This window comes from Ectorhizobium quercum, from assembly GCF_026552795.1.
GTDB lineage: Bacteria > Pseudomonadota > Alphaproteobacteria > Rhizobiales > Rhizobiaceae > Ectorhizobium > Ectorhizobium quercum.
Genome location: NZ_JANFPI010000009.1, coordinates 56299 through 169291 on the forward strand (window position 1 = coordinate 56299; position 112993 = coordinate 169291).

Here is a 112993-nt window from a genome sequence, read left to right on the forward strand (position 1 = left end):
CTTCTGTCCCCAGATCATCCACAGTTTTGATTAAAATCCGTTTTCCGTTATCATCTTGAATTCAAATATGAAAATGCAATTATCCCTGTTATTGGGCAAGAGTCCGGGATTCACCATGCACCGGAATGGGAAATTTGCGAAATCGCGGCATTTTGTCGGGACTGATTTTAATCCTTGCTACTCACCGACTCTAAGAAATAGAAAACCTTTCAATTCCTATTTGTTTTATTGGAGAGCGACGTCTTGCAAGCCAGCGAACGGAAGATTATCAGGGTGCTATCCGGAGAAACGATTGCGCCTCCTCCGCTTTGGCTCATGAGACAGGCAGGTCGCTATCTGCCGGAATACAGGCAAACGCGGGCGAAGGCCGGAAGTTTCCTCAACCTCTGTTACAATCCAGAACTGGCAACGGAAGTAACGCTTCAGCCGATCCGCCGTTACGGTTTCGATGCGGCCATCCTGTTCTCGGATATCCTGGTCATTCCCGATGCCCTGAAACGCAATGTCCGGTTCAATGTCGGGCACGGCCCGGAAATGGATCCGATCGACGCCGACGGGATCGAAAAGCTGTCGGCCGAAGGCGTTCAGGATCACCTGAAACCGGTCTTCGAAACGGTAAACCGCATTCGCGCCGCCCTGTCGCAGGAAACCGCACTGCTCGGTTTCTGCGGTGCGCCGTGGACCGTCGCGACCTACATGATCGCCGGCCGGGGAACGCCGGATCAGGCCCCTGCCCGGCTGTTCGCCTATCGTCACCGCCAAGCTTTCGTCCGGCTTCTCGATCTTCTGGCCGACATTTCTGCCGATTATCTCGTCGCGCAGATCGATGCCGGCGCGGATGCCGTGCAGATTTTCGATTCGTGGGCCGGCGTTCTCGGCGAGAAGGAATTCGAGGCCTATGCGGTCCGGCCGGTGAAGCGCATGATCACTTCGGTCAGGGCGCGCCGCCCGCAGGCCAGGATCATCGCCTTTGCAAAGGGGGCGGGTCTTCTCCTCAAGGATTATCGCCAGGCGACGGATGCCGACGCGATCGGTCTCGACTGGTCCGTGCCGCTGACATTCGCCGCCGAATTGCAGAAGGACGGGCCGGTTCAGGGCAATCTCGATCCGATGTGCGTCGTTGCCGGCGGCAAGGCGCTGGAAGACGGGATCGACGATATCCTCCAGCATCTTGGCCAGGGACCGCTGATCTTCAATCTCGGTCACGGGATCACCCCGGAGGCCGATCCGGATCATGTGACGGCGCTGGTCGAACGCGTTCGAGGCGCGGCCGCATGACCGGGCCGGAAAGGCAGACGGACCGGGCGCCGGGCCGGCGCGCGTCGGTCAAGGCCTTTACGGCGATCGGCGTTTTTCTGGCGCTGATCGGTCTTCTGCGGTTTACGCAGCCGGATGATTTCTATCTCTGGATCAAGGCTTTCCATGTGATCGCGGTCATTGCCTGGATGGCGGGTCTGCTCTACATGCCGCGGCTTTTCATCTATCACACCGATGCCGAGCCGGGATCGGCCCAGTCGGAAACCTTCAAGGTGATGGAGCAGCGGCTTCTCAAGGTCATCATGAACCCGGCGATGATGATTTCATGGATGCTCGGCCTTTACATCGCCTGGGACATTTACGGTTTTCGCGGCGGATGGCTGCATGCGAAGATCGCGCTCGTCGTTCTTCTGATGCTCGTCCATGTGCATTTTTCCCGCGCCGTGCGGCTTTTCGCCAAGGACGGTCCGCGCAGGACGCCGCGTTACTGGCGGGTCATGAACGAGCTGCCGACGGTTCTGATGATGGCCATCGTCATTCTGGCAATCGTCAAGCCGTTTTCCGGCTGAGAGCGAACGTGCTGAGAATTATTCGCCGCGTTTACGGTTTCCGCTTGCGGCGATTTGCGTGAATCGCTATTTTCCGCGCAACTCATCTCCATTGGCTTGTGTGACCTGTTCTGATCCCTGCGGTGAGCCGCAGGTGCGAATTCTGCCAACACGCCTTCCCCTCTCTTCTACTTTCATAAAAATGGTGCCCCTTCATGGCTGAAATGAAGCTTCAGGAACTCAAGAACAAATCTCCGACCGAACTCCTCACCTTTGCCGAATCTCTGGAAGTCGAGAACGCCAGCACCATGCGCAAGCAGGAGCTGATGTTCGCGATCCTCAAGGTTCTGGCCAGCCAGGATGTGGAGATCATCGGTGCGGGCGTCGTCGAAGTGTTGCAGGACGGTTTCGGCTTCCTGCGTTCCGCCGATGCGAACTACCTTCCTGGGCCCGACGATATCTACATTTCCCCTTCGCAGATTCGCCGCTTTTCCCTCAAGACGGGGGATACGGTCGAGGGGCCGATTCGCGGTCCGAAGGAAGGCGAGCGCTATTTTGCCCTTCTCAAGGTCAACACGATCAATTTCGACGATCCCGAGAAGATCCGCCACAAGGTTCATTTCGACAATCTGACGCCGCTCTATCCGAACGAGCGCTTCAAGATGGAACTGGAAAATCCGACGTCGAGGGATCTGTCCGCCCGGGTCATCGATCTCGTCGCGCCGCTCGGCAAGGGTCAGCGTGGCCTTATCGTTGCGCCGCCGCGCACGGGCAAGACCGTTCTGTTGCAGAACATCGCCCATTCCATCACGGCGAATCATCCCGAGTGTTATCTGATCGTGCTTCTGATCGACGAGCGTCCGGAAGAAGTGACCGACATGCAGCGCTCGGTGCGGGGCGAAGTCGTTTCCTCCACCTTCGACGAGCCCGCGGTTCGTCACGTCCAGGTCGCCGAAATGGTGATCGAAAAGGCGAAGCGCCTTGTGGAACACGGCCGCGACGTGGTCATCCTGCTCGACTCGATCACGCGTCTCGGTCGCGCCTACAACACCGTCGTGCCCTCGTCTGGCAAGGTTCTGACCGGCGGTGTCGACGCTAACGCGCTTCAGCGTCCGAAGCGCTTCTTCGGCGCGGCCCGCAATATCGAGGAAGGCGGTTCGCTGACGATCATCGCAACGGCGCTGATCGATACCGGCAGCCGCATGGACGAGGTGATCTTCGAAGAATTCAAGGGCACCGGCAACTCGGAAATCGTGCTCGACCGCAAGGTGGCCGACAAGCGTATTTTCCCGGCTATGGATATTCTCAAGTCCGGCACCCGCAAGGAAGACCTGCTGGTGCCGCGTCAGGATCTCCAGAAGATCTTTGTCCTTCGCCGGATTCTCGCGCCGATGGGTACGACCGATGCAATCGAGTTCCTCATCGACAAACTGAAGCAGACGAAAACCAACGGCGATTTCTTCGATTCAATGAACACCTGATTCGTTCCTGCACTATGATTTCGGACGCGGCCCGTCGGCAAAAGCTGCGGGCCGTTTCCATAGGTGAGATCAGGAGATTTCCTTTTCTTCTTGTTGGGAATGGATTGATTCGAACACGAAACGAACAAAAGTCGATTCCGATCCGTAACGATATTCAATTCCGATATTCATAATAGAGGCGCGTTCACGCAGCATGATCGGGCGGTGGGACTTGATATTTTCCGGCATCTCCCTCATGAAGCGGCATTCGAGCGGCTTCCGATGTGTCCGAGGGTCGGGACGATAGGTTTGAGGCGTTCGAACCGTATTTCTGCGGGTCGCGAAGTGCAGGCTGTCGGCTCTCATGCATTTCCCTTTTCGTTATGGTGTCTGATGACCAAATCGGATGATACGATTTTTGCCCTTTCGTCCGGCGGACTTCCGAGCGGTGTTGCCGTGGTGCGGCTGAGCGGGCGGCAATCCCTTTCGGTCTCCGCGGTTCTCGCGGGTCCGTTGCCGGAACCGCGCAGGGCAACGCTCAGAACGATTCGGGCCCGTAACGAAGACCAGATCGATCGAGGGTTGGTGTTGATTTTCCCGGGGCCTTCGTCTTTCACCGGTGAAGATTGCGTTGAATTCCATCTTCATGGCGGCCGGGCGGTGGTTCAGCGATTGCTGGATGAACTGACCGCGATGCCGGGACTGAGACAGGCGGAAGCCGGGGAATTTTCGCGCCGGGCATTCGAGAACGGCAAGGCCGATCTCGTCGAAATGGAAGGGTTGGCCGATCTCATTTCCGCCGAAACGGAAATGCAGCGCCGTCTGGCGATGGAACAGAGTTTCGGTGGTCTGTCGGCCTTGTATGATGACTGGGCGGATCGTCTGACCCGCGCGCGGGCATTGATCGAGGCGGAACTGGATTTTGCCGATGAAGAGGATGTTCCCGGCTCGGTTTCCGATCAGGTCTGGAGCAGTCTGTCCGCTCTGGCTACATCCATGCGACGGCATTTGTTACAGGCCGAGCAAGGAGAAATCATTCGCAACGGCTTGAAAGTCGTAATCGCCGGACCGCCAAATGCCGGAAAATCGAGCCTGATGAACGCCCTGGCCGGTCGGGAGGTGGCCATCGTCACGGATCTGGCCGGGACGACACGGGATGTCTTGCATGCCGATCTCGATATTGGCGGATATCTGGTGCGTCTCTTCGATACAGCCGGTCTGCGCGAAACAAGCGAGACGATCGAGCAGGAAGGCATACGGCGTGCCCTTCATGCGGCGCAAACTGCGGATATCCTGCTGCATCTCGATGAGATCGGTCGTTTTTCCGAAATCGACGTGTCGTCCAAAAGCGTGCGACGTTTCCGTATCGGAACGAAGATGGACCAGCATCTCGATGACCCCTCTGTCGGTCGTTATGACCTGTGCATATCGACGGCGACAGGCGCGGGTCTGGACAGCTTGAGGAATCTATTGATTGCCGATCTCAGACAGCGGCAGGAGCAGACCGGCGGCTTCTCAGTCCCGGTTCGAGCGCGCCAGGTCGAGCATCTTCGTGCCTCGCTGGCCCATCTCGAAGAGGCGCTGGCGATTGAAGGGCATGAACTGGATGTGCGAAGCGAATTTCTGCGTCTGGCGGCGCACGAAATGGGAAAGGTGACAGGCCGGGTCGACGTCGAGCAATTGCTCGATGTGATTTTCTCGGAATTCTGTATCGGCAAATAGCGTGACTCACGTGAAACACTGGCATACAGCCTGAGCGAGTCCGGATGCCTGTTTCACGTGAAACTATTGACACAAGAACCGGCTTGGAGGCATTAGCCTTTCAGCAGGAGTGCGGCATATGCAGCAATATGATGTAATCATTATCGGTGGTGGGCATGCGGGCTGCGAAGCCGCAGCCGCAGCGGCACGCATGGGCGCAAAGACGGCGCTTTTGACCCACAAGCGTGACACCATCGGTGTCATGTCGTGCAATCCGGCCATCGGGGGGCTCGGCAAGGGCCACCTCGTGCGCGAAGTGGATGCGCTCGATGGATTGATGGGTCGTGTCGCGGATGCCGGTGGCATCCAGTTCCGCATGCTCAATCGCCGGAAAGGTCCCGCGGTTCGCGGTCCGAGGACACAGGCTGACCGCAAGCTCTATCGTCAGGCGATGCAAGATGCCATTGCCGAGATCGACAATCTCGATGTCATCGAGGGCGACGCCTTCGACCTCGCTGTCGACAAGGGTCGTATAACCGGCGTTGTCACCTGGGACGGCCGCACATATGGGTGTGGTGCTGTGGTGCTGACGACCGGTACCTTTTTGCGTGGCCTGATTCATATAGGCGACAAGAAGATACCCGCTGGCCGTATGGGCGAGGAACCCAGTCAGGGCCTGTCGGCAACACTTTCGCGGCTGGGCCTGTCGCTTGGTCGGCTGAAGACCGGCACGCCCGCTCGGCTCGATGGCCGCACCATCGACTGGCAGAGTGTTGGACGGCAATCGGCCGATGATGAACTTGTCCCCTTCTCTTTTCTGACGGAAAAGATCACGAATCCTCAGATCGATTGCGGCGTGACGCGAACGACCGAAGCCACGCACCGGATCATTGCCGACAATATCAAGCGCTCGGCCATGTATTCCGGCCAGATCGAAGGCATCGGCCCTCGTTACTGTCCGTCCATCGAAGACAAGATCGTCCGTTTCGGCGAGCGTGACGGGCACCAGATATTCCTGGAACCCGAAGGGCTGGATGACCATACCGTCTATCCGAATGGAATCTCGACGTCTCTGCCTGAAGATGTGCAGTCGGCCTTTCTTCAAACCATCCCCGGTTTGGAAAAAGCGACCGTTCTGCAATATGCCTATGCGATCGAGTATGATTTCGTTGATCCGCGGGAACTGACGCCGGCGCTGGCGCTCAAGCGTCTGCCCGGTCTCTATCTCGCCGGACAGATCAATGGAACGACCGGTTATGAGGAAGCCGCAGCCCAGGGGCTCGTGGCCGGGCTCAATGCCGCGCTGTTTTCAAGCGGCTCCGAGCCTTTCCATTTCAGCCGTACGGATTCCTATATCGGCGTGATGATTGACGATCTCACCTCCAAGGGCGTTGCCGAACCGTATCGCATGTTCACATCCCGGGCCGAATACCGGCTTTCGCTCCGGGCAGACAATGCCGATGTCCGGCTGACGCCTCTCGGCATGCGGCTGGGTCTCGTTGGCCGCCCACGCCGCGAACAGTTTGCACTTTATGAGCAAGAGCTGACGCACGGCCGGGACCTGCTTCAGTCGCTTGCCCTCACTCCATCCGAAGGGGCGCGGGCCGGTTTACGGCTCAATCAGGACGGCAAACGGCGAAGCGCCTATGAGCTTCTGGCTTATCCGGAGCAGACGATTTCGTCCCTGACTGCCGTTTGGCCCGAACTGGCGGAGATTCCAAAACGTGCAGCGGAAGCGCTGGAGATCGAGGCGGCCTATGCGGTTTATATGGATCGGCAGAAAGCTGACATCGTCGACGTGCGGCGCGAGGAAGGCAAGGTTATCCCAGCTGATTTCAATTTCATGAAACTGCCCGGCCTTTCCAATGAGTTGAAACAAAAGCTGCAACGATTCCAGCCAGTTAACATATCCCAGGCTGGCCGCATCGATGGTATGACGCCGGCAGCGATTTCGTTGATCCTGGCACATCTTCGAAAAGATTCTTCTCCGAAACGATCTGCCTCCTGATACACGTAAAGCGAGTCTGAACAATGGATTTGAACGGTCTTCGCGTTTCACGTGAAACACAGGAGAAACTGCGGCATTTTGCAGCCTTGTTCCAGAAATGGGCGAAATCCATCAATCTGGTGGCACCGTCGACACTTGATACGCTCTGGACACGCCATATTGCCGATAGCGCACGGGTCTTCCAGATATTGCCGGGAGCCAGAGAGTGGGTGGATCTCGGAAGTGGGGGCGGCTTTCCGGGTGTCATCACCGCCATTCTCTTGAGCGAGACCGATGGCGGATGGGTCCGGCTTGTGGAGAGTAATCACAAGAAGGCCGCCTTCCTGCGGGTTGCGCTCAGCGAAACCGGCGCACGTGGGTCGGTTCATGCAGTGCGAATCGAGGATGCACCGAAGCAGATTGCCGAATGCGACGCCGTTTCGGCGCGTGCGCTGGCCGAACTCGACAAGCTGTTCGATTATGCGGCGCCGTGGATGTGTCGCGGGCGCAAGGCAAAGGCCATTTTCCATAAAGGCCGGGATTACAGGGCGGAACTCGATAAAGCGCGTGGCCGTTGGGATTTCGATCTGGTAATACATGAAAGCAAGGTCGAGATGGATTCGGTTCTTCTGGAAATCTCCGGCCTGACGCTGAAGGCATAATCCAATTCGGATGGCGGGTATGGCGAACGAGCGAAACCGGATCATTACCATTGCAAACCAGAAGGGTGGCGTCGGCAAGACGACGACGGCCATCAATCTCGCCACCGCTTTGGCGGCGATCGGCGAGCGCGTGCTTATTATCGATCTCGATCCGCAGGGAAATGCCAGCACGGGTCTCGGAATCGGGCGTCGGGAGAGAACCCGCTCGTCCTATGATGTTCTCGTCGGTGCCTGCGGCATAGAAGAGGCGGCTTTCCAGACGGCGGTTCCCAATCTTTTCATCGTGCCCTCGACGATGGATCTGCTCGGGCTTGAGATGGAAATCGCCCAACGCGGCGACCGTGCTTTCCGTTTGAAACAGGCGCTTCAAACCCACGAAGCCTATGCCTACAGCTATATCCTGCTGGATTGCCCGCCGTCCTTCAATCTGCTGACCGTCAACGCGATGGCTGCGGCGCACTCGGTTCTGGTGCCGTTGCAATGCGAATTCTTCGCCCTGGAGGGTCTGAGCCAGCTTCTCGAAACGGTGGACGAGGTTCGGCGCACGGTGAATCCGGGCCTCGACATTCAGGGAATCGTCTTGACGATGTATGATTCCCGTAACAATCTGGCGCAGCAGGTCGTCAATGACGTGCGGGAACATCTGGGTGAAAAGGTCTATCACACTTTGATTCCGCGGAATGTTCGTGTGTCGGAAGCGCCGTCCTATGGAAAACCGGCCATCCTTTACGATCTCAAATGTGCCGGCAGCCAGGCTTATCTGCAACTGGCATCGGAAGTGATCCAGCGGGAACGCCGCCGGAAAGTTGCCGCATAAAGAATAACTTAGCCGACTTGGCTGATGATGTCGCAATCTTTGATTGCATCAATATCATACAGGAGCGAGTAATGAATGACGATGTTTCCAAGCGGCGTCTCGGACGCGGGCTTGCTGCGTTGATCGGTGAGATCGACCAGTCCGCTCCGCTGGCGGGCGCTCGTCCCGAACCGGTGAACGCCGACCGGGACATCCCCATCGAGTTCATTGCGCGCAATCCCAGAAACCCGCGTCGCCAGTTCAACGAAGCGGAACTTCAGGATCTTGCCAATTCCATTCGCCAGCACGGAATCGTGCAGCCGGTGGTGGTCCGCAAGCTCGGCAGCGACGCCTATGAACTGATCGCCGGCGAGCGTCGCTGGCGGGCGGCGCAGCTTGCCGGATTGACCGAAATTCCCGTCATCATCCGCGATGTGGACGACCGGACCGCGCTCGAGATCGCGATCGTCGAGAACGTCCAGCGTTCGGACCTCAATCCGCTCGAAGAGGCGCTGGGTTATGAGCAACTGATCGCTGATCATGGCTATACCCAGAACGACCTTGGCGAAATCATCGGCAAGAGCCGCAGCCATGTCGCCAATAGCCTGCGCCTGCTGAAGCTGCCCGATCCCGTCCGCAATATGCTGGCCGACGGGTCCCTCTCGGCAGGCCATGCGCGTGCCCTGGTGCTGACCTCCGACCCAGTGGCGCTGGCGCGCCGCATCGTTGAAAAAGGCATGTCGGTGCGCGATGCCGAACGTCTGGCCCAGAACGATATCAAGTCCCAGTCCGACCCGAAGCTGGGCGTGGCCGCTTCCACCGAAAAGGATTCGGATACGCTGGCATTGGAGCGCTCGCTGACCGATACGCTGGGGCTCGATGTGAAGATCAATCACCGGGGAACCGGCGGGCAGGTGCGCATTTCTTACAAGACGCTGGAACAGCTTGAGGAAATCTGCCGTCTTCTGGAACGGCGTGTTTAATTCTTAGCTGGATTCAACCGCTTTTGCGCTGTCTCTGCGAGGACTGCACGGTGATAGACAGAAGCGTGTGAAGCGCTATCGATTCCTCCAGTGCAGGTTTCTGCCGGCTGTGGAAGATGGCCATTTGCAGACGGTTCATTTCGCGTGCAATGGCCGTGCCGTTCCATGTGCGCAGGGCCTGCTCCACGGCGGGTTTGCGCTTGAAATGCAGGCCCCGCCCCATGCTGTGGAGAACCTGGGCCGCCGGTGTTTTTCTCTCATCCATTTCCGCGCGCATCTGGTCGAGCATCTGGAACTGGCGCAGGCACCCTTGCAGGACGAGAAATATCGGCGTCTTCGAGGTCGTGATCTTGCGCATGGCATGGAAGAATCCGTTGCGGTCGCCCGTCAGCACGGCGTCGATGGCCTCGTCGGTGGAGATGGAACTGGCATCGCCGATGATGGCCGCCACGTCGTCCTCGTCGACCGCCGGCTTGTCCTTGGCGTACAAGGCCAGCTTCTGAAGCTCGTTGCGCGAGGCGAGACGGTCGCCGCCGATCAGATCGAGCAGCATGTCGCGTGCGCCGGGCGTGATTCGCAGTCCGGCTGCGCCGAGCTCCCGGTCGATCAGCGCATTCAGGGCCCGCGCATCGTCGGCATAACAGGGAATGATAGCAACGGTCGAGGCGGGTTCGGCAATCTTGCGCAGCCCGGCACCCTTGCGGATATCGCCGGCCTCGACGATGACGGTGCTGTCCCCGGGCGGCGTGGCGGCAAGAAGCGCCAGCGCGTCCGCCAAGGCCTTTTCGGCGCCCGTGCTCTTGACCCAGATCAGCTTTCCGCCGCCGAACAGGCCGATCGTGTTGGCTTCATCCAGCAGACGGCCGGGGTCGGACTGAAGACTGCCCGCGTCGAGCTTGACGACCGCGAAGGGATCGTCGAGCGGCACGCCGCTTGCCTTTGCGATGGCCCCGGCGCGTTCGGATACAAGGCCCCTGTCCGGCCCGTAGATGACGAAGATCCTGTAGGACCGGGCCGATTTTTGCAGAAAACCGTCAAATTCGTGGGATTTGATTTCCGCCATCGCTTCCGGTTCCGAACTGGTGCCCTCCCCGCATTCGCGCGGAGGGTTTCGTTTCACGATTACTGGACAAGCGCGCCGGCGAGGTCCATGCGAACGAACTCCGCGGCTTCCCGGGCGGCGCGGTTTTCGGCGTCGCGGATCGCGCGGATCTTGGCGAATTCCTGTTCCGGGTAATCCACCAGGGCGATGGCCGAACGATTGCCGTTCTTGATGATCTCGCCGGTCCTGGCGCGCTTCAGCGCGTAGGTGACGTTGACGATGACGCGGCCGGCGCGGGCTTCGTCGGACGTCGCGTCCACCAGCACGCCGACGATGCGGGTTCTGACAGCGAGGTCCACCTGGTATTCCGGATTCACGGCCTCGCCCGCCCCTCCGGATGTCAGGAAGATGAGCCGGTTACGGACTTCCTGGGCGACGCGATCCTCGGCCTGCGAGAAGCCGATGGACTTCAGCGCCTGCGACGTCGCCGAATGTTCCGAATAAAGCGGGCGCACCTGGCAGGCCGAAAGCAGACCTGCCGAAATGGTGAGAACGAGCGCTGCGAAGAATGTTCCGGTCCGGGAACGACGATCAGACGACAATGTTCACAATCCTTTGCGGAACGACGATAATCTTCTTCGGAGCGCGACCGTCGAGCGTGGATTTCACCGCTTCCAGACCGAGCACGGCCCGGGTGACGGCATCTTGGGATGCGTCGCGGGCGATTGTCAATTCCGCCCGTTTCTTGCCGTTGATCTGCACGGGCAGGACCACTTCGTTGTCCGCCACCAGCGCTTCGTCGAAGAGCGGCCAGGGCTGGCGTGCGACGAGGCCTTCATTGCCGAGGGCGGACCAGCATTCCTCGGCGAGGTGCGGTGTCATCGGGGCGATGATCTGGATCAGGATCTCGACGGCGTTGCGCAGCGCGGCCGTCGTCGCGGCATCGGCCGTTCCGGCGGCAACCGATTGCAGCGGGCCGGCAAGCGTGTTGACCAGTTCGTAGATCCGGGCCACGGCCTTGTTGAAGGCAAGCTTGTCGTAATCGCCTTCCACCGCTTTCAGCGTCCGGTGTGCGGCCTGGGACACGGTCAGCACCGGACCTTCCTTAGCCGGAGTCGCATCGGCGTTGCGCAGCGTGTCGGCGGCTTCGGAAATCAGGCGCCAGACGCGCTGGACGAAGCGGTGCGCACCCTCTACGCCGGCCTCCGACCAGATGACGTCGCGGTCCGGCGGGGAATCCGACAGCACGAAGAAGCGGGCGGTATCGGCACCGTAGGAGGCGATGATATCGTCGGGATCGACTACGTTCTTCTTCGACTTCGACATCTTTTCGATGGAGCCGATCTTCACCTCCTCGCCGGAGGTCAGCAGGAAAGCGCGGCGCTGGCCGTCCGCTTCCTCGAAGCGCAGGTCGGCCGGCGCGATCCACTCGCGCGCCGTGCCCTCGCCGGCGCTGTAGGTCTCGTGAACCACCATGCCTTGCGTGAACAGGCCCCTGAAGGGTTCCTTCACGTCCAGATGGCCGGTTTCGCGCATGGCGCGGGTGAAGAAGCGCGAATAGAGCAGGTGCAGGATCGCGTGTTCGATACCGCCGATATACTGGTCGACCGGCAACCAATGGTTGGCGGCCTGCGGGTCGGTCGGCTCGTTCTCCCAAGGTGCGGTGAAGCGGGTGAAGTACCAGCTCGAATCCACGAAGGTGTCCATCGTGTCCGTCTCGCGGCGGGCATCCTTGCCGCAGCACGGGCAGGCCACATGGCGCCATGTGGGGTGGCGGTCGAGCGGGTTGCCGGGTACGTCGAAGGTCACGTCGTCCGGGAGCTTCACCGGCAGGTCCTTCTTGGGAACCGGCACGATGCCGCAGACTTCGCAGTGGATCACCGGGATCGGGCAACCCCAGTAGCGCTGGCGGGAAATGCCCCAGTCGCGCAGGCGGAAGTTCACCTTGCGCTCGCCCTGCGGTGCGTCACCCAGCGTCGCGGCGGTCAGGCGGCCGGCGACTTCCTCGAAGGCCCGTTCCGTCGTCAGGCCGTCGAGGAAACGCGAGTTGATCATCACGCCGTCGCCGTCATAGGCCTCGTCGCCGATCGCGAAGGTGGCGGCATCGCCATCGGCGGGCATCACTACGGGCGTAACGGGCAGGCCGTATTTGCGGGCGAAATCGAGGTCGCGCTGGTCGCCGGCGGGGCAGCCGAAGATCGCACCCGTGCCGTATTCCATCAGCACGAAGTTGGCGACATAGACCGGCAGTTCCCACGAGGGATCGAAGGGATGGCGCACGCGGATGCCGGTGTCGATCCCTTTCTTTTCGGCGGTTTCGAGGGCGGCAAGCGACGTGCCGGCGCGGCGCGCTTCCTCGCAGAAGGCGGCAATGTCGGCATTGCCGGCAGCGGCTTCCTTCGCCAGCGGATGGTCGGCGGCGATGGCCAGGAACGAGGCGCCGAACAGCGTGTCCGGGCGCGTCGTGTAAACCGTCACCTCGGACGCATCGGTCCGGCCCGGAACGATTTCCCAGCGCACCAGCATGCCCTCTGAGCGGCCGATCCAGTTCTTCTGCATCAGGCGGACCTTTTCGGGCCACTGATCCAGCATGTCGAGCGCCTCCAGCAGGTCCTCGGCAAAGTCGGTGATCTTGAAGAACCATTGGGTCAGTTCGCGCTGTTCCACCAGCGCGCCTGAGCGCCAGCCGCGGCCTTCGATCACCTGCTCGTTGGCCAGAACCGTCTGGTCGACCGGGTCCCAGTTGACCTTGGACTGCTTGCGGTAGACGAGGCCCTTTTCCAGCATGTCGATGAAGAGGTGCTGCTGGCGGTGATAGTAATCGACGTCGCAGGTGGCGAATTCGCGCGACCAGTCCAGCGACAGGCCCATCGACTTCAACTGGCCGCGCATGGTGGCGATGTTCTCGTAGGTCCAGGCCTTCGGATGCACCTTGTTCTGCATGGCGGCGTTCTCGGCGGGCATGCCGAACGCATCCCAGCCCATCGGATGCAGCACGTTATAGCCGCGGGCACGCTTGTAGCGGGCGACGACATCGCCGAGCGAATAGTTGCGCACATGGCCCATATGAATCCGGCCCGAGGGATAGGGGAACATCTCGAGGACGTAATATTTCTCGCGCGGATCGTCGTTTTTCGTCGTGAAAACCTGTTGCTCGTCCCAGGTTTTCTGCCAGCGGGGTTCGGCGTCGCGCGGATTGTATCGTTCGGTTGCCATGCTTTCATTCCGGGAAATGCGGGGGAAAATGAGTCGGGCTGACCTTCACCACGAAACCCGGGAAGCGTCAAGTAAAACGGCCCCCGCCTCCGGCCCGGGCGGCAAATTCGGCGGTGCAGTCTTGGCAAGCCAGCCATCGAGAGGCTAAAGCATGTCGCGCAAGGGCATGCGGCGGTTTTGTAGCAACGACATGGCTTCAAGATCCGCCCCGCCATTTCCCGAAGGGTGAGATCATGGACCTCAAGGCGCGACTGAACGATGTGCGCGAGACAATCCTCAAGGCCGAGAAGGACGCAGGCCGCCCGGCCGGTTCCGTGACGCTGGTGGCGGTGTCGAAGACCTTCGATGCCGATGCGATCCGCCCCGCGATCGAGGCGGGACAGCGGGTGTTCGGCGAGAACCGGGTTCAGGAAGCCTCCTCCAAATGGCCGGAACTGACGGCGGAAACCGACGGCATCGAGCTTCGCCTGATCGGGCCGCTGCAATCCAACAAGGCGGCGGAAGCCGTCGCCCTGTTCGATGTCATCGAAAGCGTCGACCGGGAAAAGATCGCCCGGGCGATCGCCACGGAAATGCAGAAGCAGGGCAAGCGGCTGCGGCTTTATGTGCAGGTCAATACGGGGCTCGAACCGCAGAAGGCCGGCATCGCGCCGGACGACACGCCGGCATTCCTGAAACTGTGCCGCGAGGAACTGGGGCTGACGATCGAGGGGCTGATGTGCATTCCGCCGGCGGCGGAAAATCCCGGCCCGCATTTCGCCCTGCTTTCCATGCTGGCGGCGGAAAACGGCGTCGAGAAGCTCTCGATGGGCATGTCGGGCGATTACGAGACCGCCGTCGCCTTCGGCGCCACCAGCGTGCGCGTGGGGTCAGCGATTTTTGGCAGCCGTTGACGAAAGGGCGCGTTGGCGGAAAGAAAACAAAAAACCCCGGAGCGGATTGCCACTCCGGGGTTTTTCACGTGAAACCTTTTCGGAATCAGTAGGAATCGCCCTCGTCTTCCTCGTCGTGGGTCGACTTGAGCGACTTGAGCTTGGCGAAAACGGCGTCGGCGTCGATTTCCTTTTCCTCGTCCTCGCGGTCGTAGGAGAAGCCGAGATTTTCCGTTTCGCGGGCCGGAACCAGCGTCACGTCGTCGGCCGAGGGCAGCGGGCGGCCGCGCGATGCCTTCTCGACCTCGAGGTCGAGGTCGATCTGGCTGCAAAGGCCGAGCGTCACCGGGTCCATCGGCGCCAGGTTGGCCGAGTTCCAGTGCGTGCGGTCGCGGATCTGCTCGATGGTCGACTTGGTGGTACCGACGAGGCGGGAAATCTGCGCGTCCTTCAGTTCCGGATGGTTGCGAACCAGCCAGAGAATGGCGTTCGGGCGGTCCTGTCGCTTGGAAACCGGGGTGTAGCGCGGGCCGCGGCGCTTGGATTCCGGCACACGGACCTTCGGATCTGCGACCTTCAGCTTGTGGTTCGGATCGGTTTCGCCCTTGGCGATTTCGGCGCGGGTGAGCTGGCCGGTGGAAATCGGATCGAGACCCTTGATGCCCTGCGCGGACTCGCCGTCCGCGATCGCCTTGACTTCCAGCGGGTGGAGTTTGCAAAGCTGGGCGATCTGGTCGAAGGAGAGCGCGGTGTTGTCGACCAGCCAGACGGCGGTCGCTTTCGGCATCAGCAGTTGTTGGGCCATGGGTAAAGTCCTTCTGTCGTCCGCGCCGGTGTCGCGGGCCGTGGGTAATCACCACAATTTCCGGGAAAGTGGCGCCCTTATAGACCGTTTCAGGCGGAAAAGCAATTATCCGATGGGCCGCGCCGTCCGAAAAGGCAACAGGCGGTCAGCAGCCGATCCTCCTGCGGATTTCCTCCACCTGCTCCAGGCTGCGGCAAACGTTTTCGCAGGGAATACCGTCCCCGTCGCCATCGGCGCGGCGGTAGCCGCCGCACCACAGTTCGACCGCCTCCTCGCAGCTTTCCACCTGCTTGCAGCTTCGAGCGGCAACGGGCATCCATCCGGCCGGCGGCTGCGGTTGCAGATCGGGAAAACCGGCGATCAGAAGGAGAATGGCGGCTGGTAACATGGATTGCGGCTCCGTTTCGGCGGAAATCCAACCATGAAAGGGCCAACCGGGCAATCAACCGGCGACAGCCGGCGATTGCCGTCAGAAACAGGCGGGCTTCTGCCGCCGTCCGGCCTGATACGGTTTGACGTGACCGTTCGAGAGGAGAGAGCCGGCGGGATCGGAACCGTCGGGCAGATGCACGTCGGCCAGCACCCTGCCGAAATACTTGTCGCCCGAAATGCGGGTCAGATAGATGGCGCTCGCCGCGGGAAGCATGTGTCCCAATGCGTCGCGGGCCTGCCGCGCGGCCAGTCTTTCCGTCTCGCAGCGCGAGCGCAGTTCCGGTGCGTCTATTCCCCGCATCCGGACATAGACGTCGATGGAATGCTGCGGCCAGGGCGTCGCCCGCACCAGCACCGTATCGCCGTCGATCACGCGCAGCACGGTCGCCGCCACCGGTCCTTCGATGGCCATGCGCCCGGAATGTGCCGCCGCGGGAGCGGCGGACAGAAGAGCGACGAGCGGCAGGCAGGCAAGGAACAAGCGCATGAAAGGAATTAATTCCGATCATGCCGCGCAGTCAATAGGAATTTTATCTTATAACGTTTCCGCTTTTCTCCGAAACGCGAAAACGCTCCAAGTGCTTGTTTTTACGCATTGCCGGACGCAAAACCGTTTCACATTTTTGCTGGAAATGCTTTAGAAATCGATGGCGCGGCCGTTGATTTCCCAGTCGCCGAAGCGTGCCGGTTCCGCGCCGCCGCGCCCGCCGATCTCGGTCGGAAGGTCGAGAGGCTTCTGCGCCCTGCGCCGTTCCTCGGCTTCGGCGAGAGCCCGCCTGGCGGCGGGAGAAAGCACCTTCTTCGGCGTTTCCCCGTCCGCGCTCGCGACATTGTCATTGCCGGCGATCAGATCGGACATGCTGGAACTCCGTGTAACTATTGTATTTTGCTGGCGAATACCCAAATCATAAACCGTTCGGCGCGGGATAGGAAGAGTTTCGGCGCCATCAGGATCAAGAAGGAGCGGAGCAAGACGATGAATCTGATGCGGACGGCCATGCTTCTGGCCTTCATGACGGCTCTTTTCATGGGTGTCGGCTATATGATCGGCGGTCAGGGCGGCATGATGATCGCGCTCGTCATCGCTGCCGGCATGAATTTCTTCTCCTACTGGAATTCCGACCGCATGGTGCTGTCCGCCTACCACGCCCGGGAGGTGGATGCGCGCAGCGCGCCGGAATTCTACGACATGATCCGGCAATTGTCGGGCAATGCCGGCCTGCCGATGCCGAAGGTCTATATCTACGACAATCCGCAGCCCAATGCGTTCGCCACCGGCCGCAATCCCGAAAATGCGGCGGTCGCTGCCTCTACCGGCCTGATCAACATGCTGACGCCGGAAGAAGTGGCGGGGGTGATGGCGCACGAGCTTGCCCATGTCCAGAACCGCGACACGCTGACGATGACGGTGACGGCGACTCTGGCCGGTGCGATTTCCATGCTCGGCAATTTCGCCTTCCTGCTCGGCGGCAACCGCGAGAACAACAATAATCCCTTCGGCTTCATCGGCATTCTCGTGGCGATGATCGTCGCGCCCTTTGCGGCCATGCTGGTGCAGATGGCGATCAGCCGCACACGCGAATATTCCGCCGACCGGCGCGGCGCGGAAATCTGCGGTAACCCGCTGTGGCTGGCTTCGGCGCTCGGCAAGATCGCGAATTATGCGCACCAGATCCCGAACGAGGATGCCGAGCGCAATCCGGCGACGGCGCACATGTTCATCATCAACCCGCTGTCGGGCGAGCGCATGGACAATCTGTTCTCGACCCATCCGAATACCGACAACCGCATCGCCGCGTTGCGCAAGATCGCGACGGAATTCGGCGGCGGCGGAAACGATCCGCGCTCGACGGCCTACGCTTCGGCTGATAGAGCGGTGCGCAGAGGGCGCTCCGTTCCGTCGGCGGGTTCGGGGCGCGGAACTTCCCGTCCGCCCAAAGGACCTTGGTCTTGAAGAATGGAAACCAGCGCCGGCCCTCAGGGTCGGCGTCTTCGCAAAAACCGAAGAACGATGCCGCTGTAGCGGCGGAGCCGCATAAACCCGGCCTCGAGGCGCGTCTTGCGGCGGCAAAGCTGATCGGCGCCGTGATCGACCGGAAGACGCCGCTCGACGGCATGCTGGATGCGACCGGCGGCAATCCGGCCTATCTTCATCTCGCCGATGCCGACCGCGGCCTGGTTCGCGCCATTCTCAACAGCGCGCTGCGTCATCTGCCGCGTATCGAGGCCATTCTCGCCTCGCTCGTGTCCAATCCCCTGCCCGAAGGCGCACGCGCGCTTCATCACGTTCTGGTCGTTGCCGCCGCGCAGGTTCTTTTCCTCGACATTCCCGATCATTCCGCCGTGGATCTCGCCGTCGAGCAGGCGAACCGCGATCCGCGCAACAGGCGGTTCGCCGGTCTGGTGAACGCGGTTCTTCGTCGCCTCGTGCGGGAGAAGGAAAGCCTTCTCGCCGGTGTGGAAGATGTGTCGCCCGTGCCGGAATGGTTCATGAGCCGTCTCGTTTCGGCCTATGGAGCCGACGAGGCACGGCGCATCGCCGCCGCCCAGCTCGTTCCGGCGGCCATCGACCTGACGGTGAAATCCGACCCGGAAGGCTGGGCCGAAAAGCTCGGCGGTCGCGTGCTGCCGACCGGCAGCGTCCGGCTGAACGCCTTTGCCGGCGCCATTCCCGATCTCGAAGGCTTCGAGGCGGGGGAATGGTGGGTGCAGGATGCGGCGGCGTCGATCCCGGCGAAGCTCTTCGGCGATATCAAGGGCCGGCGGATCGCCGATCTCTGCGCCGCTCCCGGCGGCAAGACCGCGCAGCTCGCCTTCGCCGGAGCCGAGGTGACGGCGGTCGAGCAATCGAAGAGCCGTCTCAGGCGGCTCGAGGGCAATCTGGCGCGGCTGAAGCTTTCGGCAATCACGGTCGAGGCCAATCTCCTCGATCATCGGCCGGACGAGCTTTATGACGGCGTTCTTCTCGATGCTCCCTGCTCGTCCACCGGCACGACGCGTCGCCACCCTGATGTTCTGTGGACCAAGGGACCCGGCGATATCGCCCGGCTGGCAGCGCTTCAGGAAAAGATGCTTCGCCATGCGCTGACGCTGGTGAAGCCGGGCGGGAAGGTCGTTTTCTGCAATTGTTCCCTCGATCCGTCCGAGGGCGAGGAACTGGTCGAGCGCGTTCTCGCCGATACACCCGGATTTTCGCGCGCTCCCGTCCGGGCCGCCGACTGGCCGGGTCTCGAGGCCGCAATCAATATGCGCGGGGAAGTGCGCACGACACCCGCCATGCTGGCGTCCGATGGAGAATATCCGGGAGGAATCGACGGATTCTTCGCGGCAGTCCTTCAAAAATCGTCGGAAACCAATCATTAATCAAAAAAGTGATTCCGATGTGATCGGCCAATCACCGGTAGCGGCGATCCTGCCGCGCGTAGTGTGCGTTTGTGTAGAGAGGTTTCTCGACGGGATATGGGATCGGATCGCCGCAGGCACGTCAATCTCTATCTGCGTCAGGCGTGGCGGAATGCCCGCATTCGCCTCGTGCGATGGCGCATGCGTTTGCTGCCTCCGGCAGGCGGCGTCCCCGACCGGCTTCTGGTGGCGCCGACCGACCTGCGTTCCGTCGATTCCTTCGTGTCCGAGGAAATCCAGGTCGGGCGGTTTCTGCTGGCCGGCCGTGCGCTTGTCACGGATGGCGCCTCTCCCTTCTCGCTTGAGCTGCCTTCGCGCAATTTTGCGATAAAGCTGCATTCCTTCGCCTGGCTGCGCCATTTCCGCGCCGAGCGCACGGATGCCGCCTGCGCGGCGGCCCGCAATGTTGTTCTGGAGTGGATGGCCGTTCACGGGCGGCGCATCGTCGGCATCGCCTGGGAACCGGATGTGATCGCCATGCGCATCATCGCCTGGCTTTCGCACTCGCCGGTGGTTCTCCAGGGCGCGGAGGCGGCCTTCTACCGCCGTTTCATGAAGAGCCTGACCTACCAGATCGCCTATCTGGAAAAGATCGGCCCGGCGCTGGAAGAAGGCGAGGTGCGCCTGCGGGTCCGCATCGCGCTGGCGATGGCCTCCATCGCGATGCCAGTGCGGCCTGCGGTCGTCAAGCGCGCCTCGCGCCGGCTCGACAGCGAGCTGGAAGCGCAGATCCTCCCCGATGGCGGGCATGTGTCGCGCAATCCGCGCGCCGGCCTCAACCTGCTGCTCGATCTCCTGCCGCTTCGCCAGACCTATATCAACCTCGGCCATGATGTGCCGCAGAAGCTGATCGCGGCTATCGACCGCATGTATCCGGCGCTGCGCTTCTTCCGGCATCAGGACGGCAACCTGGCCCTGTTCAACGGCGCGACCTCGACACTCGCCACCGAGCTGATGTCGGTGCTGCGTTACGACGAGACCGGCGGCCAGCCCTTCAAGGCCCTGCCCCATACCCATTACAGCCGGCTTTCGGCGCAGCAGACGACCATCATCATGGACACCGGCATGCCGTTGTCGGCGGAGCTTTCGCGCGCGGCCCATTCGGGCTGCCTCTCCTTCGAGATGTCGTCGGGCCGCAACCGCTTCATCGTCAATTCGGGCGCGCCGAGCTTTGCCGGCCGCAAGTATCAGCAACTGGCGCGGGCGACCGCCGCCCATTCCACGGTCACGCTGGCCGATACGTCGTCCTGCCGCCTTTCGCCGTCCGCCTTCATCGGCCCGGTCATGGTCAGCGGCATTTCGTCGGTCAAGGTCCGGCGGCACGAGGATGAGGACGGCAACGACCGCGTGACTGCCAGCCATGACGGCTATGCCGCGCGTTTCGGCTTCATCCACGAGCGCGAAATCGAGATGGACGCCGTCGGTATCCAGATCAAGGGCCGGGACCGCTTCACCTCGGCCAGGGGAAGTGCCGCGGGCGATCCGGGCCTCATGGCCACCGCCCGCTTTCACATCCATCCTTCCATCGATCTGGTGCAGGTGGACGACGAAGCCGTGCTGCTGACGGCGCCGGATGGCGAAAGCTGGTATCTGCATGTTCCGGGCCAGCGGCCCGTCATCGCGGAGGACATATTCTTCGCCGATTCCTCCGGCCTGTCGCCTTCCGAACAGGTGGAGGTGCAATTCCCGGTCGATGCGGCGCCCGAAATCCGGTGGATCCTGACCCGGCGGTCGTAAGGCCGAATCATTTGCGCGGGAAAGACCGGATTCTTGACGGCTGCGGTTTCTTCCTCGCGAAAGCTGTGATAGGGCGACGCCATCTTGAGGCGGCCGCCAGCCCGGCCGCCCCGCCCAAAGCAATTCCGGCAAACCTCTGTCGCGGTCTTGCCTCCGGAATTGCGCCAGCACCAGACCCGGAGCATGCCAATGGCCGTCGTTTCCAAGAAAATTCCCGCCCCCGACAAGGTCAGGATCAGAACCGCGCTTCTGTCCGTCTCGGACAAGAGCGGCATCGTCGAACTCGCCCGCGCGCTGGCCGATCTCGGCGTCAGGCTCCTGTCGACCGGCGGCACCCACAAGGCGATCGCCGCGGCGGGGATTACCGTCACCGACGTGTCCGAGGTCACGGGCTTTCCGGAAATCATGGATGGCCGCGTCAAGACGCTGCATCCGGCGGTTCACGGCGGTTTCCTCGCCATTCGCGACGATGAAACCCATGTCGCGGCCATGAAGGAGCACGGCATCGAGGGCATCGACCTTGCCGTCATCAACCTCTATCCGTTCGAGGAAGTGCGCGCCGCCGGCGGCGATTATCCGACCACCGTCGAGAACATCGATATCGGCGGTCCGGCGATGATCCGCGCCTCGGCGAAGAACCACGCCTATGTGGTGACGCTCACCGATCCGTCGGATTACCCGGAACTGCTCGAAAGCCTGCGGAACGATGCCGGCCAGACAGCCTATTCCTTCCGCCAGCGCATGGCGGCCAAGGCCTTCGCCCGCACCGCGGCCTACGATGCGATGATCTCCAACTGGTTCGCCGAGGCGCTTCACATCTACACGCCGCGCCACCGCGTCATCGGCGGTGTTCTCAGGGAAGAGATGCGCTACGGCGAGAACCCGCACCAGAAGGCGGCCTTCTACGTCACCGGCGAGAACCGCCCGGGCGTCGCCACGGCGACGCTGCTTCAGGGCAAGCAGCTTTCCTACAACAACATCAACGACACCGACGCCGCCTTCGAGCTGGTCGCCGAATTTCCGCCGGAAAAGGGTCCGGCCGTTGCGATCATCAAGCATGCCAATCCCTGTGGCGTCGCCGTCGCCCCGACGCTGGTCGAGGCCTATCGACGGGCGCTCGCCTGCGATTCGACCTCGGCCTTCGGCGGCATCATCGCGCTGAACTCGCTGCTCGACGCGGAAACGGCGGAGGAGATCGTCAAGCTCTTCACCGAAGTCATCATCGCGCCGGAAGTCTCCGACGAGGCGAAGGCGATCATCGCCGCGAAGAAGAACCTGCGCCTTCTGACCACCGGCGCGCTGCCGGATCCGCGCGTTCCGGGCATCACCGCCAAGACGGTGTCGGGCGGCCTGCTCGTCCAGACCCGCGACAACGGCATGGTCGAGGATCTGGACCTCAAGGTGGTGACGAAGCGCGCGCCGACCGAGCAGGAATGGCTCGACATGAAGTTCGCCTTCAAGGTGGCCAAGCATGTGAAGTCGAACGCCGTCATCTATGTCAAGGACGGCCAGACGGCGGGCATCGGCGCCGGCCAGATGAGCCGCGTCGATTCCGCTCGCATCGCGGCCCTCAAGGCTGAGGACGCGGCGAAGGCGCAGGGCTGGGCCGAGCCGCTGACGCGGGGCTCCGCCGTTGCCTCGGAAGCCTTCTATCCCTTTGCCGACGGTCTTCTGGCCGCCATCGCCGCCGGTGCCACCGCCGTCATCCAGCCGGGCGGCTCGATGCGCGACGCCGAAGTCATCGCCGCCGCCGACGAGCACGATGTCGCGATGGTCTTCACGGGCATGCGCCACTTCCGCCATTGAGGCGCGAAGGCTTCGTATCGCGTTCGCATGCCCGGCCATCCCGGGCATGCGGCGATCGTCAGGACAGGCGGTCCGCCATTGCCGACAGAATGGCCTCGACGCTTTGCGCCACCGGAAGGCGGGCCGTGTCGAGGTGAACCGCCGGATCGCTCCACGGCTCGACCTCACGGTCCATTATTTCCTTCCATGTGGGCGGAACGTGCCCTTCGATATCCGTGCCGCGGGTTTCGGCACGGTGCCGGTGGACGGCGGCGTCGGAACAGAAGACTTCGATTTCCATGAAGCGGGCGCCGGTCTCGGCCGCGACGTTGCGAAAAGCGGTGCGAGTGGCGTGGACGGGATTGACCGTGTCGGCGATCACTGATTGCCCGAGACGGAGATTGTCTGCCGCAAGACGGTAGACGGCGATATAGCCCGCCGGGCCGACACCGACCGTCGGCGGGAGTATCCCGGACGAACGGATAGCCTGTTCGACCGAATCCAGCCGCAGGTAGGTCGCGCCGGTTCGGCGGCCCAATTCCCGGGCAATGGTGCTCTTGCCGGTGCCCGGCAGTCCGCCGAAAATGAAAAGCACGGGTCCATCCGGTTTCATGCGGAGCCTTGCCCTCAAAGCGGGTTTCGTGTGCAAAACGGAAAGGCCGGGTCAACCCCCGCCCTTTCCGTTTCAGGGAGCATATCCCGCCACCAACCTCAGGCCGCGTGCTGGGCGGCGAGGTCGGTCAGCAGGCCGGCGGCGACGGCGATGCGGGCGAGGCTGATCTCGCCGCTGTCGCTCAGGTTGGCAAGCTCGGCGGCCACGCGGTTGATGCGCAGCCGGTCGCTGGCATGCCACACCTCCACCGGCTGGGGCTCGTTCGCATGGGAGGTCAGGACCGTGACGACCATGTGGCGGCGGGCGGCGGCGATCTGGTCGAGGCCGTGGGTCAGCGCCAGCGCCTCATAGTGGTCCGTCGCGGTGATGCGTGAGCCGTTGCGGATGAGCTGCGGGATGCGGAAGGTCTGCGAGATCGCGAAATAGGTCTCGACGGCGCGCAGCAGCGTTGCGCCGGTTCTCTCCGCGACCTGCATGATTTCCGGTGTCAGCGCCAGCATGAGCAGTCCGGCGATCTCGGCTGCCAGCGCCGGGGGAACGCCCGCCTCGACGAGGCCCGACCGCCGGGCGGCAATTTCCTCGGCAATGGCTGCCGGCGTCGCGCTTGCCAGTGCGGGCCGCAGGCTGTGCAGCGCCGCGTGGATCTTCCCGATCGCCGTGCCGATATCGCCCTTTTCCAGGCCTGTCTTCAGCAGAACGCGGGTGGCCTCGGTATAGAGGGTCTGGATCGTGGCGTAGAGTTCGAGTTGCAGCGCGCCCTCGATCCGGGCGTCGAGCGCATCGATGCCCGCCCAGAGCCTGTCCAGCTCGAAGCCTTCCCGCACCAGAACGGCAGCGTGCACCACGTCGGCGGCGGAAGCGCTGGTGGCGTCGCTCATCGTCTGGACGAAGGCCGCGCCGCCGCGGTTGATCACCTCGTTGGCGAGAACCGTGGCGATGATTTCCCGGCGCAGCGGATGGCTGGCGATGTCGTCGGCATGAACCTCCTGCATGCGTTCGGGGAAATAGCCGGCGAGCGTCCTTGCGAACCAGGGATCGTCGGGAAGATCGCTGGCGACGAGCGCGTCCGACAGGGTGATCTTCGCATAGGAGAGCAGGACGCCGATTTCCGGGCGCGTCAGCGGCTTGCCGGCAGCATAGCGTTCCGCAAACAGGGTTTCCGACGGCAGGTTCTCGACCTTTCGGTTCAGGTGCCCGCGCGATTCCAGCGCGTTCATGAGCCGGCTCAATGTTTCGCTGTTTGCGACCCCCTGCCGCTCGGTCAGCGATATGGCCAGGCCTTGCAGATAGTTGTTGCGCAGAACCAGTTGCGCCACCTCGTCGGTCATGGAGACGAGAAGGCGGTTTCGCGCATCGCGGGTCAGCCGGCCTTCGCGCATGGCGGTCGCAAGGGCGATCTTGATGTTGACCTCGACGTCGGAGGAATTGACGCCGGCCGAATTGTCGATGGCGTCGGAATTGACGCGACCGCCCTTGAGGGCGAAGGCGATGCGGCCCTTTTGCGTCACGCCCAGGTTCGCCCCCTCGCCGATGACCGCAGCCTGGACCTCGGTGGCGGAAACGCGGATCGCGTCGTTGGCGCGGTCGCCCACTTCGGCGCTGGTTTCCTCCGGCGCCTTCACATAGGTGCCGATGCCGCCGAACCAGAGAAGGTCGACCGGCGCCTTGAGGATGGCCGTCATCAGTTCGACCGGCGTGACGACGGCCTTGTCGAGACCGACCGCCGTCATCGCCTCCGGCGTCAGCGTCACGGATTTTTCCGCGCGGGAGATGATCATCGCGCCTTTCGACAATGTGCTGCGGTCGTAGTCCTGCCAGCTCGAGCGCGGCAGGTCGAACATGCGCCTGCGCTCCGCGAAGGAGCCGGCGACGTCCGGATCGGGATCGATGAAGATGTCGCGGTGGTCGAAGGCGGCGACGAGGCGGATCTTTTCCGACAGGAGCATGCCGTTGCCGAAGACGTCGCCGGACATGTCGCCGACACCGGCGACGGTGAACGGCGTCGTCTGGATGTCGATGTCCTTCTCGCGGAAGTGGCGCTTGACCGTTTCCCAGGCGCCGCGGGCGGTGATGCCCATCTTCTTGTGGTCGTAGCCGGCGGAGCCGCCGGAGGCGAAGGCGTCGTCCAGCCAGAAGCCGGCTGCCTGCGCCAGTTCGTTGGCGGTGTCGGAGAAGGTGGCGGTGCCCTTGTCGGCGGCCACGACGAAATAGGGGTCGTCGCCATCGAGGCGCACGGTGTCGTCCGGCGGAACGACCTTGCCGCCGTCGATATTGTCGGTGATCGACAGAAGCGTGCGGATATAGGTCTTGTAGGCTTCCTTGCCGGCGGCGAAGATCTCGTCGCGGCTGCCGTTTGCCGGCAGGTTCTTGGGATAGAAGCCGCCCTTGGCGCCGACCGGCACGATCACGGCGTTCTTCACCTGCTGCGCCTTCACCAGCCCCAGAACCTCGGTACGATAGTCCTGGGCGCGGTCCGACCAGCGCAGGCCGCCGCGGGCCACCTTGCCGAAGCGCAGATGCACGCCTTCCACTTCGGTGCCGTAGACGAAGATCTCGCGGAAGGGACGCGGCTCCGGCAATTCGGCCACCAGTGCCGGATCGAACTTGAAGGCGAGCATGGCGGATGGCTGGCCTTGCGCATCCCTCTGGAAATAGTTGGTCCTGAGCGTCGCGTCGATGGCGTTCACATAGCGGCGCAGGATGCGGTCCTCGTCGAGCGTCGGCACGGCCACCAGCCCCTCGGCGATGGCGTCGCGGTGGTCCGCCAGCCGTTGCGGGCGCTGCTGCTCGGAAACCGCGGGATCGAAACTGTCGTGGAAGAGCCGGAAGATCGCGGCGCTGATCGCCGGGTAGCGCACCAGCGTTTCGGCGATGTGGTTCGGCGAGTAGACGATGCCGGTCTGGCGCAGGTAGCGGGCATAGGCGCGCAGCACGGCGGTTTCGCGCGCCGTCAGGCCGGCGGTGATGATCAGGCGGTTGTAGGGATCGTTGTCGATCTGATCGGTATAGACGCCCTGGAAGGCGTCTTCGAGGACCGGGCCCAGCAGCTTCAGGTCGAAGTCGCGGTTCGCCTCGGGGGCAAGCTCCATGTCGTGGAGGATGACGACATCGCCGTCGTCGCCGCGCGCCACGTCCAGCTCGAAGGTCTGTTCGCTGATGACGCTGAAGCCGAGGTTTTCGAGAAGCGGCACGCGCCGCGACAGCGGGATCTGCCTGTGCGGATTGAAGATCTTGAGGCCGAGCACCCGCCCTTCCGGCTGGTAGTGATAGTGGAAGGCGATGTGCGGCATTCCGGTTTCGAGCGCGGCGGTGATCAGCGGCAGGTCGGCCACGGCGTCTTCCGGCGCGAAGGATTCCTGATAGGCCTGGCTCACTTCGAGGCGCGGTGCGTCCGGTCCCGCCAGTGCGGCGAGACGGACACTCCAGCGGGTGACGATGTGGCGGACCGCCTCCTCCAGCCGGGACTGGCCGATTTCCGGGGTCTTGCCGCCGCGCCGGCCGACGATGATGTGAACGCGGGCCACGCCGCCTTCGGGAAAGGCCGGATAATAGGCCGAGACATGGCCCTCGTAGGCCGCGGCCATGAACTGGCCGATCTTCTCACGCACGGCGGAATTGTAGTCCTCGCGCGGCACATAGACGATCAGCGAGACGAAGCGGTCGAACCGGTCGATGCGCGGCAGCACGCGCACGCGCGGCCGTTCCGCCAAGTCGTTGATCTGTTCGCAGAACGTCGTCAGCAGGCCGGTGTCGATCTGGAACAGGTCGTCGCGCGGATAGGCTTCCAGCGTGTTCTGGAGACGCCGGCCCGAATGGCTGCGGCCGTCGAAGCCGAAGTTCTCGGCCACGCCGGCGACCTTCCGGCGCAGAAGCGGGATCTGGCTGACGGAGCGGGTATAGGCCGTCGAGGTGAACAGGCCGGTGATCCGCAGCTCGCCGATCACGTTGCCTTGCGCGTCGAAACGCTTGACGCCGACATAATCCATGTAGCCCCGGCGATGGACGACCGACTTGGCGTTGGCCTTGGTGACGATCAGGAAATCCGGTCCTTCGAGGAAGGCGAGGATTTCCGGCGTCGTGGTGACGGCTTCCTTGCCGCGGCGCAGGACCAGGACGTCGGGATCGGAAAGAATGCCGAGGCCCGGTTTCGGGCCGCGTTCGAGCCGCCCCTTGCCTCCCTCGCGGCTATAGACGTATTCGCGCATGCCGAGGAAGGTGAAGTTGTCGTTGCGCAGCCAGTCGAGAAAGGCCACCGCCTCGTCGCGCTCGGCGGAAAGCGCGCCGGCATCCACCGCCTTCAGCCCGGTCATCGCCTCGTCGAGAAGGGCCAGCATCGGCTTCCATCCGGTGCAGGCGAGGTCGACCTGCGACAGGACATGGGCGAGGCGCTCGGCGAGGCCATCGGCGCGCGCGGCATCCAGACCGGTCAGATGGATCTGGATATGGCTGATCTGGGTTTCCGTCTCCCGGTCGGTCGCCCGGGTGAACAGGCGGTATTGCCCCTCTCCCGCCGCGACCAGGATCGGATGGACCGCCAGAGCAATGTCGCGGCTTTCGGCGGCGACCTCGGCCATGACGGAATCGTAGAGAAACGGCATGTTGCGCGCGACGATCGAAAGGACGCTCACCGGGGTCTTGCCGATGTCGAGACCCGGCACCGGACCGATGGTGATGCGCGGCTCGCCGCCGCGCCAGGCGGCCAGCTCCCGTGCGGCGTGGACGGCGCCGGCCGCCAGCATGCCGGCCGTATAACGGTCGAGGTCGTCGCTGCTGGCGCGGCCATAGAGCAAGGCGGGGTCCAGACAGGGCTCGCCGCTATCCTGCGCCAGCCGTCGCGCCGCGTCGATCTTGCCGTCATCCCGTATCGAGGTCGTGGCGGTGTCCATTTCTATCTCCCGGTGATGTCCGTCCCTGAACGGCAGGATTGAAGCTTAACCCTTGTCAAATCATGTAGGCTGCATCATTCAAATACAAAATGTGCGGAAAGAAATGGCCAAAACAAGCTTTTCCCGCGTACTTCCAGGAAAATCGCGTTCCGGATGCCAATTTGCACTCCGCGTCACACCCGTGTTGACAGAGACCCCCAAAAGGAACGATCAACAGCGCAGTTCTCATATCGGAATGTCTCGTCATGTCGGAAGAAGTCCCGGGCCCGGTCATCGCCATTTCAAGCCATGTGGTGCACGGCTCCGTCGGCAATCGCGCTGCCGTCTTCGCGCTCGAAACGCTCGGTCATCAGGTCTGGTCCCTGCCCACCGTGCTCATGCCGTGGCATCCGGGGCACGGCCCTTCGACGCGCATGGTCTTTCCCGACGATACCTTCTCCCGGGTGATCGACGACATGATCGCCTCGCCGAAGCTTGGCGAGGTGAAGGGTGTCCTCACCGGCTATTTCGGCTCTCCCGGCCAGCCGGCGGCGGTCGCCCGGCTGATCAGGGCGCTGAAGGAGAAGAACCCCGATCTGGTTTATGTCTGCGATCCGGTGATGGGCGACACGGGCGGCCTCTACGTGCCGGAAGCGACCGCCGGTGCCATCCGCGACCATCTCATTCCGCTGGCGACGCTGGCGACGCCCAACCGGTTCGAGCTTGCCTGGCTGTCGGGCGCGCCGCTTGAGGACAACAACCAGATCATCGATGCGGCGCTGGCGCTCGGGCCGTCCAGGATGCTCGTCACCTCGGCCTTCGCGATGATGGCGGGCGGCACCGGCAACCTGTTCTTGTCGGGCCGCAACGCCCTTCTGGCCGAGCACCGGGCGATCGGCAATCCGCCGAACGGTCTCGGCGACCTGCTCGCCTCCGTCTTCCTGTCGCGGCTCCTGTCCGGCATGGACGAGGAAAAGGCGCTTCAGCTTGCCACCGCCAGCGTTTTCGAGCTGATCGCCCGCACGGCCCGGCGCGGCGGCGACGAACTGACGCTGGCCAGCGATGCCGCAAGCCTGTCGCGGCCGATGGCGATGGTCCAGATGCGGCGCCTCCTGCATCCGTCCGCCCGCAGGCCGCGGTGATCGCCGCTTTTAGCCATGCTGCGTCGCGGCATATTCTCCGAAAGAACGGGTTGCCATCGGCGATGCGCGGATATACTTCCATTGCATGATGCAACGGTTTCCAGAGTATCTTCTAGCGGGCTACCGCAGTTTCATGGGCGGACGCTATACGGCCGAGCGCGACAGGTATCGGGAACTGGCCGCCAACGGCCAGCAGCCGCGTACCCTTCTCGTTGCCTGTTGCGATTCCCGTGCCGCACCCGAGATCATCTTCAACAGCTCTCCCGGCGAGCTTTTCGTCGTGAGAAACGTCGCCAACATGATCCCGCCCTACGAGCCGGACGGCCAGTACCACGCCACGTCGGCGGCGGTCGAGTACGCCATTCAGGTCCTGAAGGTGGAGAATGTCGTCATCATGGGCCACGGCCGGTGCGGCGGCATCCAGGCGGCGCTTTCGCCCAGTTCGACGCCGCTGTCGGACGGCGATTTCATCGGCAAATGGATGAAGCTGCTCAAGCCGGCGGCCGAGCAGATCCAGACCAGTTCGCTGCTGACGGCCGGCGAGCGGCAGACCGCCCTCGAACGGGTCTCGATCCGCAATTCCGTCAGCAACCTGCGCAGCTTTCCCTTCGTCAAGGCCCGCGAGGTGGAAGACGGCCTGCGTATTCACGGCGCCTGGTTCGATATCTCGACCGGCGAACTCTGGATCATGGACGACGAGACCGGCGATTTCGTGCGCCCGACACTCTGACGCTGCGGCTGAAACGCAAGAAGCCCCGGCAGGACCGGGGCTCAGACTGCTGACAAAAGGCGCCGAAGGCCTCTCCTTCGTCATGGTCGGGCTTGACCCGGCCATCCACCGCGGCGCTTGCGGCTTGGACCCTCGGGTCGAGCCCGAGGGCGAGGATGGAGACGTTCTGTCAATACACTGAGCCCCGGTCCCGCCGGGGCTTTCGCATTGCGGTTTGCGGTGCCCGTCAGCCGCCGTCGATGGCTGCGCCGATATGGGCGATGGCGCGCTGGTAGACGCTGGCTGCGTTCCAGCCCTGGATCGCGGCGTAGTTCGGCTGGCCGGGCTGGTAGCCGGCGCCGGCGCGCCAGCCGTGGCCCTTGAGGAAATTGGCGGTCGAGGCCAGCGCATCGGCCCGCGAGCCGACCAGATCGATCCGGCCGTCGCCGTCGCCGTCGACACCGAAGCGGACGACATTGCGCGGCAGGAACTGCGTCTGGCCGATCTCGCCATGCGCCGCGCCGCGCGAGGTGGTGGTCAGCGAGCCCTTGGCGAGCAGTTGCAGGGCGGCGTAAAGCTGGTCGGTGAAGAAGTCGGTGCGGCGGCAGTCATAGGCCAGCGTCGCGACGGCCGACATGGTGTGCTGGTTGCCGAGGAAGCCGCCGAAGCCCGTTTCCATGCCCCAGATGGCGATCAGCGGGCCGGCGGGCACGCCGTAGCGCTGTTCGATGCGGGCGAAAAGGGCTGAATTCGACTTCTTCATGGTCTTGCCGCGGGAGATGATCGTCTGGCCGCCGCGCTTCTGCATGAACTGTTCGAAGGACAGCCTGAACGAGTGCTGGCCGCGGTCGGCGCGGATCGTCGCCTGGTTGTAGCTCACGTTCGAGAAGGCCCTGTCGAGCACGGATGCCGGCACGCCATTGCCGGCCGCTTCCCGCTTGAACGCGCCGACCCATGCGTCGAAGCCTGCCGCGGTGTTGCCGCAGCTTGCGGCGGCAGCGGGCGCCGTCAAGGCGGCCAGCGCTGCAAATGTCAAAGCGAATTTCGCCATGCGCATGAAAGAAACCCTGTCTGTTGAGCCTGTCTGGAGGCGCTGCACAATCCCGTTCCGGTTTTCCATCCGACCGGCCGTGGCGAGCAGGTGCGGCTATATCGTGCCGCATCTCGCCCTGGACGTGTCTTAACGGAGAATCCGTAAAAATCGGACTAACGTGTCCGAAACCGTGACGGGAAGTCAAACCACGCCTGCGTTATCGGAGCGTGCGGAGCCGCCGGATCGCCGGTTTCCCGCTCTTTCCCGGTGCGTCTCAGGCGGCCTTCGGCTTGATGAGGCCACGGTTGATGAGAAGCTCGGCGATCTGCACGGCGTTCAGCGCGGCGCCCTTGCGCAGATTGTCCGAAACCACCCACAGGTTGAGGCCGTTCTCGACGGTCGCATCTTCGCGGATCCGCGAGATGTAGGTCGCATCCTCGCCGGCGCATTCGACCGGCGTGATGTAGCCGCCGTTCTCGTGCTTGTCGATGACGAGGCAGCCGGGCGCCTCGCGCAGGATGTCGCGGGCCTGGTCGGCGGTGATTTCCTTCTCGAACTCGATGTTCACCGATTCGGAATGGCCGATGAAGACCGGGACGCGCACGGCGGTGCATGTGACCTTGATCTTCGGGTCGAGCATCTTCTTGGTTTCGGCCAGAACCTTCCATTCTTCCTTGGTGTAGCCGTCTTCCATAAACACGTCGATGTGGGGGATGACGTTGAAGGCGATGCGCTTGGTGAACTTCTTCGATTCGATCGGATCGGCGACGAAGACGGCGCGGGTCTGGGTGAACAGCTCGTCCATGCCGTCCTTGCCGGCGCCCGAGACGGACTGGTAGGTCGAGACCACGATGCGCTTGATGGTGGCGGCGTCGTGCAGCGGCTTCAGGGCGACGACGAGCTGGGCGGTCGAGCAATTCGGGTTGGCGATGATGTTGCGCCGGGTGAAGCCCTCGATGGCGTCGGGGTTCACTTCCGGCACGATCAGCGGCACGTCGGCGTCGTAGCGCCAGGCGGAGGAGTTGTCGATCACGACGCATCCGGCGGCGCCAATCTTCGGAGACCACTTCTGCGAAACGCTGCCGCCCGCCGACATCAGGCAGATGTCGGTGTCGGAAAAGTCGTAGTTTTCAAGGTTCTGGACCTTCAGGACCCGGTCGCCGAAGGAGACTTCCGTTCCCTGCGAGCGTGCCGAGGCGAGCGCGACGACCTCACTGGCCGGAAATCCGCGTTCGGCGAGAATACCCAGCATTTCCCGGCCGACATTTCCGGTCGCGCCCGCTACAGCAACTTTGAAACCCATGATCAAGCTCTCTTTCTCTTCTCTCCTCGTGTCCGGTGAGGGGGGAAGCCGGGGCCTTTCGACGGCATCGGTCTTCCTGTCCCCGGCCGGGCCGGGGAGAGAGCGGCGGGCCAGAGACGTCAGACGGTTTTCGTCGTCGTTTTGGCCGTGATTTTGCAGATATCGGACATGCAGGAAGCCATCCCGCCGCAGGGCGCCGGGTCGAAACGGTCAGCAATGACGATCATGCCGTCGTAAAGCATCGTGGATTCCTCAGTCGCTGATGCTAATACGCCTTTTTATGCCGGAGTCAAGCAATCAGGCGGGGTCCGGCCTCATTTGCCGGCGCCGGCGCGCACGAAGTCGGCGAAACCGGCAAGGAAGGCCTGCACGTTCTCCTTCGTCTTTTCGTCGGTCAGCTTGCCGGCGGCGTCGAAAAGCGTGTCCGCGCGCGAGACGAGCAGCTTGGCGCCCGACCATTGCACGGCGCCGAGCGTCTTGAGGACCGGAAGCCAGGCGGTCTGCGACAGCACCGTGCCGAAGCCACCGGGCGAGGCGCCGGCGACGGCCACCGGCTTGCCGCCGAAAACGGCCTTCATATCGCCGCCCCGGCTCGCCCAGTCGATGGCGTTCTTCAGCACGCCGGGCATGGAATTGTTGTATTCGGGCGTGACGATCAGAAGGCCGTCGGTCTCCCTGATGAGGGTTTTCAGCGCCACCACGGCCGGCGGAAGACCCTCCGCCGTTTCGAGATCGCCGTCGTAAAGCGGAATGCCACGGAGCGAGCCCACCGATATTTCCGTTCCCTCAGGGGCGTTGGCGATGCACGCGCGCAGGAGCGAGGTGTTCAGCGAGGCCTTGCGCAGGCTTCCGGAAATGGCGGCGATCCTGATCATAAGGTGGTCCTTTCGAGGGCGGTTTCCATGCGGGCAATCAAGCATGGAACGTGCGGCCGGGAAAGCGGTTCCGGCGGCGGGACCTGCGACAATTCGCGCAGCAAACCTAGACTAAAGTCATAATCCGAAAGAACGGATGCGCGCCCTCTTCATTTTCTGTCAATGTTTCACCATGCGCATCCCTGTACCCAGGAGGAGGAAACCGGGGTCGTGATGCGTAACCGGGGTCTTTTGGAGGAAAAATCATGGCAAATGTCGCCGCAGCCGGGGCATCCACCCCGCGCATGACGCGCGAGGAGCGAAAGGTCATCTTCGCATCCTCGCTCGGCACCGTCTTCGAGTGGTACGATTTCTATCTCTACGGTTCACTCGCGCTTTATATCGGCTCGCACTTCTTCTCGCAGTATCCGGAAGCGACGCGCAACATCTTCACCCTGCTCGCCTTCGCCGCCGGCTTCCTCGTGCGTCCGTTCGGCGCGCTCGTCTTCGGCCGCCTGGGCGATCTCGTCGGCCGCAAGTACACGTTCCTCGTGACCATCATCATCATGGGCGCCTCGACGTTCCTCGTCGGCATCCTGCCCGGCTCGCAGACGATCGGCATCGCGGCGCCGATCATCCTGATCATCCTGCGCATGTTGCAGGGCCTCGCTCTCGGCGGCGAATACGGCGGTGCGGCAACCTACGTGGCCGAACACGCGCCGAACGGACGCCGCGGCTTCTACACGTCGTGGATCCAGACGACCGCGACGCTCGGCCTGTTCCTGTCGCTGCTGATCATTCTCGGCATCCAGGTGGCTATGGGGCCGGAAGCCTTCGCAGCCTGGGGCTGGCGCCTGCCCTTCCTGCTCTCCGTCGTCCTTCTCGGCATTTCGGTGTTCATCCGCATGTCGATGAACGAATCGCCGGCCTTCAAGAAGATGAAGGAAGAGGGCACGCAGTCCAAGGCGCCGATCTCGGAAGCCTTCGGCCAGTGGAAGAATGCCAAGATCGCGCTTCTCGCCCTGTTCGGCGCCGCCGCCGGCCAGGCCGTGGTCTGGTACACCGGCCAGTTCTACGCGCTGTTCTTCCTGCAGAACGTGTTGAAGATCCCGGCGCATGACGCCAATATCGCCATCGCCGTCTCGCTGGCCCTCGGCACGGGTTTCTTCGTGTTCTTCGGCTGGCTTTCCGACAAGGTCGGCCGCAAGCCCATCATCCTGGCGGGCCTGCTTCTGTCCACCCTCACCTACTTCCCGCTGTTCAAGGCGCTGACCTGGGCCGCCAATCCGGCTCTCGCCTCTGCCCAGGCCAATATCAACGCCACGGTGACGGCCGATCCGCGGGATTGCAACTTCCAGTTCAATCCGACCGGTACGGCCAAGTTCACCACCTCCTGCGACGTGGCCACGGCCTATCTGACGCGCAATTCGGTTCCCTATACCGTGGTGTCCGCTCCGGTGGGCCAGGTCGCGACCGTCACGATCGGCGATACCACGGTCGAGGGCTATTCCGCGACGGACCCGGCGGCGACCGCCAAGGCCACCACGTTCGAAAAGGACGTGAACATCGCTCTCCAGAGCAACGGCTATCCGCTGCGTCGCGGTGCCGTGAAGGTTCCCGAAACGAAGCTCGATGCCTTCGTCGCGGCCAATCCCGAACTGAACCTGAATGCGGAGACCATCCGGGCGGGCGAGAGGTCGGTCGTCACGACCGAGGAACTCATCGAAGCCGGGCTGCTGACGGCCGAGGAGGCCGCCGGCGAAACCTCGACGTCGGTCTATACCATCCCGAATGCCGGCGCCTTCGCGATGTATGCCGATCCCGACAGCATCCGGTGGGTTCCGATGATCGGCATTCTCTTCATCCTCGTCCTTTACGTGACGATGGTGTATGGCCCGATCGCCGCGCTGCTGGTCGAAATGTTCCCGACCCGCATCCGCTATACCGGCATGTCGCTGCCCTACCACATCGGCAACGGCTGGTTCGGCGGCCTCCTGCCGGCAACGGCCTTCGCGATGAGCGCCGCCAAGGGCGATATCTACTACGGTCTCTGGTATCCGATCATCATCGCCGGTTTCACCTTCATCATCGGCCTGATCTTCCTGAAGGAAACCAAGAACAACGACATCTCCGTCTGACCCCGTATCGGATCGGAAGGAAGGCCCGGCGCCAAAAGCGCCGGGCCTTCGGACTGCTGGCAAACTGCTCATTGCTCTCTTTCGTCATGGTCGGGCCTGGACCCGACCATCCACCGCGCCGCCTGCGGCGTGGAGCCTTGGGGCTCGAGCCCGAGGGTGACGAAAGAGAGTAGGTGGCAATACACTGAAGCCCGGCGTTTTTGGCGACGGGCCTTTTTGCCGGAAATGCCCTACAGGCGGAAGATGCGGCCATACCGGGCGGCGAGGCGGGCCAGAAGGACCGCCGATCCCAGCCCGGCCAGCAGGCCGACCACCACGTCGCTCGGGTAATGCACGCCGAGAATGAGGCGGGTTGCGGCAAACCACAGCGCCAGCGCGGCGAAAAGCCACCTGTATCTCGGAAAGCAGAAGGCGAGCGCGGCGAACAGCGCGCCGGCATGGGCCGCGTGGCCGGAGGGGAAGCTGACATAGTCGAACGTGCCGTCGAAGGCCTTGCGGCCGAACAGGCCATGTTCCTCGAAGACGGTCGGCCGCGCCCGCCCGACCAGCGGCTTGATCGCATGGACGATGCCGCTGGCCAGCAGAACCGATGCCGCCGCGTAGAAGCCCTTCATGGCGATGCGCGTCGACTGGAGCGTCAGGGCGATCCCGCTGAACAGGGCAAGCGCGCTCATGATCGGCACGAGCATCACGGCGTCGGTGGTCTGCGCCGAAAGCGTCGTCAGCAGGTCCGGCCATTGCCCGGTCATGCGGGCGACCGGCTCGTCCAGCGCGAGGAATGCGATGGCCGGAACCGGAATGAGGAGCAGCGCCAGCAGCAGGTTCCATTGCGGCGCCTTCGGCGCCTGTCGCGGGAAAGCGGTGTTCCCTCCGGTTTTCACGTCGTCTTTCATCCGTCAGCCGTCTTCTTCTTCGGGTCATCCTCTGGAAATGGGTCTGGTCGGTAGATATGGCACGAACGCGCAATTCAAACCCCGGAGACGAAAAACCCCGCCGGGCGAAGGCCGGGCGGGGTCAGGCACGTGCGGCGCGCGCCGATCGGCGTCAGGCGGAAAGCGCCCTGAATTCGGCGAGGATCGCGTCGCCCATTTCCGCGGTGCCGACCTTGCGGCAGCCGGGTGCCATGATGTCGGCGGTGCGGATGCCTTTTTCCAGAACGTTGGCGATCGCCTTTTCGAGATTGTCGGCGTCCCCGATCAGCTCGAACGAGTAGCGCAGGCACATGGCGAAGGAGGCGATCATGGCGATGGGATTGGCGATGCCCTCGCCGGCGATGTCCGGCGCCGAACCGTGGACTGGTTCGTAGAGCGCCTTGCGCTTGCCGGTTTTCGGGTCCGGCGCGCCGAGCGAGGCGGAGGGAAGCATGCCGAGCGAGCCGGTCAGCATGGCCGCGACGTCGGACAGCAGGTCGCCGAACAGGTTGTCCGTGACGATGACGTCGAACTGTTTCGGCGCGCGCACCAGTTGCATGCCGCCGGCATCGGCCAGCATATGGTCGAGCTTCACGTCGGGATACTTCGCCCGGTGCGTTTCGGTCACGACCTGATTCCAGAGCACGCCGGACTTCATGACGTTGCGCTTTTCCATCGAGCAGACGCGGTTGCCGCGCGTGCGGGCCAGTTCGAAGGCGACGGAGGCGATGCGCTCGATCTCGTAGGTGTCGTAGACCTGCGTGTCGATGCCGCGCTTCTGGCCGTTGCCGAGGTCGAGGATCTGCTTGGGCTCGCCGAAATAGACGCCGCCGGTCAGTTCGCGCACGATGAGGATGTCGAGGCCCTCGACCAGTTCCGGCTTCAGCGAGGAAGCCCCGGCGAGCGCGGGATAGCAGATGGCCGGCCGCAGGTTGGCGAAGAGTTCCAGATCCTTGCGCAGGCGCAGAAGACCGGCTTCCGGGCGCACCTCATAGGGAACGCCGTCCCATTTGGGACCGCCGACGGCGCCGAACAGCACGGCATCCGCGGCCAGCGCCTTGGCCATGTCTCCTTCGGAAATGGCCGAACCGTGGGCATCGTAGGCGCTGCCGCCGACGAGGCCCTCGTCGGTCACGAAGCCCGTGCCTCTGGCGTCGTTCATCCAGGCGACGATCTTGCGGACCTCGGTCATGGCCTCGGGGCCGATGCCGTCGCCGGGCAGCAGGAAAAGGGAACGGGTGGTCATGGGGGTAGCCTCCTCATCGGTTTGCCGGGTTTTAGTCCCGCGCCGGCGCAAAGACAAGGACGGCTGCCGCCGTAACGGTACGCGGCAAGCCCGAATGGCCTGGCTGTTTTAGAATGGTTTCAGACATGTGGCGTAATGTCATCTTTCGCCGGCGGCGCCAATCGGCTTTAAACGTAAGGGAAGCCCCGGTCAGGAACGAATGCGCGGCCGGGTCAGACGAATGGAGAAGAGAATGATGAAAGCGATTGGAAAACAGCTCGCGGGGGCCGCTCTTCTGGCGATGCTGGCCGCTCCGGCCTTTGCCGCCGAACACGAGATCAAGATGCTGAACAAGGGCTCGGACGGCGAGACGATGGTCTTCGAACCGTCGTTCCTGCGGATCGCGCCGGGCGACACGGTCGTCTTCGTGCCGACCGACAAGAGCCATCAGGTCGATGCCGTGAAGGAAGCGCTGCCGGAAGGCGCGGAAGAATTCAAGGGCAAGCTCAACCAGGCGGTGAGCGTGACGCTGACGATCCCGGGCGCCTACCCGGTCAAGTGCATTCCGCATCTCGGCATGGGCATGGTCGGCCTGATCGTCGTCGGCGACGGCGTTCCCGACAACCTCGAACAGGTGAAGAGCATCCGGTTGCCGAAGAAGTCGAAGGACCGGCTGGCCGCCGATATCGCCAAGGCCGAGGCGCCCTGATCGGGTTCAGGCTTCAGGCCATGAAAAAGCCAGCCGCGCGGGAAACGCACGGCTGGCTTTGATGTTTCGGCGGACCGGCCTGTCAGGCCCAGGGGCGGGCTGCTTCGCGGGCCTTCTCGAACGTGTTGATCGAATTTCCCTTTTCCAGCGTCAGGCCAATGTCGTCGAGCCCGTTCAGCAGGCAGTGACGGCGGAAGGCGTCGACCTCGAAGCGGATCGAGCCGCCGTCCGGGCCGGTGATTTCCTGATTTTCAAGATCGATGGTCAGGATGGCATTGGAGCCGCGCGAGGCGTCGTCCATCAGCAGGTCGAGCTGTTCCTGGGTGACGACGATCGGCAGGATGCCGTTCTTGAAACAGTTGTTGTAGAAGATGTCGGCGAAGCTGGTGGAGATCACGCAGCGGATGCCGAAATCGAGCAGCGCCCAGGGCGCGTGCTCGCGCGAGGAGCCGCAGCCGAAATTGTCGCCGGCGACGAGAATCTTCGCATCCTGATAGGCGGGCTTGTTCAGCACGAAATCCGGGTTCGGCGAGCCGTCCTCCAGATAGCGGGCCTCGGCGAAGAGACCCTTGCCCAGCCCGGTGCGCTTGATCGTCTTCAGGTAATCCTTCGGAATGATCATGTCGGTGTCGACATTGACGACCGGCATCGGTGCGGCAACGCCGGTGAGCTTCACGAACTTGTCCATCCAAACCTCCTACGGCATGTCGGCGCAAACGGGTCCGGCGACACGGCGCCATCCGCCAGTTTTTAACCGGGGCTGCCGGGCCGCTTCCGCCGTTCGGGCGGAGACGCAGCCGGAAAACCGCGATTTCCCTTGCACATAGTGCAAAATCGCGGATTTGAGAAGCCGAATGTCGCGGCAAACGGTACGGCCCTCAGTGGTGGCCGCCGTTTTTTCCTGCCGGTTTCGCCTGTTCCTACTGGTCGATGATCGTGCCGCGACCGTCGTTCCAGACGCGAATCTCGTCGGACTTGCGGGCCCGGGCATAGATGGGCGCGCGCCGGTTTGCGGGTATCAGCGCACGGGCGATCAGCGTCACGGCGGCGAGACCTGCCATGAGGGCCACGAACGAGGCCGTCAGAAGCACCGTGCCGGCAATGACGGCAATGCTCAGCAGGCCCAGAAAGAGGGAACGGATACTGTTCATGAGTTGAAATCCTTTCGCACTGACAATGTGGTCCCGCCTTCCTGCGACTGCAAGGACAAATCCTCATTATCGTGCGAATCCGGCGATTTTTCGCCCGGCGCATCGTATTTCGTATGGCTTGCGCCGTGCGGCAAAGCTTGGCAGAACGGGAGGCATGACAGACATTGCCGTTTCTCGTCCCGTTCGCCTGCGCCGCTCGCTCCTCAGCGTGCCCGCGATCAACCGGCGCGCGCTGGAAAAGGCGCGCGGGCTTGCCTGCGACGGGGTGATCTTCGACCTGGAGGATTCCGTCGCGCCGGAGAAGAAGCAGGAGGCGCGCGACAACCTTGCCGGCTTCTTCGCGGCAGGCAGGCTGGCGGGCCGGGAACACGTCATCCGCATCAATGCGCTGGCCAGCGCGTTCGGCCGGCTCGACATGGAGACCGTCATCGCGCTGGCGCCGGATGCGGTGCTCATCCCGAAGGTCGACGGGCCGGAGGACGTTCTGGCGGTCGCTGATCTTCTCGATGAGGCCGGCGCCGCCGCCGGCATCGAGGTCTGGGCGATGATGGAGACGCCGCGCGGGGTCCTGAACGCGGCGGCCATTGCCGGAACCGGCACCGCGCGGCTCGGGGCCTTCGTCGTCGGCCTGAACGACCTGCGCAAGGACACCGGCGTGCCGATGGAGCCGGGCCGGACCTTTCTCATCCCCTGGCTGATGCAGGTGGTGCTGGCCGCGCGCGCCTATGGCGTCGAGGTGATCGACAGCGTCAGCAACGATTTCCGCGATCTGGACGCTTTCGCCGCCGAATGCCGGCAGGGGCGCGGCATGGGCTTCGACGGCAAGATGCTGATCCATCCGGCGCAGATCGAGGCATCGAACCGGCATTTTTCGCCCGACGCCGCCGATGTGGCCGAGGCGGAAGCCATCATCGCCGCCTTCGCCGATCCGGCCGCCGCCGGCCTCAACGTGCTCACCGTCAACGGCCGGATGGTCGAGCGCCTGCATATCGAACCGGCCGTGCGGCTTGCGGCGAAAGCGCGGCTTGCCGCCGAACGGGAGAACCGAACGACATGAAACTCTACCGCTTTCTGACCGGGCCTGACGATGCGAGCTTCTGCCACAAGGTGACGGCGGCCCTGAACAAGGGCTGGGAACTCGCGGGCTCGCCCACCTATGCCTTCAATGCCGCAACCGGCGCCATGCAGTGCGGGCAGGCGGTCGTGAAGGAGGTGGACGGCAGGGAATACAGCCCCGACCTGAAGCTCGGCGAGCAATAGGCTCCCGCGCGAGCCATGCCGTCGTCAGCGCTGGGCGGCCTCGTCGGCGCTTGCCTCGATCTCTTCCATGTCGTCGTCCGAGAGGCCGAAATGATGGCCGATCTCGTGGATCAGGACATGGGTGATAATGTCGCCCAGCGTTTCCTCGTTCTCGGCCCAGTAGTCGAGAATCGGGCGGCGATAGAGCGTGATCCGGTTGGGAAACTCGCCCGTCTCCATCGTGAACCGTTCGGAAATGCCGCGGCCCTCGAAAAGGCCGAGCAGGTCGAAGGGTGTTTCCAGCGCCATGTCCTCGAAAACGTCGTCCGCAGGAAAGTCGGATATCTCGATGATGAGATCCGTCGTCAGCGCCCGGAATGCCTCCGGCAGGTTGCCATAGGCTTCGATCGCCAGCGACTCGAAGGCGCTGATCGTCGGCGCATGGCGGTCGCGCCAATCGTCGGTCTGGTCGATGCGGGCCATTATCTCTCCCGGTCAGGCGGCTCGTCCTCTTCAGGGGGCCGCGCTCTTGTCGTCGTCCACGGTCGGCATTTTGTCGCAGCCGCCGCCTTTTTCAGCGTGCATATAGGATGTTTTGGCGGATATTTCGAGAGGAAACGGCAAACAAGGCTAATGGGCGCCGCGGGCGGGGGCGAATTTTCTTGACATTCGCTATCTTCTTTTGCAAAAAGCGGAGAGTGAGTTTCAAGTTTGACGGACTGAGCGGGTATGCTCGTTTGCAGCTGTAATTACATTACCGACAAGGAAATCAAGGACGTCATCAACGAATTTCTTGATGAGGACTGTTGGCAGTTGATCGTTCCGGCCAAGGTTTATCACGCCATGGCGAAACGAGGGCGTTGCTGTGGCTGTTTTCCCACTGTCGTCGACTTGATTATTTCCACGACCGAAGACTATCATCGCCGCCGTCAATCGACGGAGGCGGAAGTATGCGATTTCATGTCCCGCCTGAAAAAATTCCACGAAGAACGCAGGAGAGCGGACATTGAAAGGCGACATAAAGGTCATCGAGCGGCTTAACGAGGCTCTTTTCCTCGAACTGGGCGCGGTCAACCAGTACTGGCTGCATTATCGTCTTCTTGAAGACTGGGGCTACACGAAGCTCGCCAAGAAGGAACGCGCCGAATCCATCGAGGAAATGCAGCATGCCGACAAGCTCGTCGAGCGCATCATCTTCCTCGAAGGCCATCCCAATCTTCAGAAAGTCGGCCCGCTGCGCATCGGCCAGAACGTCAAGGAAGTTCTGGAAGCCGATCTTGCCGGCGAATACGATGCCCGCACTTCCTACAAGGATTCCCGCGACATCTGTCATCAGGCCGGTGACTACGTCACCATGAAGCTGTTCGAGCAGCTGCTGATCGACGAGGAAGGCCATATCGACTTCCTGGAAACGCAGCTCGAACTGCTGGAGAAGATCGGCGAGGCGAAATACGGCCAGCTCAACGCCGGTTCCGCCGACGAGGCCGAAGGGGACGATCACTGAGGCAGGTTCGGATTCCGGAACCGAAAAAACCGTCAGGGGACGCGTCGGCCCACCGATAAACGCCGGTGCTCTTCCCTTGTCACTTCCAGGCCCGCCGGGAGGCGGGCCTTCAGACTATAGGCAATATCGCTCTCTTTCGTCATGGTCGGTCCTCGGGGGCAGGTTCGAGGATGACCCGGCCATACACCGCGCCGCTTGCGACGTGGAGCCTTGGGTTAAATCCGAGGGTGACGAGGGAAAGAGGTTGTCAACAGGCTGCCCGCCGGAAGGCGGGCTTTTTCATGCCTTGCCTCAGCCGGCGAGATGGCGGAACTCGGCGACGACGTCCTCGTAGACCTTGCGCTTGAACGGCACGATCAGACCGGGCAGCGTGTCCATCGGCTTCCATTCCCAGGCGTCGAATTCCGCCATGTGGCCGCCGGGCGGAGGATTGATGGCGATTTCGCTTTCGTCGCCCTCGAAACGATAGGCGAACCAGCGCTGGGTCTGGCCGCGGTACTTGCCGCGCAGGCCGATGCCGATCAGATGCTCGGGCAGGTCGTAGTTGATCCAGCGGGAGGCCTCGGCGAGCAGCGAAACGCTTCTCATGCCGGTTTCCTCATAGAGTTCGCGCAGGGAGGCGGCCTGCGGATCCTCGCCCTCGTCGATGCCGCCCTGCGGCATCTGCCAGAGCTGCGGCGAGCCGTCATATTCGGTATTGCCTTCCATCAGGCGCCGGCCGGCCCAGACGAGGCCGCTCGGGTTCAGAACCATGATGCCCACGCAGGGGCGATAGGGCAGATCGTCTGCCCGGACCTTGACCTTTATTTCCTTGCTCATGGCAAACCTTCGGAATGGGAATCGTCTGGGACCGTCTTATATCAGGGCGATGTCAGCGAAGCGACGCCGACGATCTCGATGCCGCGTCCCTGCGCTTCCTCGCTCCATTGCGCCACCGCCTCGATCGTCTCGTCGAAGGCGAAGCCGATGCCGACTGCCGTGCCGTTGCGGCGGGCGATGCGCTCCAGCTCGTCCAGCTTCTTCAGGATGGCATCGGTGCTGACCATGCCGTCGATCTGGAGATCGCCGAAACTGTGCCGGACGCCGAGCGTCCTGGCGAGCGCGCCGGTCTGCGAGCGGGCAGACGAACCGTCGTCGAGAAACAGCAGGCCGCGTTCGCCGATGTCGCGCATCACCGGCTCCAGCGCTTCGGCATCGGCGAGAAAACGGGCGCCCATATAGTTCATGATGCCGGTGTAATTGTTCATCCGCGCCATCGCCTTGTGCAGGCTGTCGAGATTGGCGGATTTTTCCCGCGAAACCAGCAGGGTGTCGGGGCCGGGATTGTTGGCCGGATAATCGAAGGGTTCGAGGGGAACCTGAAGCAGCACCTCGTGGCCCTGCCTGCGGCTTTCCTGAACCCAGCGTGACAGGCTGTTGCCGGAGGCGGCGAAGGCGAGCGTCACATCCGGCGGCAGGGTGCGGATGGCCTTCTGCGTTCCGGTCTGGCTGAGGCCGAGGCCGGCGATCACGATGGCCACGCGCGTGCCGCGCGTGCCCGACCACGGCCGGGCGTAGAATTCGGAGGGCGTCAGCCCGTCCGGGCCGATCACCGGCAGTTTGCCGAAGGCGCTGTCTTCCTCCAGCTCGGCATTCGGAAAGCCGGCCAGGCGCGAATCCTGCGTTCGCGATCCCGCGCCGATCAGGGCCGGGCCTTCGTTATCGCGCGTCCGCGGCGCGTAGGTGGTCACGACAGCGCCGTCCGCCGTCGTCGTCTGCCGCACATCGGCGCCGGATTGCGGGGCCTGGCGCTCGAGGCCGATGCCGGGCGGTGCCGGTTGCGCGTTGCCGGAGGGCTGGGCCGCCGCCGTTTCGGTTTCTTCCGCCGCCGGATCGTTGCCGCGCAACGTGTCCGGCATGCGGGCGGCATAGACCGAAAGACCGATCACGCCGAGAAGTGTAAGCACGCCGCCGACCCGGGCAAGCGAAAACAGGCCGGAGCGCTTTCGCGGCTCCGGCCTTTTCTGTCCCAGCGGTGCGTGCAGATCGGTTTCCACGTCCTGTCTGTTCGCGGTCAGCCTCGCTCCGGCCGACTAGTTCTTCACGACCGTCTTTTCCGGGTTGGGCGGGAAGGACGGATCGGTCTTGACGCCGCGGATCAGGTCGAGCGCATAGCCGAGCTGCAGGTCGTCCTTGGCTTCCGGCGGCACGTAGGCGCCCGAGCCCGAGCCTTCGTCGGTCTCGTTCTGGCCCTGGATATGGCCGCGCAGGCTGGATTCGCCCTCGGTGCGGACCCGTCCCTGCAATTCCGGCGGAAGCGGCTGCTCGACCACGATGTCCGGCGTGATGCCGGTGCCCTGGATCGAATTGCCCGACGGCGTGTAATAGAGCGCCGTGGTCAGGCGCAGCGCGCCGTTGCCGCCGAGCGGCACGATGGTCTGCACCGAACCCTTGCCGAAGGAGCGCGTGCCGAGCACGGTGGCGCGCTTCAGGTCCTGCAAGGCGCCGGCGACGATTTCGGACGCGGATGCCGAACCGCCGTTGACGAGAACGATCACCGGCTTGCCGTCGGTCAGGTCGCCCGGACCGGCATTGAAGCGGCGGGTCTCGTCCTGATTGCGGCCGCGGGTGGAAACCACCTCGCCCTTGTCGAGGAAGGCGTCGGAAACGTTGATCGCCTGGTCGAGCAGGCCGCCGGGGTTGAGGCGCAGGTCGAGCACATAGCCCTTCAGCTTGTCGGCCGGCACATCGGCCTTGATCTTTTCGATCGCCTTTTCGAGATCGTCATAGGTCTTCTCCGTAAAGGAGATAACGCGCAGATAGCCGATATCGTCGCCTTCGACGCGCGACTTGACGGCCCGCACCGCGATGATGTCGCGGGTGATGGTGAAGTCGAGCGGCTTGTCGGCGCCCTTGCGGATGACCGTGAGCTTGATCGGCGTGTTCACCGCGCCGCGCATCTTCTCGACCGCTTCCTCGAGCTTGAGGCCGCGCACCGACTGGCCGTCGATCTCGGAGATGAAGTCGCCGGCGAGAATGCCGGCCTTGGAAGCGGGCGTGTCGTCGATCGGCGTGATGACCTTGACCATCTCCTCTTCCATCGTCACCTCGATGCCGAGGCCGCCGAATTCGCCCTTGGTCTGGGTGCGCATGTCCTCGGCGTCGCGGGCGTTGAGATAGCTGGAATGCGGATCGAGCGAGCTCAGCATTCCGTTGATGGCGCTCTCGACGAGCTTCTGCTCGTCCGGCGGCGTCACGTACTGGGCGCGGACGCGCTCGAACACGTCCCCGAAGATCGAAAGCTCCTTGTAGGTGGAGGTTCCGGCAGCGACGGCAGGTACGACAGCAGAATAAATCCCGACTGTCGCGGTGGCGCCCATCAAGGCACCGGCGAGTACAAGAGAAGTCCTACGAATCATTGCGTACCTTTCCAGCGTCTGTTGCGGACCACCAAGGTCGGGAATCGACCGGCACCCGATCCTTGCTCAATTCAATGTAAAGCGTCGGCCGGTCCGTTTCCAGCGCCAATGCCGCTGCGCTTGCTACTCTTTTCACGCCCATCGCCGCGATCGGTTCGCCGGCGAAGACGAAACGGCCGGGGCGTACCTTCACCTGATACATGCCGGACAGCACCATGTGATAGCCGTCGCCCATGTTCAGAATGATCATTTCGCCGAAGCTTCGAAACGCGCCTGCGAATACCACCGAACCATCGGCCGGGGCAGTCACCAGTGCTTCCGGACCAGATGCTATTACCATACCCAGCGACGAATGTCCCGTGCCGTCGGCATCTCCGAACCGCCTCAGAACCTCGCCCGCGACGGGATAATCCAGCTTTCCCTTCAGATCAGAAAAAGCATATGCGGGTGCAATACGGTTTTTATCGGGCACGCCGGCGCCCGCAGCCTCGCGTTCCTTCTGCCTTTCGGCCTCGGAAAGCCTGTTTCTGCGCTGTTCTTCCAGCCTTGCCGCCTCGGCAGCCTTGCGAACGGACTCGATTTCACTTTCGAGTGAAGTGATCAGTCCTTCCAGGCTGGTAGCGCGGCCGGCGAGCTCGGCGGCGCGCCGTCTTTCCTCGGCGAGCTGTTCCGAATTTTCCCGCTCCAGGCGGGTGTTCTCCGTCAGGAGGAGATCCATGCGCCGTTCCTCCTCCAGGCTGGCGCTCATGGTCCGGGAAAGATCGGCCCTTTCCTCGGCGATGGAGGCCTGGAGATTGGCGAGCGCGGCCAGATCGGCCAGCAGCCTTTCGGTTTCCCGCCGCATGCCGGGAACGACGGCGCCGAGCAGGATGGCGCTGCGGACGGAGCCGAGCGCGTCCTCCGGCGTCACGAGAAGGGCGGGCGGCGGATTGCGGCCCATGCGCTCCAGCGCGCCCAGAACCTCGGCCAGCAGGCCGCGCCGTTCGCGCAGCGAGCCGCGCGCGTGGTCCTCCCTCACCTTCAGCTCCGCCAGGCGCTTCTCGCTCGCCAGCATGTTCGCCTCGAGCGTCTTGCGCCGGGTCGCCGACTGGATCAGCGCTCCGCGCACGCTCTGCGAGCTTTTCTCGAGCCTTGCGATCTCGTCCTCGAGCGCCTGGCTCCTGTCGGCAGACAGGTCGAGCGTCTTCGACAGGGTTTCGAGTTCCGAGCGGGTCTCGTCGCGCTTGCGCTCCAGTTCGGCCGAAGGGCTTTCGGGGGCCTCGACGCCCGGCTCAACGCCGTCCGGCTCGAAGGCGGCGAGCGGATGGCCGAAAAGGCCGGCCAGAAACAGCGCAAGCGCCGCCGTCGCCGTCAGGCGGCGGTGCCGGGGGACAATGCTGCTTCTTGCGCCGTGAATCATGGGCCTCAGCCGAAATGGAGACCGAACCTACTGCATAAAAGCGCAAACCGGAATCGGCCCGCGGAGATAATTTGTCTCCGGCCTTGGCTTTCGTCCTCAGGCGCGGTGATAGGGATGGCCGGTCAGGATGGTGACGGCGCGATAGAGCTGTTCGGCGATCAGGATGCGGACGATCTGGTGCGGCCAGGTCATGCGCCCGAGGTTCAGCACCGCGTCGGCGCGGGCGGTGAGGGCAGGGTCGAGCCCGTCGGCGCCGCCGATGGCGATCATCAGGTCGCGCTTGCCGCCGTCGCGCCAGCCGCCGACGAGGCCGGCGAAACCTTCGCTGTCGAGCGCCTTGCCGCGTTCGTCGAGCAGAACGAGGACGGCGCCTTCGGGCAGGGCCTTTTCGAGGAGGGCGGCTTCTTCCCGCTTGCGGGTGTCGGCATGGGCCGCGCGGCTTTCATTCACCTCGACGACGCGCAGGAACTCCAGTCCGGTGGCCGGGCCTGCCCTGGCCAGCCGGTCGAGATAACGCGCGACAAGATCCTTCTCCGGTCCGGTTTTCAGCCGTCCCACGGCAAAGAGACTGATGCGCATGTCGTTCCGTCCTTCAGGCTCGCGAAATCTGCCGTTCCCGCCTGAACCATCCGGAACCGCGCCATGTCAACCGCAACCGGTGCGGATCAGTGAACCGTCTCGCCATCCAGTTCCGGCGCCGACCACATCCGCTCGATATTGTAGAATTCGCGGATTTCGGGACGGAACACATGGATGATGATGTCGCCCGTGTCGATCAGCACCCAGTCACCGGTATCGAGGCCCTCGACCCGGGCATTGCCGAAGCCTTCGTCCTTGAGATCGGTGATGAGGTGGTCGCAGATCGCCGCGACGTGCCGGGTCGATCGTCCGGAGGCCACGACCATGTGGTCCCCGAGCGCGGATTTTCCGGCGATGTCGATGGAGACGATATCTTCTGCCTTGGAGTCCTCGAGACTTGCGAGGACCAGCTCAAGCGCGCGGGCGGCGGCGTCAGAACCGCGTTCCGGGCGGGCGGGAATGGAGACCTTGGCCCTTCCCTTGGTGTGCACTGTCGTCAGATTTCAAGCCTTTCTCTCGTAACAGGGCTGCACGTCATCCGCCGCGAAGCAGCGGATATGAAAAAGGTGGCATCAAACAGGGCTCATTTCAAGGGAAAGGCTCTCCGCCTCATTCTTTCTTTTCGGCCTCGGCCTCGGCTTCGTCATCGGGAAAGGGGATCGATGCGACCGGCACGTCGGGGTTGCGCTCGGCGCGGTCGCGGTGAAGGGCGGCCCGCGCCAGCAGCATCAGCGTCACGGGCGTCGTCAGCGTGATGAACAGGCCGACGAGCAGTTCGTGGATCACCAGCCGCTCGCCGCTGACGGTGAAGTAGATCATCGAGGCCATGACGATGCCGCCCGTGCCCCAGCTTGTGCCCAGAGTCGGGGCATGCAGGCGTTCGTAGAAATTCTGCATCCGCATGAAGCCGTAGGTCCCGATCAGCGCGAGGCTCGCGCCGAGAAGGAGGAAGAAGGCGACCGCGACGGCGGCCCAGACCGGCAGGTCGGCATTGCTCATCATTCGATCACCTCCCCGCGCATGAGGAACTTGGCGAGGGAGACGGTGGCGACGAAGCCGAGCAGGCTGATCACCAGCGCCGCCTCGAAATAGACCGTGCGGCCGGTTTCGATCCCGAAGGTCAGGAGAAGCAGCATGGCGTTGACATAGAGCGTATCGAGGCCGAGCACGCGCTCCTGGGCGCGCGGGCCACGGAACATGCGGTAGACGGCCATCGCCATTGCAACGGCGAGCATCGCCTGGGCGGCGATCACGGACCAGTAGATGATGGCGGCGCTCATGTGAAAATCTCCAGAAGCAGCTTTTCGTAACGGTTCTTGATCAGGTCGCGCCACTCCTCCTCGTCGATCAGGTCGAGGACGTGGAGGAGCAGTATGTTCTCGCGCGATTCGTATTCCACCCAGGCGGAGCCGGGGGTGGCGGTCAGCACCACGGCCAGCAGCGAAAGCGCGGTCGGGTCCTTCAGATCGAGCTTCACGGTCATGAAGGCGGAGCGATGGCCCCTCTTCTTGCCGAACAGGATGATCGAGACGACGGCGATGTTCGAACGCACGATATCGTAGAGGACGATCAGGAAGAAGCGTGGCAGGCGATACCAGCCCTTCAGCTTCGGCTTGGCCGGCCTGAGCGAGGCCATGCCCCAGCAGGCGACCAGCGCGACGGTCGCGCCGAGCAGGACGTGGCCGGGCGTCAGGCTGTTCAGCAGCAGCCACATCACGGTCAGCGAGAACCACAGGAGCGGGTAAGGCAAGAGCGTCATGGGCGTGTGGCCTCCTGTCCGACACGCCGCGCTTCGAAGACGGCGTTGATGTAGTTGCGCGGCTCGGAAAGGGCCGCCGCGGTCTGTTCCATGTAGCGCATCACCGGCCCGGCGCCGACGGTCAGCGCCAGCGTCAGCGTCAGTAGCATCAGCACGGGCGCGACCTCGATCACCAGAACGCGCGGCACCGTGCCCTCGATGGAGGCCCAGAAGGTGCGGATGCCGGAGCGGGTCATGGCGATCAGCGCGCAGAGGCCTGAGACGATGATCAGGCCCGCCGACAGCCAGGCCGCGGCGCCGATGACACCGCCGCCGGCGCCGATCATGCCGGTGAGGATGGTGAACTTGGCGACGAAGCCGGACAGCGGCGGCAGTCCCGACAGCAGGATGGCGCAGGCCGAGAAGCAGACGGCGAGAACCGCCATCGTGCCCGGCATGATCACGCCGATCTCGTCGTCGCTGTCGTCCTCGTCGACGTCGCCATAGACCTCCATGCTGACGGCGAGAACCGAGGCACCGGCATCCTGACCGCGCTCGATTAGCTCGATCAGCAGGAAGAAGGCGGCGATGGTGAGCGTCGAGCTGATGAGGTAGAACAGGGCTCCGGCCGCCGCGTCGGCGCCGCCGAAGCCGATCACCAGAAGCAGCGTTCCCGACGAGACGAGAACGGAATATCCGGCAAGCCGCCCGAGCGCCTGCGAGGCGAGGACGCCGATCGCGCCGAAGGTCACGGTCGCCATTCCGGCCGCCATGAGGACGAAGCGCGCGACGTCGGTCAGGAGCGTGCCGTCGTCGCCGGAGGTCAGCATGACGAGCCGCAGCAGGATGTAGATGCCAAGCTTCGACAGGATGGCGAAGATGCCGGCGACGGGGGCGGAGGCGGCGCTGTAGGCGGTCGGCAGCCAGAAGTTCAGCGGCCAGGTGCCGGCCTTGATCAGGAAGACGACGCCGAGAACGGCAAGGCCCGCCTCCAGGAAGACGCGCCGGTCGGGCGCGAGATCGGGAAGCCTCAGCGCGAGATCGGCCATGTTCAGCGTGCCGGCCGTTCCGTAGACGAGGCTGACGCCGATCAGGAAGAGCAGTGCGGAGGCCAGGTTGATGACGAGGTAATGGAGGCCGGCCTTGACGCGTTGCTGGCCGGAGCCATGCAGGAGCAGGCCGTAGGAGGCCGCCAGCATCACTTCGAAGAAGACGAAGAGATTGAACAGGTCGCCGGTCAGGAACGCGCCGTTCAGGCCCATCAGCATGAGCTGGAACAGCGTGTGGAAATGCGCGCCGGCATTGTGCCAGCGGGCGAGCGAGAAGGCCAGCGCCGGAATGGACAGCGTCGCCGTCAGCATCAGCATCATGGCCGACAGCTTGTCGAGCACGAGAACGATGCCAAAGGGCGCCGGCCAGTTGCCGAGCAGGTAGACGCCGCCGGCATTGCCGGCCGAACTGTCCATGTCGTGGGCCATGCGCAACAGGAGGAGCGCGACCGTCAGCATGACGACGGTCGAGCCGAGGCTGATCATCGCCTTCGCGGTGCGGTTGCGGTCCTCGATGAACAGCATGATGGCCGCGGCCGCCAGGGGCACGAGAACCGGCGCGATGATGAGGTGGTGGGCGAGGCCGCTCATTTCGGCTTCTCCTTGCCGTCGACATGGTCGGTGCCGGTCAGGCCGCGGGAGGCGAGCAGCACGACGAGAAACAGGGCTGTGGTGGCGAAGCCGATCACGATGGCGGTCAGCACCAGTGCTTGGGGTACGGGGTCGGCGAGGGCGGAGGTGTCGGCGCCGGTGCCGAGCAGCGGCGGCGCGTTGACCTTCAGCCCGCCGACCCCGAAGATGAACAGGTTCACCGCATAGGACAGGAGCGAGAGGCCGATGATGACCTGATAGGTGCGCGGCCGCAGGATGAGCCAGACGCCCGAGCCGGTCATGACGCCGATGCCGATCGAAAGAATGAGTTCCATCAGCTTTCCTCCGGAGCGGCCGGGCTATCCACCTTGGTGACCCGGTAGGTGCGGATCGACTGGTGGGCGATGGCGATGAGAATGAGCACCGTCGCGCCGACGACCAGCGTGAACACGCCGAGGTCGAACAGCAGCGCCGTCGCCGCCGGGACCTTGCCGACGATCGGCAGTTCCAGGTAGCGCGAGTGCGAGGTGAGGAAGGGATAGCCGAAGGCCCAGGCGCCGGCGCCGGTGGCCGCCGCCGTCAGCAGCCCCGCGCCCATCCAGCGCAGCGGCAGGATGCGGATGCGGTCTTCCGCCCAGCGCGTGCCGCCCGCCAGATATTGCAGCAGGAAGGCGATGGCCATCGTGATGCCGGCAGAGAAGCCGCCGCCCGGCATGTCGTGGCCGCGCATGAACAGATAGACGGCGAGCACGATGACGACCGGGAACAGCCATTGCATGATGACCGCCGCCACCAGCATGTAGTCGCGGGCGGTATCGCCGATGTCGCGGTTCGGGCGGGCATCGTCGAAGGCGTTCTGGATACGCTGCTGTTCCGGCTTGAGGATGGAGTCGGGCGCCGGGCGGAAGCGGCGCAGCAGCGCGAAGACGGTCAGCGCCACGATGCCGAGGACGGCGATCTCGCCCATCGTGTCGAAGCCGCGGAAGTCGACGAGGATGACATTGACGACGTTGCGCCCGCCACCTTCCGCGTAGGCCTTTTCGAGGAAGTAGTTGGCGATGGTGTCCGGAACCGGCATGGTCATGACCGAATAGGCGACGATCGCCATGCCTGTGCCGCAGGCGACCGCCAGCGCGAAGTCGCGGAAGCGGCGCAGGCGGGCGGAGAAGGTCGCGGCATTGTCGACCTCCTCGCGGCGGATCGGCAGCCAGCGCAGGCCGAGCAGGATCAGGACCGTGGTCACGATCTCGACGAGAAGCTGGGTGATCGCAAGGTCTGGCGCCGACAGCCAGACGAAGGTCAGGCAGGTGACGAGGCCGGCGCCGCCGAGCAGCACGAGTGCCGCCAGCCGGTGATATTTGGCCTGATAGGCGGCCCCGAGCGCGGAGAACATGCCGACGGCCCAGAACGCCGCGAAGACGGGATCGACGCTGGCGAGCGAGGGCAGGCCCGGCGCATAGTCCGAGAAATAGAGCGGCAGGAAACCGGCGGTGAAGCCGATGGCGGTGAGGATGCGCAGCTGCGGCTGAAGCTGGCGGGTGCCGAAGCGGTTCTCCATCCAGCGGGCCCATTTCCATGAGACGGCGACCAGCACGCGCTCGAAGATGCGCTGGCCGCGCAGGTGGCGGAAGAGCGGCGGGCCGTCGTCGCAGCGGGCCAGGTATTTCTGCATGACGATGTAGAGGAGGATGCCGGCGGCAAGCGCCACCAGGCTCATGATCAGCGGCGTGTTGATGCCGTGCCAGACGGAGAGCGAATAGACGGGCGTCTGATCTCCGAGCATGCCGACGACGCCGGTGTGCAGCAGCGGGCCGACGGAAAGGCTGGGAATGATGCCGACCACGAGGCAGGCGAAGACCAGGAACTCCATCGGAAAGCGCATCCAGTGCGGCGGCTCGTGCGGCTTGGGCTTGGGCAGGTTCGCCGGCGGCGGGCCGAAGAAGACCGTATGGATGAAGCGCAGCGAATAGGTGACGGCGAAGGCGCCGGCGAGCGTCGCCACATAGGGCAGGGCGCGGTCGAGGATCGAATCCGCATGGGTCTCGACGGTTTCGGCGAAGAACATTTCCTTCGATATGAAGCCGTTGAGCAGCGGCACCCCGGCCATCGCGGCACTCGCCACCATCGCCAGCGTCGCCGTGATCGGCAGGAAGCGGAACAGGCCGGATAATTGCCGCATGTCGCGGGTGCCTGTCTCGTGGTCGATGATGCCGGCCGCCATGAACAGCGAGGCCTTGAAGGTCGCATGGTTCATCATGTGGAACACGGCGGCGACCGCGGCGAGCGGGCTTCCGAGGCTCAAGAGCGTGGCGATGAGGCCGAGATGGCTGATGGTCGAATAGGCGAGCAGTCCCTTCAGGTCCTGCTGGAACATGGCGAAATAGGCGCCGATCAGCAGCGTGGTGACGCCGCAGAAGCCGAGCAGCCAGAACCATTCGTAGGTGCCGGAAAGGGCGGGCCAGAGGCGGGCGAGCAGGAAGACGCCGGCCTTCACCATCGTGGCGGAGTGCAGGTAGGCCGAAACCGGCGTCGGCGCGGCCATCGCGTTCGGCAGCCAGAAATGGAACGGGAACTGGGCGCTCTTCGTCAGCGCGCCGATCAGGATCAGCACGAGCGCCGGCAGATAGAGGTCGTGGCCGCGGATCAGGTCGCCGGAGGCAAGCACCGTGTCGAGATCGTAGGAGCCGACGATATGGCCGATGACGAGCAGGCCGGCGAGCAGGCAGAAGCCGCCGATGCCGGTGACGGTCAGCGCCATGCGCGCCCCGTCGCGGGCGGCGGCGTTATGATGCCAGTAGCCGATCAGCAGGAAGGAGAAGAGGCTGGTCAGCTCCCAGAAGATCGACAGGAGGATGAGGTTGCCGGACAGCACGATGCCGAGCATGGCGCCCATGAAGGCGAGCAGCAGCGAGAAGAAGCGCGGAATGGGGTCTTCGGGGGACATGTAATAGCGCGCATAGACCACGACCAGCACGCCGATCAGCGTGATGATCAGCGAGAACAGCCAGGCGAAGCCGTCCATCCGCAGCGCGAAGTTGAGGCCGAGTTCCGGAAGCCAGGCCACGGTGAAACGCACCGCCTGCCCGTCGCTGACGAAGGGGAAGAGACCCGCCGTGATCAGGAGGCCCGCCGAGGCCACCGAGCCGGCGAGCCAGGCCGGCAGGACATGCTTTCCCTGTCTCGGCAGGAAGGATGTCACGAGACTGCCGGCGAAGGGCAGGAACAGCAGGAGAAGGAGGAAGACTCCGGTCATGGGGGTGCGGATCGCTTTCAGTTCGGACTGAGTCGGATTCGGGCACGGAAAATGCGCCCGCAATGAGGCATGATGGCGGGGTTTGCCGAACCGGATATCCTGTTTCGCCCGGCCGGACCGGGGAAGGCTCCGGCTTGCGAAGGCAGCGGCAAGTCGCCTGGCGCCCGCCTGCGACGGCGGCGGGCTGCATCAATGGTTCCTGTCAGGCCGGAGGTCCGCGGGCGGCCAGCACCGTGAACCTGAAATGGGCGGAGACCGCCGGGCGGGGCGGCCATGACGCGGCGGCGCGCGGTTGCGGCGCCCCGACACGGGCTTCCTGCGGCAGGAGGACGTCGCCGGCAACGGGCATTCGGGTGGCCTGCGCTTTAATCGCCACCTGGGCCTTGCGGCATTCCGGGGCGAGCGACGCGGTTTCCGCAGGCGCGTGATCGAGGTCGTCGACCGGCGGGGAGAGGGAAAGCCCGCTTGAAATCCGCTGGGCGGAATGGCCGGACTGGGCGGAGAAGAAAATCAGGAGGCAGGCAAAGGCGACGGCGAGCGAATACAGGCGCGCGGGACGTCCTCCCGGCCTTGTCGCTCCATCTTGCCCCTGCAATAACAAATAAGACCTCCCGGCCGCTTGTGCGGTCGCCCGAATCCCCACGTAAACCAATGATAAAGTTACTATATGCGGGAGGTAAGCGGCTTGTCCAGCGCGGCGGGAAAAGAATCTGCCCCGAGGGCCGAATTCGCGCGATCCCGTGTCGAAATGAGACAAATCGCGTGCAAAATCGCCGGCCCGGACGGCTGGAACGGACCCGGTTCGCACCGGCCGGGGCCGGCGGCGGCCTCGGAAGGCGTCCGCCCGGCAAAAGGAGGCTTCGGAGCGAACCGAATCGGCCTTTGCCGTCCTCGACGTCCGCCTCGCGACGCGCGATAGTGATTCGACGAACCACGTTCCCGGAGCCTCCCATGCCGCAAGCCCTCCTGACCGGCGCCTTCCTTGCCGCGCTCTTCTACGTGCTCATTCCCGGCCCCGCCTTTCTGGCTCTTCTCGGCATCGGCGCCGGGCAGGGCCGCCAGGCCGGCGCCTGGTTCATGGGCGGCCATCTGGTCGGCGATCTCGTCTGGTCGACGATGGCCTTGGTGGCGATCATCGGCGCGAAGACGCTCGGCACGGCCCTGTTCGACGTGCTCGGCCTTCTGTGCGGCCTCTATCTCGCCTGGATCGGCTGGAGGGCGTTCAGCGCCAGGCCGCAGGCAGACGGCCGCTCGATGCTGGCGGTGGAGCGCCCCTTCCGGCGCGGGCTGATCTTCGGGCTCACCAATCCGAAGGGCTATCCGGTGGCGCTCGCCACCTTCACCGCATTGATCGCGGGATCGGCCCAGTCGCTGGAATTCTCAACCCTGCCGGTCCTGCTGGCGGTTTCGTTCCTCGGCTTCCTGGTCGCCGACATGATCCTGATCGGCGTCATCGGCGCGGGGTTCGTCCGGCGCTTCTATCGCCGCCACGAGACGGTCATCGTCAAATGCTCGGGCCTGCTGTTCATGGGGTTCGCGGTCCAGGCGCTCTGGCATTCCGTGCCGGGCCTCTTGGGCTGGCGGCGGGCCTGAGCCGGCCGCCGGCAAGGCAGGGTTGAACAGATTGCGGATACCCATGCCGGCGCATCTCGCCTATAGAGGGTGCCACAATCCAGAAACCAGCAAGGGAGTCGCTCATGACCGCACCCTCCACCGTCAATCCCGCCATTTTCGACTGGAACGGGCTCGACGGGCTGCCGCGATTCGATCTCGTGTCCGATACGGATTTCGCGCCGGCCTTCGATGCGGCGCTGAAGGCGCACGAGGCGGAGATCGATGAGATCGCCGGCAATCCGGCCGCCCCCGACTTCGCCAACACGATCGCGGCGCTGGAGATCGCGGGCGACGACCTGTCCCGCGTGTCGGCCCTGTTCTGGAACCGGTCCGGCGCCCATTCCAACGATACGATCCAGGCGCTGGAGCGCGAGATCGCGCCGAAACTGTCGCGTCACTATTCGAAGATCAGCCAGAATGCGGCGCTGTTCGCCCGTGTCGACGCGCTGTGGAACCGGCGCGACGATCTGGGCCTGACGCTGGAGGAAACGCGGGTTCTCGAACGTCACTGGAAGGCCTTCGTGCGGTCCGGCGCCCGGTTGCCGAAGCCGGAGCAGGAGCGGCTGGCGGCGATCAACGAACGGCTCGCGACGCTTTCGGCCACCTTCGGCCAGAACGTTCTGGCCGACGAGAAGAACTGGTCGCTTCTCCTTTCCACGGCGGAGGAACTCGACGGGCTTCCGGATTTCCTCAGGGATGCGATGGCCGCCGCCGCGCGCGACCGCGGTGCGGAGGGCCGATATGCCGTGACGCTGTCGCGCTCGATCATCGAGCCGTTCCTGACGTTCTCGACCCGGCGCGACCTGCGCGAACAGGCCTTCAGGGCATGGGTGGCGCGCGGGCTTTCGGGCGGCGAGACGGACAATCGCGAGATCATGCGGGAAACGCTGTCGCTGCGCGCCGAACTGGCCTCGTTGCTCGGCTACGGGACGTTCGCCGACTACAAGCTCGACGACACGATGGCCAAGACCCCCGCCCATGTGGACGCGTTGCTGAAGCAGGTCTGGGTCAAGGCCGTCGCCCGGGCGAAGGAGGAGGAGGCCGAGCTTGCTGGCCTGATCGCCGAGGAGGGCCGCAATCACGAGGTCATGCCGTGGGACTGGCGTTACTATGCCGAGAAGCTGCGCGCCCGCAGGTTCGATTTCTCCGAAGCCGAGCTGAAGCCCTATCTCCAGCTCGAAAAGATCATCGCCGCCTGCTTCGACGTCGCGCAGCGGCTGTTCGGCATCACGGCGACGCAGGTCGAGGCGCCGGCCTATCACCCGGACGTGCGCGTCTATGAGATGCGCGACCGCGACGGCCGGCTGTTCGCGCTGTTCCTCGGCGATTATTTCGCCCGCTCCAGCAAGCGCTCCGGCGCGTGGATGAGTTCGTTCCAGTCGCAGCACCGCCTGCCGCTGAAGAACGGTGCCGTCGGCGAAATGCCGATCATCTACAATGTCTGCAACTTCGCCAGGCCGGCCGAAGGCAAGCCGGCGCTGCTTTCGCTGGACGATGCGCGCACGCTGTTCCACGAATTCGGCCATGCGTTGCACGGCATGCTCTCCAACGTCACCTATCCGTCGGTCGCCGGCACCAGTGTCTCGCGCGATTTCGTGGAGCTTCCCTCGCAACTCTACGAGCATTGGCTGACGGTGCCGCAGATCCTGAAGACCTATGCCGTCCATGTCGAGACCGGGGAGCCGATCCCGCAGGCGCTGCTCGACAAGGTTCTGGCGGCCCGCACCTTCAATTCCGGCTTCTCCACGGTGGAGTTCACGGCTAGTGCGCTGGTCGACATGGCCTTCCACAGCGGCGGTCCGGTGGCCGATCCGCTGGCCAGGCAGGCAGAGGTGCTGAAGGAGATCGGCCTGCCGAAATCCATCGTCATGCGCCATGCCGCGCCGCATTTCTCGCACATCTTCAACGGCGGTTATGCAGCCGGCTATTATTCCTACATGTGGTCGGAAGTGCTGGATGCCGACGCCTTCGCCGCCTTCGAGGAAACCGGCGATCCCTTCAATGCCAGGCTGGCGGCAAAGCTGAAGGAGCACATCTATTCGTCCGGCGGCTCGATCGATCCCGAGGACGCCTATCGCGCCTTCCGCGGCAAGCTGCCCAGCCCCGATGCCATGCTGGCGAAAAAGGGACTTGCGGCCTGACGCTACAAGCGGGCACAGTCCGGTCGTCGCATTGGGGGGAGCATCATCATGGGGCTGACGATCGAGAAGGCGCTCGACCGGGCGGGCGCTGGCATGTTCCAGCGCCGGCTGATCGGAATTTTCGGCTTCGTCTGGGCGGCGGATGCGATGCAGGTTCTGGCCGTCGGCTTCACCGCGCCGCTGATCGCCGTGACCTTCGGCCTGTCGGTGCCGGAGGCGTTGCAGACCGGAACGCTGTTCTTCCTCGGCATGCTGATCGGGGCGGCCCTGTTCGGCCGCCTGGCCGACCGCTTCGGGCGCCGGCGCATCCTCATCCTCACCGTGTCGAGCGATGCGGTCTTCGGTCTGGCCTCCGTCTTCGCGCCCGATTTCATCTCGCTCCTTGCGCTGCGGTTCCTGACCGGCATGGCCGTGGGCGGCACGTTGCCGGTCGATTACGCGATGATGGCCGAGTTCCTGCCGGCGAAGAACCGCGGCCGCTGGCTGGTGGCGCTCGAAGGGTTCTGGTCCGTCGGCACGGTCGCGGTCGCGCTGGCCGCCTGGGCGGTCAGCATCGCCGTGGTCGAGGACGGCTGGCGGTTCATTTTCGCGGCGACGGCCCTGCCGGCGATCTTCGGTCTCGGCCTGCGCTTCCTCGTTCCCGAATCGCCGATGTTCCTGCTCAAGACCGGCCGCGTCGAGGAGGCGCGGGCGGTCGTAGACGAGATCCTCGCCGACAATGGCCGCCAGCCGCTGCGCCCCTACGAGAAACTGGTCCTGCCCGAGCCGGCGCCGCGGATCAGCATCTTTTCCGGCCCGCTGCGCCGGCGCACCGCCACGATGCTGACGATCTGGTTCCTGGTGTCCGTCTCCTATTACGGCATCTTCACCTGGCTGCCGGCCCGGCTCGCCACCGGCGAGGGCTTCGGCTTCGTGCGCGGCTACGGCTTCCTCGTCCTCGTGGCGCTGGCGCAGGTCCCGGGCTACGTGCTTGCCGCCTACGGCGTGGAAAAATGGGGCCGGCGCCCCACGCTTGCGGGTTTTCTGGCCGCGAGCGCCCTCGGCTGCCTTCTCTTCATCCTCACCACGGCGACGCCCGTTCTGCTGGCTGCCTCCATCATGCTGATGAGCTTCGCATTGCTGGGAAGCTGGGGCGCGCTCTATGCCTATACGCCCGAGCTTTACCCGACGACGGCCCGGGCCACCGGCATGGGCGCGGCGGGCGCGGTGGCGCGGCTCGGAGGGCTGCTCGCCCCGTCCGTCTTCTCGCTGGTCGCCGCCCAGAACCTGTCGCTGGCGATCGCCCTGTTCGCCTGCTTTCTGGCGGCCAGCGCCGTCATCGCGCTTTTCATCGGCGTCGAGACGCGCGAGCAGGCCCTGACCTGACCGGAACCGCGAGGCCTGCACGGGCGCCTGCCGGCTTTCGGACGGTTGACGCGCGGGGAACGCGGGGTTAACGAAGTCTCTGGAGCTGGTTCCGCCCGCAAGGCGGATGAAAAGGGAATACGGTGAGGGAAACCGAATCCGTAGCTGCCCCCGCAACTGTAACCGTTGAGCCCGATTCCATCATGCCACTGGGAGCACAGTCTCTCGGGAAGGCGGAAGATGCGGCGACGACACGGAAGTCAGGAGACCTGCCGGTTCCAGTCACCCATGCCAGGATGCGGGGCGCATTCCGGCGCGGACGTCCGTCGCGGTGACAACGAAGCGTTGCCGCTGGCGTGTCAGCCGGGTTGGGTCTTTCCCTCCTGCGTTCGAAGGCCTCCAGCGGTGAAAACCGTCACCGGGCGCGTATGGCGCGCCGTTCAGGAGGGACCGCATTGAGGGTATTTCTTTTCACCACCGGCCTTGCCGTCGCCGTAGCGTCGGCGCCCGCCGCCGCGCAGGAGAGCGGCGCGCCGGACGAGACGACGCTTTCGACCATCGTCGTCACGACGCCGCTGCGCCGCGAATCCACGCTGGCCGGCGCGACCAGCGCGGTCACGGTCATCGGGCGGGACGCGATCGAGAAGGCGCCCACCCGCGACGTCGCGCAGTTGCTCCGATCCTATGCCGGGGTTTCGGTCAATTCCTATGGCGGGCTGGGCTCGTCCTCCAGCGTCCAGCTTCGCGGCATGTCCAACACGCAGACGCTGGTTCTGGTCAACGGCGTGCGCACCGCCTCGGCGACCGGCGGAACCACGGCCTGGGCCAATATCCCGCTGGAATCCATCGAGCGCATCGAAATCGCCAAGGGGCCGCATTCCTCGGCCTACGGGGCGGACGCCATCGGCGGCATCGTCAACATCATCACCCGGCAGGGGGGCTCCTGTCCGCAGGGCAGGGCGCTCTGCGGCAGCGTCACGGCCGGCGTCTCGCATCCGTGGGGCGGGTTTACGGCGGCCGATGTCCGCGGCGAGAAGGACGGGCTGAGCGTCGCGCTCGGCGCCAGCCTGCTCGGCACGCGCGGTTACGATTTCACGCTGTCGGGGCTGGAGCCGGACGATGACGGCTTCATTCGCGGCGCGATGAATTTCGCCATCGCCCGGGCGTTCGACTGGGGCAAGATCTATGCCGACGGCCTGTTCTCGCGCGGCCGCAACCAGTTCGACGCCTCCTGGGGCGGCAACGAGGCCGACACGACCGCCTTCTTCGGCAAGGCGGGCGTTCGCATCGACCACGACGCGGACTGGTCGACCACGCTCGAGGTTTCGCAGGGCTTCGACAGGGCCGAGAACTTCCGCAACGGCGTCTCCGGCACCGAAGACTACATCACCCGCCGCACGGGCCTTCTGGTCAACACCGGCAGGAGCATGCAGACGGGCGCCTTCGAGCATTTCGTCCTGCTGGGCGGCGAGTTCTATCGCGAGGGCATCACCACCAATGCCGGCGCCTACGATGAAACGGAACGCGACCTTTCAGGCGTGTTCGGCCAGTATTCGCTGGCAATCGGCTCCTGGCATTTCGACAGCGGATTGCGCTACGACTACAATGAGCAGTTCGGCGATGCGGTGACGTACAATCTCGGCGCGGCCTACGACGTGACGCCGGATCTGGCGGTGCGGGCATCCTGGGGCACCGGCTTCCGCGCGCCGACCTTCAACGACCTCTATTATCCGTTCTCCGGCAATCCGGATCTCGATCCCGAACGCTCGCGCACGGTCGAGGCCGGGCTGAGCTGGACGCCGGGCCTCGACACGCGCCTCGACGTCTCGCTCTACCGCACCTGGCTGAAGGACGGCATAGCCTGGGCGCCGGACCCGTCCGATCCGTCCGGCTTCATCTGGCGGCCCTACAACATCACCGATGCCCGCATCAGCGGTCTGGAAATCAGCGGCAGCCACGCGCTCAACGACCGGCTGACGCTCACCGGCGGCATCGACTGGCGCGATCCGCGCGACGAGGGAACGGGGAAGTACATCGCCCATCGCGAGCGCTTCAAGGCCAATGCCGGCGTCTCCTTCGCGGCGACGGAGGCCCTGTCCATCGACGTGAACGGGCTCTACGGTTCGGGGGCCTATGCCGATGCGGCGAATACGGCGCGGCTTTCCTCCTACGTCACCTTCGACGTGGCCGCGTCCTACAGCGTCGACGACCGGTCGAGGCTGAAGCTGGCGGCGGAAAACCTGCTCGACAGGGACTATTCGACCCAATCCGGCTACCGTGCGCCGGGCCGCACGGTTACGCTGAGCTTCACGAGGCAATTCTAACGAGCAATTCCAGGAAAAGTGCGCAACGTTTTTCCGTCCGGAATTGCGTAAAACAATGATCAAGGAAGCGGCATGACAGGCAGGACGCGAAAATTCGGGAAGGGCGCGGCATTGGCCGCCACCCTTTCCTGCGCCCTGTCGATTGCCGCCCTGCCGGCGCGGGCGGGCGCGGCGCCGGCCCGCGTCGTGTCCATCAATCTTTGCACCGACCAGCTCGCCATGCTGATCGCGGATAAGGGGCAGCTCCTGTCCGTCTCGGCGATCGCGCGCGACCCGCACAGTTCAGCGATGACGCGGGAAGCATCCGCCTTCCCGGTCAATCACGGGCAGGCGGAGGAAATCTTTCTCCTGAAGCCCGATCTCGTTCTGGCCGGGACCTATACGGCCCGCGCCACGGTCGGCCTGCTGCGCGGGCTGGACATCCGCGTCGAGCAGTTCGTGCCGGACACCTCCTTCGAGGATGTCAAGGCCAGCATTCGGCGGATGGGCACGCTGCTCGGGCGCGAGGCGCGGGCCGAGGAACTCAGCCGGCGGATCGACGCGGAGCTGGAACGGACGAGCCGGCTGCCGCGCTCGGGCAAGCTGGCCGCGCTCTATTACGCCAACAGCTACACGTCCGGCGCCGGAACGCTGGCGCACGCGGTCATCGAGGCGGCGGGCCTCGAAAACCTCGCCGCCCGGCTCGGCATCCGCGGCACGGCGTCGATCCCGCTCGAAGCGCTGGTGATGGCCATGCCGGACGTCGTCGTGGCCGGGGATCGCGATTACGAGCCGCCGGCGCTGGCACAGGAGAATTTCAGCCACCCCGCCTTCCGCGCGCTGATCGAGCATAGCGGCGAGGTTGCCATGCCCGTGCGCAATACCGTGTGCGGCGGTCCATTCACCCTTGCCGCCGTGCGCATGCTGCGCGCTGCCGCGGGGCAGGACCATGTGCGGCGATGAGCGGCGGGCGCGGCTATTCCCTGCTTCTGGCGGGCCTCGGGCTTCTCACGGCGGCGCTGTTCGTCCTGTCGCTGACGCTCGGCCCTGCGGCCATCGCCTTCGGCGACAGCATCGCCGCGCTCTTTTCCGGCGATGGCGGGCCGCTCGTCCTCATCATGCAGGAAATCCGCCTGCCGCGCGCGATCCTCGGCCTGCTGACGGGCGCCACGCTCGGGCTTTCGGGCGCGGCGCTGCAAGGCTTCCTGCGCAATCCGCTGGCGGAGCCGGGGCTGATCGGCGTGTCCGCCTCCGCCTCGCTCGGCGCGGTGCTGGCGATCTATACCGGCCTTGCGGCCGCCTTTCCGCTGGGCCTGCCGCTGGCGGCGCTGGCCGGCGGGCTGGCGGCCGTCTTCATCGTCCAGGCACTCGCCGGCTCGGGCGGCGTGCTCACCGTCATCCTCGCCGGGGTGGCGGTGTCAAGCTTCGCCGCGGCCATGACGTCTCTGGCGCTCAATCTGTCGCCCAACCCGTTCGCCGCGCTGGAAATCATGTTCTGGATGCTCGGCTCGCTCACGGACCGGTCTATGACCCATGTCTGGCTCGCCGCGCCGTTCATCCTCGCCGGCTGGATCATGCTTTTCAGTCTCGGGCGGGCGCTCGATGCCCTGACGCTCGGCGCCGATGCCGCCGCCAGCATGGGCATCGACCTGAACCGCACGCGCCGGCTGGCGATCTTCGGCACGGCGCTGTCGGTCGGGGCGGCGACGGCGGTGGCCGGCGCCATCGGCTTCGTCGGCCTCGTCGTGCCGCATCTTTTGCGCCCGCTCACCGGCTCGCTGCCGTCGCGGCTCCTGCCGGCCAGTGCGCTCGGCGGGGCGAGCATGATCCTCGCCGCCGATATCCTGGTGCGTTTCGCGGCGCCGGGCCGCGACCTGAAGCTCGGCGTGCTGACCGCCATCGTCGGCGCGCCCTTCTTCCTGTGGCTCGTCTGGAAAAGCCGGAGGGACCCGCTTTGAGCACCTCCGCCCCGCTTTCGCCCGCCCTGCTTTCACTGGCCGGTCTTTCCGTCAGCCTCGGCGGCGCGCCGGTCGTGCGGGGCCTGTCCCTCGACGTCGCCGCCGGCGAGTTCGTCGGCCTGATCGGGCCGAACGGGGCGGGAAAGTCCACGCTCCTGCGCGCCATCGCCGGCCTGCTGCCGGCCGGCGGCACGGCATCGTTCCGGGGCAGGGCGCTTGCCGCGCTGAGCGCTTCGCAACGGGCGCGCGAGATCGCCTATGTGCCGCAGGAGCATGAGATCGCCTGGCCGGTGCCGGTCGAAACGCTGGTCGGGCTCGGACGCACGCCGCACCGTTCCGGCTTCGCAGGATTCTCGGCCCGCGACCGTCAGGCCGTGCTGAGCGCGATGGAGCGCATGGACGTGGCGCGTTTCGCGGACCGTCCGGCGACGGCCCTTTCGGGCGGCGAAAAGGCGCGCGTGCTGATCGCCCGGGCGCTGGCGCAGGAAACGCCGCTGTTTCTGGCCGACGAGCCTGCCGCCGGTCTCGATCCGGCCCATCAGATTGCGCTGATGCGGCTCTTCCGCGATCTCGCCGGCGAGGGGCGGGGCGTCATCGCCTCGATGCACGATCTCGGCCTGGCCGGGCGCTGGTGTACGCGGCTCGTTCTTCTGAGCGCGGGGCGGATCGTGGCCGACGGCCTGCCAGCGGCGGTCCTGACGCCGGAAAACCTGCGGTCGATCTACGGCGTCACGGGCTTTTTCGCTGAGGCGGAGGGTCGGCTCGTCGTCCAGCCGCTCGATCTGGCCGGGCGGCGCTAGAGTTTGTCGGGGAAAAGCGGGAACCGGTTTTCCCGAAAAGACAAACGAAAACAAGAACCCTGGAGTCTGTCTGATTCAGAATGGAACCGGACAGACTCCAAGGCGCGTCAGCCGCCGCCGCGTTCGGCGCGCAGCGCCGTCGAGCTCAATGCCGAGCGCGGTCCGTGAATGAAGGTCCAGGCCGGCGCGCGATGCTTCCACAGGCTGCCGGCATCGTCCTCGTCGATCCGGGCATGGCCGTAGGTCCGCGCCATTTTCGAGGAGAGGTAGGAGAGGGTGGAGCCGGGCCGGTCGATGACGGCGATGGGGAAGGTCTCGGCGATCGCACGCCAGTTCTGCCAGCGGTGAAAGCCCTTCAGATTGTCCGCGCCCATGATCCAGATGAAGTGGACGTGCGGATTGCGCGCCTTCACGAAGGCCAGCGTCTTCGCCGTGTAGCTGGTGCCCAGCGTCTTCTCGAAGGCCGTCACCTTCACCGCCGGATCGTGAACCAGCCGCTCGCTGAGCCGCATCCGTTCGGACAGGGGGGCGAGGTTTCCCCTGTCTTTCAGCGGATTGCCGGGCGTCACCATCCACCAGAGCTGGTCGAGATTGAGCCGGCGCAGCGCGATCTCCGCCACCAGCGCGTGGCCGGCATGCGGCGGGTTGAAGGAACCGCCGAACAGGCCGACGATCATGCCGCGCGCCGTGGGCGGCATGATCAGGTGGCGTCGCGCGATCGTCTCCGTCATGGAGGTCAGGGCCGGATCTGGCCGGTGCCATGCACACGGTAATTGAAGGAGGTGAGCTGTTCCACGCCCACCGGGCCGCGGGCGTGCATCTTGCCGGTGGCGATGCCGATTTCCGCGCCCATGCCGAATTCGCCGCCATCGGCGAATTGCGTCGAGGCGTTGTGGAGCAGGATGGCGGAATCGACCTCGTTGAAGAAACGTTCGACGACCGCCGGGTCTTCGGCGATCACCGCTTCGGTATGGTGCGACGAATAGCGGGCGATATGATCGATGGCGCCGGAAATGCCGTCGACGATGGCGACCGAGATGATCGCGTCGAGATATTCCGTGCGCCAGTCCTCTTCCGTGGCCGGCCTGAAGCCGGGATGCACCTTCAGCACGGCGGCCGAGGCGCGGATTTCGCAGCCGGCCTGCGTCAGTGCTTCGAGCAGCGGTATCAGATGCGTGCCGATGGCGGCGCTGTCGACCAGCAGCGTTTCCGCCGATCCGCAGACGCCGGTGCGGCGCATCTTGGCATTGACGACGATCTTCTTCGCCATGTCGAGATCGGCGGAAGCATCGACATAGACGTGGCAAAGGCCTTCCAGATGGGCGAAGACCGGCACGCGGGCTTCGGCCTGAACGCGCCCGACGAGGCTCTTGCCGCCGCGCGGCACGATCACGTCGATGGCGCCGTCGAGACCGGTCAGCATCGCGCCGACGGCGGCGCGATCGGAAACCGGCACGAGCTGGATGGCGTCTTGCGGCAGCCCGGCGGCCTTCAGGCCCTCGACGAGGCAGGCATGGATGGCGCGCGACGAATGCAGGGAATCCGAGCCGCCGCGCAGGATCACGGCATTGCCGGCCTTCAGGCACAGCGCGCCGGCATCCGCCGTCACGTTGGGGCGGCTTTCGTAGATCACGCCGATCACGCCGAGCGGCGTGCGCACGCGCTCGATCTTCAGCCCGTTCGGGCGCTCCCAGGCGGCAATGGTCTCTCCCACGGGGTCGGCCAGCGCGGCAATCTCGCGGATGCCTTGCGAAATGCCGGCGATGCGGGCGTCGTTCAGCGTCAGCCGGTCGAGGAAGGCGCCGGACAGGCCGTTCTCCCGGGCGCGTTCGAGATCGCGCGCGTTGGCGGCGAGAATCTCCTCACGGCTCGCGTCGATGGCATCGGCCATGAGGCGCAGCGCCTTGTCCTTGGCGGCGGTGTCGGCAAAGGCGAGCGGGCGGGCGGCGGCGCGTGCGCGGCGGCCGATGCCGAGCATCAGGCTATCGATATCGGCGGCGGTCACGGTGTCAGACATTGGCCTTCTTCCTTCCCTTCTTCGTGTTGCCGGCATGGGTCAGCACCAGATCGTCGCGATGCACCATCGCGGCGCGCCCGGCATAGCCGAGGATCTTTTCGATTTCGCCGGACTTGCGGCCCGCGATCAGGCGGGCGTCGCTGTCGTCGTAACCGGCGAGGCCGCGGGCGATCTCGTGGCCGGCGAGGCTGACGACGGCCACCGTGTCGCCCCGGCTGAAATGGCCTTCGATGCGTTTCACGCCGGCCGGCAGCAGGCTCTTGCCGGAGTGGAGCGCGTCTTCGGCGCCCTCGTCGACATGCAGTTCGCCGGCCGGATGAAGCTGGCCGGCGATCCATGTCTTGCGGGCGTTGACCGGGTTCGGCGATGCCTCGAATTTCGAGAAGCGGGCGCCGGCCTCGATGGATTGCAGCGGATTGGGCACCTTGCCCGAGGCGATGATCATGGCGCAGCCGGCGGCGGTGGCGATCTTGCCGGCCTCCACCTTGGTGCGCATGCCGCCGCGCGAAAGCTCGGAGGCCGCGCCGCCGGCCATCGCCTCGATCTCCGGGGTGATGTCCGCGATGACCGGCAGGAACAGCGCTTCCGGATCGAGATGCGGCGGGGCGGTGTAGAGCCCGTCGATATCCGACAGGAGCACCAGCAGGTCGGCGCCGATCATGGTGGCGACGCGGGCGGCCAGCCGGTCGTTGTCGCCGTAGCGGATCTCGTTGGTCGCCACCGTGTCGTTCTCGTTGATGATCGGCACGGCCTTGAGCTTCAGAAGCTGCCTGAGCGTGGCGCGGGCGTTGAGATAGCGGCGGCGCTCCTCCGTGTCGCCGAAGGTCAGCAGGATCTGGCCGGCGACGATGCCGTCGCGGTGCAGGCTTTCGGACCAGGCGCGGGCCAGCTCGATCTGGCCGACGGCGGCCGATGCCTGGCTTTCCTCCAGCTTCAGCGCACCGGCGGGCAGTTTCAGCACGGAGCGGCCGAGCGCGATCGCGCCGGAGGACACGACGAGGACCTCGACGCCGCGCCGGCGCAGCGCGGCGATATCGGCACAGACCGAATCCAGCCATTCCGTGCGCAGGCCGGCCTTGCGGTCCACCAGCAGCGCCGAGCCGATCTTGACGACCACGCGCCGGCAATGGTCGAAGGGTTTCAGGATCTCATTTGCGGTTGTCATCGTCATAATCCCCACGGTCGGAAAAGTCGTCGTCGCCGGCTGGCGGCGGCGGTTCCCTTTCCGGTGGGGCCGTTTCGACGATGATGTCGCGGAGCGCCCGCAGCACTTCGGTCATGCCCTTGTTGGTGGCGGCGGAAATCAGGAAGACCGGCTTGCCGCAGGCCTTTTCCAGTTCCTTCGCCTTCTTCTTCACGTCCTTTTCGTCGAGCACGTCGATCTGCGACAGCGCGACGATCTCCGGCTTTTCGGTCAGGCCCGCACCATAGGCTTCCAGCTCGTGCGCCACGGTTCTGTAGGCCTTGCCGACCTCCTCCTCCTGCGCGGAGACGAGGTGCAGCAGGACGCGGGTGCGCTCGACATGGCCGAGGAAGCGGTCGCCGATGCCGACGCCCTCATGGGCGCCCTCGATCAGGCCGGGAATGTCGGCCAGCACGAATTCGCGCCCGTCGACGGTCGCGACGCCGAGGTTCGGATGCAGCGTCGTGAAGGGATAGTTGGCGATCTTCGGCCGCGCCCGCGTGCAGGTGGCGAGGAAGGTGGACTTGCCGGCATTCGGCAGGCCGACCAGGCCGGCATCGGCGATCAGCTTCAGCCGCAGCCAGATCGTCTTCTCCTCGCCGGGCAGGCCGGGATTGGCCCAGTCCGGCGCCTGGTTGGTGGAGCTTTTGAAATGGGCGTTGCCGAAGCCGCCATTGCCGCCCTTGGCGATGCGGAACTTCTGGCCTTCCGCGGTCAGGTCGCAGATCAGCGTCTCGTTGTCTTCCTCGAAGACCTGCGTGCCGACCGGCACCTTCAGCGTCACGGGGGCGCCGTTCGCCCCGGTCCGGTTGCGGCCCATGCCGTGGGTCCCGATCTGCCCCTTGAAATGCTGCTGGTAGCGGAAGTCGATCAGCGTGTTGAGGCCGTTCACCGCCTCCACCCACACGTCGCCGCCGCGTCCGCCGTCGCCGCCGTCCGGGCCGCCGAACTCGATGAATTTCTCGCGGCGGAAGGACACGGCGCCCGCGCCGCCATCCCCGGACCGGATGTAGACCTTCGCTTCATCGAGAAATTTCATGTCTAAGCCGCTCGTGTTTTCGTATGGACCGCTGTCTTCGCCGTTCTCGATACAGAGGCCGGCCGCGCAGGTCAAAGGTTATCGTGAAACGGGCCGGCCGCAATGGCCGCCCGATGGCCGCTCCGGCGGCCCGAAAGCCGCCGGAGCATGCCCGTTCAGTGAGTGTCGCCCCAGCTTCTCAGCGAAAGCCAGGTCTTGCGGTCCAGCCGGTACCATTCGACCGGGACCATGCCGCCCAGCGCCAGCGAGGGAACCATGCCCGAACCCTGGAACTGGAAGCCGCACTTCTGGATGACGCGCCGCGAGGCGACGTTCATGACCCGGCAGCGCGCATCGATCTGGTCGATGTCGCGGGCGCGGAAGGCCATGTCGACCAGCGCATGGGCCGCTTCGGTCGTATAACCCTCGTTCCAGTAGGGTTCGCCCAGCCAGTAGCCGATTTCCAGCGTCCTGCCGTTCTCGTCGCCCGGTTCGAGGCCGCAGCAGCCGAGGAATGCGCCGTTGTCCGCGAGGGTAATCGCATAGACGCATTTGCCGATCCCGCCTTCCTTCGTACGTCGCACGAAATCGGCGGCGTCCGCTGCCGTGTAGGGATGCGGCATGCGCGACACCATCGTGGCGATGGCGGCATTATTGGCGAGATGGGCAAGGGCGTCGATGTCGTCTTCGTGGGGTGCGCGCAGAACCAGTCTCCGCGACAACAGGACAGGGCAGTATCTTCCGCCGCTCTCGGGCTTTTGCCGTTCTTCGGGAGGCCGGGATTGGCTCTCCCTCAAAAGTTCGCCTTGCATGGTTCAGTCCTCCTTGGTTGAGGGTAAAGAAAAAGGGGAGAAGGGTGGCGCCCCATCTCCCCTGTTTTCTGTGCTGAACCTGCGGATGCGCTTCAGCCGGGTCGATGCGACGCCGGCTGTTTTAGAGCGCTACCGGCTTTATTCCGCTGCTTCTGCCGTTTTCGGCATCACGGACACGAACACGCGGCCGTTCGCCTTGCGGGCGAAGGACACGTTGCCGGCCGTAAGGGCGAAAATCGTGTGATCCTTGCCGAGGCCGACATTGGCGCCCGGATGCCACTTGGTGCCGCGCTGACGCAGAATGATGTTGCCCGGAATGACGGCTTCGCCGCCGAACTTCTTCACGCCAAGGCGCTTGGACTCGGAATCGCGACCGTTGCGCGAGGAACCGCCAGCTTTCTTATGTGCCATTGGAGTTCTCCTTTAAATCCTGTTGCGCTTGCGATCAGGCCGAGATGGCCGTGATGCGGACGACGGTGTGGTGCTGACGATGACCGCGAATCCGCTTGGAATTCTGGCGGCGGCGCTTCTTGAACGACAGAACCTTCTTGCCGCGGTTGTGCTCGACCACTTCGGCCTTCACGACGGCGCCGGCGACGAAGGGAGCGCCGATCTTCGCATCGGCACCTTCGCCGATGACGAGGATCTCGTTGAATTCGATGGTCGCACCGGCTTCGGCTTCCAGCTTTTCGATGGTCAGCACGTCGTCGGCGCTTACGCGGTACTGCTTACCGCCGGTCTTGATGACTGCGAACATTTTTTGTCCTTTCATGTCCAATGTCCGGCTCTACCCTTGCCCGCAGGCGGGGCGGCCGTCTTTTTGACAGTCGTTGCGTTGAAGACGGCGCGTCGGGCACCGCCATTTTGAATCCCATGCCCGAAACCGGGCACGCGAAGGCACGGTCAGCCCATACCTATCCGGTGTGGGCGATTACGCGAGAGCGCCCGGCCTGTCAAGACGAAAGCGCTGAAAGTTCCAATAAAGTCCCTTGCCAACCCGATTTTTCACCGCTAAGAGACAGCCCGCGCTTCAAGAGCGCCGACCTGACCGCGGAGAGGTGGCAGAGTGGTCGAATGCACCGCACTCGAAATGCGGCATACGGGCAACCGTATCGTGGGTTCGAATCCCACCCTCTCCGCCATAAACAAGTCATTGATTTTACATAAAATCTTGCCGACATCCGGGTAGAGGAATGGGTATAGCCCTTCCAGCCCCCTGTCAACTATCGAAAATCAGAGAACCCGACTCATCGATTCGTCGTGGGCGGCCCGACGCGCTCGTCGGCGCTTGACCCATGCGCGCCGACGCATGACCATGAAAAGACCGCCATCAACGGGCTGGAACCCTCCGGCGGTCTTTGAGGTATGTTCGAGAATGCTGAACGTCGGCGTTGCCATTGTAAAGCCCCACAGAACGGGCAGTTGAGCCGGGGGCTGGCAAATCAGCCAGCCCGGACGACGGACCTTCATACCCATCAGCGTCAACAAATTTGGCTCGACGGATTCGACTACGGCGCGTTTGGTCCTCGCCAGCACCTCGAAAACCTGCATCCCGACAGCAGCCGCAACGGCGGCATCCGCAACGGTGTCGTATCGTTCGCGCAGCGCGTCCGTGATCGTGACAGGCCGTGGCGGGAATGGACCGTCCATGCCGGTCCCTGCGCGGTCGAGGAGGCCGAACGGCTGCTTCGGCAGGACAACAGGGCCGATCTCTACGTGTCGCAGGCGGCGTTCCGGAAATGGCGGTCGATTGCCGACCTGACGGCGATCGGTGCGTGTTACGCCGATCTCGACTACCACAACCTGGCTCGGTGGCGCGGAAAGGCTCCGCGTGACGTTGCCAGCGCCGTTCTCGGTCATCTTGAAGACGCGATGGTTCCGCATCCGTCCTATATCCTGTCGACGGGCCGTGGCCTCGTTTGCGTGTGGCTGACGGAGTTGTTGCCTCGTGCCGTCCTGCCACGCTGGAATGCCGTCCAGAAGCGATTGGGGGGCGGTCCTGGAGGTGTTCGGGGCAGACAAGCGGGCGCTCGACGCCGCGCGCGTCTTCCGCCTCGCAGGAAGCGAGAACAGCCGTGCCGAATGGAGCCGGCGGACGGTCGGCATGGTCTGGTGCCACGGATCGCCGGAGGCACCCGCACGGCACGTCTTTTCGACGTTGGCGGATGAAGTCCTGCCCGTCACCCACGCCGAGCTTGTTTCCCTCCGGGCCGAACGGGCGAAGCGCAAGGCTGAGGGCAAGGACACGACAGGTCCGGCGGTGCATCTGTCGGCGGCAACCTATTGGGAAACGGCCCTGACCGATCTGCAACGGCTGCGGGCGCATCGGTGCCCGGAAGGCGCATTGCCAGAAGGACAGCGCGACGCATGGCTGCTCGTGGCAGGTATTGCAATGTCATGGATTTCGCCTCCGGAAGTCCTCGGGCGGGAAATCCTCGTGCTCGCGGATGAGGCGGCGGGATGGCGTGACAGTGAAACGAAATCCCGCATGTCCGCCGTGATCAAGCGTGCGCGACAGGCTGCGGCTGGGCAGACGGTGACGTTCAACGGGCATGAGGTCGATTGCCGATACCGGATGCATGCCACGACGATCATCGAATGGCTGCGCATTGATCCGGCGGAACAACGTGCTGTGGGTCTCCGGGTACTGGTCGATGAAGACCGGAAACGGGAACTGTCGGTCGAGCGGACGGAGAAGTCACGCCGTCGCCATGGCGTGAAGGATCGGACGGAACAACAGGCGGCGCGGCTGGAGATGGGACGCAAGGTCCTGTACCTGCGGGCATCGCAGGGGATGACGTGCGCGGAACTGGCGGTTCACTTCGGTGTGTCGTGTTGATGGATAGAGAATCCCAGACCCCGGCCCGAGGTAAACACCATACACCGCATCACTTCGTGAATATGCCGCGTAGCGCCGTGACGGTGGGTATCACATCGTCACCAGCCGTCACGTAATTTTACTTGACGGTTCGTCGTCCATCCGGACGGCGACAGGCCCCTGCCAGGTCTCCATGAATGGCCCCTCGGGAGAGCCGACGCTTTGACTGAAAGGAAAAGCATTAGTCGGCAACTAAATGTTGGGTCCCGCTTGCGCCGGCGATTTTGTGAGGCGACCATTTTCTGGTAACCACAGCGAAGGGGATTTCCATGCAAGACGACCAGGACACCAGTTTCGCGGATTTCGACAGGCTCGTGAAATACGGGTCTCTCCCGAAAGACAAACTCCTGCTCCTGATCCGCTTCCAGGCGTAGGCGCTCGAACTGGTGCGGCTCAACGCCCAATCGGCGAAGGATGGCTTCCTGCGGCCCGCGATCATGGATGCGCTCGATGACTTCCGGGAAGACGAAAAGTCGCTGATGCCGGCACGCTGATTGTGCTCATCGCGTCCGCGCCCGGTTCCTGAACGTCATGCCGTCCCAGTTCGTCCATGTCGAATCCTGGTCACGCAAGGGCAATGCCTCCGGGCGCTCGACCGGATTCATTTTTGCCGAAGCCCGTCGTGATCCGGACGCATCGGTTCACGTTGCGAATCCTGCCTTGCCTGTCGTCGTCTATGGCGTTGATGTCGATGAGGTCGAACGGCGGCATAACGTGGCTGCGGACCTGGCGCGCACGACGCCGAAGGGCGGTAAGCCCAAACGCATCCGGCAGGATCAGCACACGCTGATAACCGTGGTGGCGAGCCATCATTTCACCGTCGAAGAAGTCCGCGACGATCCGTTGAGGCGCCGTGACCTTGCCCGCTGGGAAAGCCTGACGGTGAGATGGCTCAAGGCGCAGTACGGCGACCAGCTCGTGTCCGTGCTCAGACACGAGGATGAATCCCATTGGCATCTCCACGCCTATGTCCTTCCGTCGTCGCCAGACATGCGGGCGTCGGCCCTTCATCCGGGACAATGGGCCAAGGCCGAAATCATGCAGGCCGGTGCTGCTGGAGGCGAGGATTCGAAGGCGGTCAATCGGCGCGGCGACAGGGCATATAAGGCCGCGATGCGCCTCTGGCAGGACTCCTATTACGAAACCGTTGCCGCTCCATGCGGATTGACGCGCCTTGGGCCGCAGCGCCGCCGCCTGACACGCGCGGAATGGAAGGCCGAGCAGTTGCAGGCGCGGGCGCTGCGGGAAACCCTCGATCGGGCGCAGGCCGTGAAACAGACGGGAGAATCCTGGATCGCCACGACGAAGGAAAAGGCGGATCGGATCGCACGGGAAGCCACCGCCGCGACGGCGGCGGCCGAACGGCAGATGGAAGCGGCCAAGGCCGCAACGGCTGCGGCGCTCACCGCACAGGACAAGGCCGTTGCCGAACAGCGGAAAGCACAAGGAATGATGGCCCGTGTCCGGGCGGAAGCCGTGCGCGTCCGGAAAGCGTCTGCAAGGATTCAGAGCCTTCCGGGCATCCTGCGGAACATCTGGGATGGTTTCTGCCGGTCGACGGTTCAGGATCGAATCCATGCCGCCGTCGAAACCGAAATGAACGATCTCCGGGGGGCAGGCAGCGGCTGCGGCCGAACGCGCCAGAACGGCCAATGACGCGCGCCGTCGCGCCGAAGAGAAAACCCGGACGCTCGATCGGGCGCTTGCCGAAGTCGGCGCGCAACGCGATGCCGCATGGCGGGAGCTTGCACAAGTCCGGCCTCCGGAGCCGGAGAACACCGTCTCGGCCGCGATGCGCCCGAAACCTTCCGGGTGGCGGAAATAGCCCGAAATCCGGGTTTTTGCGAAGATTTCGAGCGCCAGAAACGACCCGTACAGCGACGAAATCAATCCCGGTGGTATCATTACTCATCCGGGTTCGGCTTTGAAGCCCTAACGGGCTTCGGATACGGTTGCCTCGATCATCGTGTTTCCATCGAACAGGCATCGGATGTTGAACTTGAGTTCGAGGTTGAAGCTGTTCTTCGCCAAGAACGACGACGTCAGTGAAACACGGCCGTCCGGGCGCGCCGAATAGGCGACGTCGAGGAACCGCGAGAAGTCCACGGTGGACGGGTGTGTGGCCTTCGCCTTTGCCGCCTGTTCGCAAGCCAGTGTGGCATCTCCTTGGCGGATCGGAGGTGTGGCCGTCATCGTGGTCGTTATGTCCGTCGGCCTGAACCACACGTTGAAAGCGTTTGATCCTTCGCCGCAGGTGACGAAGAAGACTGGTTCGTTCGGCTTGCTGCGCGATGTGGACTTCGCGACGGTACCCGGATCGATCTGCTTGCACCCGGCATTCTCACGGCTGATTTTGTTGATCATCGTGACGATTTGCTTCTTGAATTTCGAAGTGTCGTTATCCCAGTAGACGTCGCTCTCGACGTATACCCGTGCGCCGTCCGATGATGTCTCGATCCGGCGAAGAACTTTGCTCGGGACCCAGCCGCTGACATCCGTCAGCCACGACGGTTCGGCAATCTGGACCTGTGTCCATTCCGCCGAGCACCCCATGATCTTCACGCTCGTCGAGTTGTCTATCTGGTGATAGTGAGTCTTCCGCAGCGCCTCAGTGGCCTTCTGGTTGACGATCTTGTCCGATGTCTCCCTTGGGTTCTTACGGAGTTTGTAACTGCTGGAAACCGCCACGATAGTTCCGATACCGCATCGTTTTGCCTCTGCGGCTGCTAACTCCTCCGCCTCTTTCCTGAGTTTAGTTTGCTGATCCGCTTCGGCGAGGAGACGGGTACGTTCGACGGCAGCTTTCGCCTCGGCTTCCTTTTGGGCGATCTCGGCTTGCTCTTTCTTTCGGTTCTCCTCAACGACTTTGGCTTCCGCCTCAACCTTCCGGGCAGCCCGCGCCTCCGCGAGGCTTTCGCTCGAAGAGAGTCCGTAGTCCCTATAGATCATCTGATTGAAGACAATGGCGGCGACGAAGGTCAGCACGAATAATCCGGACGACCATTTCGCTTGCCGTATGGCGCTACGCCTCCATTTCGGAATGACGATCCTGAGCACCGAGATGACGAGCCAAATACCAGCACCCGCCCATGCGAACGCGCTGGTCATCATAAGATTTTCGAACATGAATTCCCCTTGGCAAATTTCGAACAGTATAGCACGCAAAGGTGGTGCATGTCATTGAACTCTAGGCTCGGATAAGGCGCAAATATCTGAGTGCTACGAATTTGCGCCGGTCCTTTTGCGGCGCCATCCTGTTTGCAAGGATTGGAGGACGTTCATGGGCAAGATTTCGAGGGAACGGAAACGGCAGCGGCGCACATGTGCGCGGATCGGCTGCGGCGAGAAGTTGGGAGACGGCGGCGAAGCAATCTGGCGAGCAAGGCCGTGTTGAAGCTGCTGGCGCCCATCTCAGCGGCGCTTGCACTGGCTCCGGCCAAGCCGGAAATTATTTCCGCGTCCGGGCGAGATCGTCGGCAGCCGCCGTCATGGTATCCGAACGGACCGGTAGCGTGGGCGCGCGAGCGTGGTCTCGAACCAGAGGATGTCGCGGAGGAACCGAAACAGCCGGCACCCGCGTTGCGCTCGAAAGCAACGGCATCTTGGCTGCGGCTGGTCAAGGACCTGGATCGCAGACCAACGCGCGACCGCGCGCGGGAACTCATCGAAACACGGGTCCCGTCGGAAGCTCTGGATTGGCTGCGGGATATGATCCGGGAAGAAGACTGGCTTGCTCTTCGACTGGTCGGGCATGACAGGACGGCGGAGGAAATCCGCGAACGGGCGCTTTGGGCCGCGAGAAGATGGGAGGCGATGCATGTGCCGCCGACTCCGCCCGCTGCTCCGGGTGTGCCCGACGAGACGGACGATATCACGCCTCCGGCTGGACCTCGGCCGAGGTGACCCAGGAGGATATAACGGGATAGGACGGCACGAAGGACTGGGAACGAAGGGTCGCTATGGCAACGCTTTTCGGAACATCTTGCCGCCAAGCATCGAGGGCGGCGTCCAGCCTCTACTCCTGCCGGGTCTTCTTGCGGCTGTGCCGATCCAGATAGGTTCCTAGATCGAGTCCTTCGGGGAGCGGAAGAGCCGTCAGCACTTCGATTTCTGTAGGCAATTCTTCGAGGTCCTTCGCTCCATAGCCTCGCGATACGGTCCTGAATGCATGCCATGTCTGTACATCGTTCGTGCGGTCATCGACGCGGGCAAGCCGCATGATGTCCTTCGCGGTGTGCCTCGTGCTATGAAACATGCGTTCCATCGGCTTGTGAATGCCGACGTCTTTCAGCATGCGATTCATACGTTTCGAGGCGGCCCGTGCGGGATCGCCGACACGCCCCTTGCCGTGATAGAAGGCCGCCCGAAACAGCCAGTCGGCAGCGCGGCGGCTCTTCGCATAGTCGATGAAGCCGACCTCCGTGAACAGGTCATGGAGCGCGATGATACGTTTCGACGTCGGGTTCTTGGTCTTTCGTTCTTCAGAACCGCCATCTTCCGCAATAAGTTCGGAACGCAGGTCGATCACCCAGTATCGGGCTCCGGTGAAGGTGTTCTCCATCTGATAGATGTCTCTGCCCTGCAGGAAGATCAATTCGGCGATGCGAGTGCCCGTGATCGCCCCAAGCAAGGGCAGCCATATCATGTCGGCACGTCCCTCCTGCGCGGCATGAGTGAACCAGATGTTCAGTTGCTCGACCTTGAAAGGCCGCCGTTTGACGGAACTGCGGCCATCCATGCGAACGTCGGCATCGCCGAAGGGCGAAGGGAAGCGATGCTCGGCGGCCATCTGCCGGAAGAAATGCTTGAGCGGCGAGAAATAGTTCGTTTCTATCGTCTTCGTTGTCATCGTTGGACGCGGGATTTTGAGCCTATCGTTATGGTCGGCTGCCTGTTGATGTGTCTTTCCCTTGAGATGCGGCACCACGCTCATATTCTTCGGGACACGGGCAAGCAGGTTCGACCAGCGCTGAAACTCAAGGAACGTGTACTTGTCCAAGGGCTTGTCGCCTGCGAACGTGATGAAATCCGTGATGCGGTTGTAATTCGTTGTGATTTTCTTCGGATTGACCTTCGTTTTCCTTCGAACGTCGGTCCACGTTTCCAGCGCCTCGGAGGCGAGCGGTCGCGGCGGTCCCTCGATCGAGGTCTGCACCCTCTCCGACAGGTCGGTGACCTGTTGAGACATGGCGTTGAAGCTCTTCATGATAAGCTCGATGGTCGCAGTGCCTTCCGGAGGGCGAATGCTGTCACGCTGCTGCTGATGACCTGAGTTATTCGAGGTTGCACGTCGGCGATCGTGTCGCCGAGGGTCTTGAGCTTTGCACCAAGGACTTTCTGACGCGTGCCTTCCTCAAGAAGCATTCGAAGCTCGGTTTTCTCAACTTCCACCGCAAGATGTTTTTCGTGAAGCACTTCGACTTCATGAGCATTGGCGATCAAGGTTTCGACCATATCGGTCAGTTCAGCAATGATCGCGTCCCGTATATCTGCCGTCATGTTTTTCCGCCGCGATGATCTCACGGCGGTAAATAGCTACTCGGCGTGACCGGACAGTAAACGGGCCTTACGGCGCGCGTCGGCTGTCGGGACACGCCCCAGCGGGATACGGATCGGCGTTCGGCCTAGTTTGTCCTGAAGATCGGTCGGGATGGCGATCTGGAATCGAACGCCATTTTTTCGATGAGAAAGGTACATGGTCCGCCTTGGGTAGAGCCGTGGGTATAGTTCCCGGACCGGCATATGAATGAATTTAAAATCAATTAGTTATTGGCAACTTGGGGATTTATACCACCCTCTCCGCCATCATTCCCCCACCATCCTCGAAACGTTCAGCTCCGGTTCTGCGAGCCGGAGAGGCCGAGAAGTTTCTGGGGGGCTTCGAGCCAGCCGGGGGCCTCGCCGTTTTCGGATGACCTGTTCTGCGCTAGCAGGCTCCTGACGGATTTCGAGATCGCCACGGTCTTGTCGCGGACGAAATTCTCGTTGTTTTCCTCGACCTTCGGAAGATCGTAGAGATAGTTGACCATCGCCGTGCAGGACTGGCGGAAGCCGTTGGCCGAGGTGTCGCCCAGCACATGCACCTCGTGCAGGAGCGCGCCGTTGCCGAGATGGAAGCGGGCGACGGGGTCGGCGGGCAGGCCGTTCGGGCGCTTGACGTTGACGAGATAGTCGGCGGTCAGCTTCTTCAGAAGCGGCAGGTGCGGTGTCAGCGCGCCCGGGTCCTTCGCGTCGGCCGCTTCCAGCAGGGCGGCGACCTCGGGCCGTTCCCCGGCGACGGCGCGCAGATGGCGGGTCAGGCCGGGCACCGGCGAGAGCGTCACGAAGGTCCTGATCTGCGGCAGGTCCCGGCGCAGGTCCTCGACCACCTGCTTGATCAGCGAATTGCCGAAGGAAATGCCGCGTAGCCCCTCCTGGCAGTTGGAGATCGAGTAGAAGACGGCCGTGTCGAAGTCGCTGTCCGGCACGGTTTCGCGCCCGTCGGCCAGCAGCCACTGGATCGAGCCGGGAACGCCCTTGCACAGCGCCACCTCCACGAAGATCAGCGGCTCCTCCGGCATGGCCGGGTGGAAGAAGGCGAAGCAACGGCGGTCGCCCGGCCGCAGGCGGCGTTGCAGGTCGTTCCAGTCGTTGATGGCGTGAACGGCCTCGTATTCGATGATCTTTTCCAGAATATTGGCCGGCGTTCCCCAGTCGATGTGCCTGAGGACGAGGAAGCCGCGGTTGAACCAGCTTGCGAAGAGATGCGCGAAATCGTGGTCGATCCGCGAAAGGTCGGGCTCGTCCTTCATCATGGCCAGAAGGTCGAGGCGCATGCGCACCAGCTCCTCGGTCGCGCCGGGCGCCTGGTTCAGACGGCGCAGCAGCTCCTGGCGGCGCGGCTCGGTCTCGCGCCTCAGCTGCGTGAAGGAGGCGGGGTCGCGATTGTCGCGGTAAAGCGCTGCCGCCTCGATCAGCTTTTCGGGATCGATATCGAATTCTTCCGCCAGATGCCGGAAGAAGGCCCTCTTGCCTTCGTCGTCCATCGCCCGGTACTGGGTGAGAATCTCGCGGGCGCGCTGCATGCCCGAGACTTCGCCCTGCGGAGACAGCAGCGTCTCGCACAGTTCCGTCACCGGAACGCGGCTGAGCGCCGCGGCGTTTCCCGGGCGCCGCGCAAACAGCGTTCCCATCAGATCCGCGAAAAAGGCCATCCTGCTCATGCCGCGCACTCCTCTTCGCCGGCGGTCCATCGGGTGGCCGGGCGCGGACCGCGTTCAAGGGGGTCGATTGCTTGCCGCGCCGCAGCATCGCGGGGAGTGTAGCCGCGTCTTCGCCGCAAGGCCACTCAACCATTTGGCAATGGCCCCGGCCGTTTCCAAGGGCCGCTGGCCTGCGGCGACGGTCCACAGGCAAGGGGGCGGATTTCGCATGTGCGTTGACAAGCATCGTGCGCGTGCTTTATTGGCTGTGCTTAAACGTTTAAGCGAGTGCGTGGACGCTCCCCTATGCCGCCCCAGAAACAAGCCGCCAATCTTGGCGACATCGCCCGTGCGCTCGGCGTTTCGGTCGCCACCGTCTCGAACGCCCTGTCCGGCAAGGGCCGGGTTTCGGCGAGCCTCGTGCCGCGCGTGCGGGAAATGGCCGACCGGATGGGCTATGTGCCCTCGCTCGCCGGCCGGGCCCTGCGCACCGGGCGCACGGGCGTTCTCGGCCTCGTTCTTCCCGACATCGCCAATCCGCTCTTTCCGCAGATCGCGCAGGCGATCGAGTTCGCCGCCGGTTCGGCGGGCTACGGCACGCTGATCGGCGATTCGCGCGGCGATTCCGCCGTCCAGACGGAGGCGATCCACCGGCTGGTCGAGCGCGGCGTCGACGGGCTGGTCGTCGTTCCGCGCCGCGGCACGCGCATTTCCGATGCGGACTGTCCGGTCGCCGTCATCGACAGTCCCTCGACGCCGGGCAACACGGTCTCCGCCGATCACCGGCAGGGCGGCGCGCTGGTCGGCGCGCATCTGGCCGCGCTCGGCCACCGCCGGGTGCTGCTGCTCGGCAACAATCCGGCCTCGGCCGTGCAGAACGACCGCCTCGACGGCATGCGCGACGCCCTGTCCGGCCATGCCGAGGTCGAGGTGCTGTGGATCGAGCCCTATGAGCGCGAGCGCGAGCCCGGCAGCCTGCTCGATCTGGCCGGGCACGTCGCCGCCGGCGTGACGGCGGTGGCGGCCGTTTCCGACCTGCATGCGCTGCGGGCCGTCACCGAGCTGCATCGCGCCGGCCATCGCGTTCCCGAGGATGTCAGCGTCACCGGCTTCGACGACCTGTCCTGGTCGGGCGCCATCACGCCGGCCCTGACCACCGTGCGCGCCGACATGCTGCGGATTGCGACGATCGCCGTTTCCTCGCTGGTGCGCGTCATCGAGGGCAAGGACGAGGCGCCGGACGGCTTCGTCGTTTCCACCGATGCGACGCGCGTGCCCATGTCGCTGGTCGTGCGTCAGACCAGCGGACCCGTTCGCCGGACATCATACGAAGAAACGACAAGATAAGATAAGAAGGAGCAGGAACATGCTGAAGACAGTGATTGCCGCATCGGCGCTGGCGTTCGCCGCCGTCCAGGCTCAGGCTCAGGACAGGACGCTCACCATTTCCGTCTATGCCTTCGCGCAGGACGAATACAAGGAAATCCTCTATGCGCCCTTCGAGGAGAAGTGCGGCTGCAAGCTGGTCGTCGAGACCGGCAACAGCGTCGAGCGCCTCGCCAAGATGGAGGCCAACCGGGCCAATCCGGTGATCGACATGGCGGTCGTCTCGATGGCGGACGCGCTCCAGGCCTCGCGCGCCGGGCTGATCGACACGATCGATACGGCCAGGCTCGGCAATTTCGACAAGCTCTACGATATCGCCAAAGACCCGAACGGCGACGGCATGAGCGTCGGCTATACGTTCTACTCCACCTCGATCGTCTACCGCACCGACAAGATGACGATCGAAAGCTGGGCCGACCTGCTGAAGCCGGAGTATGTCGGCCACGTCGCCTTTCCGAACGTCACCACCAACCAGGGCCCGCCGGCGCTCTACATGCTGGGCAAGGCGCTCGGCAAGGAAAGCCCGGACCTGAAGGAGGCGATTGCCGCCGTCGGCGAGAACAAGGACGATATCGTCACCTTCTACGTCCGCTCGTCGCAGCTCGTGCAGCTCATGCAGCAGGAGGAAATCTGGGCCGCCCCGATCGGCCGCTTCTCCTGGGCGCCCTTCACAAGGCTCGACCTGCCGCTCGCCTGGGCGACGCCGAAGGAAGGCCAGACGGGCGGCATGAACGTCATGGTTCTGGCCAAGGGCGCGAAGAACCCGGATCTGGCGCTGGAATTCATGGACTTCTGGCTTTCCACCGAGGTGCAGGCCAAGCTGGCCGAAAAGCTGGTGGACAGCCCGGCGAACAGGGAGGTTGAGGTTTCCGGCGCGGTGGCCGAAAACATCACCTATGGCGAGGAGACCGCCCGCAGCCTCGATCTCATCCCCTCCGCCGTGGCGCTCGACAATCGCGACGCCTGGCTGAAGGAATGGAACGCCAGCGTCGGCCAGTAATGGTCCGAACGTCGCCCGGCCCGGCCCTGCAAGCCTGCGCCGGGCGACATCCCCTTTCCTGAAGGCGGACGCCTTCCCGCACCGGTTTTTCGAGACACGCCATGTTCCAGAACCGTACCGAAGCGCTGCTTCTGGCCCTGCCCGCGGCCCTGTTCGCGGGGATCGTCTTCCTGATGCCCGTCGTCATCCTTCTGTCGGAAGGCTTTCGCGCCGGCGGTGGCTGGAGCGTTTCCGCCTACACGGATTTCTTCGCCGATCCGCTGAACCGCACCGTCTTCTGGCGCACGCTGCGGCTCGGCGCCGAGGTGACGGTGGTCGCCGCCGTCCTCGGCTATGCGGCGGCCTTCGCCATCGTCGCGCTGCCGGCCACCTCGAAGGGGCGGATGATCGGCCTCGTCATGCTGCCGATGATGATCTCGCCGGTCGCCCGCACCTATGCCTGGATCGTCATCCTCGGGCGCACCGGCATCGTCAACCAGGCGCTTCAGGGCATCGGGCTGACGGACGGGCCGCTGCGCATTCTCTTCACCGAGACGGCGGTCTTCATCGGCCTCCTGCAACTGTTCCTGCCGCTGATGATCATTTCGCTGATCTCGGCGCTGGAAAACCTGCCGAAGGACGTCATCGCGGCGGCGCGGGTGCTCGGCGCCGGCTGGCTGCGGATCTTCTGGAAGATCGTGCTGCCGCTGACCCGGGAAGGGCTGGTGATCGGCGGCACGCTGGTCTTCACCGGCTCGCTGACGGCCTACATCACCCCCGCCATTCTCGGCGGCTCCAAGGTTCTGATGCTGGAAACGCTGCTCTACCAGCGCGTCACCGTCGCCAACGACTTCGTGTCGGCCAGCGTCATCGCCCTCATTCTCGTCGTCATGAGCTTCGCGGCCAACATCCTGCTGAAGCGCATCGCAACCGTGAGGGCCGGGTCATGAGCGCGCGTCTTCCCCTCAACCTCGTCCTCGGGCTCGTCATCGTCTTCCTGATCGGGCCGTTCCTCATCATCGTCGCGGCCTCCTTCTCGGCCGGCGAGACGCTGGCCTTTCCGCCGCAGGGCTTCTCGCTGCGCTGGATCGCCAAGGTCTTCACGGTGGAGAGTTTCCGCGAAAGCTTCGTCACCTCGATGATCCTCGCCGTCGGCGGCACGCTGGTCGCGCTCGTCCTCGGCATTCCGGCCTCCTACGCCATGTCGCGCTACCGGCTGCCCTTTTCGGAAACGGTGCGCACCGTGGTGTCCGCCCCGGTCATCGTGCCCGGCATCATCGTCGGTCTGGCGCTTCTGCGCTATTTCGTCGTGCCGGTCGGCATGCCGATCACGCTGGCGCTTTTCCTCGCCCACACCGCACTGGTGCTGCCCTATGCGGTTCGCGTCGTCTCGGCCAGCCTCGGCAACCTGCGCTCGGATATCGAGGAGGCCGCCGTGCTGCTCGGCTCGTCCCGGCTGGGCGCCTTCTTCCGCGTCGTCCTGCCGAACATCCGCGGCGGCATCCTCTCCGCCTTCATCCTCGGCTTCGTGACCAGCTTCAACCAGGTGCCGGTGTCGCTGTTCCTGTCCGGTCCCGGCGTGCGCACGCTGCCCATCGACATGCTCGGCTACATGGAGATCGTCTTCGATCCGTCGATCGCCGCCCTCTCGTCGCTGCTCGCCTTCCTGTCGATGGGGATCGTGCTCCTCGCCGAACGTTTCCTCGGATTCTCCCGCTATGTCTGATCCCGCCTATCTCTCCCTCGAAAAGCTCCGGCTCTCCTACGGCAGCACGGTCGCGGTCGAAAGCCTCGATCTTACCATCGGCAAGGGCGAACTCGTCGCGCTGCTCGGCCCGTCCGGCTGCGGCAAGACCACGACGATGCGCGCCATCGCCGGGCTTCTCGCCCCCGCCGGCGGGACGATCCGCCTCGACGGGGCCGATATCACCCGCGTCGCGGCCAACCGGCGCCAGATCGGCCTGGTCTTCCAGTCCTACGCGCTGTTTCCGCACCTGACGGTGTTCGACAACGTCGCCTTCGGCCTCCGGCTCAAGGGGCTGAAGGGCGATGGGCTGCGCGCCAAGGTCGAGGCGGGGCTGGCGTCGGTCGGGCTTTCGGCCTATGCGGCCCGCAAGCCGCCGGAACTGTCCGGCGGCCAGCAGCAGCGCGTGGCGCTGGCCCGTTCGATGGTCATGGAGCCGAAGGTGCTGCTGCTCGACGAGCCGCTCTCCAATCTCGACGCCCGCCTGCGCCTCGACATGCGCACCGAGCTTCAGCGGGTGCAGGCGGAAACCGGCGTGACGATGATCTTCGTCACCCACGATCAGGCCGAGGCGCTGGCGCTGGCCGACCGGATCGTGGTGATGCGCGAGGGCCGGATCGAGCAGATCGGAACGCCGGAGGAGATCTACAACAGCCCCGCATCGCGCTTCGTCGCCGATTTCGTCGGGTTCGAGAACATCTACGCCATCCGAGACGGCGCGCTGCATGGGCCGAAGGGCGTCGTGCCGGCCAGCGGCGACCTGCCGCCGGGGGCGGTGGGGCTCGCCTTCCGCCCGCGCCATGTCGCGCTCGGCTCCGGCCCGCTCGCCGGCATCGTGCGCGGCGTGTCCTTTGCCGGCGGCACGCGCGAATACGTGCTGGAGGCGCCGTTCGGCACGGTCAAGGCCGAGGCCGATGCGTCGCTGAAGGCCTATGGGCTCGGCGACACCGTCGCCTTCGACCTGCCGGTGGCGCGCGCCGCGCGTCTGGAAAGGGATTGAGCGCGATGGGCGTATGGATCGATACCGACATGGGCTTCGACGATATCGCCGCCATTCTGGTGGTGGTGCATCAGGGCCTTGCCATCGACGGCGTTTCGCTGTGCTTCGGCAATACGCATCTGGAACAGGTGCGCCGCAACGCCGCCGGCGCGGCGCAGGCCTTCGGCTGGCGCTTCCCGTTCCACACCGGCCGGGAAAGGCCGGTGCTGGCGGAGCTCGAAACCGCCGCTGCCATTCTCGGCGACACTGGCATTCCGACACTCGGACGCACGCTTCCCGCAGCCGACGACCTGCCGGGCGGCAATGCCTTCCTAGCGCTCGGCGACTGGCTGGCCGATGGCCACGGCGAAAAGCGCATCCTCGCGCTCGGGCCGCTTTCCAACATCGCGGCTCTGGCGCTGGCGCGGCCCGATCTCGCCGCGAATATCGACGAACTCGTCTGGATGGGCGGCGGCCTCACCTCCGGCAACCATACGGCTTCGGCGGAATTCAACGCGCTGGCCGATCCGGAAGCGCTCGCCATCGTGCTGTCGCACGGCCTGCCGCTGAAGATGGTCGATCTCGATTTCTGCCGCAGGATCCTGTCGACGCCCGACGATGTGACGCCGATCCGCGCGGCGGGCGGGCGTAATGCCGAATTGCTGGCCGACATGACCGCGGGCTTCATCGACATCGCCATTTCGCGCGGCCGGCCTGCCATGTCGCTCTACGATCCCGCCGCCGCCGCCGCTTTCGTCCGGCCCGATCTCGTCCGTTACGCGCAGGCCCATGTCGCGGTCGAGCTTGCGGGGTGCCTCACGCGTGGCCGCACCGTGGTCGAGACGCGCCCGACCCATGCGGCGTTCAACGCGGCCTATGCCGCCGATTGCGATGTGGAGGCGGTGCGCGCCATCGTGTTCGGCGCGCTCGAAGCCGAGGCGTCGAAAGCATGAGCGCCCTGCCGCCAGAACCGTTCGATCTCGCCGACCCGGCGCTGCGGCGCCGCGCGGTCGCCGCCGCCCGCGGCGCGGCCCCCTTCGACCGGCTGGTCACGGGTGGCACGCTGGTCGACATGGTGACGGGCGAGCGCCGCGCCGCCGATATCGGCCTCGTCGGGCCGCTGATCGCCTCGGTGCATGCGCCCGGCAGCCGCAGCGACGCGACCAGCTTCGTCGATGCGGCGGGCGGCTTCGTCGCGCCCGGCCTCATCGATACGCACATGCATGTCGAAAGCTCGATGATCACGCCGGCGACCTATGCCGATGCGGTGGTGCCGCGCGGCGTCACCACCGCCGTCTGGGACCCGCACGAGTTCGGCAACGTCCACGGCGTGGCCGGCGTCGACTGGGCGGTGGAGGCCACGCGCGGCCTGCCGCTGCGCTTCGTCGTGCTGGCGCCGTCCTGCGTGCCCTCCGCGCCGGGGCTGGAGCTGGCCGGAGCCGATTTCGATGCACAGGCCGTATCCGCCCTTCTGGCGCGGCCGGAGATCGGCGGCATCGCCGAGGTCATGGCGATGCGCAACGTCATCGACGGCGAGCCGCGGATGAGCGCCATCGTCGATGCCGGCCTCGCTGCGGGCAAGCCCGTCTGCGGCCATGCCCGCAGCCTGTCCGGCGCCGATCTCCAGGCCTTCATGGCGGCGGGAATCTCCTCCGACCACGAACTGGTCTCCGGCGACGACCTGATCGCCAAGCTGCGCGCCGGGCTGACCATCGAGCTGCGCGGCTCGCACGACCATCTTCTGCCGGATTTCGTCGCGGCGCTGAACCGGCTCGGCCACCTGCCGCAGACGGTGACGCTCTGCACCGACGACGTTTTTCCGGACGATCTTCTGAACGGCGGCGGGCTGGACGATGTGGTGCGCCGGCTGGTGCGCTACGGGCTCAGGCCGGAATGGGCGCTTCAGGCCGCGACCCTCAACGCCGCCCGGCGTCTCGGGCGCGAGGATCTCGGCCTGATTGCCGCTGGCCGCCGTGCCGATCTGGTCGTTTTCGAGGATCTTGCCGATTTCCGCGTCCGTGCCGTCGTTGCTAACGGCGTTACCGTTGCGGAAGGCGGTGCGACGTCGGCCCCCTCGCGTCGCACCGCCACTCATGCTTTCGCCGCCTCGGTCAAGGTCGCGCCGCTGGCGCCCGAAGCGTTCCGCGTTCCGTCCCGGGGGCGGCGCGTTCGCGTCGCGACCATCGACCGGCCGCGCTTCACTCAATGGGGCTCGGCGGAAACGGAGGTCGCGGACGGTTTCGTCGTTCCGCCGCCGGGCGCGACGTTGATCGCGGTCGTCCACCGCCACGGCCGGGCGGAAGCCGTGCCGCGCGTCGGTTTCCTGCGCGAATGGGGGGCGTGGAAAGGGGCCTTCGCCACCACCGTCGCCCATGACAGCCACAACCTCACCGTCTTCGGCGGCAACGAGATCGACATGGCGATCGCCGCCAATGCCGTCATCGCCGCCGGCGGCGGCATGGCGGTCGCCGCGGGCGGGCAGGTGCGGGCGCTTCTGCCGCTGCCGGTCTCCGGCCTCGTGTCGGAAGCGCCGCTCGCCGACGTGGCGGAAGGCTTCGCGGCGCTGCGGGCGGCGATGGACGATGTGGTCGAATGGCAGCCGCCCTATCTGGTGTTCAAGGCCTGCTTCGGCGCGACGCTGGCCTGCAATGCCGGCCCGCACCAGACCGACCGGGGCATTGCCGATGTCGCGACCGGCCGCGTGCTGGCATCGCCCGTGCTCGACATCCTGGAGTGATCCGATGAGCGAACCCATAGCAGACGATCTTCCGTTCCTGACGGCATTGCGCCGCGATCTTCATGCCCATCCGGAACTGGGCTTCGAGGAGGAACGCACGGCCGGCATCGTCGCCCGCCTGCTGGAAGAGGCCGGCATTGCCGTCCATCGCGGCCTCGGCGGCACCGGCGTCGTCGGCACGCTGCGGGCCGGCAGCGGCACGCGCGCCATCGGCCTGCGCGCCGACATGGATGCGCTGGCCATGCCGGAAACGGCGGACCGGCCCTACAAGTCGAAATTCGCGGGCAGGATGCACGCCTGCGGCCATGACGGTCATACCACGCTTCTCATCGGCGCGGCGCGGGCGCTTGCGAAAAGCCGGAACTTCTCCGGTACGGTGCATTTCATCTTCCAGCCTGCCGAGGAAGGGCTGGGCGGCGCGCGGCGGATGGTGGAGGACGGGCTTTTCCGGCTCTTTCGCTGCGACGCGGTCTACGGGCTGCACAACATGCCGGGCCTCGACCCGGATGAGATCGCCGTGGTCGAGGGGCCGCAGCTCGCCTCCTCCGACAGCTGGCACGTGACGTTGCGGGGCATGGGCACGCACGGCGCCAAGCCGCATCTGGGGCGTGACCCGATCACCGCCGCCGGCACGTTCCTCGCCGCATTGCAAACCATCGTCGGGCGGGTGGTGGACCCGCTCCAGCCCGCCGTCGTCAGCGCCTGCTCGGTGCAGGCCGGCAATCCCAAGGCGCTCAACGTCATCCCGGACATGGTGGAGATCGGCGGCACGGCGCGGGCCTATTCGCCTCAGGTGCGCGACCAGCTCGAGGAAGAGATCGGCAGGCTGGCGCAGGGCACGGCGGCGATGTTCGCCCTAGGCGCCGAATACCGTTTCCAGCGGCGCATTCCGCCGGTCGTCAACCATCCTGACGCCACGTCCCGGGCGCTTGGCGCCGCCCGCGACGTGTTCGGAGACAAGGTGCGGACCGCCTTTCCGCCTTCGACGGCGGGCGACGACTTCGCCTTCTTCGGCCAGCAGGCGCCGGCCTGCTATGTCTGGCTCGGAAACGGCCCGGCCGTCGATGGCGCGCTGCACCACAATACGGCCTATGATTTCAACGACGCGTCGATCGGCCCCGGCGTCCGTTTCTGGACGCGGCTCGTCGAGCGGGAACTGGCGGGTTAGGGTCCGGGAATGTTCTTGGGTGTGCCCGCTTCAGGCGCGCGGCGGTGTCGCGCGGGCGCGCAGCGTGTCCTCGGGCGTGCCGGTGCTGGTGGCCGCGACGTGGAAGAACGCCTTGACGAGATCGCGGGTCTGGAAAGCGATGCCGTTGACGCCCAGGTTGCGGTTGAAGCCGAGCGGATTGCCGGCGCGGTCGACCTGAACGTGCAGGCCGAAGAACATCTGGTCGTAGGAGCGGCTGAGCGGTTTCAGGAAATGGGTCGTGTCCGAGGTGTCGAGCTGGCCGGAGAAATTCGCGAGGAAGACCTGGACCAGATCGTATCTGTCATGTTCGTAATCGGTAATGATCTCGCCGAACTTGCAGGCGCCCAGATGCGGGGCGCTGAGCAGGGTGGCGGCGCGCACGGCCTTGTGGAGCGTGTGGCCGGAGGGCAGCTTGGCGGTGATGCGCTTGCAGGTCTCCTCGCCGATCAGCGCAAGGTTCTCCCGCGTGGCGTCGGCCACCTCGCCGGCGGTCATGTCGTCGGTGATCTGCCGCAGCTTGCGGATCGCGACCTTTTCGCCATAGAACCAGTGGCCGTAGCGGGAGGGTGCCGGCGTGGCCGCCTGCTTGTGCTCGACGACCGCCTTCGGCGGGGCCTTGCGGCGACCCTCCGGTTTTGCCGATCGCCCGGAAAGCATTGCAACGTTGTTCATGCTGTTCCCCGTCGTTCCTGGGTTCGTCCACCGGATTCTAGCGGGGGCTGGTTAACAGAACGCAAATCCGGTGCGGTGGCCGTTAAGATTTCGCGCGGCCCATCGTTCCGCGCGCCAGACGAGGCCATAGACGAAAAGGAATGACCGCCCATGCAGCCGCATGAATTCTGGCAGGAGCTTCATCCCCAAGGCCGTTTCCCCGTCGAGGGCGGGCACGAGCGCGCCTTTCCGGCCACGTTTGCCGACGGGCGGCAATTGCTGCTGCCGATCCGCCCGCTGCCGGACGGCGTCCATGCGCTGGCATCGCTGATCGTCAACCAGGCCGGCTTCGCTGTCGTTGACGCGCTGGCGGAGGATCTCGCCGCGCGGCTCGCGCCGTTTGCGCCGGATGTTGTGGTCGGCCTGCCGACGCTCGGCCTGACGCTGGCCGCGGAGGTCGCCCGCAAGCTCGGCCATGCGCGCTACGTGCCGCTCGGCACCTCGCGCAAGTTCTGGTACGAGGACACCCTGTCGGTGCCGATGTCGTCGATCACCACGCCGGGGCAGCAGAAGCGGCTTTATGCGGATCCGCGCATGCTGCCGCTGGTCAGCGGCAGGCGCGTGGCGCTGGTCGACGACGTGATCTCCTCGGGAACCTCGATCCTGGCCGGCCTTTCCCTCCTCAAGGCGCTCGACATCGAGCCGGTGGCGGTCGGGGCGGCCATGCTGCAATCCGGCCGCTGGCGTCCGGCGCTCGCCGCCTTCGGGCCGCAATGGCCGGAGCGGGTGCGTGGCTGTTTTTCGACGCCCATGCTGGAAAAGGGGCGGGACGGGCTCTGGCACGTTCCCGCCGCCGCCTGACGGTCAGGTCTTTCCGCCCGCCAGCAGGCGAAGGGCGTTGGCCGTGACCAGAACCGTCGCGCCGGTGTCGGCGAGGATCGCCGGCCACAGCCCGGTGATGCCGAGAACGGTGGTGACGAGAAAGACCGCCTTCAGCCCGAGTGCGATGGTGATGTTCTGCGCGATGTTGCGCATGGTGCGGCGGGACAGGTCGATCATGCGGGCGACGTCGCCGACACGCCCGTGCAGGATGGCGGCGTCGGCGGTTTCGAGCGCCACGTCCGTTCCGCCGCCCATTGCGATGCCGATGTCGGCGGCGGCAAGCGCCGGGGCGTCGTTGATGCCGTCGCCCACCTTGCCGACCGTCAACCCTTGCGCCTTCAGCTCGCCGACGATGCGGCTCTTGTCCTCCGGCATCAGCTCCGCGTGGACCTCGATGCCGAGCGCGTCGCCGATGGCTTTGGCCGTGCGGGCGTTGTCGCCGGTCAGCATGACGGTGCGGATGCCCTTTTCCTTCAGCGCCAGAAGGCCCTTCGCCGCGTCGGCGCGCGGCTCGTCGCGCATGGCGATGGCACCCGTCAGCACGCCGCCGGCCACCAGCAGGGAAACGGTCTTGCCCTCGTCGTTCAGCGCGGCAACGGCCTTGCGCACGGCGTCGGGCAGGGCGGCGCGCTCGCCGGCGGCCCCCGGCGAACCGAGGAAGACCTCCGTGCCGCCGACGACGGCGCCGACGCCCCGGCCTGCCAGCGCCCGGGCCCCGGTTGCAGCGGGAACGGCGATGCCGTCCGCCTTCGCCCGCTCCAGAATGGCGAGCGCCAGCGGATGGCTGGAGCCGGTCTCCAGCGCGGCGGCAAGGCGCAGCATCTCCGTTTCCGTTGCGGAAAAGGCCAGCACATCCGTGACCTTCGGCCGGCCTTCGGTCAGCGTGCCGGTCTTGTCGAAGGCGACGGCGGTCAGGTCGCCGAACCGTTCCAGAACGGCGCCGCCCTTCAGAAGCAGGCCGCGCCGGGCGCCGGCGGAGAGCGAGGCGGCGATGGCGGCGGGCGTCGAGATCACCAGCGCGCAGGGGCAGCCGATCAGCAGGACGGCCAGCCCCTTGTAGACCCACTCGCTCCACACTCCCCCGGCCAGAAGGGGCGGCAGCACCGCGACGAGCGCGGCGACCGCCACGACGCCCGGCGTATAGTAGCGCGAGAAGCGGTCGATGAAGCGCTCGGTCGGCGCCTTCCGCTCCTGCGCCTCCTCGACCAGTTTGACGATGCGGGCGATGGTGTTGTCCTCGGCGGCGGCGGTCACGCGGATGGTCAGCGCCGCCTCGCCGTTCACCGTTCCGGCAAACACCCGGTCGCCGGGCCGCTTGCGCACCGGCATGCTTTCGCCGGTCACGGGCGCTTCGTCGACGGCACTGTCGCCCGAAAGGATCTCGCCGTCGGCGGGCATGCGCTCGCCGGGCCGCACGAGAACGGTGGAGCCGGGCGCCAGCGCTGCCGCCGCAACCTCGCGGGCCGTGCCGTCGGCGTCGATGCGCAGTGCGCTGCGGGGCACGAGGGCCGCCAGCGAGCGGATGCTGTCGCGCGCGCGGCCGGCGGCGACGCCCTCCAGAAGTTCGCCGACGAGGAAGAGGAACACCACGGCGGCGGCTTCCTCCGAGGCATCGATGACGACCGCGCCGACCGCGGCGACGGTCATCAGCATCTCGATGGAGAAGGGCGTGCCGTTGAGCGCGGCCATGACGGCGCGCCGGGCGATCGGGATCAGGCCGACGGCCATCGCCAGCGTGAAGGCATAGGCTGCCGTCGCCGGCACGATCAGCCCGATGCCGTAGGCGGCGGCAAGCGCCGCCCCGGCCAGAATGGCCAGCCGCCCCTTTTCGCCGCGCCACCACGGCCCGTCGGAGGAGCCGTGGTCGTGACCGCCGGCCGCGTGGCTGGGTTCGCCGTCGTGATCATGGTCTTGATGGTCGGGGGAACGTCCGGCGGCCTGCCCGTCTTGCGCAGGGGCGCGGTCGTCGCCAAGAGGGTTGGCGGCATAGCCCAGCCCCGTGACCTTGCGGGCCACGTCGGCGGCGGCGAGACTGCCGTCATGGGTCACGGTCATGGTGCCGGCGGTGACGGAAACGGAAACCGCGCGCACGCCGGCAATCCGGCTGACGGCGGTGTCGATCTTCGCGGCGCAGGACGGGCAATCCATGCCCTCCACCCGGAAACGTGTCTGAAGCATTGCGTTCATCGGTGACTCCCGGTCTTTGACAGGAGCGGTTGTAGGACCTCTAGCGACTAGAGCTGCAAGTGGTTTTTTTTCGGATCGCGGCGGCCGGAGGGAATATTGCCGCCGTTGCGTTCTCGTGTTGCGCGTTTCAAATCCTTGTTTTTAAATATTTTTATTTCCAAAATCGATGTTGCGCATTTTTCCGGCTCCTGCCTCGTGCAAGAATGAGAGGCTATTTTTCAACGCGATATTTCAGGGCTACACTTAGTGATTCGTAAACGACTAATAAACTATTATGGTGTGGTGTTATTGAATACTCGCGCAATGGTGTAGTGAGTGCGGAACACAGGTCAGGTTCCGCGCCTTTGTTTCTCCTGGCCGCAACGAAAGTGTCGCTCCCATGTTCGCATTTCCTTCAACGCAGTCCCGTGTAAGGCTGGAAGCGCTGGATTCGCTGAAAGCGCGTGTCATGATCGCCGATGCCGACCTGAACATCACCTATATGAACGGCGCCGTCCGGGAGCTTCTGACGGAGGTCGAAAGCGACCTGAAGGCGGAATTGCCGCGCTTCAGCGTCGCCACCCTCGTCGGCTCGAACATCGACGTGTTCCACAAGAACCCCAGCCACCAGCGGCGCATGCTTTCGGGGCTGACGAAGCCGCACAGCGCGACGATCCGCGTCGGCCATCATGTGTTCGATCTTCACGTGATGCCGCTGCTGCAAAACGGCAAGCCGTCCGGTTTCGTCGTCGAATGGGCCAATGCGCAGGAGCGGCTCGACAATCTCGAATTCGAGAACCGCCTGCGGTCCGTCGACCGGGTTCAGGCCCTCGTCGAGTTCACGCTGGACGGCGAGATCATCACCGCCAACCAGAATTTTCTCGATACCGTCGGCTATTCGCTGGCGGAGATCGTCGGCCGCCGCCACCGGATGTTTCTGGAGGCGGACTATGCCGAAAGTTCCGAGTACGAGGCCTTCTGGAACGCCCTGAAGAGCGGTCAGGCGCAGGTCGGCGAATTTCCCCGGGTCGGCAGGAACGGCCGCCGGATCGTTCTCAACGCCACCTATCACCCGATCCCGGACGAGAACGGCCGGATCGTCCGCATCGTGAAATTCGCGACGGATGTCACGGATCGCGTCGAATCCGTGCGCAAGCTGGGCGAGGGGCTGAAGAAACTGGCGGCCGGCGAGCTCGATTTCAGGCTGGACGAGGCCTTTCCCGGCACGTTCGAAAGTCTTCGCCAGGATTTCAACACCGCCCTCGAGCAGCTTGCCGGCACGCTCGGCGCCGTGGCCCAGGCAACGGTCGAGATCGATTCCGGTTCGACGGAGGTCAGCCGCAGCGCCGACCACCTGTCGCGCCGCACGGAGCAGCAGGCCGCCTCGCTCGAGGAAACCGCCGCGGCGCTCGATGAAATCACCGCCACCGTGCGCAATGCCGCGCACCGTTCGGAAGAGGCGCGCAAGGCGGCAGAGCTGGCCAGAAGCAGCGCCAGCCACTCAGCCAAGGTGATGGCGGATGCCGTCGAGGCGATGGCGCGCATCGAGGAATCGTCCGGCAAGATTTCCTCGATCATCGGCGTGATCGACGAGATATCCTTCCAGACCAACCTTCTGGCGCTCAATGCCGGCGTCGAGGCGGCGCGGGCCGGGGATGCCGGCAAGGGCTTTGCCGTCGTCGCGCAGGAAGTGCGCGAGCTTGCCCAGCGCGCCGCCCGCGCCGCGCGCGAGATCAAGGACCTCATCCGCCACTCGTCCGGCGAGGTGGAGGGCGGCGTCAAGCTGGTCAGCGAGACCGGCGAGGCGCTGCGGGCCATCGAGGACAATATTATCGTGGTCAACGAGCGGATGCAGGCCATCGCCACCGCCGCCAGCGAGCAGGCATCGGGGCTGCACGAGGTCAATACCGCCGTCAACCAGATGGACCAGGTCACGCAGCAGAACGCCGCGATGGTCGAGGAATCGAATGCCGCCAGCGCGACGCTTGCCCGTCAGGCCGAGCGCCTGCGGGAACTGGTCGGCCAGTTCCGTCTGGAACGGCCCGCCGCGCCGGTTTCCCGGTCCGCGACGGTCACGCGCCTGCGGGGCTGAGCAACCCGGCCCCGTTCACCGGTCCATCTTTTTGCCGGGCTTCAACTGCCGGTGAGGTGGAAAAAAGCCCATGCCGCGACGAGGGCCGCGGCGACGCCTGCCCATGTCATCGCCTTGCGCAAAGCCGGGTTCTGCTTTTTCGGTTCCTTCGGCTTCGGCGGGCGCTTGAAGTCGACGATGTTGGACACGTTTGTTCTCCCGTCTGCCTGTTTCCGTGCATTTCACGTGAATCATCGCCGACACGGCGGATGTCTGCCGTCCTTATAGCAGCGGAAGCTTGCCGAAGTCCTGCCGGAAAGGATCCCGGTTCGGCAGGCGGCGATGATTCACGTGAAAGAGGACAAGCGGGGGGCAGCGGGGAGAATACCTTGTTTTTGTCAATCCCGGCGCTATGGTCTGGACCAATGCTGCCGCTCCCCGGCAGCGCCGCCAATCCATTTCCGGACAGACCATGACCGTACAGAAAATGACCGAACGCCGCACCGCCCTTCTCGGCGCGCTCCTGACGGCCATCGGGCCGCTTTCGATGGCGATCTACGCGCCGGCCATGCCGGAACTGGTCAGGGCCTTTTCCACCACCGATGCGGCGATCACGGCCAGCCTGTCCTTCTATTTCGGCGGCTTCGCGGTGGCGCAGCTTGCGGCGGGGGCGGCCTCCGACGCCTTCGGGCGTCGACCTGCTTGCCTCACCTTCTTCGCCATCTATCTCGCCGGTGCGGTGATGGCCTGTCTCGCCCCCACGGTCGAGTGGCTTCTCGCCGGGCGCCTGATCCAGGGCGTCGGCGCATCGGTCGGGGTCACGGTGGCGCGCGCCGTGGTGCGCGACCAGTTCTCCGGCATCCAGGCCGCCCGCATCATGAACCTCATCGGCATCATCCTCGGCGTCGGCCCGGCGCTCGGGCCGATCATCGGCGGCATCACGCTGGAGCTGTTCGGCTGGCAGGCGGTCTTCCTGCTGATGATCGCGCTCGGGCTCGCCTGCTGCGCGGCGGTCGTCTCCATGCCGGAAACCACGGTGCCGGATATCTCCCGCTTCCGGCCGGGTACGATGCTGGCCACCTATGGCCGCCTCGGCATCGATCCGCGCTTCGTGCTGCCGTCGCTGGTCGTCGGCGGGGCGGTCGGCGCGCTCTACACGCAGGCGACGATGCTGCCCTTCATCCTGATCAAGATCGTCGGCCTGTCGCCGTCGCAATACGGCTTCGTCATGCTGTTCCAGACGGGCTCCTACTTCATCGGATCGGTGGTGCTGCGCGTGCTGCCGCCGCGCTTCGGCGGCCACAGGTCGGTCGTCGCCGGGCTGCTGTTCTGCGGCACGGGTGCCGCGATGATGCTGTTCCTGTCGCGCCTCGTCGAGCCGACGCTGCTGACGGTCATGATCCCGATCTCGTTCACCACCTTCGGCATCGCGCTCATCACCCCGCATATCGTCACGGTGGCGCTGACGCCCTTTCCGAAGGTCGCCGGCTCCGCCTCGGCGATGATGGGCTTCATCCAGATGGGCGCGGGTTTCTGCATGGGGCTGGCCGGCGCGCTGTTCTCCTCGCCGGTCATCGCCTACGGCACGCTGCTTCCGGCCATGCACGCCACGGCCATCCTGTCCTACATCGCCTATCTCCGGCTCTTTCCCTCCGGGCGGGAATAGGGTTCGGACGAAAAAGCTGCCGGTCCTTCGAAGCCGTTTCCCAGACCGCTGGCAGAGCGGACCGACCTCTCCTTCGTCACGGTCGGGCCTGACCCGACCATCCAGAAGCCGCTCGAAGCATGGATCCTGGGCTCAGGGCCGAGGGTGACGTCGCGTGCGTGGCGAGGCTCGCAGACAAGCCAAGGGGCCGCCCCGGTCTCCCGGAGCGGCCCCATTTTTCATGAGCGGCGCTTCAGCCCCTGAGGTTGCGCTTGGCGAGCGTGCGCAGGCGCAGGGCGTTGAGCTTGATGAAGCCCGCCGCGTCCTTCTGGTCGTAGGCGCCGTGGTCGTCCTCGAAGGTGACGAGCGCGTCGGAATAGAGCGACTTCGGCGAGGAGCGGCCCTCGACGATGACATTGCCCTTGTAGAGCTTCAGCGTCACTTCGCCCTCGACGTCCTTCTGCGAAAGGTCGATGGCCGCCTGGAGCATCTGGCGCTCCGGCGAGAACCAGAAGCCGTAATAGATCAGCTCCGCATAGCGCGGCATCAGCTCGTCCTTGAGGTGGGCGGCACCGCGGTCGAGCGTGATGCTCTCGATGGCGCGGTGGGCGGCCAGCAGGATCGTGCCGCCGGGCGTTTCGTAGACGCCGCGGCTCTTCATGCCGACGAAGCGGTTTTCCACCAGGTCGAGGCGGCCGATGCCGTTGTCGCGGCCGTAGTCGTTGAGCTTCGCCAAAAGGGTCGCGGGCGAGAGGCGCTCGCCGTTGATGGACACCGCGTCGCCCTTCTCGAAGCCGACGGTGATGATCGTCGGTTTGTCGGGCGCGGCTTCCGGCGAAATGGTGCGCATGTGCACATATTCGGGGGCGGCCACCGCCGGATCTTCCAGAACCTTGCCCTCGGAGGAGGAGTGCAGAAGGTTGGCGTCGACGGAGAAGGGCGCCTCGCCCTTCTTGTCCTTGGCGACCGGGATCTGGTTCTTCTCGGCGAAGTCGAGCAGGTCGGTGCGGCTCTTGAACGACCAGTCGCGCCACGGGGCGATGATCTTGATGTCGGGGTTCAGCGCATAGGCCGAAAGCTCGAAGCGCACCTGGTCGTTGCCCTTGCCGGTGGCGCCGTGGGCGATGGCGTCGGCGCCGGTCTTCCTGGCGATGTCGATCAGGTGCTTGGAGATCAGCGGCCGGGCGATCGAGGTGCCGAGCAGGTAGACGCCCTCATAGACGGCATTGGCGCGGAACATCGGGAAGACGAAATCGCGCACGAATTCCTCGCGCACGTCCTCGATGAAGATTTCCTTGATGCCGAGCATCTCCGCCTTCTTGCGGGCCGGTTCGAGTTCTTCGCCCTGGCCGAGATCGGCGGTGAAGGTCACGACTTCCGCGCCGAGTTCGGTCTGGAGCCATTTCAGGATGATCGAGGTGTCGAGGCCGCCGGAATAGGCCAGCACGACTTTCTTTACGTCTTTGGGTAGGGTCATGGTGAAAACGTCCGTGTGCGTGACGGCGGCTGGGAGCCCGTCCATCGGGGCCGCCTTGTCCGGCAGTCTCATTAGCGGGAATGTGGCCGCATGCCAAGAAAAACCGCGCGGCATTTCATCGCGGTGGCGGGCTTTTCAGGCCGCGGTCGGTCGCGACAGCACGTAGGCCGCTCCGGCCAGCATGAAGGCCGCGACGATGGCCGCGAAGAGGAGGGAGGGATGCGCGGTCAGAAGGAAGATCGGAAAGCTCACCGACATCATCGCCACGGACAGGATTTTCGCCCGGCGCGGGATCGCGCCCTTCTCCCGCCAGGCCCTGAGCGTCGGGCCGTAGGTCGGGTGTTCGATCAGGTAGCGCTCGAACCGTTCGGACGAGCGGGCGAAGCACCAGACGGCGACGATCAGGAACGGCGTCGTCGGCAGGCCGGGCAGCACGACGCCGACCGCGCCGATGGCGACCATCAGCCAGCCGAAGCCGAGATATGCCAGTCTGAGCAGCGGGTTCATGGCCATCAGTCTACTCCATCCGGCCGGAAAAGCCATTCCCGGCCGGCTTGTGCATCATTTCGTCTCAGGCGTAGCGGTCGCGCAGCGCCTCGAACTTGGCAAGTTGTCCGGCATCGAGTTCGCGGGCGGCGTCGCGGCGCACGAAGATCTTGAACATGGCGGCGCCGTCGCCGTTCATGAACCAGACCGAGCAGGAGCGGCGGCCGTGGAAGGGCCGGTCGATGAAGGCGATCGACCGGCAATGGTCCTTCCTGATGTGGCCGGCGATCGGGCTTTCGCCGTGGATGTTGAACCAGCCGTGCCCCTCGGAGCCTTCCGGCAGGAAGCCGGTCACTTCGGCGACGATATCGGCGGTGTGGACGATCAGCAGAACGTCGCCCCAGCCGGTCATCTCGCTCCAGATTGCCGCAAACTCCTCGGCGGGAACCACGGTGGCGGCGCCCTGCGGCAGAAGGGAGAGGATTTCGGCCGGCGTTACGTCGGCCGCGGCGGCGATGGCCTCCACCACGCCGTCCGGCTTTTCGGAAAGCGCCTTTTCGGCGCGGGCCTTGCGGTCGTCGGTCGCGGTCGAAGACATGGGCGCGCCTATTCCGCCGCCTCGGCCGTCTTGCCGCCCTTGTCGTGGATGATGACCTCGAAGCCCTCGAACTGCGGCGGGCCGAGATACTCCACCTTGCCGCGGTTCTCGCCGGCCTTGGCGTGGGCGGCGCGGAACTGTTCCGACTGCGTCCACGCCTTGAAGTCCTCGTAGCTTTCCCAGACGGTGTGGGACGCATAGAGCGTGTGGTCCTCGGCCTTCGGTCCCTTCAGCATGTGGAACTCGATATAGCCCTTCATCTCGTCGAGCCGGCGTTCGCGGCTCTTCCAGATGCCTTCGAAAGCCTCTTCGGAACCCGGGGCGACCCGGAACCTGTTCATGGCGATATACATTGCGCGCCTTCCTTCAATCTCTGGTCACATGGAGCCGCAGCGGCCTTTCGCCGCCGGTCTTGATGCTTGCCTTCTTATTTAAAGGTGTCTATTTCAGTCAAGTTAATCTTGGGCCGTGCGACAACGGGCCCGCTCTCATGAGGACATGCGCATGTTCGCTACCGGTTCCGTCCTGCGGCCCATCGCCGCCGCGCTTCTTGTCTTTGCCGGGCTTGCCGCCGCGCCGGCTTTTGCCACTGAGCGCTATCCGCAGGCCAGCCGCATCGTTTCCATCGGCGGCACGATCACCGAGATCCTCTATGCGCTCGGGGCCGGCGACCGCATCGTCGCCCGCGATTCCACAAGCTACTATCCCGATGAGGCGAATGCAAAGCCGGATGTCGGCTATATGCGGGCGCTCTCGCCGGAAGGCATCTTCGCCCAGCGGCCCGATCTGATCCTCGCCGAGGACGGGTCCGGCCCGGCCGATGCGATCAGCGTGCTGAAGGCCGGCCAGGTGCCGTTCGTCACCATCGAGACGCCGCCCTCCGGCGATGCGATCCCGCAGAAGATTCGCGACACCGGCGTTGCCGTCGGGCTGGAAGAGGAGGCCGACGGTCTGGCGAAGGAGGTCGAGGCATCGCTCGAAACGCTGAAGGCCGATGTCGCCGCCGTCGATCCGGCCGGCAGGAAGCGCGTGCTCTTCGTGCTGTCGCTCGCCAATGGCCGGGTCATGGCCGCCGGCACGGACACGGAAGCCGGCGCGCTGATCGAAATGGCCGGCGGCATCAATGCCGCGGCGACGGTTTCCGGCTACAAGCCGCTGTCGGACGAGGCCGTCATCGCCGCCGCGCCCGATCTGGTGCTGGTCATGCAGACCGGCCAGCACGCGGCGACGGCGGACGAGGTCTTCTCGCTGCCGGCCTTCCAGACGACGCCGGCGGCGGCCAACAAGGCGCTGCTGTCGATGGACGGGCTCTATCTCGTCGGCTTCGGTCCGCGCACGCCTGCGGCCGCGCGCGAGCTGGCCGTCGCGCTCTACCCCGGCCAGGTGACGCCGTGAGCGTGAACGCCGTCGCCGTGCCGGGCTCCCGCGAAACGGGCGACCGTTCCCGGCGCGCGGCGTTCACCATCGCCTTTCTTGGCGTTCTTCTCGTCGTCGCCATTGTCGTCTCGCTCACCACCGGCCCGACCGCCGTCGGCATGAAGGACCTGATCGCCTATCTCGGCGGCAATGCGCAGGGCATGGCGGCGCAGGACCGGGTGATCCTCGAATCCGTGCGCGTGCCGCGCACCCTGCTCGGCCTTCTCGCCGGGGCGGGGCTTGCCGTTTCCGGCGCCATGATGCAGGGCCTGTTCCGCAACCCGCTGGCCGATCCCGGCATCGTCGGCGTCACGTCGGGCGCTGCCTTCGCCGCCGTCGTCGCCATCGTGCTCGGCGGCTCGGCGCTCGCGCCCGTCGCCGCCGTTCTCGGCCCGTGGTTCCTGCCGTCCTTCGCCTTCGTCGGCGGTCTCGTCAATACGCTGCTGCTCTATGCCATCGCGACCGAGAAGGGCGAGACGTCCACCACCATGCTGATTCTGGCCGGCATCGCCATTGCCGCGCTGACCGGTGCTGCCACCGGCCTGCTGATCTTCATCGCCGACGACCGGGCGCTGCGCGACATCACCTTCTGGTCGCTCGGCTCGCTGGGCGGCGCCACCTATGCGAAGATCCTGTCGGTCCTGCCCTTCATCGCCGTCGTGCTGGTGCTCGTTCCGTTTCTGGCCCGCGGGCTCGACGCGCTCATCCTGGGCGATGCCGCCGCCTTCCACATGGGCGTTCCCGTGCAGCGCCTGAAGCGCATCGCCATCCTCGCGGTCGCCGCGGCCTGCGGCGCAACGGTCGCCGCCGCCGGCTCCATCGGCTTCGTCGGCATCGTCGTGCCGCATCTGCTGCGTCTGGCGATGGGGCCGTCGCACCGCTTCCTGCTGCCGGGCTCGGCGCTCGGCGGCGCGGCGCTGCTGATCCTCGCCGACAGCGTGGCGCGCACCATCGCCGCGCCGGCTGAACTGCCCATCGGCATCGTCACGGCGCTCATCGGCACGCCGGTCTTCCTGTTCCTGCTGCTTAAGCGCAACGGCAGCTCCGGCCTGAGGGGGCTTTGATGATCAGCGCTTGCGGGCTTGCCTTCATCCGCGGCGGCCGCCGGCTGGTCGACGACGTCAGCCTGGACCTGACGCCGGGCGCCATGACCGTGGTCATCGGCCCGAACGGCGCCGGCAAGTCCACGCTTCTCAAGCTGATGACCGGCGAGCTTGCGCCGGATCAGGGGTCCGTTACCGTCGACGGCCGCGACGTTGCGGCCCTTTCGGCGCGCGAACTGGCGGAACGCCGGGCCGTGCTGCCGCAATCGCTCGCCCTGTCCTTTCCCTTCACGGCGCTCGAGATCGTTCGCATGGGCGCGATCGCCTACGGTTCTCTGACGCCGGAGCGCGATGCCCGCGCCGCCCTTGCCCGCGTCGGGCTCGGCGGCTTCGAGGGGCGCTCCTATCAGGCGCTGTCGGGCGGCGAGCAGCAGCGCGTGCAGTTCGCCCGCGTTCTGGCGCAGGTGCCGCGGGCGGTGGAGAACGGCCGGCCGAAGGCGCTGTTCCTCGACGAGCCGACCTCCAGCCTCGATATCGGCCATCAGATCGCCGTGCTGGAAATCGCCCGCGACTTTTCCCGCGACGGCGGGGCGGTGCTCGCCATCCTGCACGATCTCAATCTCGCCGCCGAATTCGCCGACCGCCTGCTGGTGCTGCACCGGGGCCGGGTGGTCGCCAGCGGCGCGCCCGCCGACACGCTGTCGGACAGGACCGTTTCCGACGTCTACGGCATTTCCGGCGCGGTCGGCCGCGTGCCGCCCCCGCACATCCCCTTCGTGCTGCCGCAAGCGCGGCACGGGTGAGGAGCGGCCGGTGATGGCCTGACACGGCCCCCTCTGGCTGCCGCCATCTCCCCCACAAGGGGGAGAACGATGGCAGCACGGATTTTCCTCGATCATGAAGCGGAGAGCATGCCGCAAGTCTTCTCCCCTTTGTGGGGAAGATGGCCGGCAGGCCAGAGGGGGTATTCTGCCCGATTGCCTTGCGTATTCGCGCAATTCGCCTCAATCTTCCCCCGAACGGTCCGTGGAGGAGGAGAGAGGGATGACGAGCGGGGAAAGCATCGCGATGGTGGAAACGGTTCTGGGCGAAAGGGCGGGTTCGGCCGGGCTTGTCCGTCTGAACCGCCCGAAAGCGCTGAACAGCCTCAACCTGACGATGATCCGGCGGATGCGCGCTCTGCTGGAGACCTACGCGGCGGACGGCGGCGTCTCCAGCGTCATCGTGTCCGGCGAGGGCGAGCGGGCGTTCTGCGCCGGCGGCGACATTCGCGCCATGTACGAAAGCGGCCGGGCGGACGGCCGCGAGGCGACGGATTTCTGGCGCGAGGAATTCCGCCTGAACCATTTCATAGCGCACTATCCGAAACCCTATGCCGCGATCATGGACGGGATCGTCATGGGCGGCGGCGCGGGCATTTCGGTGCATGGCAGCCATCGCATCGTCACCGAGCGCACCCGGCTCGCCATGCCGGAAACCGGAATCGGCTATTTCCCGGATATCGGCGCAAGCTGGTTCCTGCCGCGCCTTGCCGGTCGCATCGGCTTCTGGATGGGGCTGACGGGCCATGAAATCGGCGCGGCGGATGCGGTGCATGCCGGGCTTGCGGATTATTGCGTGCCCTCCGCCACCCTGCTTCTGATCACGGAGGCGCTTGCCGCCCTGCCGGCCGGCGCGTCGGCGTCCGATGTCGGCTCGGTCATCGAGCGCTTCGCGGTCACGCCGCCCTCTGGCCCGCTCGCCGCCAGCCGGGCGCTGATCGACCGCATCTTCGCGCTGGAAACGGTGGAGGAGATCGTCGCGGCGCTGACGCAGGACGGAAGCGACTTCGCCCGCGAGACGCTCGGGCATCTTTCGAAGCGCTCGCCGCTCAGCATGAAGCTGTCGCTCCGGCTGCTCCGCCTCGGCGAAAGAAGCGACAGCCTGGCCGAATGCCTGGAACGCGAATTCGCCGCCTGCACCGGCATGCTTTCCAATCCGGATTTCTACGAGGGCGTGCGCGCCGCCGTCATCGACAAGGACCGCAATCCGAAATGGCGGCCGGCTTCGCTTTCCGACGTGACGGAGGCCGACCTCGCCCGCTTCTTTCCGGCAGACCATCCGTCCGTCTTCCCGGAGCACCGGCTATAGGCTGTGCCGGGCCGGCCGCGGCATCTCCGCCGGCGAAGCGGGCCGCGCCCAACACTCAGTCCACGATCCGGTAGGGCACCGTGCGGCGGATGTCGTGCTGCACCACCAGCTTGCGCTTCAAGGGCGGCACGGCGCGCTGGACGCAGCTCGTGCGTTCGCAGATGCGGCAGGAAATGCCGATCGGGTCGAAGGCGCGGCGGTTGTCGAGGTCGAGGTCGTCGGCATAGATGAACTCGCCGGCATAGGAGATCTCGCAGCCCAGCGAGATGGCGTAGCGCGGCTGGGCGTTGCGGAAGCCGCCGCCGAGCGAGACCTGCGTGGCGAGGCAGAGATAGCGCACGCCGTCCGGCGTTTCCGCCAACTGGCGGATGATGCGGCCCGGCATCTCGAAGGCCTGATGCACGTTCCACAAGGGACAGGCGGCGCCGAAGCGGGCGAATTGCAGCTTGGCGGCGGAGTGGCGCTTGGTGATGTTGCCGGCCCGGTCGATGCGGGCGAAGAAGATCGGCACGCCCTTCTGGCCCGGCCGTTGCAGGGTCGACAGCCGGTGGCAGACCTGCTCCAGGCTGGTGCCGAAGCGGGCCGTCAGCAACTCCAGGTCGTGGCGCAGCGCGCGGGCCGTCTTCAGGAAGGACTGGTAGGGCATCATGAGCGCGCCGGCATAGTAGTTGTGCAGGCCCATGCGACAGATCTCGAAGGCCTCGTCGGTGCGGAAGCCGGCATTGGCGACGATGGCGTCGATCAGGTCGCCGGCGTGAAGCTGGGCGATCAGCAGGGCGATCTGGAAGGCCCGCGTCGGCGCCGGCGCATAGGCGTTGAGCGACAGGACACGGGTCGACGGATCGAAGCGGCGGATGAAGTCGGCCTCCGGGTCGGCGGTCGTCACGCGCACGCGATAGCGCTTTTCGAGGAACTGCGTCAGGATGAGCTGGCTGTCGGACCCGTTCATGCCGAGTTCGCCGGCCAGCCGTTCGGCGGAAAGGTCGACGTCGTGGATGTAGTTGTCGACGAAATGAAAGAAGTCGCGCACCTCCTCGTAGGGCGTCGTTTCCGTCGTCGCCATTGCGCCGGTCATCGAATGGTCGAAGCTCGCCAGCTGCTCGGAATTGCGGCGATAGGCCTGGTGACAGGTGATCAGCGCATGCGCCAGCCCCGGCGCGTTCTGCGTCACCAGCTTCAGTTCCTGAAGGCTCGGCGTGTAGTTTTCGAACAGCGGATCGGCGAGCGCTTCGGAAAGGGCGGAGAGAAGGCGGTCGCCCTCCCCCGACGAAAGTTCAGCAATGTCGATGGCGAACTTTTCGGCCAGCGCCAGCAGCACCGAGGCCGAGACCGGCCGCTGGTTGTTCTCGATCTGGTTGAGATAGCTTGAGGAAATCCCGATTCTCTGGGCAAACTGGGCCTGCGTGGCCTTGTTCGCCTCGCGCAGTTCGCGGACCTTGCGGCCGATGTAGAGCTTGCCGATGGCCATGTTTGCAACTTTGCAATTTACTCATTGCATTTTTGTTAGCTACACATTCGCACATCATCAAGCATTTTTTTTGTGCCGGATCAGGCTAGACGAAAACCCGCGTAGCCTTTTGAAATAAGGCAATTGGTTCCAAAGGGAGGGAAGTGGAGAGATGCGCGCGATTCTCGAACAGGTGGAGGCGCGGCGCGCCCAGGCGCGGCTCGGCGGCGGCCAGCGCCGCATCGACGCCCAGCACGCCAAGGGCAAGCTGACCGCACGCGAGCGGATCGAGGTTCTCCTCGACGAGGGCTCCTTCGAAGAATACGACATGTACGTCACCCACCGCTGCACCGAGTTCGGCATGGCCGGGCAGAAGGTTCCGGGCGATGGCGTCGTCACCGGCTGGGGCACGATCAACGGCCGGCAGGTCTACGTCTTTTCGCAGGACTTCACCGTCCTCGGCGGTTCGCTCTCCGAAACCCACGCCCAGAAGATCTGCAAGATCATGGACATGGCCGTGAAGAACGGCGCGCCGGTCATCGGCCTCAACGACAGCGGCGGCGCGCGCATCCAGGAAGGCGTCGATTCGCTTGCCGGCTATGCGGAGGTGTTCAAGCGCAACGTCGAGGCCTCCGGCGTCATCCCGCAGATCTCGGTCATCATGGGCCCCTGTGCCGGCGGCGCGGTCTATTCGCCGGCCATGACCGACTTCATCTTCATGGTGCGCGATTCATCCTACATGTTCGTCACCGGCCCGGACGTGGTGAAGACGGTGACGAACGAGATCGTCACGGCGGAGGAACTCGGCGGCGCGACCACCCACACCAAGAAGTCCTCCGTCGCGGACGGCGCCTACGAGAACGACATCGAGGCGCTGGAACAGGTCCGGCTGCTGTTCGATTTCCTGCCGCTCAACAACCGCGAGAAGCCGCCGGTGCGCCCGTTCCACGACAATCCGGCCCGTTACGAGGAGCAGCTCAACTCGCTGATCCCGGATAGCTCGACCAAGCCCTACGACATGAAGGAGCTGATCCTGGCGCTGGCCGACGAGGGCGATTTCTTCGAGATCCAGGAAGCCTTCGCCCGCAACATCATCACCGGCTTCATCCGCATGGAAGGCCAGACGGTCGGCGTCGTCGCCAACCAGCCGCTGGTGCTGGCCGGCTGCCTCGACATCGACAGTTCGCGCAAGGCGGCCCGGTTCGTGCGCTTCTGCGATGCCTTCAACATCCCGATCCTGACGCTGGTCGACGTTCCCGGCTTCCTGCCCGGCACGGCGCAGGAATATGGCGGCGTCATCAAGCACGGCGCCAAGCTTCTGTTCGCCTATTCGCAGGCCACCGTGCCGATGGTCACGCTGATTACCCGCAAGGCCTATGGCGGCGCCTACGACGTCATGGCCTCCAAGCACATCGGCGCCGACATCAACTATGCCTGGCCGAGCGCCGAGATCGCCGTCATGGGCGCCAAGGGGGCGACGGAAATCCTCTATCGTTCGGAACTCGGCGACCCGGAGAAGATCGCCGCCCGCACGGCGGAATACGAGGAGCGTTTCGCCAATCCCTTCGTGGCCGCCGAGCGCGGCTTCATCGACGAGGTGATCATGCCCTTCGGATCGCGCAAGCGCATCGCCCGGGCGTTCGCGTCGCTGCGCAACAAGCGCACCGACACGCTCTGGAAGAAGCACGACACGATTCCGCTCTGAGAACAGTTTTCGTCATGCCCGGGCTCGACCCGGGCATCCATGATCGTCACCCGGCTTTGGATCCTCGGGTCAGGCCCGAGGATGACGGGAGGAGAGGTTAGTACGCATGATCAAGAAAATCCTGATCGCCAATCGCGGTGAAATCGCAGCCCGCGTCATCAAGACGGCGAAGAAGCTCGGCATCGCCACGGTCGCGGTCTATTCCGACGCCGACCGCGACGCGCTGCATGTGCGCATGGCCGACGAGGCGGTGCATATCGGCCCCGCCCCGTCCAACCAGTCCTATATCGTCATCGACAGGATCATCGACGCGATCCGCCAGACCGGCGCCGACGCCGTGCATCCGGGCTACGGCTTCCTGTCGGAAAACCCGCTGTTCGCCGAGGCGCTGGAAAAGGAAGGCGTCACCTTCATCGGCCCGCCGGTCAACGCCATCCATGCGATGGGCGACAAGATCACCTCGAAGAAGCTCGCGGCGGAAGCCGGCGTCAACACGGTGCCGGGCCATATGGGCCTGATCGAGGATGCCGACGAGGCGGTGAAAATTTCCGACAGCATCGGCTATCCGGTGATGATCAAGGCCTCGGCCGGCGGCGGCGGCAAGGGCATGCGCATCGCCTGGAACGCGCAGGAGGCCCGCGAAGGCTTCCAGGCGTCGAAGAACGAGGCGAAGAACTCCTTCGGCGACGACCGCATCTTCATCGAGAAGTTCGTCACCGAGCCGCGCCACATCGAAATCCAGGTCCTCGGCGACAAGCACGGCACCGTGCTCTATCTCGGTGAGCGCGAATGCTCGATCCAGCGCCGCAACCAGAAGGTCATCGAGGAGGCCCCGTCGCCGTTCCTCGACGCCAAGACCCGCAAGGCGATGGGCGAGCAGGCCGTGGCGCTCGCCAGGGCCGTGGGCTATTACTCGGCGGGCACGGTGGAGTTCATCGTCGACGGCAAGGAGAACAAGTTCTACTTCCTCGAAATGAACACCCGCCTTCAGGTGGAGCACCCGGTCACGGAACTGGTCACAGGCCTCGATCTGGTCGAGCAGATGATCCGCGTCGCCGCCGGCGAAAAGCTCTCTTTCGGCCAGGACGACGTGAAGCTGAACGGCTGGGCCGTCGAAAGCCGCCTCTACGCGGAAGACCCCTACCGCAACTTCCTGCCCTCCATCGGCCGCCTGACGCGCTACCGGCCGCCGGCCGAGGGCCGGACGAACGGCGGCGCGGTCATCCGCAACGACACCGGCGTCTTCGAAGGCGGCGAGATCTCGATGTATTACGACCCGATGGTCGCCAAGCTTTGCACCTGGGCGCCGACCCGGCTCGAAGCCGTCGACGCCATGAGTGCTGCGCTCGACGATTTCGAGGTCGAGGGCATCGGCCACAACCTGCCGTTCCTGTCGGCGGTGATGGAGCACGAGCGTTTCCGCGAGGGCCGGCTGACGACCGCCTTCATCGCCGAGGAGTTTCCCGAAGGCTTCAACGGCGTGACGGCGGATGCCGATTCGGCTCGCAAGCTCGCCGCCATCGCCGCGGTGGTCAACCAGACGCTCCAGAACCGCGCGGTGCAGATCAGCGGCACGATGGACAATCATCGCCGCGTCGTGCGCACCGACTGGGTGGCGACGATAGCCGGCTATGAATTTCCGCTGGGACTGGGGGCATCGGCCGACGGCGCCTTCGTGAAGTTCGCCGATGGCGGCGTCTCGCCGGTCAATGGCGGCTGGGTGCCGGGCCAGACGCATGCGACCTTCGTGGTCGACGGCCTGACGATGGGCGTCAAGGTCAACCTCGCCGGCACGGGCATCCGCCTGCGCTGGCGCGGCATCGATGCCGTTGCCCGGGTCCGTTCGCCGCGCGCCGCCGAGCTTGCCCGGCTGATGCCGGAAAAGGCGCCGCCGGACACGTCGAAGATGCTGCTGTGCCCGATGCCGGGCGTCGTCACCGGCATTCTCGTCGCTGTCGGCGATCAGGTGGAATCGGGGCAGGCATTGGCCACGGTCGAGGCCATGAAGATGGAAAACACGCTGCGTGCCGAAAAGCGCGCCATCGTCAAGTCCATTCCCGTCAAGGCGGGCCAGAGCCTTGCCGTCGACGAGGTGATCATGGATTTCGAATAAAGTGGGAGGGAATGACCCCCTCTGGCTGCCGCCATCTCCCCACAAGGGGTGAGAGCGAAAGATGTACCCGCTTCCCGCCCTCGACCGTTCGAAACAGGCGAGAGGTTGCCGCAAATTTTCTCCCCCCTTGTGGGGGAGATGGCCGGCAGGCCAGAGGGGGTTTTGGGCGACAATGGAAAAGCGGACGAAAATTCCGCCCGCTTTTTCCCCCGGGGTCCGGTCTGTGGCATCATGGGGCCGTTCCGCATCGGAGACACCGCGGCGTCGCGGCGAAGCGGAGCCGGCGCCAGGTCACGGGGAAGGGACGCAGCAACCGGACCTGGGGTTCGCAGAACGGCTTTGGCCGCACCTCCCTGCAAGGGGACGGGCGGTCGCATTCTCCGGAATGCGGGAAACGGGCGGCGACGGGTGAAACACCGTCGTCCCTTGAAACCGGACAGCAGCAAATCCCGCCAAACGGGGACTGTCCGGCGCGTCACCGGGTGGAGCCGGTGTCTGCCCGTGAAGCGAGGCTTTCAGGCGGGCAAAAACCGCTGAACGGGGCGCTGGAAAGCGCTTATGTTTTTGAATTCAACGTGGTGCTTCCAGCGCCCCGTCCGACCCGTCCGGGTTCAGGCCCGGATGTAAAGAGTTCACCCACGGCGCGGTTCGCGTCCGTGGATGAGAGCATTTCCAGCAAAAGTGCAGCACGCGGTTTTGCGTCCGGAAATGCGTAAAAAACGCGGAAACGCTCTAAGGCGTATGAGGAGAAACGAGCATGTCGGAGGAAAAGACGATCGAGGACTGGAAGGCGCTGGCCGAGAAGGAAATCAAGCGTTCGGCCGATACGCTGACCTGGCACACGCCGGAAGGCATCGACGTCAAGCCGCTCTATACGGCCGAGGATCTGGAAGGCATCGGCCATCTCGGCACGCTGCCGGGCTTCGATCCGTTCATCCGCGGCCCGCGCGCCAGCATGTATGCCGGCCGGCCGTGGACGATCCGCCAATATGCCGGCTTCTCCACGGCGGAAGAGTCGAACGCCTTCTACCGCAAGGCGCTCGCCGCCGGCCAGCAGGGCGTGTCGGTCGCCTTCGACCTCGCCACGCATCGCGGTTACGACAGCGACCATCCGCGCGTCGAGGGCGATGTCGGCAAGGCGGGCGTGGCGATCGATTCGGTCGAGGACATGAAGATCCTGTTCGACGGCATCCCGCTCGAAACCGTCTCCGTATCCATGACCATGAACGGCGCCGTCATCCCGATCCTCGCCAATTTCATCGTCACCGGCGAGGAGCAGGGCGTGTCGCGGACCAAGCTCTCCGGCACCATCCAGAACGACATCCTCAAGGAGTTCATGGTCCGCAACACCTATATCTACCCGCCGGCCCCCTCGATGCGCATCATCGCCGACATCATCGAGTACACGGCGAAGGAGATGCCGAAGTTCAACTCCATCTCGATCTCCGGCTATCACATGCAGGAGGCCGGCGCGACGCTGGTGCAGGAACTGGCCTTCACGCTGGCCGACGGGCGCGAATATGTCCGCGCCGCGCTTGCCAAGGGTCTCGACGTCGATGCCTTCGCCGGGCGCCTGTCGTTCTTCTTCGCCATCGGCATGAATTTCTTCATGGAAGCCGCCAAGCTGCGCGCCGCCCGTCTGTTGTGGACGCGCATCATGAAGGAATTCGAGCCGAAAAAGGCGTCGTCACTGATGCTGCGCACCCATTGCCAGACCTCGGGCGTCTCGCTTCAGGAGCAGGATCCCTACAACAACGTCATCCGCACGGCCTACGAGGCGATGTCGGCCGCGCTCGGCGGCACGCAGTCGCTGCACACCAACGCGCTCGACGAGGCCATCGCGCTGCCGACCGAATTTTCGGCCCGCATCGCCCGCAACACCCAGCTCATCCTGCAAAACGAGACCGGCGTGACGAAGGTCGTCGATCCGCTCGCCGGTTCCTACTATGTCGAAAGCCTCACCAACGAACTGGCCGAAAAGGCCTGGGCGCTGATCGAGGAGGTCGAGGCGCTGGGCGGCATGACCAGGGCCGTCGACGACGGCCTGCCGAAGCGCCTGATCGAGGAAGCCGCCACCCGCCGTCAGGCCGCCGTCGACAGGGGCGAGGAGGTCATCGTCGGCGTCAACAAGTTCCGCCTCGAAAACGAGGAGCCGATCGACATCCTTGAAATCGACAACAGCGCCGTGCGCCTGTCGCAGGTCAGGCGCATCGAGCAAACGCGCCGCCGCCGCGATTCGGCCGCCGTCGAAAAGACGCTCGCCCGCCTGACCGAGGTCGCGCGCACCGGCGAGGGCAACATCCTCGAAGCCGCCGTCGACGCCGCCCGCGCGCGCGCCACGGTCGGCGAGATCTCGGATGCGCTGCGCGCCGTCTTCGGCGACCATGTCGCCGTGCCGAAGGTCGTCCGCAACATCTACGGCAAGGCGTACGAAGGCGATCCCGAACTGGCGAACCTCGCCGACCGCCTGAAGACCTACACGCAGGCCAAGGGCACAGCACCGCGCATCCTCGTCGCCAAGCTCGGGCAGGACGGCCACGACCGCGGCGCCAAGGTCATCGCCTCGGCCTTCGGCGATATCGGCTTCGATGTCGTCGCCGGTCCCCTGTTCCAGACGCCGGAGGAGGCCGCCGATCTGGCGGTTGCGGAAAAGGTCCAGGTCGTCGGCATGTCGTCGCTGGCCGCCGGCCACAAGACGCTGGCGCCGCAGCTCGTCGAGGCGTTGAAGGCAAGGGGGGCGGAGCATGTCATCGTCGTCGTCGGCGGCGTCATCCCGCGTCAGGATTACGACTACCTGCTGGAGCACGGTGTTTCCGCCGTCTTCGGCCCGGGCACCAATGTGATGGATGCCGCCCGCTCGGTCCTCGACCTCGTCGAAGGCCGGTTGCGTAACGATTGATCCAAAGGAGAAGGGATCAATCCGGGGAACGCTGCGCTTCGGGGGGCTGGAGCGCAGCGTTTTCTGTTTGCGGGACGGGGCGGCGTCCCGTGTTTTCCCCGGTTGCCAGGGCACTTCCGCCTTTGGCACTCTGGCCGCGGGAGAGACTGCGTATTTCGTTCAGGAGGAGAATTTTCATGGATCATGAGACCTATCGCGCGCTGCTTTCCGGCGCGCCGGACCATCTCAAGGAAACCAGGGCCTTTCAGGCCGCGGGCCTCAAGGCGCCGGGCGTCTTTCTCTACGGGCTCGGCGCGGGGGAGGCGCTGGGGCGCACCGTTTCGGCATTGACTGTAGGACGGAAGGTGCTGCTGATCTCGGACGCGGTGCTGGACAGGCTCGGCCTCGCGCCGCTGGTGGCGGCATGGCTGGCCGAGGCGGGCTTCGCCGTCACGCTGTTCACCGATGTCGAGCCGGAGCCGCATCTGGAAACCGTCGAGAAGGTCTCGGCCCTGGCCCGCCGCGCGGATGTGTCGGCCATCGTCGGCCTCGGCGGCGGTTCGGTGCTCGACGTCGCCAAGGTCGCGGCGCTGTCGCTCGGCACGGGCCGCATGCCTGCCGATATCGTGCGCGGCCATCCGCGTTTCGAAACGGAGGTCATGGCGCCGCTGGTGCTCGTTCCCACCACCTCCGGCACCGGCTCGGAAACCAGCATCTTCGCCGTCGTCACCGACGGCACCACCAAGCGCTCGCTCTCAGGTCCGGCGCTGGTGCCGCAGGCGGCGATCCTCGATCCGCTGCTCACCGTCTCGATGCCCGCCTCCGTCACCGCCATGACCGGCATGGACGCGCTCACCCACGCCATCGAGGCGGTCATGCACACGGCGGCGACGCCGATGTGCGATGCGCTGTCCTTCGGCGCGATCGCCCTTCTGTCGCGCTCGATCCGCACGGCGCGGGCCGAACCGCAGAACCTTGCCGCCCGCTACGACATGGCCGTCGGCTCGGCGCTGGCGATGATGAGCTTCAACCTGTCCGGAGGCTTGTGGGCGCACAGCGTGTCCTACGTGCTCGGCAGCTACAACGGCACGCCGCACGGCCTCGGCTGCGCGCTCGGCCTGCCCTGCCTCATGGATTTCAACCGGTCCGCCGTGCCGCAGGCGCTTGCCGGCGTCGCGCGGGCGATGGGCGTTTCCGGCGATCCGGCCCGGGCGATCCAGGCGCTGATGGCCGATCTCGGCCTGCCCGTGAACCTCGCGCAACACAAGGTCAGTGCCGCCGATCTCAGGGCGCTGTCGGAGGAGATGGCGCGGCTTTACCCGCGCGCCGCCAATCCCCGGCCGATGAATGCGCAGGAGAGCCTCGCCTACTGGCAGGCGATGTACGAGGGCAGGCTTTCGCGCGAAAGCGCGAATGCATAGGACCGCGGCGGGGCGTGCCCGCGATCCGCGGTCAGGCGGAAGCGCCCGGGCCGGGAAGGGCGGGGTATCCGAGAAGAAAAAGCGCCTCCTCGGCGATCACCTGTTCCTCGTCGGTGGGGATCACCATCACCTTCACCCGGCTGCCGGCGGCGGAGATCACCCCGGCATTGGCGGCATTGGCCGCCGGGTCGAGCGTCACGCCGAGAAAGGCGAGGTGGCCGGAAATCATGGCGCGGATGGCGGGCTGGTTCTCGCCGACGCCGGCGGTGAAGACGAGGCCGTCCAGCCCCTCCAGCGCCACGGCCTGGCGGGCGATCTCGCCGGCGGCGCGGAAGGTGTAGAGGTCCAGCGCCTCCTTCGCCTCGGCCCTGTCGCTGGCGATCAGCGCCCGCGTGTCGGCGCTGATGCCCGAAACGCCGAGCAGGCCGGAGCGGCGGTAGAGCAGGTCCTCCACGGCGGGCCGGCTCATGCTGCGCTCGGTCAGCAGGTGCAGCAGCACGCCGGGGTCGATGG

The 112993-nt window shown here is 64.9% G+C and carries 102 protein-coding genes, 1 tRNA gene, 1 pseudogene and 1 riboswitch (1 of these 105 cut by a window edge); of the genes and pseudogenes, 50 read left to right on the forward strand and 54 right to left on the reverse strand.

Annotation, left to right across the window (positions count from 1 at the left end; translation table 11 throughout):
- Positions 1 to 315 precede the first annotated feature (315 nt).
- From hemE to rho, 3 genes are all read left to right on the forward strand, one after another.
- Entirely contained in the window at positions 316 to 1278 is a 963-nt protein-coding gene (gene hemE, locus NOF55_RS20540) for a uroporphyrinogen decarboxylase (protein WP_370869016.1), read from the forward strand.
- Positions 1275 to 1826 carry a protoporphyrinogen oxidase HemJ gene (gene hemJ, locus NOF55_RS20545; RefSeq protein WP_306412994.1) on the forward strand — a complete coding sequence of 184 codons (552 nt, stop codon included), beginning with the start codon at positions 1275 to 1277 and terminating at the stop codon, positions 1824 to 1826. Before hemE ends, hemJ begins: the two co-directional genes overlap by 4 nt.
- 194 nt (positions 1827 to 2020) lie before the next feature.
- Positions 2021 to 3286, forward strand: a complete 1266-nt coding sequence (rho, locus tag NOF55_RS20550; protein ID WP_306412995.1) for a transcription termination factor Rho — start codon at positions 2021 to 2023, stop codon at positions 3284 to 3286.
- A gap of 69 nt (positions 3287 to 3355) precedes the next feature.
- Here the strand turns inward: rho and NOF55_RS20555 are convergent, their stop codons facing one another.
- Positions 3356 to 3631, reverse strand: coding sequence for a hypothetical protein (locus NOF55_RS20555; RefSeq protein ID WP_306412996.1), 276 nt, complete (start codon positions 3629 to 3631; stop codon positions 3356 to 3358).
- Between the two features lie 27 nt (positions 3632 to 3658).
- On the opposite strand from NOF55_RS20555, the gene mnmE reads away from it, so the two are divergent.
- From mnmE to NOF55_RS20580, 5 genes are all read left to right on the forward strand, one after another.
- Positions 3659 to 4987: a tRNA uridine-5-carboxymethylaminomethyl(34) synthesis GTPase MnmE gene (mnmE, locus tag NOF55_RS20560; RefSeq protein ID WP_306412997.1), complete on the forward strand. Its 1329-nt coding sequence runs from the start codon at positions 3659 to 3661 to the stop codon at positions 4985 to 4987.
- 91 nt (positions 4988 to 5078) lie between these two features.
- Positions 5079 to 6974, forward strand: a complete 1896-nt coding sequence (mnmG, locus tag NOF55_RS20565; protein WP_306413108.1) for a tRNA uridine-5-carboxymethylaminomethyl(34) synthesis enzyme MnmG — start codon at positions 5079 to 5081, stop codon at positions 6972 to 6974.
- A 23-nt stretch (positions 6975 to 6997) separates the two neighbouring features.
- A complete protein-coding gene (rsmG, locus tag NOF55_RS20570; RefSeq protein WP_306412998.1) occupies positions 6998 to 7615 on the forward strand; it encodes a 16S rRNA (guanine(527)-N(7))-methyltransferase RsmG in 618 nt (205 codons plus the stop codon).
- 19 nt (positions 7616 to 7634) lie between these two features.
- A complete protein-coding gene (locus tag NOF55_RS20575; RefSeq protein WP_306412999.1) occupies positions 7635 to 8432 on the forward strand; it encodes a ParA family protein in 798 nt (265 codons plus the stop codon).
- Positions 8433 to 8503: 71 nt separating this feature from the next.
- The gene (locus NOF55_RS20580; protein ID WP_306413000.1) at positions 8504 to 9394 is read left to right on the forward strand and encodes a ParB/RepB/Spo0J family partition protein; all 891 of its coding nucleotides are present in this window, start codon (positions 8504 to 8506) and stop codon (positions 9392 to 9394) included.
- Positions 9395 to 9407: 13 nt separating this feature from the next.
- Here the strand turns inward: NOF55_RS20580 and holA are convergent, their stop codons facing one another.
- Genes holA through leuS form a run of 3 tightly spaced genes read right to left on the reverse strand, consistent with a single transcriptional unit; the run spans position 9408 to position 13652 of the window.
- A complete protein-coding gene (holA, locus tag NOF55_RS20585) occupies positions 9408 to 10457 on the reverse strand; it encodes a DNA polymerase III subunit delta (protein ID WP_306413001.1) in 1050 nt (349 codons plus the stop codon).
- A 59-nt stretch (positions 10458 to 10516) separates the two neighbouring features.
- The gene (locus NOF55_RS20590) at positions 10517 to 11038 is read right to left on the reverse strand and encodes an LPS assembly lipoprotein LptE (protein WP_306413002.1); all 522 of its coding nucleotides are present in this window, start codon (positions 11036 to 11038) and stop codon (positions 10517 to 10519) included.
- Positions 11028 to 13652: a leucine--tRNA ligase gene (gene leuS, locus NOF55_RS20595; protein WP_306413003.1), complete on the reverse strand. Its 2625-nt coding sequence runs from the start codon at positions 13650 to 13652 to the stop codon at positions 11028 to 11030. The genes NOF55_RS20590 and leuS overlap by 11 nt, the downstream gene beginning before the upstream one ends.
- Before the next feature lie 233 nt (positions 13653 to 13885).
- Between leuS and NOF55_RS20600 the strand changes: the two genes are divergently transcribed.
- Positions 13886 to 14545 (forward strand): YggS family pyridoxal phosphate-dependent enzyme, encoded by a 660-nt coding sequence (locus NOF55_RS20600; protein WP_306413004.1) that lies wholly within the window; start codon positions 13886 to 13888, stop codon positions 14543 to 14545.
- A gap of 85 nt (positions 14546 to 14630) precedes the next feature.
- On the opposite strand, the gene NOF55_RS20605 is transcribed toward NOF55_RS20600, so the two are convergent.
- From NOF55_RS20605 to NOF55_RS20620, 4 genes are all read right to left on the reverse strand, one after another.
- Positions 14631 to 15329 (reverse strand): DUF1013 domain-containing protein, encoded by a 699-nt coding sequence (locus NOF55_RS20605; protein ID WP_306413005.1) that lies wholly within the window; start codon positions 15327 to 15329, stop codon positions 14631 to 14633.
- Positions 15330 to 15474: 145 nt separating this feature from the next.
- The gene (locus NOF55_RS20610; RefSeq protein ID WP_306413006.1) at positions 15475 to 15717 is read right to left on the reverse strand and encodes an excalibur calcium-binding domain-containing protein; all 243 of its coding nucleotides are present in this window, start codon (positions 15715 to 15717) and stop codon (positions 15475 to 15477) included.
- 81 nt (positions 15718 to 15798) lie between these two features.
- Positions 15799 to 16248 carry a thermonuclease family protein gene (locus NOF55_RS20615; RefSeq protein ID WP_306413007.1) on the reverse strand — a complete coding sequence of 150 codons (450 nt, stop codon included), beginning with the start codon at positions 16246 to 16248 and terminating at the stop codon, positions 15799 to 15801.
- A gap of 150 nt (positions 16249 to 16398) precedes the next feature.
- A complete protein-coding gene (locus NOF55_RS20620) occupies positions 16399 to 16620 on the reverse strand; it encodes a DUF1674 domain-containing protein (RefSeq protein WP_306413008.1) in 222 nt (73 codons plus the stop codon).
- A 117-nt stretch (positions 16621 to 16737) separates the two neighbouring features.
- On the opposite strand from NOF55_RS20620, the gene htpX reads away from it, so the two are divergent.
- From htpX to purH, 4 genes are all read left to right on the forward strand, one after another.
- Positions 16738 to 17715 (forward strand): zinc metalloprotease HtpX, encoded by a 978-nt coding sequence (htpX, locus tag NOF55_RS20625; RefSeq protein WP_306413009.1) that lies wholly within the window; start codon positions 16738 to 16740, stop codon positions 17713 to 17715.
- A complete protein-coding gene (locus tag NOF55_RS20630) occupies positions 17706 to 19124 on the forward strand; it encodes an RsmB/NOP family class I SAM-dependent RNA methyltransferase (RefSeq protein WP_370869018.1) in 1419 nt (472 codons plus the stop codon). The genes htpX and NOF55_RS20630 overlap by 10 nt, the downstream gene beginning before the upstream one ends.
- 96 nt (positions 19125 to 19220) lie before the next feature.
- Positions 19221 to 20900, forward strand: coding sequence for a heparinase II/III family protein (locus tag NOF55_RS20635; RefSeq protein ID WP_306413011.1), 1680 nt, complete (start codon positions 19221 to 19223; stop codon positions 20898 to 20900).
- A gap of 189 nt (positions 20901 to 21089) precedes the next feature.
- Positions 21090 to 22706, forward strand: coding sequence for a bifunctional phosphoribosylaminoimidazolecarboxamide formyltransferase/IMP cyclohydrolase (purH, locus tag NOF55_RS20640; protein ID WP_306413012.1), 1617 nt, complete (start codon positions 21090 to 21092; stop codon positions 22704 to 22706).
- Between the two features lie 58 nt (positions 22707 to 22764).
- On the opposite strand, the gene NOF55_RS20645 is transcribed toward purH, so the two are convergent.
- On the reverse strand, positions 22765 to 23280 hold the full coding sequence (locus NOF55_RS20645) for a P-loop nucleotide/nucleoside kinase family protein (protein WP_306413013.1): 516 nt from the start codon (positions 23278 to 23280) through the stop codon (positions 22765 to 22767).
- A 116-nt stretch (positions 23281 to 23396) separates the two neighbouring features.
- Positions 23397 to 28184: an NAD-glutamate dehydrogenase gene (locus tag NOF55_RS20650; RefSeq protein WP_306413014.1), complete on the reverse strand. Its 4788-nt coding sequence runs from the start codon at positions 28182 to 28184 to the stop codon at positions 23397 to 23399.
- Positions 28185 to 28429: 245 nt separating this feature from the next.
- Here NOF55_RS20650 and pdxY point away from each other — a divergent pair, with 245 nt between their 5' ends.
- On the forward strand, positions 28430 to 29305 hold the full coding sequence (gene pdxY / locus NOF55_RS20655) for a pyridoxal kinase PdxY (RefSeq protein ID WP_306413015.1): 876 nt from the start codon (positions 28430 to 28432) through the stop codon (positions 29303 to 29305).
- An 88-nt stretch (positions 29306 to 29393) separates the two neighbouring features.
- On the forward strand, positions 29394 to 30035 hold the full coding sequence (locus tag NOF55_RS20660) for a carbonic anhydrase (protein ID WP_306413109.1): 642 nt from the start codon (positions 29394 to 29396) through the stop codon (positions 30033 to 30035).
- A 226-nt stretch (positions 30036 to 30261) separates the two neighbouring features.
- Here NOF55_RS20660 and NOF55_RS20665 read toward each other — a convergent pair whose 3' ends face one another.
- The 4 genes from NOF55_RS20665 to NOF55_RS20680 form a co-directional block, all read right to left on the reverse strand.
- The gene (locus NOF55_RS20665; RefSeq protein ID WP_306413016.1) at positions 30262 to 31071 is read right to left on the reverse strand and encodes a lytic murein transglycosylase; all 810 of its coding nucleotides are present in this window, start codon (positions 31069 to 31071) and stop codon (positions 30262 to 30264) included.
- 250 nt (positions 31072 to 31321) lie between these two features.
- Positions 31322 to 32350, reverse strand: a complete 1029-nt coding sequence (locus NOF55_RS20670; protein ID WP_306413017.1) for an aspartate-semialdehyde dehydrogenase — start codon at positions 32348 to 32350, stop codon at positions 31322 to 31324.
- A 119-nt stretch (positions 32351 to 32469) separates the two neighbouring features.
- A complete protein-coding gene (locus tag NOF55_RS20675) occupies positions 32470 to 32592 on the reverse strand; it encodes a hypothetical protein (protein ID WP_306413018.1) in 123 nt (40 codons plus the stop codon).
- A 72-nt stretch (positions 32593 to 32664) separates the two neighbouring features.
- On the reverse strand, positions 32665 to 33225 hold the full coding sequence (locus NOF55_RS20680) for an NADPH-dependent FMN reductase (RefSeq protein WP_306413019.1): 561 nt from the start codon (positions 33223 to 33225) through the stop codon (positions 32665 to 32667).
- Positions 33226 to 33470: 245 nt separating this feature from the next.
- Between NOF55_RS20680 and NOF55_RS20685 the strand changes: the two genes are divergently transcribed.
- Positions 33471 to 35342, forward strand: a complete 1872-nt coding sequence (locus tag NOF55_RS20685) for an MFS transporter (protein ID WP_306413020.1) — start codon at positions 33471 to 33473, stop codon at positions 35340 to 35342.
- 230 nt (positions 35343 to 35572) lie between these two features.
- Here NOF55_RS20685 and NOF55_RS20690 read toward each other — a convergent pair whose 3' ends face one another.
- Complete coding sequence (locus NOF55_RS20690; protein WP_306413021.1) at positions 35573 to 36223, reverse strand: phosphatase PAP2 family protein; 651 nt, start codon at positions 36221 to 36223, stop codon at positions 35573 to 35575.
- 163 nt (positions 36224 to 36386) lie between these two features.
- Complete coding sequence (gene leuB / locus NOF55_RS20695; protein WP_306413022.1) at positions 36387 to 37499, reverse strand: 3-isopropylmalate dehydrogenase; 1113 nt, start codon at positions 37497 to 37499, stop codon at positions 36387 to 36389.
- Between the two features lie 235 nt (positions 37500 to 37734).
- Between leuB and NOF55_RS20700 the strand changes: the two genes are divergently transcribed.
- Positions 37735 to 38187, forward strand: coding sequence for a pseudoazurin (locus NOF55_RS20700; protein WP_306413110.1), 453 nt, complete (start codon positions 37735 to 37737; stop codon positions 38185 to 38187).
- Between the two features lie 82 nt (positions 38188 to 38269).
- On the opposite strand, the gene leuD is transcribed toward NOF55_RS20700, so the two are convergent.
- Both leuD and NOF55_RS20710 read right to left on the reverse strand, forming a co-directional pair.
- Positions 38270 to 38875 carry a 3-isopropylmalate dehydratase small subunit gene (leuD, locus tag NOF55_RS20705; RefSeq protein WP_306413023.1) on the reverse strand — a complete coding sequence of 202 codons (606 nt, stop codon included), beginning with the start codon at positions 38873 to 38875 and terminating at the stop codon, positions 38270 to 38272.
- A gap of 232 nt (positions 38876 to 39107) precedes the next feature.
- Positions 39108 to 39338, reverse strand: a complete 231-nt coding sequence (locus NOF55_RS20710) for a hypothetical protein (protein ID WP_306413024.1) — start codon at positions 39336 to 39338, stop codon at positions 39108 to 39110.
- A gap of 154 nt (positions 39339 to 39492) precedes the next feature.
- On the opposite strand from NOF55_RS20710, the gene NOF55_RS20715 reads away from it, so the two are divergent.
- Together NOF55_RS20715 and NOF55_RS20720 are read left to right on the forward strand one after the other, a co-directional pair.
- On the forward strand, positions 39493 to 40395 hold the full coding sequence (locus tag NOF55_RS20715; RefSeq protein WP_306413025.1) for an HpcH/HpaI aldolase/citrate lyase family protein: 903 nt from the start codon (positions 39493 to 39495) through the stop codon (positions 40393 to 40395).
- Positions 40392 to 40598 carry a DUF1737 domain-containing protein gene (locus NOF55_RS20720; protein WP_306413026.1) on the forward strand — a complete coding sequence of 69 codons (207 nt, stop codon included), beginning with the start codon at positions 40392 to 40394 and terminating at the stop codon, positions 40596 to 40598. Before NOF55_RS20715 ends, NOF55_RS20720 begins: the two co-directional genes overlap by 4 nt.
- 24 nt (positions 40599 to 40622) lie before the next feature.
- Here NOF55_RS20720 and NOF55_RS20725 read toward each other — a convergent pair whose 3' ends face one another.
- On the reverse strand, positions 40623 to 41060 hold the full coding sequence (locus NOF55_RS20725; RefSeq protein ID WP_306413027.1) for a metallopeptidase family protein: 438 nt from the start codon (positions 41058 to 41060) through the stop codon (positions 40623 to 40625).
- A gap of 246 nt (positions 41061 to 41306) precedes the next feature.
- Here NOF55_RS20725 and NOF55_RS20730 point away from each other — a divergent pair, with 246 nt between their 5' ends.
- Both NOF55_RS20730 and bfr read left to right on the forward strand, forming a co-directional pair.
- Positions 41307 to 41618, forward strand: coding sequence for a (2Fe-2S)-binding protein (locus NOF55_RS20730; RefSeq protein ID WP_306413028.1), 312 nt, complete (start codon positions 41307 to 41309; stop codon positions 41616 to 41618).
- Positions 41584 to 42081 carry a bacterioferritin gene (bfr, locus tag NOF55_RS20735; protein WP_306413029.1) on the forward strand — a complete coding sequence of 166 codons (498 nt, stop codon included), beginning with the start codon at positions 41584 to 41586 and terminating at the stop codon, positions 42079 to 42081. The genes NOF55_RS20730 and bfr overlap by 35 nt, the downstream gene beginning before the upstream one ends.
- A 291-nt stretch (positions 42082 to 42372) precedes the next feature.
- Here the strand turns inward: bfr and NOF55_RS20740 are convergent, their stop codons facing one another.
- The 13 genes from NOF55_RS20740 to NOF55_RS20800 form a co-directional block, all read right to left on the reverse strand.
- Positions 42373 to 42900: an RNA pyrophosphohydrolase gene (locus NOF55_RS20740; protein WP_306413030.1), complete on the reverse strand. Its 528-nt coding sequence runs from the start codon at positions 42898 to 42900 to the stop codon at positions 42373 to 42375.
- 41 nt (positions 42901 to 42941) lie between these two features.
- Positions 42942 to 44117 carry a divergent polysaccharide deacetylase family protein gene (locus NOF55_RS20745; RefSeq protein ID WP_306413031.1) on the reverse strand — a complete coding sequence of 392 codons (1176 nt, stop codon included), beginning with the start codon at positions 44115 to 44117 and terminating at the stop codon, positions 42942 to 42944.
- A 36-nt stretch (positions 44118 to 44153) separates the two neighbouring features.
- Positions 44154 to 45479, reverse strand: coding sequence for a S41 family peptidase (locus NOF55_RS20750; RefSeq protein ID WP_306413032.1), 1326 nt, complete (start codon positions 45477 to 45479; stop codon positions 44154 to 44156).
- Positions 45469 to 46878: a murein hydrolase activator EnvC family protein gene (locus NOF55_RS20755; RefSeq protein WP_306413033.1), complete on the reverse strand. Its 1410-nt coding sequence runs from the start codon at positions 46876 to 46878 to the stop codon at positions 45469 to 45471. The genes NOF55_RS20750 and NOF55_RS20755 overlap by 11 nt, the downstream gene beginning before the upstream one ends.
- 96 nt (positions 46879 to 46974) lie before the next feature.
- Positions 46975 to 47457 (reverse strand): 23S rRNA (pseudouridine(1915)-N(3))-methyltransferase RlmH, encoded by a 483-nt coding sequence (gene rlmH, locus NOF55_RS20760; protein ID WP_306413034.1) that lies wholly within the window; start codon positions 47455 to 47457, stop codon positions 46975 to 46977.
- An 86-nt stretch (positions 47458 to 47543) separates the two neighbouring features.
- Complete coding sequence (gene rsfS, locus NOF55_RS20765; protein WP_306413111.1) at positions 47544 to 47957, reverse strand: ribosome silencing factor; 414 nt, start codon at positions 47955 to 47957, stop codon at positions 47544 to 47546.
- Between the two features lie 109 nt (positions 47958 to 48066).
- Positions 48067 to 48456, reverse strand: coding sequence for a monovalent cation/H(+) antiporter subunit G (gene mnhG / locus NOF55_RS20770; RefSeq protein WP_370869027.1), 390 nt, complete (start codon positions 48454 to 48456; stop codon positions 48067 to 48069).
- A complete protein-coding gene (locus tag NOF55_RS20775) occupies positions 48456 to 48737 on the reverse strand; it encodes a K+/H+ antiporter subunit F (protein ID WP_306413036.1) in 282 nt (93 codons plus the stop codon). Before NOF55_RS20775 ends, mnhG begins: the two co-directional genes overlap by 1 nt.
- On the reverse strand, positions 48734 to 49216 hold the full coding sequence (locus tag NOF55_RS20780) for a Na+/H+ antiporter subunit E (RefSeq protein WP_306413037.1): 483 nt from the start codon (positions 49214 to 49216) through the stop codon (positions 48734 to 48736). Before NOF55_RS20780 ends, NOF55_RS20775 begins: the two co-directional genes overlap by 4 nt.
- Positions 49213 to 50835, reverse strand: coding sequence for a monovalent cation/H+ antiporter subunit D (locus tag NOF55_RS20785; RefSeq protein WP_306413038.1), 1623 nt, complete (start codon positions 50833 to 50835; stop codon positions 49213 to 49215). Before NOF55_RS20785 ends, NOF55_RS20780 begins: the two co-directional genes overlap by 4 nt.
- Entirely contained in the window at positions 50832 to 51170 is a 339-nt protein-coding gene (locus NOF55_RS20790; RefSeq protein ID WP_306413039.1) for a Na+/H+ antiporter subunit C, read from the reverse strand. Before NOF55_RS20790 ends, NOF55_RS20785 begins: the two co-directional genes overlap by 4 nt.
- A complete protein-coding gene (locus tag NOF55_RS20795; protein ID WP_306413040.1) occupies positions 51170 to 54088 on the reverse strand; it encodes a monovalent cation/H+ antiporter subunit A in 2919 nt (972 codons plus the stop codon). Before NOF55_RS20795 ends, NOF55_RS20790 begins: the two co-directional genes overlap by 1 nt.
- A 202-nt stretch (positions 54089 to 54290) precedes the next feature.
- Complete coding sequence (locus tag NOF55_RS20800; protein ID WP_306413041.1) at positions 54291 to 54683, reverse strand: hypothetical protein; 393 nt, start codon at positions 54681 to 54683, stop codon at positions 54291 to 54293.
- Positions 54684 to 55039: 356 nt separating this feature from the next.
- On the opposite strand from NOF55_RS20800, the gene NOF55_RS20805 reads away from it, so the two are divergent.
- The 7 genes from NOF55_RS20805 to NOF55_RS20835 all read left to right on the forward strand — a co-directional run bounded on the left by NOF55_RS20805 (position 55040) and on the right by NOF55_RS20835 (position 64248).
- Positions 55040 to 55681 carry a LysE family translocator gene (locus NOF55_RS20805; RefSeq protein WP_306413042.1) on the forward strand — a complete coding sequence of 214 codons (642 nt, stop codon included), beginning with the start codon at positions 55040 to 55042 and terminating at the stop codon, positions 55679 to 55681.
- 104 nt (positions 55682 to 55785) lie between these two features.
- Positions 55786 to 57843, forward strand: a complete 2058-nt coding sequence (locus NOF55_RS20810; protein WP_306413043.1) for a M3 family metallopeptidase — start codon at positions 55786 to 55788, stop codon at positions 57841 to 57843.
- Between the two features lie 48 nt (positions 57844 to 57891).
- Positions 57892 to 59208 carry an MFS transporter gene (locus NOF55_RS20815; protein WP_306413044.1) on the forward strand — a complete coding sequence of 439 codons (1317 nt, stop codon included), beginning with the start codon at positions 57892 to 57894 and terminating at the stop codon, positions 59206 to 59208.
- 69 nt (positions 59209 to 59277) lie between these two features.
- A riboswitch (cobalamin riboswitch) is annotated at positions 59278 to 59478 on the forward strand.
- 137 nt (positions 59479 to 59615) lie between these two features.
- Positions 59616 to 61511 carry a TonB-dependent receptor plug domain-containing protein gene (locus tag NOF55_RS20820; RefSeq protein WP_370869019.1) on the forward strand — a complete coding sequence of 632 codons (1896 nt, stop codon included), beginning with the start codon at positions 59616 to 59618 and terminating at the stop codon, positions 61509 to 61511.
- 72 nt (positions 61512 to 61583) lie between these two features.
- Positions 61584 to 62453: an ABC transporter substrate-binding protein gene (locus tag NOF55_RS20825; RefSeq protein ID WP_306413046.1), complete on the forward strand. Its 870-nt coding sequence runs from the start codon at positions 61584 to 61586 to the stop codon at positions 62451 to 62453.
- Positions 62450 to 63448, forward strand: coding sequence for a FecCD family ABC transporter permease (locus NOF55_RS20830; RefSeq protein ID WP_306413047.1), 999 nt, complete (start codon positions 62450 to 62452; stop codon positions 63446 to 63448). The genes NOF55_RS20825 and NOF55_RS20830 overlap by 4 nt, the downstream gene beginning before the upstream one ends.
- Positions 63445 to 64248 (forward strand): ABC transporter ATP-binding protein, encoded by an 804-nt coding sequence (locus tag NOF55_RS20835; protein WP_306413048.1) that lies wholly within the window; start codon positions 63445 to 63447, stop codon positions 64246 to 64248. The genes NOF55_RS20830 and NOF55_RS20835 overlap by 4 nt, the downstream gene beginning before the upstream one ends.
- Before the next feature lie 107 nt (positions 64249 to 64355).
- On the opposite strand, the gene NOF55_RS20840 is transcribed toward NOF55_RS20835, so the two are convergent.
- From NOF55_RS20840 to rplU, 7 genes are all read right to left on the reverse strand, one after another.
- Positions 64356 to 64979: a nicotinate-nucleotide adenylyltransferase gene (locus NOF55_RS20840; protein ID WP_306413049.1), complete on the reverse strand. Its 624-nt coding sequence runs from the start codon at positions 64977 to 64979 to the stop codon at positions 64356 to 64358.
- A gap of 5 nt (positions 64980 to 64984) precedes the next feature.
- Positions 64985 to 66265: a glutamate-5-semialdehyde dehydrogenase gene (locus NOF55_RS20845; RefSeq protein WP_306413050.1), complete on the reverse strand. Its 1281-nt coding sequence runs from the start codon at positions 66263 to 66265 to the stop codon at positions 64985 to 64987.
- Positions 66258 to 67430: a glutamate 5-kinase gene (gene proB, locus NOF55_RS20850; RefSeq protein WP_306413051.1), complete on the reverse strand. Its 1173-nt coding sequence runs from the start codon at positions 67428 to 67430 to the stop codon at positions 66258 to 66260. Before proB ends, NOF55_RS20845 begins: the two co-directional genes overlap by 8 nt.
- Positions 67414 to 68487, reverse strand: coding sequence for a GTPase ObgE (obgE, locus tag NOF55_RS20855; RefSeq protein WP_306413052.1), 1074 nt, complete (start codon positions 68485 to 68487; stop codon positions 67414 to 67416). Before obgE ends, proB begins: the two co-directional genes overlap by 17 nt.
- 155 nt (positions 68488 to 68642) lie before the next feature.
- Positions 68643 to 69278, reverse strand: coding sequence for a GNAT family N-acetyltransferase (locus NOF55_RS20860; RefSeq protein WP_306413053.1), 636 nt, complete (start codon positions 69276 to 69278; stop codon positions 68643 to 68645).
- Between the two features lie 138 nt (positions 69279 to 69416).
- A complete protein-coding gene (gene rpmA / locus NOF55_RS20865; protein WP_306413054.1) occupies positions 69417 to 69689 on the reverse strand; it encodes a 50S ribosomal protein L27 in 273 nt (90 codons plus the stop codon).
- Between the two features lie 34 nt (positions 69690 to 69723).
- Entirely contained in the window at positions 69724 to 70035 is a 312-nt protein-coding gene (rplU, locus tag NOF55_RS20870) for a 50S ribosomal protein L21 (protein WP_306413055.1), read from the reverse strand.
- 295 nt (positions 70036 to 70330) lie between these two features.
- Between rplU and NOF55_RS20875 the strand changes: the two genes are divergently transcribed.
- Positions 70331 to 70420, forward strand: a tRNA-Ser gene (locus NOF55_RS20875).
- 91 nt (positions 70421 to 70511) lie between these two features.
- On the opposite strand, the gene NOF55_RS20880 is transcribed toward NOF55_RS20875, so the two are convergent.
- The gene (locus NOF55_RS20880) at positions 70512 to 71162 is read right to left on the reverse strand and encodes a hypothetical protein (RefSeq protein WP_306413056.1); all 651 of its coding nucleotides are present in this window, start codon (positions 71160 to 71162) and stop codon (positions 70512 to 70514) included.
- 121 nt (positions 71163 to 71283) lie between these two features.
- On the opposite strand from NOF55_RS20880, the gene NOF55_RS20885 reads away from it, so the two are divergent.
- Positions 71284 to 72117, forward strand: a complete 834-nt coding sequence (locus tag NOF55_RS20885) for a hypothetical protein (protein WP_306413057.1) — start codon at positions 71284 to 71286, stop codon at positions 72115 to 72117.
- A gap of 603 nt (positions 72118 to 72720) precedes the next feature.
- Here the strand turns inward: NOF55_RS20885 and NOF55_RS20890 are convergent.
- On the reverse strand, positions 72721 to 74061 hold the full coding sequence (locus NOF55_RS20890) for a hypothetical protein (protein ID WP_306413058.1): 1341 nt from the start codon (positions 74059 to 74061) through the stop codon (positions 72721 to 72723).
- A gap of 27 nt (positions 74062 to 74088) precedes the next feature.
- Entirely contained in the window at positions 74089 to 75282 is a 1194-nt protein-coding gene (locus NOF55_RS20895) for a hypothetical protein (RefSeq protein ID WP_306413059.1), read from the reverse strand.
- Between the two features lie 261 nt (positions 75283 to 75543).
- On the opposite strand from NOF55_RS20895, the gene NOF55_RS20900 reads away from it, so the two are divergent.
- On the forward strand, positions 75544 to 76059 hold the full coding sequence (locus NOF55_RS20900; RefSeq protein WP_306413060.1) for a hypothetical protein: 516 nt from the start codon (positions 75544 to 75546) through the stop codon (positions 76057 to 76059).
- Between the two features lie 112 nt (positions 76060 to 76171).
- On the opposite strand, the gene NOF55_RS20905 is transcribed toward NOF55_RS20900, so the two are convergent.
- The 3 genes from NOF55_RS20905 to NOF55_RS20915 form a co-directional block, all read right to left on the reverse strand.
- Positions 76172 to 77362, reverse strand: a complete 1191-nt coding sequence (locus NOF55_RS20905) for a site-specific integrase (protein WP_306413061.1) — start codon at positions 77360 to 77362, stop codon at positions 76172 to 76174.
- Positions 77359 to 77655, reverse strand: a complete 297-nt coding sequence (locus NOF55_RS20910; RefSeq protein WP_306413062.1) for a hypothetical protein — start codon at positions 77653 to 77655, stop codon at positions 77359 to 77361. Before NOF55_RS20910 ends, NOF55_RS20905 begins: the two co-directional genes overlap by 4 nt.
- A gap of 332 nt (positions 77656 to 77987) precedes the next feature.
- Entirely contained in the window at positions 77988 to 79358 is a 1371-nt protein-coding gene (locus NOF55_RS20915; protein ID WP_306413063.1) for a malonyl-CoA decarboxylase, read from the reverse strand.
- Positions 79359 to 79643: 285 nt separating this feature from the next.
- On the opposite strand from NOF55_RS20915, the gene NOF55_RS20920 reads away from it, so the two are divergent.
- From NOF55_RS20920 to NOF55_RS20955, 8 genes are all read left to right on the forward strand, one after another.
- On the forward strand, positions 79644 to 80684 hold the full coding sequence (locus NOF55_RS20920; RefSeq protein ID WP_306413064.1) for a LacI family DNA-binding transcriptional regulator: 1041 nt from the start codon (positions 79644 to 79646) through the stop codon (positions 80682 to 80684).
- Positions 80685 to 80703: 19 nt separating this feature from the next.
- Positions 80704 to 81723, forward strand: a complete 1020-nt coding sequence (locus NOF55_RS20925; protein ID WP_306413065.1) for an ABC transporter substrate-binding protein — start codon at positions 80704 to 80706, stop codon at positions 81721 to 81723.
- A 101-nt stretch (positions 81724 to 81824) separates the two neighbouring features.
- Positions 81825 to 82652 (forward strand): ABC transporter permease, encoded by an 828-nt coding sequence (locus tag NOF55_RS20930; protein WP_306413066.1) that lies wholly within the window; start codon positions 81825 to 81827, stop codon positions 82650 to 82652.
- Positions 82649 to 83428 carry an ABC transporter permease gene (locus tag NOF55_RS20935; protein ID WP_306413067.1) on the forward strand — a complete coding sequence of 260 codons (780 nt, stop codon included), beginning with the start codon at positions 82649 to 82651 and terminating at the stop codon, positions 83426 to 83428. The genes NOF55_RS20930 and NOF55_RS20935 overlap by 4 nt, the downstream gene beginning before the upstream one ends.
- Entirely contained in the window at positions 83421 to 84446 is a 1026-nt protein-coding gene (locus tag NOF55_RS20940; RefSeq protein ID WP_306413068.1) for an ABC transporter ATP-binding protein, read from the forward strand. The genes NOF55_RS20935 and NOF55_RS20940 overlap by 8 nt, the downstream gene beginning before the upstream one ends.
- A 5-nt stretch (positions 84447 to 84451) precedes the next feature.
- A complete protein-coding gene (locus NOF55_RS20945; protein ID WP_306413069.1) occupies positions 84452 to 85378 on the forward strand; it encodes a nucleoside hydrolase in 927 nt (308 codons plus the stop codon).
- Positions 85375 to 87162, forward strand: a complete 1788-nt coding sequence (locus tag NOF55_RS20950) for an adenine deaminase (RefSeq protein ID WP_306413070.1) — start codon at positions 85375 to 85377, stop codon at positions 87160 to 87162. The genes NOF55_RS20945 and NOF55_RS20950 overlap by 4 nt, the downstream gene beginning before the upstream one ends.
- A 4-nt stretch (positions 87163 to 87166) precedes the next feature.
- The gene (locus tag NOF55_RS20955) at positions 87167 to 88330 is read left to right on the forward strand and encodes a M20 aminoacylase family protein (protein WP_306413071.1); all 1164 of its coding nucleotides are present in this window, start codon (positions 87167 to 87169) and stop codon (positions 88328 to 88330) included.
- 30 nt (positions 88331 to 88360) lie between these two features.
- On the opposite strand, the gene NOF55_RS20960 is transcribed toward NOF55_RS20955, so the two are convergent.
- Positions 88361 to 89023 carry a DUF6656 family protein gene (locus NOF55_RS20960; RefSeq protein WP_306413072.1) on the reverse strand — a complete coding sequence of 221 codons (663 nt, stop codon included), beginning with the start codon at positions 89021 to 89023 and terminating at the stop codon, positions 88361 to 88363.
- Between the two features lie 150 nt (positions 89024 to 89173).
- On the opposite strand from NOF55_RS20960, the gene NOF55_RS20965 reads away from it, so the two are divergent.
- The gene (locus NOF55_RS20965; RefSeq protein ID WP_306413073.1) at positions 89174 to 89863 is read left to right on the forward strand and encodes a phosphoribosyltransferase; all 690 of its coding nucleotides are present in this window, start codon (positions 89174 to 89176) and stop codon (positions 89861 to 89863) included.
- 3 nt (positions 89864 to 89866) lie between these two features.
- Here NOF55_RS20965 and NOF55_RS20970 read toward each other — a convergent pair whose 3' ends face one another.
- A complete protein-coding gene (locus NOF55_RS20970) occupies positions 89867 to 92071 on the reverse strand; it encodes a heavy metal translocating P-type ATPase (protein WP_306413074.1) in 2205 nt (734 codons plus the stop codon).
- Between the two features lie 448 nt (positions 92072 to 92519).
- Here NOF55_RS20970 and NOF55_RS20975 point away from each other — a divergent pair, with 448 nt between their 5' ends.
- Positions 92520 to 94142 (forward strand): methyl-accepting chemotaxis protein, encoded by a 1623-nt coding sequence (locus NOF55_RS20975; protein WP_306413075.1) that lies wholly within the window; start codon positions 92520 to 92522, stop codon positions 94140 to 94142.
- Positions 94143 to 94183: 41 nt separating this feature from the next.
- Here NOF55_RS20975 and NOF55_RS20980 read toward each other — a convergent pair whose 3' ends face one another.
- Positions 94184 to 94330, reverse strand: coding sequence for a hypothetical protein (locus NOF55_RS20980; protein ID WP_306413076.1), 147 nt, complete (start codon positions 94328 to 94330; stop codon positions 94184 to 94186).
- A gap of 263 nt (positions 94331 to 94593) precedes the next feature.
- On the opposite strand from NOF55_RS20980, the gene NOF55_RS20985 reads away from it, so the two are divergent.
- Positions 94594 to 95787 carry a multidrug effflux MFS transporter gene (locus NOF55_RS20985; RefSeq protein WP_306413077.1) on the forward strand — a complete coding sequence of 398 codons (1194 nt, stop codon included), beginning with the start codon at positions 94594 to 94596 and terminating at the stop codon, positions 95785 to 95787.
- Between the two features lie 232 nt (positions 95788 to 96019).
- Here the strand turns inward: NOF55_RS20985 and NOF55_RS20990 are convergent, their stop codons facing one another.
- The 4 genes from NOF55_RS20990 to hmuQ all read right to left on the reverse strand — a co-directional run bounded on the left by NOF55_RS20990 (position 96020) and on the right by hmuQ (position 98680).
- Positions 96020 to 97243: an argininosuccinate synthase gene (locus NOF55_RS20990; RefSeq protein ID WP_306413078.1), complete on the reverse strand. Its 1224-nt coding sequence runs from the start codon at positions 97241 to 97243 to the stop codon at positions 96020 to 96022.
- Between the two features lie 135 nt (positions 97244 to 97378).
- Complete coding sequence (locus NOF55_RS20995) at positions 97379 to 97756, reverse strand: YbaN family protein (protein WP_370869023.1); 378 nt, start codon at positions 97754 to 97756, stop codon at positions 97379 to 97381.
- A gap of 58 nt (positions 97757 to 97814) precedes the next feature.
- Positions 97815 to 98327 carry a heme utilization cystosolic carrier protein HutX gene (hutX, locus tag NOF55_RS21000; protein ID WP_306413079.1) on the reverse strand — a complete coding sequence of 171 codons (513 nt, stop codon included), beginning with the start codon at positions 98325 to 98327 and terminating at the stop codon, positions 97815 to 97817.
- Between the two features lie 8 nt (positions 98328 to 98335).
- Positions 98336 to 98680, reverse strand: coding sequence for a heme-degrading protein HmuQ (gene hmuQ, locus NOF55_RS21005; protein WP_306413080.1), 345 nt, complete (start codon positions 98678 to 98680; stop codon positions 98336 to 98338).
- 151 nt (positions 98681 to 98831) lie between these two features.
- Here hmuQ and NOF55_RS21010 point away from each other — a divergent pair, with 151 nt between their 5' ends.
- The 4 genes and pseudogenes from NOF55_RS21010 (at position 98832) to NOF55_RS21025 (ending at position 102916) form a co-directional block, all read left to right on the forward strand.
- Entirely contained in the window at positions 98832 to 99722 is an 891-nt protein-coding gene (locus tag NOF55_RS21010; protein WP_306413081.1) for a heme/hemin ABC transporter substrate-binding protein, read from the forward strand.
- A gap of 2 nt (positions 99723 to 99724) precedes the next feature.
- A complete protein-coding gene (locus NOF55_RS21015; RefSeq protein ID WP_370869029.1) occupies positions 99725 to 100807 on the forward strand; it encodes a FecCD family ABC transporter permease in 1083 nt (360 codons plus the stop codon).
- Between the two features lie 35 nt (positions 100808 to 100842).
- Positions 100843 to 101589: pseudogene (locus NOF55_RS21020) on the forward strand (heme ABC transporter ATP-binding protein); the annotation flags it as partial.
- A gap of 241 nt (positions 101590 to 101830) precedes the next feature.
- Positions 101831 to 102916, forward strand: coding sequence for an enoyl-CoA hydratase/isomerase family protein (locus NOF55_RS21025; protein ID WP_306413084.1), 1086 nt, complete (start codon positions 101831 to 101833; stop codon positions 102914 to 102916).
- Between the two features lie 55 nt (positions 102917 to 102971).
- Here the strand turns inward: NOF55_RS21025 and NOF55_RS21030 are convergent, their stop codons facing one another.
- Positions 102972 to 104384 (reverse strand): helix-turn-helix domain-containing protein, encoded by a 1413-nt coding sequence (locus NOF55_RS21030; RefSeq protein WP_306413085.1) that lies wholly within the window; start codon positions 104382 to 104384, stop codon positions 102972 to 102974.
- Between the two features lie 151 nt (positions 104385 to 104535).
- Between NOF55_RS21030 and NOF55_RS21035 the strand changes: the two genes are divergently transcribed.
- The 4 genes from NOF55_RS21035 (at position 104536) to NOF55_RS21050 (ending at position 112480) form a co-directional block, all read left to right on the forward strand.
- Positions 104536 to 106068, forward strand: coding sequence for an acyl-CoA carboxylase subunit beta (locus tag NOF55_RS21035; RefSeq protein ID WP_306413086.1), 1533 nt, complete (start codon positions 104536 to 104538; stop codon positions 106066 to 106068).
- 106 nt (positions 106069 to 106174) lie between these two features.
- On the forward strand, positions 106175 to 108181 hold the full coding sequence (locus tag NOF55_RS21040) for an acetyl-CoA carboxylase biotin carboxylase subunit (protein WP_306413087.1): 2007 nt from the start codon (positions 106175 to 106177) through the stop codon (positions 108179 to 108181).
- A gap of 757 nt (positions 108182 to 108938) precedes the next feature.
- Positions 108939 to 111080, forward strand: coding sequence for a methylmalonyl-CoA mutase (gene scpA / locus NOF55_RS21045; protein ID WP_306413088.1), 2142 nt, complete (start codon positions 108939 to 108941; stop codon positions 111078 to 111080).
- A 176-nt stretch (positions 111081 to 111256) separates the two neighbouring features.
- Positions 111257 to 112480, forward strand: a complete 1224-nt coding sequence (locus tag NOF55_RS21050; protein ID WP_306413089.1) for an iron-containing alcohol dehydrogenase — start codon at positions 111257 to 111259, stop codon at positions 112478 to 112480.
- Positions 112481 to 112511: 31 nt separating this feature from the next.
- Here the strand turns inward: NOF55_RS21050 and NOF55_RS21055 are convergent, their stop codons facing one another.
- Positions 112512 to 112993 carry the 3' end of an acetate/propionate family kinase gene (locus NOF55_RS21055; RefSeq protein ID WP_306413090.1) on the reverse strand. The gene runs 727 nt beyond the window's last position, so the window shows 482 of its 1209 coding nt (coding positions 728-1209); the start codon falls outside the window, past its right edge; its stop codon occupies positions 112512 to 112514.

What these genes read in the sequence shown, in the direction of transcription:
- scpA (WP_306413088.1), top strand. Translation starts at nt 108,939, where the DNA reads ATGTCGGAGGAAAAGACGATCGAGGACTGGAAGGCGCTGGCCGAGAAG.
- NOF55_RS20660 (WP_306413109.1), top strand. Translation starts at nt 29,394, where the DNA reads ATGCAACGGTTTCCAGAGTATCTTCTAGCGGGCTACCGCAGTTTCATG.
- NOF55_RS20925 (WP_306413065.1), top strand. Translation starts at nt 80,704, where the DNA reads ATGCTGAAGACAGTGATTGCCGCATCGGCGCTGGCGTTCGCCGCCGTC.
- NOF55_RS20780 (WP_306413037.1), bottom strand. Translation starts at nt 49,216, where the DNA reads ATGACGCTCTTGCCTTACCCGCTCCTGTGGTTCTCGCTGACCGTGATG.
- rpmA (WP_306413054.1), bottom strand. Translation starts at nt 69,689, where the DNA reads ATGGCACATAAGAAAGCTGGCGGTTCCTCGCGCAACGGTCGCGATTCC.
- NOF55_RS20995 (WP_370869023.1), bottom strand. Translation starts at nt 97,756, where the DNA reads ATGGCCATGAACCCGCTGCTCAGACTGGCATATCTCGGCTTCGGCTGG.
- NOF55_RS20795 (WP_306413040.1), bottom strand. Translation starts at nt 54,088, where the DNA reads ATGACCGGAGTCTTCCTCCTTCTCCTGCTGTTCCTGCCCTTCGCCGGC.
- NOF55_RS20805 (WP_306413042.1), top strand. Translation starts at nt 55,040, where the DNA reads ATGCCGCAAGCCCTCCTGACCGGCGCCTTCCTTGCCGCGCTCTTCTAC.
- NOF55_RS20580 (WP_306413000.1), top strand. Translation starts at nt 8,504, where the DNA reads ATGAATGACGATGTTTCCAAGCGGCGTCTCGGACGCGGGCTTGCTGCG.
- hemJ (WP_306412994.1), top strand. Translation starts at nt 1,275, where the DNA reads ATGACCGGGCCGGAAAGGCAGACGGACCGGGCGCCGGGCCGGCGCGCG.
- NOF55_RS20955 (WP_306413071.1), top strand. Translation starts at nt 87,167, where the DNA reads ATGAGCGAACCCATAGCAGACGATCTTCCGTTCCTGACGGCATTGCGC.
- leuD (WP_306413023.1), bottom strand. Translation starts at nt 38,875, where the DNA reads ATGGACAAGTTCGTGAAGCTCACCGGCGTTGCCGCACCGATGCCGGTC.
- NOF55_RS20970 (WP_306413074.1), bottom strand. Translation starts at nt 92,071, where the DNA reads ATGAACGCAATGCTTCAGACACGTTTCCGGGTGGAGGGCATGGATTGC.
- NOF55_RS20750 (WP_306413032.1), bottom strand. Translation starts at nt 45,479, where the DNA reads ATGATTCGTAGGACTTCTCTTGTACTCGCCGGTGCCTTGATGGGCGCC.
- NOF55_RS20725 (WP_306413027.1), bottom strand. Translation starts at nt 41,060, where the DNA reads ATGGCCCGCATCGACCAGACCGACGATTGGCGCGACCGCCATGCGCCG.
- obgE (WP_306413052.1), bottom strand. Translation starts at nt 68,487, where the DNA reads ATGAAATTTCTCGATGAAGCGAAGGTCTACATCCGGTCCGGGGATGGC.
- NOF55_RS20935 (WP_306413067.1), top strand. Translation starts at nt 82,649, where the DNA reads ATGAGCGCGCGTCTTCCCCTCAACCTCGTCCTCGGGCTCGTCATCGTC.
- NOF55_RS20845 (WP_306413050.1), bottom strand. Translation starts at nt 66,265, where the DNA reads ATGTCTGACACCGTGACCGCCGCCGATATCGATAGCCTGATGCTCGGC.
- NOF55_RS20610 (WP_306413006.1), bottom strand. Translation starts at nt 15,717, where the DNA reads ATGTTACCAGCCGCCATTCTCCTTCTGATCGCCGGTTTTCCCGATCTG.
- pdxY (WP_306413015.1), top strand. Translation starts at nt 28,430, where the DNA reads ATGTCGGAAGAAGTCCCGGGCCCGGTCATCGCCATTTCAAGCCATGTG.
- NOF55_RS20960 (WP_306413072.1), bottom strand. Translation starts at nt 89,023, where the DNA reads ATGAACAACGTTGCAATGCTTTCCGGGCGATCGGCAAAACCGGAGGGT.
- mnhG (WP_370869027.1), bottom strand. Translation starts at nt 48,456, where the DNA reads ATGAGCAATGCCGACCTGCCGGTCTGGGCCGCCGTCGCGGTCGCCTTC.
- htpX (WP_306413009.1), top strand. Translation starts at nt 16,738, where the DNA reads ATGAATCTGATGCGGACGGCCATGCTTCTGGCCTTCATGACGGCTCTT.
- NOF55_RS20555 (WP_306412996.1), bottom strand. Translation starts at nt 3,631, where the DNA reads ATGAGAGCCGACAGCCTGCACTTCGCGACCCGCAGAAATACGGTTCGA.
- rsmG (WP_306412998.1), top strand. Translation starts at nt 6,998, where the DNA reads ATGGATTTGAACGGTCTTCGCGTTTCACGTGAAACACAGGAGAAACTG.
- NOF55_RS20950 (WP_306413070.1), top strand. Translation starts at nt 85,375, where the DNA reads ATGAGCGCCCTGCCGCCAGAACCGTTCGATCTCGCCGACCCGGCGCTG.
- leuB (WP_306413022.1), bottom strand. Translation starts at nt 37,499, where the DNA reads ATGACCACCCGTTCCCTTTTCCTGCTGCCCGGCGACGGCATCGGCCCC.
- NOF55_RS20985 (WP_306413077.1), top strand. Translation starts at nt 94,594, where the DNA reads ATGACCGTACAGAAAATGACCGAACGCCGCACCGCCCTTCTCGGCGCG.
- NOF55_RS20635 (WP_306413011.1), top strand. Translation starts at nt 19,221, where the DNA reads ATGGGATCGGATCGCCGCAGGCACGTCAATCTCTATCTGCGTCAGGCG.
- NOF55_RS20650 (WP_306413014.1), bottom strand. Translation starts at nt 28,184, where the DNA reads ATGGACACCGCCACGACCTCGATACGGGATGACGGCAAGATCGACGCG.
- hmuQ (WP_306413080.1), bottom strand. Translation starts at nt 98,680, where the DNA reads ATGTATATCGCCATGAACAGGTTCCGGGTCGCCCCGGGTTCCGAAGAG.
- NOF55_RS20700 (WP_306413110.1), top strand. Translation starts at nt 37,735, where the DNA reads ATGAAAGCGATTGGAAAACAGCTCGCGGGGGCCGCTCTTCTGGCGATG.
- NOF55_RS21050 (WP_306413089.1), top strand. Translation starts at nt 111,257, where the DNA reads ATGGATCATGAGACCTATCGCGCGCTGCTTTCCGGCGCGCCGGACCAT.
- NOF55_RS20965 (WP_306413073.1), top strand. Translation starts at nt 89,174, where the DNA reads ATGCAGCCGCATGAATTCTGGCAGGAGCTTCATCCCCAAGGCCGTTTC.
- NOF55_RS20785 (WP_306413038.1), bottom strand. Translation starts at nt 50,835, where the DNA reads ATGAGCGGCCTCGCCCACCACCTCATCATCGCGCCGGTTCTCGTGCCC.
- NOF55_RS20910 (WP_306413062.1), bottom strand. Translation starts at nt 77,655, where the DNA reads ATGACGGCAGATATACGGGACGCGATCATTGCTGAACTGACCGATATG.
- NOF55_RS20605 (WP_306413005.1), bottom strand. Translation starts at nt 15,329, where the DNA reads ATGGCCCAACAACTGCTGATGCCGAAAGCGACCGCCGTCTGGCTGGTC.
- NOF55_RS21010 (WP_306413081.1), top strand. Translation starts at nt 98,832, where the DNA reads ATGTTCGCTACCGGTTCCGTCCTGCGGCCCATCGCCGCCGCGCTTCTT.
- hutX (WP_306413079.1), bottom strand. Translation starts at nt 98,327, where the DNA reads ATGTCTTCGACCGCGACCGACGACCGCAAGGCCCGCGCCGAAAAGGCG.
- rplU (WP_306413055.1), bottom strand. Translation starts at nt 70,035, where the DNA reads ATGTTCGCAGTCATCAAGACCGGCGGTAAGCAGTACCGCGTAAGCGCC.
- rlmH (WP_306413034.1), bottom strand. Translation starts at nt 47,457, where the DNA reads ATGCGCATCAGTCTCTTTGCCGTGGGACGGCTGAAAACCGGACCGGAG.
- NOF55_RS20890 (WP_306413058.1), bottom strand. Translation starts at nt 74,061, where the DNA reads ATGATACCACCGGGATTGATTTCGTCGCTGTACGGGTCGTTTCTGGCG.
- NOF55_RS20905 (WP_306413061.1), bottom strand. Translation starts at nt 77,362, where the DNA reads ATGAAGAGCTTCAACGCCATGTCTCAACAGGTCACCGACCTGTCGGAG.
- NOF55_RS21030 (WP_306413085.1), bottom strand. Translation starts at nt 104,384, where the DNA reads ATGGCCATCGGCAAGCTCTACATCGGCCGCAAGGTCCGCGAACTGCGC.
- NOF55_RS20680 (WP_306413019.1), bottom strand. Translation starts at nt 33,225, where the DNA reads ATGATCAGGATCGCCGCCATTTCCGGAAGCCTGCGCAAGGCCTCGCTG.
- NOF55_RS20945 (WP_306413069.1), top strand. Translation starts at nt 84,452, where the DNA reads ATGGGCGTATGGATCGATACCGACATGGGCTTCGACGATATCGCCGCC.
- NOF55_RS20915 (WP_306413063.1), bottom strand. Translation starts at nt 79,358, where the DNA reads ATGAGCAGGATGGCCTTTTTCGCGGATCTGATGGGAACGCTGTTTGCG.
- NOF55_RS20720 (WP_306413026.1), top strand. Translation starts at nt 40,392, where the DNA reads ATGAAACTCTACCGCTTTCTGACCGGGCCTGACGATGCGAGCTTCTGC.
- NOF55_RS20615 (WP_306413007.1), bottom strand. Translation starts at nt 16,248, where the DNA reads ATGCGCTTGTTCCTTGCCTGCCTGCCGCTCGTCGCTCTTCTGTCCGCC.
- NOF55_RS20740 (WP_306413030.1), bottom strand. Translation starts at nt 42,900, where the DNA reads ATGAGCAAGGAAATAAAGGTCAAGGTCCGGGCAGACGATCTGCCCTAT.
- NOF55_RS20600 (WP_306413004.1), top strand. Translation starts at nt 13,886, where the DNA reads ATGGACCTCAAGGCGCGACTGAACGATGTGCGCGAGACAATCCTCAAG.
- NOF55_RS20920 (WP_306413064.1), top strand. Translation starts at nt 79,644, where the DNA reads ATGCCGCCCCAGAAACAAGCCGCCAATCTTGGCGACATCGCCCGTGCG.
- NOF55_RS20710 (WP_306413024.1), bottom strand. Translation starts at nt 39,338, where the DNA reads ATGAACAGTATCCGTTCCCTCTTTCTGGGCCTGCTGAGCATTGCCGTC.
- NOF55_RS20730 (WP_306413028.1), top strand. Translation starts at nt 41,307, where the DNA reads ATGCTCGTTTGCAGCTGTAATTACATTACCGACAAGGAAATCAAGGAC.
- proB (WP_306413051.1), bottom strand. Translation starts at nt 67,430, where the DNA reads ATGACAACCGCAAATGAGATCCTGAAACCCTTCGACCATTGCCGGCGC.
- NOF55_RS20775 (WP_306413036.1), bottom strand. Translation starts at nt 48,737, where the DNA reads ATGAGCGCCGCCATCATCTACTGGTCCGTGATCGCCGCCCAGGCGATG.
- NOF55_RS20930 (WP_306413066.1), top strand. Translation starts at nt 81,825, where the DNA reads ATGTTCCAGAACCGTACCGAAGCGCTGCTTCTGGCCCTGCCCGCGGCC.
- leuS (WP_306413003.1), bottom strand. Translation starts at nt 13,652, where the DNA reads ATGGCAACCGAACGATACAATCCGCGCGACGCCGAACCCCGCTGGCAG.
- NOF55_RS20790 (WP_306413039.1), bottom strand. Translation starts at nt 51,170, where the DNA reads ATGGAACTCATTCTTTCGATCGGCATCGGCGTCATGACCGGCTCGGGC.
- rho (WP_306412995.1), top strand. Translation starts at nt 2,021, where the DNA reads ATGGCTGAAATGAAGCTTCAGGAACTCAAGAACAAATCTCCGACCGAA.
- NOF55_RS21040 (WP_306413087.1), top strand. Translation starts at nt 106,175, where the DNA reads ATGATCAAGAAAATCCTGATCGCCAATCGCGGTGAAATCGCAGCCCGC.
- NOF55_RS20815 (WP_306413044.1), top strand. Translation starts at nt 57,892, where the DNA reads ATGGGGCTGACGATCGAGAAGGCGCTCGACCGGGCGGGCGCTGGCATG.
- NOF55_RS21025 (WP_306413084.1), top strand. Translation starts at nt 101,831, where the DNA reads ATGACGAGCGGGGAAAGCATCGCGATGGTGGAAACGGTTCTGGGCGAA.
- NOF55_RS20975 (WP_306413075.1), top strand. Translation starts at nt 92,520, where the DNA reads ATGATCGCCGATGCCGACCTGAACATCACCTATATGAACGGCGCCGTC.
- NOF55_RS20825 (WP_306413046.1), top strand. Translation starts at nt 61,584, where the DNA reads ATGACAGGCAGGACGCGAAAATTCGGGAAGGGCGCGGCATTGGCCGCC.
- NOF55_RS20575 (WP_306412999.1), top strand. Translation starts at nt 7,635, where the DNA reads ATGGCGAACGAGCGAAACCGGATCATTACCATTGCAAACCAGAAGGGT.
- NOF55_RS20810 (WP_306413043.1), top strand. Translation starts at nt 55,786, where the DNA reads ATGACCGCACCCTCCACCGTCAATCCCGCCATTTTCGACTGGAACGGG.
- NOF55_RS20990 (WP_306413078.1), bottom strand. Translation starts at nt 97,243, where the DNA reads ATGACCCTACCCAAAGACGTAAAGAAAGTCGTGCTGGCCTATTCCGGC.
- NOF55_RS20755 (WP_306413033.1), bottom strand. Translation starts at nt 46,878, where the DNA reads ATGATTCACGGCGCAAGAAGCAGCATTGTCCCCCGGCACCGCCGCCTG.
- mnmE (WP_306412997.1), top strand. Translation starts at nt 3,659, where the DNA reads ATGACCAAATCGGATGATACGATTTTTGCCCTTTCGTCCGGCGGACTT.
- NOF55_RS20685 (WP_306413020.1), top strand. Translation starts at nt 33,471, where the DNA reads ATGGCAAATGTCGCCGCAGCCGGGGCATCCACCCCGCGCATGACGCGC.
- NOF55_RS20820 (WP_370869019.1), top strand. Translation starts at nt 59,616, where the DNA reads ATGGCGCGCCGTTCAGGAGGGACCGCATTGAGGGTATTTCTTTTCACC.
- NOF55_RS20895 (WP_306413059.1), bottom strand. Translation starts at nt 75,282, where the DNA reads ATGTTCGAAAATCTTATGATGACCAGCGCGTTCGCATGGGCGGGTGCT.
- NOF55_RS20840 (WP_306413049.1), bottom strand. Translation starts at nt 64,979, where the DNA reads ATGACGGAGACGATCGCGCGACGCCACCTGATCATGCCGCCCACGGCG.
- NOF55_RS20940 (WP_306413068.1), top strand. Translation starts at nt 83,421, where the DNA reads ATGTCTGATCCCGCCTATCTCTCCCTCGAAAAGCTCCGGCTCTCCTAC.
- NOF55_RS20715 (WP_306413025.1), top strand. Translation starts at nt 39,493, where the DNA reads ATGACAGACATTGCCGTTTCTCGTCCCGTTCGCCTGCGCCGCTCGCTC.
- holA (WP_306413001.1), bottom strand. Translation starts at nt 10,457, where the DNA reads ATGGCGGAAATCAAATCCCACGAATTTGACGGTTTTCTGCAAAAATCG.
- NOF55_RS21035 (WP_306413086.1), top strand. Translation starts at nt 104,536, where the DNA reads ATGCGCGCGATTCTCGAACAGGTGGAGGCGCGGCGCGCCCAGGCGCGG.
- NOF55_RS20670 (WP_306413017.1), bottom strand. Translation starts at nt 32,350, where the DNA reads ATGGGTTTCAAAGTTGCTGTAGCGGGCGCGACCGGAAATGTCGGCCGG.
- NOF55_RS20675 (WP_306413018.1), bottom strand. Translation starts at nt 32,592, where the DNA reads ATGCTTTACGACGGCATGATCGTCATTGCTGACCGTTTCGACCCGGCG.
- hemE (WP_370869016.1), top strand. Translation starts at nt 316, where the DNA reads ATGAGACAGGCAGGTCGCTATCTGCCGGAATACAGGCAAACGCGGGCG.
- NOF55_RS20665 (WP_306413016.1), bottom strand. Translation starts at nt 31,071, where the DNA reads ATGCGCATGGCGAAATTCGCTTTGACATTTGCAGCGCTGGCCGCCTTG.
- NOF55_RS20860 (WP_306413053.1), bottom strand. Translation starts at nt 69,278, where the DNA reads ATGCAAGGCGAACTTTTGAGGGAGAGCCAATCCCGGCCTCCCGAAGAA.
- NOF55_RS20830 (WP_306413047.1), top strand. Translation starts at nt 62,450, where the DNA reads ATGAGCGGCGGGCGCGGCTATTCCCTGCTTCTGGCGGGCCTCGGGCTT.
- NOF55_RS20880 (WP_306413056.1), bottom strand. Translation starts at nt 71,162, where the DNA reads ATGCGGAACCATCGCGTCTTCAAGATGACCGAGAACGGCGCTGGCAAC.
- NOF55_RS20620 (WP_306413008.1), bottom strand. Translation starts at nt 16,620, where the DNA reads ATGTCCGATCTGATCGCCGGCAATGACAATGTCGCGAGCGCGGACGGG.
- purH (WP_306413012.1), top strand. Translation starts at nt 21,090, where the DNA reads ATGGCCGTCGTTTCCAAGAAAATTCCCGCCCCCGACAAGGTCAGGATC.